General features: G+C 42.7%; 121 protein-coding genes and 1 riboswitch (1 of these 122 running past the window's edge). Of the genes, 71 read left to right on the forward strand and 50 right to left on the reverse strand.

Annotated features, from left to right (window positions below):
- Positions 1–182 precede the first annotated feature (182 nt).
- From AKJ31_RS14335 to dnaN, 5 genes are all read right to left on the reverse strand, one after another.
- Positions 183–809: a hypothetical protein gene (locus AKJ31_RS14335; RefSeq protein ID WP_053409796.1), complete on the reverse strand. Its 627-nt coding sequence runs from the start codon at positions 807–809 to the stop codon at positions 183–185.
- A 1-nt stretch (position 810) separates the two neighbouring features.
- Entirely contained in the window at positions 811–1,764 is a 954-nt protein-coding gene (locus tag AKJ31_RS14340) for a TrbC/VirB2 family protein (RefSeq protein WP_053409797.1), read from the reverse strand.
- Between the two features lie 333 nt (positions 1,765–2,097).
- Entirely contained in the window at positions 2,098–2,676 is a 579-nt protein-coding gene (locus AKJ31_RS14350; protein WP_053409799.1) for a hypothetical protein, read from the reverse strand.
- A 69-nt stretch (positions 2,677–2,745) separates the two neighbouring features.
- Complete coding sequence (locus AKJ31_RS14355) at positions 2,746–2,991, reverse strand: hypothetical protein (protein WP_157052365.1); 246 nt, start codon at positions 2,989–2,991, stop codon at positions 2,746–2,748.
- A gap of 90 nt (positions 2,992–3,081) precedes the next feature.
- On the reverse strand, positions 3,082–4,218 hold the full coding sequence (dnaN, locus tag AKJ31_RS14360) for a DNA polymerase III subunit beta (RefSeq protein WP_053409801.1): 1,137 nt from the start codon (positions 4,216–4,218) through the stop codon (positions 3,082–3,084).
- Positions 4,219–4,469: 251 nt separating this feature from the next.
- Between dnaN and AKJ31_RS14365 the strand changes: the two genes are divergently transcribed.
- The 3 genes from AKJ31_RS14365 to AKJ31_RS14375 all read left to right on the forward strand — a co-directional run bounded on the left by AKJ31_RS14365 (position 4,470) and on the right by AKJ31_RS14375 (position 9,177).
- On the forward strand, positions 4,470–5,498 hold the full coding sequence (locus AKJ31_RS14365) for a hypothetical protein (protein ID WP_053409802.1): 1,029 nt from the start codon (positions 4,470–4,472) through the stop codon (positions 5,496–5,498).
- A gap of 591 nt (positions 5,499–6,089) precedes the next feature.
- On the forward strand, positions 6,090–7,109 hold the full coding sequence (locus AKJ31_RS14370; RefSeq protein ID WP_053409803.1) for a RepB family plasmid replication initiator protein: 1,020 nt from the start codon (positions 6,090–6,092) through the stop codon (positions 7,107–7,109).
- A 40-nt stretch (positions 7,110–7,149) separates the two neighbouring features.
- Positions 7,150–7,341, forward strand: a riboswitch (cobalamin riboswitch).
- A 12-nt stretch (positions 7,342–7,353) separates the two neighbouring features.
- Positions 7,354–9,177, forward strand: a complete 1,824-nt coding sequence (locus AKJ31_RS14375; RefSeq protein ID WP_053409804.1) for a TonB-dependent receptor domain-containing protein — start codon at positions 7,354–7,356, stop codon at positions 9,175–9,177.
- Between the two features lie 102 nt (positions 9,178–9,279).
- On the opposite strand, the gene AKJ31_RS14380 is transcribed toward AKJ31_RS14375, so the two are convergent.
- The 15 genes from AKJ31_RS14380 to AKJ31_RS14455 all read right to left on the reverse strand — a co-directional run bounded on the left by AKJ31_RS14380 (position 9,280) and on the right by AKJ31_RS14455 (position 20,534).
- On the reverse strand, positions 9,280–9,711 hold the full coding sequence (locus tag AKJ31_RS14380) for a hypothetical protein (RefSeq protein WP_053409805.1): 432 nt from the start codon (positions 9,709–9,711) through the stop codon (positions 9,280–9,282).
- 124 nt (positions 9,712–9,835) lie between these two features.
- Positions 9,836–11,110 (reverse strand): PD-(D/E)XK nuclease-like domain-containing protein, encoded by a 1,275-nt coding sequence (locus AKJ31_RS14385; RefSeq protein ID WP_053409806.1) that lies wholly within the window; start codon positions 11,108–11,110, stop codon positions 9,836–9,838.
- Positions 11,111–11,264: 154 nt separating this feature from the next.
- Positions 11,265–11,495, reverse strand: a complete 231-nt coding sequence (locus tag AKJ31_RS14390) for a hypothetical protein (protein ID WP_053409807.1) — start codon at positions 11,493–11,495, stop codon at positions 11,265–11,267.
- 102 nt (positions 11,496–11,597) lie between these two features.
- Positions 11,598–12,599, reverse strand: a complete 1,002-nt coding sequence (locus AKJ31_RS14395; protein WP_053409808.1) for an SPFH domain-containing protein — start codon at positions 12,597–12,599, stop codon at positions 11,598–11,600.
- A gap of 42 nt (positions 12,600–12,641) precedes the next feature.
- Entirely contained in the window at positions 12,642–13,067 is a 426-nt protein-coding gene (locus AKJ31_RS14400) for a hypothetical protein (protein WP_053409809.1), read from the reverse strand.
- A gap of 127 nt (positions 13,068–13,194) precedes the next feature.
- Complete coding sequence (locus tag AKJ31_RS14405; RefSeq protein WP_053409810.1) at positions 13,195–13,485, reverse strand: hypothetical protein; 291 nt, start codon at positions 13,483–13,485, stop codon at positions 13,195–13,197.
- Entirely contained in the window at positions 13,482–13,946 is a 465-nt protein-coding gene (locus AKJ31_RS14410) for a hypothetical protein (RefSeq protein ID WP_053409811.1), read from the reverse strand. The genes AKJ31_RS14405 and AKJ31_RS14410 overlap by 4 nt, the downstream gene beginning before the upstream one ends.
- A gap of 237 nt (positions 13,947–14,183) precedes the next feature.
- Positions 14,184–14,825 (reverse strand): hypothetical protein, encoded by a 642-nt coding sequence (locus AKJ31_RS14415; RefSeq protein WP_053409812.1) that lies wholly within the window; start codon positions 14,823–14,825, stop codon positions 14,184–14,186.
- Positions 14,818–15,027 (reverse strand): hypothetical protein, encoded by a 210-nt coding sequence (locus AKJ31_RS14420; protein WP_157052366.1) that lies wholly within the window; start codon positions 15,025–15,027, stop codon positions 14,818–14,820. Before AKJ31_RS14420 ends, AKJ31_RS14415 begins: the two co-directional genes overlap by 8 nt.
- 120 nt (positions 15,028–15,147) lie before the next feature.
- The gene (locus tag AKJ31_RS14425) at positions 15,148–15,534 is read right to left on the reverse strand and encodes a WGR domain-containing protein (RefSeq protein WP_053409814.1); all 387 of its coding nucleotides are present in this window, start codon (positions 15,532–15,534) and stop codon (positions 15,148–15,150) included.
- A 573-nt stretch (positions 15,535–16,107) separates the two neighbouring features.
- The gene (locus AKJ31_RS14435) at positions 16,108–16,341 is read right to left on the reverse strand and encodes a ParE family toxin-like protein (RefSeq protein WP_169780636.1); all 234 of its coding nucleotides are present in this window, start codon (positions 16,339–16,341) and stop codon (positions 16,108–16,110) included.
- Between the two features lie 111 nt (positions 16,342–16,452).
- Positions 16,453–16,983, reverse strand: a complete 531-nt coding sequence (locus AKJ31_RS14440) for a hypothetical protein (RefSeq protein ID WP_053409817.1) — start codon at positions 16,981–16,983, stop codon at positions 16,453–16,455.
- 128 nt (positions 16,984–17,111) lie between these two features.
- Entirely contained in the window at positions 17,112–17,987 is an 876-nt protein-coding gene (locus tag AKJ31_RS14445) for a carbon-nitrogen hydrolase family protein (RefSeq protein ID WP_169780637.1), read from the reverse strand.
- A gap of 272 nt (positions 17,988–18,259) precedes the next feature.
- Positions 18,260–19,678 carry a hypothetical protein gene (locus AKJ31_RS14450; RefSeq protein ID WP_053409819.1) on the reverse strand — a complete coding sequence of 473 codons (1,419 nt, stop codon included), beginning with the start codon at positions 19,676–19,678 and terminating at the stop codon, positions 18,260–18,262.
- A 7-nt stretch (positions 19,679–19,685) separates the two neighbouring features.
- On the reverse strand, positions 19,686–20,534 hold the full coding sequence (locus AKJ31_RS14455; protein ID WP_139374581.1) for a hypothetical protein: 849 nt from the start codon (positions 20,532–20,534) through the stop codon (positions 19,686–19,688).
- Positions 20,535–20,724: 190 nt separating this feature from the next.
- Between AKJ31_RS14455 and AKJ31_RS14460 the strand changes: the two genes are divergently transcribed.
- The 3 genes from AKJ31_RS14460 (at position 20,725) to AKJ31_RS14470 (ending at position 23,573) form a co-directional block, all read left to right on the forward strand.
- Positions 20,725–21,834: a hypothetical protein gene (locus tag AKJ31_RS14460; RefSeq protein ID WP_053409821.1), complete on the forward strand. Its 1,110-nt coding sequence runs from the start codon at positions 20,725–20,727 to the stop codon at positions 21,832–21,834.
- A gap of 10 nt (positions 21,835–21,844) precedes the next feature.
- Positions 21,845–22,918 carry a S1 family peptidase gene (locus AKJ31_RS14465; protein ID WP_053409822.1) on the forward strand — a complete coding sequence of 358 codons (1,074 nt, stop codon included), beginning with the start codon at positions 21,845–21,847 and terminating at the stop codon, positions 22,916–22,918.
- 85 nt (positions 22,919–23,003) lie between these two features.
- Positions 23,004–23,573 carry a hypothetical protein gene (locus AKJ31_RS14470; protein WP_139374579.1) on the forward strand — a complete coding sequence of 190 codons (570 nt, stop codon included), beginning with the start codon at positions 23,004–23,006 and terminating at the stop codon, positions 23,571–23,573.
- 25 nt (positions 23,574–23,598) lie between these two features.
- Here AKJ31_RS14470 and AKJ31_RS14475 read toward each other — a convergent pair whose 3' ends face one another.
- Entirely contained in the window at positions 23,599–24,021 is a 423-nt protein-coding gene (locus AKJ31_RS14475; protein WP_053409824.1) for a hypothetical protein, read from the reverse strand.
- Between the two features lie 69 nt (positions 24,022–24,090).
- Here AKJ31_RS14475 and AKJ31_RS14480 point away from each other — a divergent pair, with 69 nt between their 5' ends.
- The 6 genes from AKJ31_RS14480 (at position 24,091) to AKJ31_RS14505 (ending at position 27,633) form a co-directional block, all read left to right on the forward strand.
- Positions 24,091–24,549 (forward strand): DUF6884 domain-containing protein, encoded by a 459-nt coding sequence (locus tag AKJ31_RS14480; protein ID WP_053409825.1) that lies wholly within the window; start codon positions 24,091–24,093, stop codon positions 24,547–24,549.
- A gap of 71 nt (positions 24,550–24,620) precedes the next feature.
- The gene (locus AKJ31_RS14485) at positions 24,621–25,298 is read left to right on the forward strand and encodes a hypothetical protein (RefSeq protein ID WP_053409826.1); all 678 of its coding nucleotides are present in this window, start codon (positions 24,621–24,623) and stop codon (positions 25,296–25,298) included.
- Positions 25,299–25,310: 12 nt separating this feature from the next.
- The gene (locus AKJ31_RS14490) at positions 25,311–25,607 is read left to right on the forward strand and encodes a hypothetical protein (protein ID WP_053409827.1); all 297 of its coding nucleotides are present in this window, start codon (positions 25,311–25,313) and stop codon (positions 25,605–25,607) included.
- A 113-nt stretch (positions 25,608–25,720) separates the two neighbouring features.
- Entirely contained in the window at positions 25,721–26,416 is a 696-nt protein-coding gene (locus AKJ31_RS23255) for an NYN domain-containing protein (protein WP_053409828.1), read from the forward strand.
- A 48-nt stretch (positions 26,417–26,464) separates the two neighbouring features.
- Entirely contained in the window at positions 26,465–26,863 is a 399-nt protein-coding gene (locus AKJ31_RS23025; protein WP_139374578.1) for a hypothetical protein, read from the forward strand.
- Positions 26,864–26,871: 8 nt separating this feature from the next.
- Entirely contained in the window at positions 26,872–27,633 is a 762-nt protein-coding gene (locus AKJ31_RS14505; protein WP_053409830.1) for a PDDEXK family nuclease, read from the forward strand.
- A gap of 266 nt (positions 27,634–27,899) precedes the next feature.
- Here the strand turns inward: AKJ31_RS14505 and AKJ31_RS14510 are convergent, their stop codons facing one another.
- The 5 genes from AKJ31_RS14510 to AKJ31_RS14530 form a co-directional block, all read right to left on the reverse strand.
- Positions 27,900–28,418 (reverse strand): hypothetical protein, encoded by a 519-nt coding sequence (locus tag AKJ31_RS14510; protein WP_053409933.1) that lies wholly within the window; start codon positions 28,416–28,418, stop codon positions 27,900–27,902.
- 35 nt (positions 28,419–28,453) lie between these two features.
- On the reverse strand, positions 28,454–28,744 hold the full coding sequence (locus AKJ31_RS14515) for a hypothetical protein (protein WP_053409831.1): 291 nt from the start codon (positions 28,742–28,744) through the stop codon (positions 28,454–28,456).
- Positions 28,745–28,851: 107 nt separating this feature from the next.
- Positions 28,852–30,756 (reverse strand): BRCT domain-containing protein, encoded by a 1,905-nt coding sequence (locus tag AKJ31_RS14520; protein WP_053409832.1) that lies wholly within the window; start codon positions 30,754–30,756, stop codon positions 28,852–28,854.
- A gap of 234 nt (positions 30,757–30,990) precedes the next feature.
- Positions 30,991–31,614 (reverse strand): class I SAM-dependent methyltransferase, encoded by a 624-nt coding sequence (locus AKJ31_RS14525; RefSeq protein WP_053409833.1) that lies wholly within the window; start codon positions 31,612–31,614, stop codon positions 30,991–30,993.
- Between the two features lie 94 nt (positions 31,615–31,708).
- Entirely contained in the window at positions 31,709–32,764 is a 1,056-nt protein-coding gene (locus tag AKJ31_RS14530) for an ion channel (RefSeq protein WP_053409834.1), read from the reverse strand.
- Between the two features lie 163 nt (positions 32,765–32,927).
- On the opposite strand from AKJ31_RS14530, the gene lepB reads away from it, so the two are divergent.
- The 3 genes from lepB (at position 32,928) to AKJ31_RS23030 (ending at position 34,266) form a co-directional block, all read left to right on the forward strand.
- Entirely contained in the window at positions 32,928–33,653 is a 726-nt protein-coding gene (gene lepB / locus AKJ31_RS14535; protein WP_053409835.1) for a signal peptidase I, read from the forward strand.
- A gap of 101 nt (positions 33,654–33,754) precedes the next feature.
- A complete protein-coding gene (locus tag AKJ31_RS14540) occupies positions 33,755–34,072 on the forward strand; it encodes a hypothetical protein (RefSeq protein ID WP_053409836.1) in 318 nt (105 codons plus the stop codon).
- Between the two features lie 23 nt (positions 34,073–34,095).
- A complete protein-coding gene (locus AKJ31_RS23030; RefSeq protein WP_157052367.1) occupies positions 34,096–34,266 on the forward strand; it encodes a hypothetical protein in 171 nt (56 codons plus the stop codon).
- Positions 34,267–34,330: 64 nt separating this feature from the next.
- Here the strand turns inward: AKJ31_RS23030 and AKJ31_RS14545 are convergent, their stop codons facing one another.
- The 4 genes from AKJ31_RS14545 to AKJ31_RS14560 all read right to left on the reverse strand — a co-directional run bounded on the left by AKJ31_RS14545 (position 34,331) and on the right by AKJ31_RS14560 (position 42,085).
- Complete coding sequence (locus tag AKJ31_RS14545; protein WP_169780638.1) at positions 34,331–36,409, reverse strand: tandem-95 repeat protein; 2,079 nt, start codon at positions 36,407–36,409, stop codon at positions 34,331–34,333.
- Entirely contained in the window at positions 36,387–37,859 is a 1,473-nt protein-coding gene (locus tag AKJ31_RS14550; RefSeq protein ID WP_053409838.1) for a tetratricopeptide repeat protein, read from the reverse strand. The genes AKJ31_RS14545 and AKJ31_RS14550 overlap by 23 nt, the downstream gene beginning before the upstream one ends.
- Positions 37,860–37,976: 117 nt before the next feature.
- Positions 37,977–39,449, reverse strand: coding sequence for a tetratricopeptide repeat protein (locus AKJ31_RS14555; protein ID WP_053409839.1), 1,473 nt, complete (start codon positions 39,447–39,449; stop codon positions 37,977–37,979).
- A gap of 146 nt (positions 39,450–39,595) precedes the next feature.
- Complete coding sequence (locus AKJ31_RS14560) at positions 39,596–42,085, reverse strand: phosphoadenosine phosphosulfate reductase domain-containing protein (protein ID WP_053409840.1); 2,490 nt, start codon at positions 42,083–42,085, stop codon at positions 39,596–39,598.
- Positions 42,086–42,210: 125 nt separating this feature from the next.
- Here AKJ31_RS14560 and AKJ31_RS14565 point away from each other — a divergent pair, with 125 nt between their 5' ends.
- Positions 42,211–42,591 (forward strand): hypothetical protein, encoded by a 381-nt coding sequence (locus tag AKJ31_RS14565; RefSeq protein WP_139374577.1) that lies wholly within the window; start codon positions 42,211–42,213, stop codon positions 42,589–42,591.
- 7 nt (positions 42,592–42,598) lie between these two features.
- The gene (locus tag AKJ31_RS14570) at positions 42,599–43,174 is read left to right on the forward strand and encodes a hypothetical protein (RefSeq protein WP_053409842.1); all 576 of its coding nucleotides are present in this window, start codon (positions 42,599–42,601) and stop codon (positions 43,172–43,174) included.
- A 95-nt stretch (positions 43,175–43,269) separates the two neighbouring features.
- On the opposite strand, the gene AKJ31_RS14575 is transcribed toward AKJ31_RS14570, so the two are convergent.
- The 13 genes from AKJ31_RS14575 to AKJ31_RS14635 all read right to left on the reverse strand — a co-directional run bounded on the left by AKJ31_RS14575 (position 43,270) and on the right by AKJ31_RS14635 (position 57,966).
- A complete protein-coding gene (locus AKJ31_RS14575; RefSeq protein WP_053409843.1) occupies positions 43,270–44,025 on the reverse strand; it encodes a hypothetical protein in 756 nt (251 codons plus the stop codon).
- 51 nt (positions 44,026–44,076) lie between these two features.
- Entirely contained in the window at positions 44,077–44,895 is an 819-nt protein-coding gene (locus AKJ31_RS14580; RefSeq protein WP_053409844.1) for a PRTRC system ThiF family protein, read from the reverse strand.
- Positions 44,896–44,911: 16 nt separating this feature from the next.
- Positions 44,912–45,676, reverse strand: a complete 765-nt coding sequence (locus AKJ31_RS14585) for a hypothetical protein (RefSeq protein WP_053409845.1) — start codon at positions 45,674–45,676, stop codon at positions 44,912–44,914.
- A 107-nt stretch (positions 45,677–45,783) separates the two neighbouring features.
- The gene (locus AKJ31_RS14590; protein WP_053409846.1) at positions 45,784–47,169 is read right to left on the reverse strand and encodes a hypothetical protein; all 1,386 of its coding nucleotides are present in this window, start codon (positions 47,167–47,169) and stop codon (positions 45,784–45,786) included.
- Between the two features lie 105 nt (positions 47,170–47,274).
- Complete coding sequence (locus tag AKJ31_RS14595; RefSeq protein ID WP_017190476.1) at positions 47,275–47,496, reverse strand: hypothetical protein; 222 nt, start codon at positions 47,494–47,496, stop codon at positions 47,275–47,277.
- A 20-nt stretch (positions 47,497–47,516) separates the two neighbouring features.
- Positions 47,517–48,101: a hypothetical protein gene (locus tag AKJ31_RS14600; protein ID WP_053409847.1), complete on the reverse strand. Its 585-nt coding sequence runs from the start codon at positions 48,099–48,101 to the stop codon at positions 47,517–47,519.
- A gap of 128 nt (positions 48,102–48,229) precedes the next feature.
- On the reverse strand, positions 48,230–50,074 hold the full coding sequence (locus AKJ31_RS14605) for a ParB/RepB/Spo0J family partition protein (protein WP_053409848.1): 1,845 nt from the start codon (positions 50,072–50,074) through the stop codon (positions 48,230–48,232).
- Between the two features lie 247 nt (positions 50,075–50,321).
- Positions 50,322–50,756, reverse strand: coding sequence for a hypothetical protein (locus AKJ31_RS14610; RefSeq protein ID WP_053409849.1), 435 nt, complete (start codon positions 50,754–50,756; stop codon positions 50,322–50,324).
- 329 nt (positions 50,757–51,085) lie between these two features.
- Complete coding sequence (locus AKJ31_RS14615) at positions 51,086–51,487, reverse strand: hypothetical protein (RefSeq protein WP_053409850.1); 402 nt, start codon at positions 51,485–51,487, stop codon at positions 51,086–51,088.
- Between the two features lie 20 nt (positions 51,488–51,507).
- Positions 51,508–52,134, reverse strand: a complete 627-nt coding sequence (locus AKJ31_RS14620) for a phage repressor protein CI (RefSeq protein WP_053409851.1) — start codon at positions 52,132–52,134, stop codon at positions 51,508–51,510.
- Positions 52,121–52,357, reverse strand: coding sequence for a hypothetical protein (locus tag AKJ31_RS14625; protein WP_053409852.1), 237 nt, complete (start codon positions 52,355–52,357; stop codon positions 52,121–52,123). The genes AKJ31_RS14620 and AKJ31_RS14625 overlap by 14 nt, the downstream gene beginning before the upstream one ends.
- 10 nt (positions 52,358–52,367) lie before the next feature.
- The gene (locus AKJ31_RS14630; RefSeq protein WP_053409853.1) at positions 52,368–52,778 is read right to left on the reverse strand and encodes a hypothetical protein; all 411 of its coding nucleotides are present in this window, start codon (positions 52,776–52,778) and stop codon (positions 52,368–52,370) included.
- 115 nt (positions 52,779–52,893) lie between these two features.
- Positions 52,894–57,966, reverse strand: a complete 5,073-nt coding sequence (locus AKJ31_RS14635; RefSeq protein WP_053409854.1) for a DEAD/DEAH box helicase family protein — start codon at positions 57,964–57,966, stop codon at positions 52,894–52,896.
- 718 nt (positions 57,967–58,684) lie between these two features.
- Between AKJ31_RS14635 and AKJ31_RS23035 the strand changes: the two genes are divergently transcribed.
- The 3 genes from AKJ31_RS23035 (at position 58,685) to AKJ31_RS14660 (ending at position 60,624) form a co-directional block, all read left to right on the forward strand.
- Positions 58,685–58,855 carry a hypothetical protein gene (locus AKJ31_RS23035; RefSeq protein WP_157052368.1) on the forward strand — a complete coding sequence of 57 codons (171 nt, stop codon included), beginning with the start codon at positions 58,685–58,687 and terminating at the stop codon, positions 58,853–58,855.
- A 350-nt stretch (positions 58,856–59,205) separates the two neighbouring features.
- Entirely contained in the window at positions 59,206–59,598 is a 393-nt protein-coding gene (locus tag AKJ31_RS14655; RefSeq protein ID WP_053409858.1) for a phage protein NinX family protein, read from the forward strand.
- A gap of 42 nt (positions 59,599–59,640) precedes the next feature.
- A complete protein-coding gene (locus AKJ31_RS14660; protein WP_053409859.1) occupies positions 59,641–60,624 on the forward strand; it encodes a hypothetical protein in 984 nt (327 codons plus the stop codon).
- Positions 60,625–60,940: 316 nt separating this feature from the next.
- Here AKJ31_RS14660 and AKJ31_RS14665 read toward each other — a convergent pair whose 3' ends face one another.
- A complete protein-coding gene (locus AKJ31_RS14665) occupies positions 60,941–61,519 on the reverse strand; it encodes a hypothetical protein (protein ID WP_053409860.1) in 579 nt (192 codons plus the stop codon).
- 441 nt (positions 61,520–61,960) lie between these two features.
- Between AKJ31_RS14665 and AKJ31_RS14670 the strand changes: the two genes are divergently transcribed.
- On the forward strand, positions 61,961–62,446 hold the full coding sequence (locus tag AKJ31_RS14670; protein ID WP_053409861.1) for a hypothetical protein: 486 nt from the start codon (positions 61,961–61,963) through the stop codon (positions 62,444–62,446).
- The gene (locus AKJ31_RS14675; protein ID WP_053409862.1) at positions 62,446–62,754 is read left to right on the forward strand and encodes a hypothetical protein; all 309 of its coding nucleotides are present in this window, start codon (positions 62,446–62,448) and stop codon (positions 62,752–62,754) included. Before AKJ31_RS14670 ends, AKJ31_RS14675 begins: the two co-directional genes overlap by 1 nt.
- Before the next feature lie 99 nt (positions 62,755–62,853).
- Here AKJ31_RS14675 and AKJ31_RS14680 read toward each other — a convergent pair whose 3' ends face one another.
- On the reverse strand, positions 62,854–63,720 hold the full coding sequence (locus AKJ31_RS14680; RefSeq protein WP_053409863.1) for a hypothetical protein: 867 nt from the start codon (positions 63,718–63,720) through the stop codon (positions 62,854–62,856).
- Positions 63,721–63,738: 18 nt separating this feature from the next.
- On the reverse strand, positions 63,739–66,135 hold the full coding sequence (locus AKJ31_RS14685) for an Ig-like domain-containing protein (protein WP_053409864.1): 2,397 nt from the start codon (positions 66,133–66,135) through the stop codon (positions 63,739–63,741).
- Positions 66,136–66,412: 277 nt separating this feature from the next.
- Between AKJ31_RS14685 and AKJ31_RS14690 the strand changes: the two genes are divergently transcribed.
- From AKJ31_RS14690 to AKJ31_RS14745, 13 genes are all read left to right on the forward strand, one after another.
- Entirely contained in the window at positions 66,413–66,727 is a 315-nt protein-coding gene (locus AKJ31_RS14690) for a hypothetical protein (RefSeq protein WP_139374576.1), read from the forward strand.
- On the forward strand, positions 66,724–67,572 hold the full coding sequence (locus AKJ31_RS14695) for a thioredoxin fold domain-containing protein (protein WP_053409866.1): 849 nt from the start codon (positions 66,724–66,726) through the stop codon (positions 67,570–67,572). The genes AKJ31_RS14690 and AKJ31_RS14695 overlap by 4 nt, the downstream gene beginning before the upstream one ends.
- Before the next feature lie 72 nt (positions 67,573–67,644).
- The gene (locus AKJ31_RS14700) at positions 67,645–68,172 is read left to right on the forward strand and encodes a hypothetical protein (protein ID WP_157052369.1); all 528 of its coding nucleotides are present in this window, start codon (positions 67,645–67,647) and stop codon (positions 68,170–68,172) included.
- Between the two features lie 81 nt (positions 68,173–68,253).
- Entirely contained in the window at positions 68,254–68,703 is a 450-nt protein-coding gene (locus tag AKJ31_RS14705) for a hypothetical protein (protein WP_053409868.1), read from the forward strand.
- Positions 68,704–68,706: 3 nt separating this feature from the next.
- On the forward strand, positions 68,707–69,090 hold the full coding sequence (locus tag AKJ31_RS14710) for a TraR/DksA family transcriptional regulator (RefSeq protein WP_053409869.1): 384 nt from the start codon (positions 68,707–68,709) through the stop codon (positions 69,088–69,090).
- 39 nt (positions 69,091–69,129) lie between these two features.
- A complete protein-coding gene (locus AKJ31_RS14715) occupies positions 69,130–69,438 on the forward strand; it encodes an HU family DNA-binding protein (protein WP_053409870.1) in 309 nt (102 codons plus the stop codon).
- Between the two features lie 193 nt (positions 69,439–69,631).
- Positions 69,632–73,846 (forward strand): Ig-like domain-containing protein, encoded by a 4,215-nt coding sequence (locus AKJ31_RS14720; protein ID WP_053409871.1) that lies wholly within the window; start codon positions 69,632–69,634, stop codon positions 73,844–73,846.
- A gap of 387 nt (positions 73,847–74,233) precedes the next feature.
- Positions 74,234–74,770 carry a S26 family signal peptidase gene (locus AKJ31_RS14725; RefSeq protein WP_169780639.1) on the forward strand — a complete coding sequence of 179 codons (537 nt, stop codon included), beginning with the start codon at positions 74,234–74,236 and terminating at the stop codon, positions 74,768–74,770.
- Complete coding sequence (locus AKJ31_RS14730; protein ID WP_053409873.1) at positions 74,757–76,121, forward strand: TrbC family F-type conjugative pilus assembly protein; 1,365 nt, start codon at positions 74,757–74,759, stop codon at positions 76,119–76,121. Before AKJ31_RS14725 ends, AKJ31_RS14730 begins: the two co-directional genes overlap by 14 nt.
- A gap of 29 nt (positions 76,122–76,150) precedes the next feature.
- Entirely contained in the window at positions 76,151–76,288 is a 138-nt protein-coding gene (locus tag AKJ31_RS23040; RefSeq protein WP_157052370.1) for a hypothetical protein, read from the forward strand.
- Between the two features lie 2 nt (positions 76,289–76,290).
- Positions 76,291–77,376 (forward strand): TraU family protein, encoded by a 1,086-nt coding sequence (locus AKJ31_RS14735; RefSeq protein ID WP_225478123.1) that lies wholly within the window; start codon positions 76,291–76,293, stop codon positions 77,374–77,376.
- A 236-nt stretch (positions 77,377–77,612) separates the two neighbouring features.
- Positions 77,613–81,884, forward strand: a complete 4,272-nt coding sequence (gene traN / locus AKJ31_RS14740) for a conjugal transfer protein TraN (RefSeq protein ID WP_169780640.1) — start codon at positions 77,613–77,615, stop codon at positions 81,882–81,884.
- A 236-nt stretch (positions 81,885–82,120) separates the two neighbouring features.
- A complete protein-coding gene (locus AKJ31_RS14745; RefSeq protein WP_053409876.1) occupies positions 82,121–83,659 on the forward strand; it encodes a Fic family protein in 1,539 nt (512 codons plus the stop codon).
- A gap of 46 nt (positions 83,660–83,705) precedes the next feature.
- On the opposite strand, the gene AKJ31_RS14750 is transcribed toward AKJ31_RS14745, so the two are convergent.
- On the reverse strand, positions 83,706–84,566 hold the full coding sequence (locus tag AKJ31_RS14750; protein WP_053409877.1) for a hypothetical protein: 861 nt from the start codon (positions 84,564–84,566) through the stop codon (positions 83,706–83,708).
- 292 nt (positions 84,567–84,858) lie between these two features.
- Between AKJ31_RS14750 and AKJ31_RS14755 the strand changes: the two genes are divergently transcribed.
- From AKJ31_RS14755 to AKJ31_RS14925, 35 genes are all read left to right on the forward strand, one after another.
- On the forward strand, positions 84,859–86,721 hold the full coding sequence (locus AKJ31_RS14755) for an ATP-dependent helicase (protein ID WP_053409878.1): 1,863 nt from the start codon (positions 84,859–84,861) through the stop codon (positions 86,719–86,721).
- A 422-nt stretch (positions 86,722–87,143) separates the two neighbouring features.
- Positions 87,144–87,485 (forward strand): putative quorum-sensing-regulated virulence factor, encoded by a 342-nt coding sequence (locus AKJ31_RS14760; protein ID WP_053409879.1) that lies wholly within the window; start codon positions 87,144–87,146, stop codon positions 87,483–87,485.
- 1,123 nt (positions 87,486–88,608) lie between these two features.
- The gene (locus tag AKJ31_RS23355; RefSeq protein ID WP_053409880.1) at positions 88,609–89,220 is read left to right on the forward strand and encodes a hypothetical protein; all 612 of its coding nucleotides are present in this window, start codon (positions 88,609–88,611) and stop codon (positions 89,218–89,220) included.
- A gap of 129 nt (positions 89,221–89,349) precedes the next feature.
- On the forward strand, positions 89,350–89,535 hold the full coding sequence (locus AKJ31_RS14770) for a hypothetical protein (RefSeq protein WP_053409881.1): 186 nt from the start codon (positions 89,350–89,352) through the stop codon (positions 89,533–89,535).
- A 9-nt stretch (positions 89,536–89,544) separates the two neighbouring features.
- Entirely contained in the window at positions 89,545–89,793 is a 249-nt protein-coding gene (locus tag AKJ31_RS14775; protein ID WP_053409882.1) for a hypothetical protein, read from the forward strand.
- A gap of 118 nt (positions 89,794–89,911) precedes the next feature.
- Positions 89,912–90,679, forward strand: coding sequence for a hypothetical protein (locus tag AKJ31_RS14780; protein ID WP_053409883.1), 768 nt, complete (start codon positions 89,912–89,914; stop codon positions 90,677–90,679).
- A gap of 113 nt (positions 90,680–90,792) precedes the next feature.
- Positions 90,793–91,968, forward strand: coding sequence for an AAA family ATPase (locus tag AKJ31_RS14785; protein ID WP_053409884.1), 1,176 nt, complete (start codon positions 90,793–90,795; stop codon positions 91,966–91,968).
- 455 nt (positions 91,969–92,423) lie between these two features.
- The gene (locus tag AKJ31_RS14790) at positions 92,424–93,869 is read left to right on the forward strand and encodes a DUF3150 domain-containing protein (protein WP_053409885.1); all 1,446 of its coding nucleotides are present in this window, start codon (positions 92,424–92,426) and stop codon (positions 93,867–93,869) included.
- 95 nt (positions 93,870–93,964) lie between these two features.
- Entirely contained in the window at positions 93,965–96,142 is a 2,178-nt protein-coding gene (locus tag AKJ31_RS14795; RefSeq protein ID WP_053409886.1) for a VWA domain-containing protein, read from the forward strand.
- 116 nt (positions 96,143–96,258) lie between these two features.
- On the forward strand, positions 96,259–96,522 hold the full coding sequence (locus AKJ31_RS14800) for a hypothetical protein (protein WP_053409887.1): 264 nt from the start codon (positions 96,259–96,261) through the stop codon (positions 96,520–96,522).
- A 113-nt stretch (positions 96,523–96,635) separates the two neighbouring features.
- Entirely contained in the window at positions 96,636–97,799 is a 1,164-nt protein-coding gene (locus AKJ31_RS14805; RefSeq protein WP_053409888.1) for a DUF7146 domain-containing protein, read from the forward strand.
- A 90-nt stretch (positions 97,800–97,889) separates the two neighbouring features.
- Positions 97,890–98,069, forward strand: a complete 180-nt coding sequence (locus AKJ31_RS14810; protein WP_053409889.1) for a hypothetical protein — start codon at positions 97,890–97,892, stop codon at positions 98,067–98,069.
- Between the two features lie 69 nt (positions 98,070–98,138).
- Complete coding sequence (locus AKJ31_RS14815; protein ID WP_017190431.1) at positions 98,139–98,477, forward strand: hypothetical protein; 339 nt, start codon at positions 98,139–98,141, stop codon at positions 98,475–98,477.
- A gap of 693 nt (positions 98,478–99,170) precedes the next feature.
- Positions 99,171–99,980 (forward strand): oligoribonuclease, encoded by an 810-nt coding sequence (orn, locus tag AKJ31_RS14825; protein ID WP_053409890.1) that lies wholly within the window; start codon positions 99,171–99,173, stop codon positions 99,978–99,980.
- Positions 99,981–99,990: 10 nt separating this feature from the next.
- A complete protein-coding gene (locus tag AKJ31_RS14830; protein ID WP_053409891.1) occupies positions 99,991–100,221 on the forward strand; it encodes a hypothetical protein in 231 nt (76 codons plus the stop codon).
- A gap of 95 nt (positions 100,222–100,316) precedes the next feature.
- Positions 100,317–101,045 carry a hypothetical protein gene (locus AKJ31_RS14835; protein WP_053409892.1) on the forward strand — a complete coding sequence of 243 codons (729 nt, stop codon included), beginning with the start codon at positions 100,317–100,319 and terminating at the stop codon, positions 101,043–101,045.
- Positions 101,046–101,106: 61 nt separating this feature from the next.
- Entirely contained in the window at positions 101,107–101,601 is a 495-nt protein-coding gene (locus AKJ31_RS14840) for a hypothetical protein (protein WP_053409893.1), read from the forward strand.
- Positions 101,602–101,678: 77 nt separating this feature from the next.
- Entirely contained in the window at positions 101,679–102,002 is a 324-nt protein-coding gene (locus AKJ31_RS14845) for a hypothetical protein (protein WP_053409894.1), read from the forward strand.
- 76 nt (positions 102,003–102,078) lie between these two features.
- Complete coding sequence (locus tag AKJ31_RS14850; protein ID WP_053409895.1) at positions 102,079–102,360, forward strand: hypothetical protein; 282 nt, start codon at positions 102,079–102,081, stop codon at positions 102,358–102,360.
- Positions 102,353–102,856 carry a hypothetical protein gene (locus AKJ31_RS14855; protein ID WP_053409896.1) on the forward strand — a complete coding sequence of 168 codons (504 nt, stop codon included), beginning with the start codon at positions 102,353–102,355 and terminating at the stop codon, positions 102,854–102,856. The genes AKJ31_RS14850 and AKJ31_RS14855 overlap by 8 nt, the downstream gene beginning before the upstream one ends.
- Positions 102,857–103,377: 521 nt before the next feature.
- Positions 103,378–103,656, forward strand: coding sequence for a hypothetical protein (locus AKJ31_RS14860; RefSeq protein ID WP_053409897.1), 279 nt, complete (start codon positions 103,378–103,380; stop codon positions 103,654–103,656).
- Between the two features lie 90 nt (positions 103,657–103,746).
- Positions 103,747–104,055 (forward strand): hypothetical protein, encoded by a 309-nt coding sequence (locus tag AKJ31_RS14865; RefSeq protein ID WP_053409898.1) that lies wholly within the window; start codon positions 103,747–103,749, stop codon positions 104,053–104,055.
- Positions 104,056–104,142: 87 nt separating this feature from the next.
- Positions 104,143–104,862: a hypothetical protein gene (locus AKJ31_RS14870; RefSeq protein WP_053409899.1), complete on the forward strand. Its 720-nt coding sequence runs from the start codon at positions 104,143–104,145 to the stop codon at positions 104,860–104,862.
- A gap of 92 nt (positions 104,863–104,954) precedes the next feature.
- On the forward strand, positions 104,955–105,557 hold the full coding sequence (locus AKJ31_RS14875; RefSeq protein ID WP_053409900.1) for a hypothetical protein: 603 nt from the start codon (positions 104,955–104,957) through the stop codon (positions 105,555–105,557).
- 88 nt (positions 105,558–105,645) lie between these two features.
- A complete protein-coding gene (locus AKJ31_RS14880; protein ID WP_053409901.1) occupies positions 105,646–106,284 on the forward strand; it encodes a hypothetical protein in 639 nt (212 codons plus the stop codon).
- A gap of 24 nt (positions 106,285–106,308) precedes the next feature.
- Positions 106,309–106,701 carry a hypothetical protein gene (locus AKJ31_RS14885; protein ID WP_053409902.1) on the forward strand — a complete coding sequence of 131 codons (393 nt, stop codon included), beginning with the start codon at positions 106,309–106,311 and terminating at the stop codon, positions 106,699–106,701.
- An 87-nt stretch (positions 106,702–106,788) separates the two neighbouring features.
- Positions 106,789–107,343, forward strand: coding sequence for a hypothetical protein (locus AKJ31_RS14890; RefSeq protein ID WP_053409903.1), 555 nt, complete (start codon positions 106,789–106,791; stop codon positions 107,341–107,343).
- Between the two features lie 76 nt (positions 107,344–107,419).
- The gene (locus AKJ31_RS14895; protein WP_053409904.1) at positions 107,420–108,256 is read left to right on the forward strand and encodes a hypothetical protein; all 837 of its coding nucleotides are present in this window, start codon (positions 107,420–107,422) and stop codon (positions 108,254–108,256) included.
- 74 nt (positions 108,257–108,330) lie between these two features.
- Complete coding sequence (locus AKJ31_RS14900; protein ID WP_053409905.1) at positions 108,331–108,813, forward strand: hypothetical protein; 483 nt, start codon at positions 108,331–108,333, stop codon at positions 108,811–108,813.
- A 109-nt stretch (positions 108,814–108,922) separates the two neighbouring features.
- Positions 108,923–109,363, forward strand: coding sequence for a hypothetical protein (locus tag AKJ31_RS14905; protein WP_053409906.1), 441 nt, complete (start codon positions 108,923–108,925; stop codon positions 109,361–109,363).
- 92 nt (positions 109,364–109,455) lie between these two features.
- Positions 109,456–110,442 carry a hypothetical protein gene (locus AKJ31_RS14910; RefSeq protein WP_053409907.1) on the forward strand — a complete coding sequence of 329 codons (987 nt, stop codon included), beginning with the start codon at positions 109,456–109,458 and terminating at the stop codon, positions 110,440–110,442.
- Between the two features lie 28 nt (positions 110,443–110,470).
- A complete protein-coding gene (locus AKJ31_RS23050) occupies positions 110,471–110,635 on the forward strand; it encodes a hypothetical protein (RefSeq protein ID WP_157052371.1) in 165 nt (54 codons plus the stop codon).
- A gap of 80 nt (positions 110,636–110,715) precedes the next feature.
- On the forward strand, positions 110,716–110,901 hold the full coding sequence (locus AKJ31_RS14915; RefSeq protein WP_053409908.1) for a hypothetical protein: 186 nt from the start codon (positions 110,716–110,718) through the stop codon (positions 110,899–110,901).
- A gap of 138 nt (positions 110,902–111,039) precedes the next feature.
- Entirely contained in the window at positions 111,040–111,438 is a 399-nt protein-coding gene (locus tag AKJ31_RS14920; protein ID WP_053409909.1) for a hypothetical protein, read from the forward strand.
- 88 nt (positions 111,439–111,526) lie between these two features.
- Positions 111,527–111,805 carry a hypothetical protein gene (locus AKJ31_RS14925; protein WP_053409910.1) on the forward strand — a complete coding sequence of 93 codons (279 nt, stop codon included), beginning with the start codon at positions 111,527–111,529 and terminating at the stop codon, positions 111,803–111,805.
- 73 nt (positions 111,806–111,878) lie between these two features.
- On the opposite strand, the gene AKJ31_RS14930 is transcribed toward AKJ31_RS14925, so the two are convergent.
- The gene (locus AKJ31_RS14930; RefSeq protein WP_053409911.1) at positions 111,879–112,553 is read right to left on the reverse strand and encodes a DUF2913 family protein; all 675 of its coding nucleotides are present in this window, start codon (positions 112,551–112,553) and stop codon (positions 111,879–111,881) included.
- Between the two features lie 118 nt (positions 112,554–112,671).
- Between AKJ31_RS14930 and AKJ31_RS14935 the strand changes: the two genes are divergently transcribed.
- Complete coding sequence (locus AKJ31_RS14935; RefSeq protein WP_053409912.1) at positions 112,672–112,923, forward strand: hypothetical protein; 252 nt, start codon at positions 112,672–112,674, stop codon at positions 112,921–112,923.
- Positions 112,924–112,960: 37 nt separating this feature from the next.
- Here AKJ31_RS14935 and AKJ31_RS14940 read toward each other — a convergent pair whose 3' ends face one another.
- Complete coding sequence (locus AKJ31_RS14940; RefSeq protein ID WP_139374574.1) at positions 112,961–113,398, reverse strand: hypothetical protein; 438 nt, start codon at positions 113,396–113,398, stop codon at positions 112,961–112,963.
- Between the two features lie 118 nt (positions 113,399–113,516).
- Positions 113,517–114,491 carry the 3' portion of a hypothetical protein gene (locus tag AKJ31_RS14945; RefSeq protein WP_053409914.1) on the reverse strand. Its footprint extends 189 nt past the window's final position, so only the last 975 of its 1,164 coding nucleotides appear in the window; the start codon falls outside the window, past its right edge; its stop codon occupies positions 113,517–113,519.

Consider the following 114,491-nt stretch of genomic DNA (forward strand, 5'->3'; position numbering starts at 1 on the left):
CACTTAGTCATTAACTCGTAATAACCAATACTTTAATCGGCAATCCGATTCCCGCAACAAGCTCTATTTAGAGTTAATGATAAATTATAACGCTTAAAAAAAATAGTGAGGTAGATTTTGTTGGTAGGAGTAATTCAAGGAGTTCCCAATAGGTGGGGGGAAGGGAACTCCTTTGGAGCTAATTATTGTGTCACATACTCATTTGAAAACTTGATTGACTCAAGTTCACTGATCAGCTCATTAAATTGAGAAGTATTGCCTGCCGATGTTTGTCTTACACACTCGGAAATGAGTGCTGAACGGTAAGACTCCGATAATTCAGCTAGTTTTTTCTTTTCAATTTTAATTGCCTGGCTATCGTCAGGAAGTCGATTAATCGCATTTAGTGAAGTAGTCATGATTTGGAAATAGCGTTCAGATGCATCAGCGAGAGTATCTTTACGGGAGTCTGATAGATTTCCCGATAGCCTCATATCCCAGTACATTTTTAGCAGTGATCTTGAGTCCTTTGCTAAAGGCGAATCTTCCAAATTATCTAGCTGAGATTCAACAACGTCCATTTGATAACGATGTAACGCGGAGAAGTACAACGCACCATACTGCTTTGCTTTTCGCTGTGTTGTAAATGCAACCAGTGCTATGTATGTCGAAAGGCTCGCTACTGCACATACAATCAATGCGATTTTTCCTTGCGATACTACAGCGTTGACTCCAAAGAAAATTGATAAGGCTAGTGCTGCGATATTTTTGGGGTCGATAGCTGCATTAAGTATGACTGTACGTAAAAGGTTTTTTCGTGAGTATTTCATGTCAATTTCCCAAGATTGTAGAAGCAATTGTTGATGCGTTAGCAAGGAAAAGCACAGCTAGGATACTAGAAGCAAACATAACTAAGTTGGGGCTAACAACCGAGAAGAAGATGACTCCCATGATGAATAACATCATCATAATTTTTACCAATGGGCCATCAAGCATTTTCACCATATTGTCTGCAACACTACAGAACGGAGAGCCATTGGTGTTCTCTAGACACTTATTAGAACTTGGTTGCTCTGGCTCAACGGAAATAGTCTGGGTATCTTCCTCTTGAACTGGTGCTTTCTCTGTGTTCTTAGTAATCGTGAGATCTGGTGACGTTTTGACGATTCGAGCTGCCAATTCCGATTTCACCAAGTCTTTCATTATCGAGTCATTAAATCGTGAGTAGGGATTTGATAGGCCGCGTTCAAGCAAAGCCGAAACTAATCCTAAATCTTGTTTACTGCTCTTACCAATACCCCAGTAGACAGTACCTGAATCCAGAACATCAGTACCAGTCACGTTCAATGCGTTAGAAACGAATGCCTTTACCACGTCAGATTCAACAAAGCTTGGTAGTGTTGCAATAACATCAGGATCTGATGTTCGATTGCCACTTAGTACAGCTACTACTTTGTAGACGTTTGTGTCCAACTTGGAAAGCTTCTGTATTACCACTGAACTATCTAGCTCACTGCCTTTAGAAATTGTTGAACAGTTTAAAATAAAGCCAAAATCATCTTTTGAAGTGACTTTGAGAGCACCTGGGCAGAACTCTTGATCAGCATATACAGATAGAATTGGGGGTGGAGCATTTAAGTAATCCACTAAACGGATAATCCCGGAGAACACAAACGAGAACAGTAGTACATAAACAAGGAACTTCTTGGCGTTAACCAAGTGTTTAGAATTTACTGGGTACTCGTTGAGCAAAAAAACACAATTTTGAACGTATGAGCTGTGCATTGATTCTCTCAAAGTAGTTGGTTGATTGAGAGAATCCTACCTCATAACATTAATTGTTGAAAGTGCAGTAGTTGAAAATCGGCCATTTTCAAAACTACAACACTTAACAATTAGCCCGTGAAGTAATTCATGCAGTAGTAGGTAAGAAGTAATACGAAAGCAATGAGAGTCCAGCCAATAACTTTAGATAACCGTGTGCCTCTTGAGTCTTTTTCAGAATCAATAATACGAATAACGGATGCGCCAATCCAATCAATAAACTCAAGTAAAACGCTCCGCATTAAGAACGATAATACCTTGAGTATGCCGCGTATAATGTCATCATCCATAGTCTCACTTCTGTGGCTTGCCAAAAATACTTTCTATTAGCACATCCACCCAACCGAATGGAAAAAGTTTTACCTTTTCCACTTCTGCTTCATTATGAGAAATTTTGGATGGCTTATTTACATGCTCTTCGAGAGCTTCCTCAAACTGGTTAGGGTTCTTTAAGAGGGTGTAAATAAGGGAGTTCGCGTAAGTGGTGTCACCCTCAAGTTCAAGATTGTTCTTTTCTGCATAGTACTTAGCAACGGCAGCTGATCTGGAGCGTCCAGCGTCACAGTGAACAATGATTTCTCTGATATTAGGTGATTCTTCGATACGCTTGAACATAAGCAAAATTTTGAGAGCGTGAACTTTACGGGCGCAACCGTCAAAATAATTCCAGAAGTCAGCGCCATACTCTGAGATTAGTTCTTCGTCATATGCTGCATCATCAAACCCAATGTGATCAAAGTATCCCCAATCTTCTTTCGGAACTTGAGAATCAACTTCCTGTCCAGCATCGTGAATAGAAATAAGTGCAATAGAATTGTCAGGTACTAGTTTTCTCGCATCTCTGACAGGCATGAATGAAATTTGATGAATCATAATACGCTCCGCATTAAATGTGTGAGCACATAATACACGGAGCGAATAGAAGTTTAAATTAGGAAATGATCAGGTGTGCGCGAGTGTGGAGGCAACTTGGAGCTTTTCTACCACAACACCGTTTGTATTGTAGTGATTAAGGTGTAGGTCATTGCCGTACTGGACTATTTCTACATGACCGGAATCGTCAGGTAGCAGTATCGCTGTTCGGTTACCCAGTTCGCTGTAAGTGAATGACGATTCATTTAAATCTGTCAAACCATCTGGAAAGCGCAAAACGCCTTCTACTTCATTTTCTCCGTGGAAGACTGTCATACACTTATCAGTAAGCGATACTTTAAAGTCTAATATACTGGCGACCCACTGATCGCCATTTAAAGTGAATTTATTGTTGTTCAGCATTCTCTAGATTCGCACTGGCATAATTAGTGATTTGCTTGTTACTACCTTTCCAACAGGTGATACACAGCATGACGCATTAGCTTCTGTGAATTCCATTGTTACGTGTTCAGTGTAAATGTGGCTTAGAGCATCAATCAGGTACTTAGGGTTAACACCGAAGTCATAAGTGATTGGGTCGCCAGATGTTTGAGCAGTGATCATGTCCTCACCTAAGCCATCTTCTTCATTATCAATCACAGTTTGTAGCTTAATACCGTTTTCGGTAGTTGAGAGTTTAACTTTAGGGAACTTGTCATCTGTTAGCAAAACAGACACGCGATTTAATACTGATAATAGCTCAAGACGATTAAATTTGATCTTGCTTGCGCATGTCTTAGGGAACATTTTAGAAATATCAGGGAACTTACTATCAATAAGGGCTGTGCGGTAAACAAGACCGCCCCAATTGAATTCAGCTCTTGAACCATTGTAAGCAATAGTAATTTCTTCCGCAGACTCGTTTAGGCGAGTAAAAACTGTCATTGAGTTGTAAGGGAGCAATAGACCCATTTTGTTTACTGCTTCACCTACTTGCATTTTGTTCACGCACAGGCGGTGACCATCACTCGCGTTAGCGAACAATGCACCACGATTAACGTTAAGGTAAACACCATTCAGATAATGACGCACATCGTTACGACCAGAAGCGTACAGCACGTTGGAAATTAGGCTCATAAACTCTTTAGCAGGAACGGTAAAGGTGCTCTCAACGTCTTTGATGATGTCAACTGTTGGGTAATCGGTTACTGGAATAGTTTTTAGTTGTAGGCGTGATTTACCGCAGCTCAATACTGCACGGTTTTTACCTTGTACTTCTTTGATTTTAACTTGTGTGTTCTTTGGTAGTGCGCGAGTCGCTTGAAACAGTTTCACTGCGTCAACACATAGACTGCCATTGCCTTTTACTTGGATCTCGTCTGTAGCACAAATTCGAGTAAATGACTGGTTGCCGTTAGAACCAGTGATTTGAAGTTGTCCGTTGTTCGCTTCAAGCAACACGAAATCAAATGATGAAATGCCTGTTTGACGGCTATCAGCGTTATTACAAGCGTGACCAACGAAGTTTAGCAGAGCTTGTTGTGAGTTTGATATAAGTTCCATTATTTGCCTCCACAGCATTTTGATAATTCGGGGTGGTTAGCCCGTCTGATATGAAAATATTAAGACACTTGCGAAAACGCGCAACTCTTTAAAACGCTACTTTTTGAAAATAAATTAATAATCAATATTTTGTTTAAAAACAGTGATTTATTATAAAATTCTGTGGGGTGGTACGATTTCTAGGTAACTGATCTGATTCAAAAAATTGTAAACTTACGAATTCAATAAATGTTGTGTAAGTGGTACTGGAAATGAATACAGAGTTAGACACAAACCTAAACCTTGAAGATCATCTAAACAAACTGATTGCTGGTGGACAACCGGTAGAATTAATTACTGCTCAAATGCTCCATGAAGTAGCTGGCAACTGTACGTTGGAACAATGTGCACGATGGTTGTTGGACTACAAAGAGACAAATGAACTCTCAGTGCGTGTTCAACAACCAGAATGGGTTGGAATGTTTATCGATAAATTGAAAGGGCTGGGGGATCAGATTTGGCCTCTAATCGAAAGTGAAATCCAATCACAGGTAGCAACTCAGGTTAGGGATAGAACTCAGGAGTTAGAAATCGCACAGACATCTCTAACGGATGCAAATGCGAAACTGGCAGATAGCGCGAAAGTTATTGAGAACCTGGAGCAGAAGCTAACCATCTCTGAACAGGCGAATGGTCAAATTCAAAACTTAATCCAGAATGTTGAATCTGCTAATGAAAAAGCCCTAAATGCTCTAGAAGAAAAAAACCAATTTTTCGAGAATCGCGTCCGGGATCTCGAAGCTAGTCTGGATACCTCCACGCAGCAACTGACTGAAACACAGGAACAGCTTGCTGAGTCACAAAGTCAGGTAAATACACTATCTGCAGAGTTAGATACCGCTGGTAGGAAAGCAAAAAAACTTGATGAACAGATTGAGAAGCTAACTAATCAGAATTCCGAGTTAGATTCTGAACTGGGGACAAACAAGAACCTGGTGAAAGATCTTAAATCCGAGCTGTCAGCACTTAAGAAAAACCGTAGCCCGGAAGAGAAGAAACTGGAGCGCTTACAGACCAAGACAGAAACACAGAAAACAGAAATAAAAAATCTAACTGACCGTTTGGTACAAGCAGAAGGGACTATAGAGCAATTAGCGAATCAAAACGCTAGACAAGGGGAGCAATTAGAGCGGTCTAGCGAAAGGCTCATTTTGGCCTCAGATGCTTGCATGAAGGCTTCCGAAGAGGTTGGGGTGCTACAAGGTAAGCTTGAGGTATATGAAGCACAGAAAGAATCCTAGAGCGTTTAAATCACCTGTATTCATAAACAGGTAATATTGAATTCGAGATCAAAAGTGAAAATTGATTCGTTCAATTAGATTTATAAAAACAAAAAAGAAAATAACAATTATTTTTGAATGTGGGTATGTGGGCAGCTTGCTGTCCATATATCCACATTTTTTTTGCGTTGGATATTGTGGGTTATAGCGAAGCGAAATCCACATATCCAAGGACATACATTCTTAAGGATCTTTCTTATGATCTTTCTTAAAAGATCTTATTAGGTTCTGCAATCCCTTATGTATCAATGCTTGTGGCGGTTTAGCCGTGACATATTGAAGGGTAAACGTGACAGATTGAAGGGGATAAATAGACAATGTGAAGGGATAGTCGTGACAGATTGAAGGGATGGAAACGCGGTTATTCATGGGTTATTCACAGGTAAAAAGTGGCCTTTAAAGGTTGAGCTGTAGTTCAAATTACTAACTTCTAGTATTTGCCTGTCACACACTTTGAGTATTCGAATTCAATAAATAGCGTTTTATGCTTGCTAATTGATAATTAATTAAATTAGAATTCGTGACTTCTATAATTCAGCTGTCACGAGTTTTATGAATTTGCCAATTAGCGTTAGTCAAAAACAAGCTAAATCCGTATACCTTAGACAGTCGAACGCACTGACTACGGCAGCGTATACACTCTCACGCAATGAAAAACGCTTGGTGTACCTTTCTCTGGAAAAAATCTTTAATGGTTCTGTTACAGAAGAACGAGGAAGGTTTGATGTAACTATCAACCACAGTGAGTATGCGCGGGTTTTTGATGAAAGCGATAAAAACATCAGCCGTGACATTGCCAAAGCATCAGCAGCACTGAATAAACGGGAGATAGTCTTCTATGTGCCAAGTGAAGATGCAGATAATGGCGAAAAGGCATTGGATGGACTCAGTTGGACAACCAAACGATCTGTACGTCCAAAACGCGGAACGACCGTTCTTTCATTCAACGCTGAACTAGTCGACTTACTTCGAGCTGATGGCCGATATACCGGCTATTTCCTCCATGTAGTTGCAAAGCTAAACAACCAATACGCATTGCGTTTGTATGAATCTATCCGTCAGTGGGTGACATTGAAACGAAATGCTAAAGACGCCGAAAAAGGGGTTGAGCGTTCGGTCACCTTTGGTATTGACTGGCTTATTAACCGATACGAGCTACCTGCATCATACCAACGCATGTCTGATTTTAGACGCCGATTTCTAATTCCTGCCGTCACTGAAATTCATAACAAGTCCGATATTTGCTTATCGTATGAAGAAAATGCAGCCAAAGGCGGCCGACGTAATTCTATCGTTTCTATCACTTTTCGTTGGATAGAAAAACAAGACCCATTTAAGGATGACTATCTGGGCTTTGAAGATTTCACAGACGTAACAACACCTCCAGTTCGTGATGAACTTGATGATGATGTTTGGGTTGAGCTCGGGTTGGTATATCTGGATTCATTTAGTGACGAAAGCCAATTGCCCTCAGTTGAATGGGCTATGGACTTCTTAGTTACATATCAAGCTGTACGAGGCGAATCCCCGCCTAAGAAACTTAAAGATTCACTACTCAACTTGGTTGCTTAACCGGGTAGGGACGGCTTTGCCGTGTGTAATACGCTCACTATTGAGCACATTTGTAATTGGTACCGGGAATCTAGGTGAGAATCCTATGAACTGACGTCGCAGCGGTATTTGATGACGCAGGCTTTGTATCACACTGCAATTCGTTTTTGTGGGAAGTGAAAGTCAGCGGTGAATGGAAAATATTCCTTTCAGATTCATAAGTCCGAAGACCGACCATTTTTATTTTAAACGCGAAGGAAAACACATGAAATACACTTTAATTGCATCTGCTATTGCTACGTTGGTTTCGACATCCGCATTTGCAACTGCAACTGACACCACTGAAACTATTGTTGTTACAGCAAACCGTGTAGAGCAGGGCATCAACGAACAATTGTCTCCAATTGACGTGATCTCGAAAGAACAAATCAAAGACTTAAAGGTTGAGTCTTTAGCAGAATTGTTAAAGCGTCTACCTGGCATTCAAGTGGCCAACAATGGTGGTCCTGGCGCAACAAGTAACTTTTATATCCGCGGTCGTTCAGGACGTAACGTACTTGTGATGATTAACGGTATTCGTGTCGGTAGTTCAACAACAGGTACAGCTAATCTCAATGCATTACCGATCAAGAGTGTTGAACGTATTGAAATCCTTCGTGGACCTCGTGCATCTGTTTATGGTTCTGATGCCGTTAGTGGTGTTATCAACCTGATCACAAGTGAAAAAGGTAGCGATGCAAGCAGTGTTTCAGCGGGTATTGGTTCTAAAGGTCGTCGTGACGCGAACGCGAGTTTAGCGACTTCTTCTGATAACGCATGGTTTAGCATTTCTGCTAATACACAAAGTGCTGACGGCTATAACGTATTACCAGATAGTACAAACCCGGTGAACACGGATGATGATGGTTACAACAATACATACGCAACCGTAGATGGTGGTTATCAGATTAATGATCAGCTAACAGTTAAGGGTACCGCTTACTATCAAAACGGGAAAAATGATTTTGACAGTGGTTACACTACAGGTGGCGCTGATCAAAGCGAAGACACGACTTACAATCTAGGTCTTGTCACTGAGTACCAAGGTTCAAATCTTCTATCATCGCTGACTGTTGGCCACAACAAAGACAAGTCTGAATCGTATGGTAATGGTTCGGATGCTAGCGATATTTCTACCACACGTAGTGTGATCACTTGGCAGAACAACTACGCCCTGAATGATTCTACGAATTTAATGGCTGGCCTTGAGTACAATAACGAGAAAGTAGATAACGTTAGTATTGATTATGTGGACGATGACCGTCAGACACAATCTGTATACTTTGGTACCTCTAAGTCTGGTGAAGACTATCTGATTGAGGGTAATGTACGTCTGGATGATAGTGATGCATACGGTACATTTACAACATATCAACTTGGCGCAGGTTATGACATCGATGATTCGCACCGTTTAACGGCTATGTACGGTACTTCGTATAAGGCACCTACATTCAACCAGCTATACTGGCCGCGTCAATGTGATGTTTGGGGTTGTTACGAAGGAAACGCGAACTTAGAGCCAGAAGAAGCGCAATCAGGTGAAATTGCACTTGAAGCGAACTATGACTTTGCAGATCTGCGTGTTGCTTACCATCACTCAGAAATCGAGAACATGATTTCTAGTGCGAACTCAAGCCTTGATAACATCGGTAAGGCACAGGTTAAAGGCGTAGAGTTTGTGGCAAGCTTTGACACCTTCGGTATTTATCATGAGGTTTCTTACGACTACCTTGATGCAAAAAACAAAGATTCGGATAAGCAGCTAGTTCGTCGCGCTCGCAACAGTGCTAAGTGGAACATGTCTTACGAAATCTCAGACTTCAAGTTTGATGTAAGTTACTTGTACCAAGGTAAGCGATACAACGATGCATCAAACAAAGTTGAACTTGGCGGTTATTCACTGACAGACATTGCTATGACGTACCAGATCACTGAGCAACTTTCTTGTGGTGCTAAAGTGGGTAACGTATTTGATAAAGAATACGAGACAGTTAAAGGCTTCGTAACACCTGAGCGTAACTACTACGCTAACGTAACATACGATTTTTAATCTAGGTCACTGATCGACAGGTAGTAAAAAGGGAGCATCATGCTCCCTTTTTTATTGGATTAATAAGTTAGAAACTTTGAATGGTCATTGAAACGAAAGGTATCAATTACGTAGGAACTTTTCATTGGTAAACATGGCCTCGATTGTATCGGCAGGGAATACAAAGCTCTTGCCTTTGTTAGCTCCTTCTACACACGATCCGATAAATGGGTTTTTTCGTGCTCTGGAGTTGAATCCAGTTAATACATACCACTCGCCATTGCATTTAAACTCACGTTTTATCTTTTCTTCGTTAAGGTATGGGAACGCATATAAATACGATACAAGCGTTTTGTACTCAGGTGATACAACAGTGCCATCTTCTGAGGTGCCAAGCATGGTGATTTTAGCTGTTGCTTTAGAACCATCAGGATCGTAAGACATATTACCTACTTCAATAGTTACACCAGTCTTTCTCTTAATTTCTTCAAACGCTAGATTAAGTTCTGAACGAAGTGTTTGGCACATTTTTTTGTCGATTTTGATTGCAGTCATTTGATTTCTCACAGTGTTTTGGTTAGTTGAGCTTTTATTTTCTGCCAACTTGCTAAACGCGCAACAGGGCAAATAGACCCCTTTGAGTAAGGTTGAGTTGAGTGCTCAAAGGGGAGGTAGGGAGTTAGACGCGACCGCGTTTTGGCAATGTCAGTAAAGTACTGCCATTTCTCTGTGTGTATCCCGGCCAGTCATTTTCTTCTAGTGAACGGTGTAGATTTTGAATGTGACGATGGAAGTTTCTCTCAGCAATTTCCCAATCGGCATCTGACAACTCAAACACTTCGCAAATGTCTGCATCTAGATATTCCACAGCAACGAAGGGGAAGACGTTGATTGGGCAGGGTATACCAGCCAATCTACCGACATAGGTGTACATGTAAGCCTGTAGGTCGTACCCAAGATCACCAAACTGATAGGCAGCCATTAAAGGATTGGCGCTGCGTGTAGTTTTTACATCAGCTGGAACACCATCTTTAGATAACCAGTCGAAACGCACCTTAAGCATCATTCCTGTTTCTGGACATTGAGCAATGACAGACAGTTCAGCGAAGCCATTTTGCAAAATGGTATTTGCCCACTCATGGTTGCGTACTGTTTCACAAGCGCGGTGTGCATCATCCCAAACAATAGGGTCAATCGGTGTTTTCTCTAGTAACGGTTTCACCTGATCGTCAGTCATGCAATCTACTAGCGAAGGTCGACCCGTAGAGTCAGCTTGTACCTCTAATGCTTTAAGTACAGCTGGCTCACCTGAGTTATCAATTAAGTGACGCTTTTGCTGTTCTTCAAATATAAGTACTGATGGATCAGCTTGTAGGATACGTTCGGTTAGAGCGGCTTTAGTGCCTGACACTGCCAGTTTCAGTTCTTTACACTTCTCTCTAAGGTCGTCAGTAGTGTGTAAGCTGTTCTCATGCTCAACAGGATTAAGTAAGCGATAATAGCGGTCATAGAAGCCTTCTGGCTCCAATATAAGCTCATGTGAGTATGTACCTGCATCGTAGGTGCGCTCAGTAGTTTTAGCTGTACGTTTACGGTCGATTTTGTCGATGTAAGCTCGCTTGTAGTGTGCAGGTGACTTTGCGTATTTTTTTACTTGGCTGGAACTGGTCGCAGGTAGGGAGTGATAAACCTCATTAGGCATATCGGCATAGATGCCAGCCACAAGGTTGCCATTAGCATCGAAGAAATTTGGATTACCAGCTGTGTCATATGCAGGGGTAATTACAAACGGTAAGCCTTCATTAAGCTTCGCTGCCGCAATGTCATCGTCTGTGAAGAAAAAGCCATTACGCGCCACTGTAGTTGGTTGTGGTGCGTGTTGAGATAAGAATGCCTCAACACTAGCCATATGCGCTGCGTCAAACTTATCATCTGTTAGGAAAAGCCCGTTCATAAATAAACCCTTAATTCGTAATTACTCAACTCAGGGATTATTCTCAGGTATGTTACGGATCGCGCAATCACGTAGATTGCGAAAAGTACGGTGGTAGTGAGTGGGGTAGTGGTAATGGCGATTGAAACAACCGCCACTACGGATGCAATCTGATCTAATCAGTGAAGCCTAAAGACACCTTTTCTTCTTCCTCTGGCTCCAATAACAGAGCGTCGTAGAAGCCATGCTCTTTGAACCAGTCAATTGTAGAGCCATCAATTTCAGGCTCAAGCATTAAGCTACCCGTCGTTTGCAAATAGAGAAGGTTTACGAGAATAGCTTTATCGATGTCGCTAAACGTTTCCGTCTTTTGAATTAGCTGATGTGAGAACGATGCGTTGTTCATGGTCAATATCCTTAAGTCATTAGGTTATTAACAAGAGTAAGGCGAGTTAGAAAACGCGAAAGGGTATAAAAAAGCCCAGTTCAATGGCTGGGCTAAGTTAGGTTAATTATCCAAAGAGATTACTGTGTCCACCTCTCTGTTTGTGCTCAACATTAGAGTTAGGTTAGTGGCCAACCTGCTTTTATCATTGTCACTGAGCTTAATATCATCTTCTTCCGAAAGATTTCGTACAGCGTTGGCAGCGATCTTTACGATACCGGTTGTTAGTTCTCGTTTGGCTTTTACAACCATTTTTGCCTGCTGAGCCTGGGTCATTGCCGCCGCGATTTCTGGCGCGTAACCCATTTTATTAAAACTCACATCGATGGCTTCAAGACCATACTTGGTAACGTCTTCATTGATAGACTTGATGATCTCTTTTGAAATTTCATCTGTTGATTGGGTTAGTGTGGCAATTGTACCTGCATCGGCTTTTTCCTTATCTCCATCTATCTCAGAATATTTATCATCACCAAACTCAGCGACGTGCTCATACGGATACTTCCCAGCAACGTTGCGAATATTACCTTCAACTTGAGAACTGAAAAATTCATCAAAATCATCCAGTTCATAAACTACCAACTCGGGGTTAGCTACTCTCCAACTTACTACCGCTGAAAGCGTAATCAGACTACCGTTAGCATCATTTATTTTTAGGACATCAGTCTCAAAGTTTTTTACCCGATAATTCAGAAGAGTTGTTGAAAAGAAAGGGTTAATCCAGTGAAGTCCCTCTTTCTTAAATACGCCTAAAGGCGTGCCGAAAAGCTGTACAACACGAACCTCTTTGGGGCCGAGAGTTTTCAGCCCAATAAGACAAAAGAAAGCAAGAACGCCAAGAGGGATGCTGAACCATCGATATGGAGTTGTTTCCGTATATCTGGTAGCAAGGCTATAACTGGAAACGGACTGTACCGTTTTAGTTCCAATCACGCCAAAGCCAATCATGAGAGCAGAGAAGACGATAAAGCAGATGATAAATAGCATCAAATAGCCGTTAATCGTAAAAATTTCTTTAGACGGTACTTGAACATTAACAGCCGATTCGCTGGTGGATTCTGTCATTGGTGATCCCTATTTTGAAAGTTGTTGTGTAACTGAGAGTAATCAAGCTTCTTTGAACAATGGAACAAGGCACTTGTAAGTTCTAAACGCCAGCAGGCCAAGCATGCCAAGGCATAAAAGTCCGAACATTTGAATAACAGCTAATGCGATATGACCAGCCATTACCGGATTCTGGGCAATGTATTCAACCGTTGGATAGACCATTTCATTGAGCTGATATTGGATGAATGTAGCTCCAAACATCATAGGTATTCCGAGAGACATGATTAATGTGCAGTATTTGCATGTCGAGGTAAGGTGGCTGTAGTAGTGTCTAGCTGTTGCCGGGGCGCCGCGGCCAAATAGCCAACCAGTTATCCAAATGATGATTAGTAGGGGGATAAAATACAGCTGTATTTGTGAAAGCAATATGCCTCCAGTACAGAGCAAGGTGTACATCAAACCTATCGATATTTTATGTTGTTTCATTCATCCTCAAAGCATTGCTGTGAATCGATATAATCTAGCGATTGTACAATATTTAACTTTTAAAAACGCTAAATTTTGAACGTGAAGGAATATGAACGCCATATTCGATGGCGTCCAATGAAAGTAATTAGTTGGGTAAGTCCGGTAAGACGCGGGTTAAATTATGTGAGGCTTTTTGCATTAAGTAGTCTGGTAATTCTAATTCTTTTATAGCTCCAGCCATTCTGTTTGGCAGTTGTGAATCGATTTGAGAAATCATCACTCCCGACAAGCATATGCCTGCAAGTCTTGGGTGACCGTTATTGTCCTGCCTAGCACGCTTAGCAATGCTAGCGGAAGGGTGATCATACCAATTGGATAGGTTTGGGTTCTTAAACCAAATCAGTCCGTCCGTATCGATGAAGACCTTATCAATCATGCTGCGTCTCCCTCTGCGGGTGCATATTTGCCGGCATTAGTGATAATCACGTCGTCTAATTCAAATTGATCGTTCCATGACGCGTTACAGCAAGGACAACTAACAGCCATCTTCCCTTTAGAGGCTACCTTCAAAAATTCATCGCAATTCAAACCTAAACCTGAACCATCCATATTGTCGTATTGGCAAATAACGCAAGCTTGGCCATGAGACAGGTATCGCTCTTCTTGAAGAGGGCTTAAGGCCTTAATGTTCAGCTTACCTGGCTCAAGAAGTTTCACAGCTGATAATACGTATTGATTATTCCATTCTGCGAAGCAATGTGAGCATTGGCAGTCTTGGGACACAGATGTATCTCCGAAGTCGGGTTCGTCGTGCTCGATCGAGCTGTCTGAACATATGGGGCAGATGTCACCACCGTGTTCGATAAATTCCATTTTCTGAGTATCAGTTAATTGCATTTTTTAGCCCTCATTTAGTGATATTTCAAATTTTCACCCATAAGTAAAATCGCGCAATATCAATCTGATACGGTATTATCGTGACATATTGAAGGGTGTTTGTTTGTGGTGACAAATTGAAGGATATGGAAAAGCAGGGAGAATGGATCGAGGGAATAAAAGCTTGAATAGCTTGCTGGTGGAACAGGGATGGAGAATTGTTTTAAGGGCGGCGCAGCCATATAGCTGCACCATCAATTAAACGTATCTTACGGCGGCAGTAACGCCATCGAACTGGGTACCCGTAAGATTGAGCCGCATCCGACTAATTAAGTTACTGACCGCGTTAAATAAGTCACTGGCTTCTCGGGGTTCACAAAACATACAAAATGTATCGCCTTCAAACCTTGAGCTAATTTCTCTATTAACCGATAACAGGGATAGGGCCTCTTGGATGTTCTTTTCATTTACGGTTTTCTCCGTCGCGGCATAATTTTCAAAAGTGATTTTGGCCGTGAACGGCATGTTTGCTTTTGCACGATTAGCCGCGACTTTCTGCGGGTTATAAACGTAAGCCGCGTATAACACATATGGCTGGGCTGACTCAGGCGTTACAACGACCGCATAAACCACGTCAGAACTAACCATAAAATCTTGGGTCAAGGCTTCTTCGGCGTCCAAACGACAGGTGAACGTTTTGTCATTAATCACTTGAAAAGTTGATGATGGGCCTAGTGCCTGAACGCCCGTTTTTGAACAGACCTTATTCATTCGTGATACACGAAATAAAGCATGTTCCTTATCAGTAATCTCCAGAGAATCTCCAGTTATAGGAACATCTATGGTGTGAACGTCCATAAAGCCATTAACATTCAAATGGTTGATATTAAGTTCATACATCACACTTTTCCTCTTGAACAATTTTTCTGAATTGGACCAAACCACCTTGATCAAAGAAAAACTGGAGCCCGGCAGCTCGACATCTCCGGTTAAGTTCAGTCTCTTGCTTTTCCGTATTAGCAAATGACTGTAGCTGGTCAACAACCCGACCTGGGCTCAAGTGTCCAAGCTTTTCAGATGCACTCATTTCTTGTTCAGACATGCACGGTACATCTTTTAAGCTTCGTAGAATTTTGTAAGCATCATTACGTGGAATTTTACGGGCTATCATATGTCTACTCTCACTCTGATAGTATTTGGCCTGCTGAGCAGGCCATCTTTTTTAAGCCAATTTCAAACCTGTCCAGAAGGAGTCATCTACTGCTGGTTCTTCTTCAATGACGATTTCAGGTATAGATGGAACCATTTGGGGCGCTGGTGTGCCTCTAACAACTTCATTAGGGCTTGTTTCTCGCATTAACGAGTAGGCATCACGATTACTAAAGCGCTTAGAGGAAACTAACTCTTGGCCTTTAGTCAATGCAGATTCAAAGACAGAAAAAGTGTCTACGTCTCGCGGTTTACTATTGGTACCGATTCGGCCATAACGACGTGTAACAGCAAATGAATCTATACCGCGTTGGACAATCGAAACCTCATAGAACTTATGCTTGTTCTCTGAACTGTTCGTGTGTTCAAGGTACCACTGGTAAACAACCTGTTCTTTCATGAATATATCCCCAATTCGTTTTAATTTTTATATGGTTGCACACTCCGAATATCGCGCAAATGCACGCTTAGACGCCCATGCCGAAACACTTACAGGTAGCATGTAGCAATAGACTGAACAGATTATTGCAAACCCGGTAAGGAGCATTAGTTCGGTCAAAGCCTGGCTGAACTGCAATTCTCCAGTCAGGTAGTTGGAGAAATGTCGAAAAGTAGGGGTTAAGACAGTATCAACACTCTGGGCGATCGACACTGACATAGAGACTATCGATAGAAAGATCCACGGTGTTTTGGAAATACTTTCAGTTGGACGGTTTTGATGTTTATAGGCACACATCAGGCCGATAAGCGACCAAAGTAAATAATTAATAGCAGTAAGCATTGTTGTCTCCAACGTAGTTAAATTTTTACCCGTAACGGGTGCATGAATTTCATTTCTGATTGTTCTTGATGTCTTCTATGGGACGTCAATGGTGTCTTCTGTGACATCAGAAACCGCGGCCACACTCTGTGCCCAGAAGGGCTTTTGGCAAAAAAGTTCTCTGCGACTTCAATTAAGTCTCCGTAGACATCTTTATGAGGTCGAAATACGCATGTAGATCTTGTTGTAATCTTCGTGCGAGCAACACATCCAAGGTTCTATGCCATTAGGTGTTTCAGCCATCAACATCCGGTACCGACTGCCAATTTTGAACGACAGCACTTTTCGATTAATCGTCAGTCGTTTCGCTTCAAATTCACCAGTTGGTGTTCCAGAAGCAATTTGCTGAGTAATGTTTCTGGCCTTCTTTGCTATCTCGGGTGGCATCCCTGATAAGCTCTTCTTAAAAGTTCGCGGTAAATTGCCAATTTTTATTGATAGGTGTTTGCCCATTTTTCATTCTCCAGTTCGTTTCAACATTTAAGGTGTGGCGCCGGGTTACAGGAAATTTCCTGATACATGGTTTCCGTGTTGATCGCAGGGATAACCATCCGAATCCATGTCGAAATGCATTTCACCGCACTCCCAACAACTGATGGTTGAATTGAACTGGTAGATGTCACCCGTAGACGCGTGAAAATCCTGGCTGGTTCTACTGCCAATTTCAGCAAGCTTTGCCATGTCCAATGAGCTCACGTCTTGAGGAAGATCGTCGTTTATTGCAAGAGCGGTAATTGCTCGCTTAACCAGTGACAATAAGAAGGCATCTTGACTTTGTTGAATCGCTAAGCGCTTACACCAAAGCTTTGTTAAAGCACCAATTGAAGTGCCGTCTAGCTCTTCGTCGAGTACAAATATTGAAGCTGGGATCGCTTCATCAACATCTGCGCTTTGCGGGAGGGATACAGAGCATCCTTCAATTGCTTCTATAAGCATATCGATGGTGCCATTGAATTCGCCTGTTGCGGCAACCACGTTGGCCAACTGGTGAGGAAGAGCGTTGCGTAGTATTTGTGGTACATTTTGCATATTTAAAATCTCAGTCGTTTGTTATCTGATATTTCAAATACTGCGGTCAAAACGAGATCGCGCAACTCCCTGGGCAGATACTAAAAGAGCCGCGTAATTGCAGCTCTTTTATCAAATAGAAGTTGGTATTAATTCGTCACTCTAAAAGTAGCTATTTCGGAAAACCTAACTGTAGACTCTGTGTATTTGCCTGACGGTGAGCTAAAACCGCTTGAACCGCAATAGTAGGATGGTAAGTTGTTACCGTATAAACGTTCTCCGGTACCATTTGAACCAAGCACATAAGCCGATAGATATTTTGCAGCATGACTAGCCATGCCGGTTGCATTAAAGCCGGGGTTCCCGCATTGAGATTGCTCGGACGAAGTGACGCCCCACGGTACAATTATAACGTTAGCGTTTGTTTTTTTTACTCGATCTAAAGTACCTGTGATATTGCCTTGACCTGGCACGTAGGCATCCGCACAAACGAGTAAGGTTGTTTGGCCAAAATCAGTCTTGACCGTTTTTATGTCTTCGACTTTTCCTGGTGTGTAGCCGCATTTGGTTTTGTTTAAGTACCGTTGGCAGTCATCGGGGTCAAACGCATTACCTAATACATTCACTTTGCGATTATGGAGAACTATTTCTCCATCAGGATTAATGAGTATTCCACTATCATAGACGTTATAAGCGCCTGGTAAGCTGCCTGCTCCAGCGCGCTCAGCTCTCTCTGCAAGGCCAACGGCGACCCAAATATTTAAGCTAGATGCAATCTGGGCAAACTTCTCACTATATTTTCCGGGTATTGGTTCTGCCTGCATAAATGCGTTGGGATTTAGCCAGCCAAAAACAGAGCTCTCAGGGAAAATGACCAGTTCGGCGCCAGCGGCTTTGGCACGAGAGGCAAGTAGCTTCATTTTGAAGAAATTACCTACATCAGATGATTTGAGTTGAACCGCGGAAAACGTAAATGGTTTTGCTGGTGGTTCGGGCGAAGCGTTTGTCATGTTAGCGAATAGCATTACAGCACCGCACAAAAGAAGTCTGATTCTCATTTATTCACTTAAATTTGTTGTCCATAAATTTCAATCATTGTTGAATAGCCTTAGTCCCTCGGATGCGTTCTTTCCCTCTGCCGTTGCAACTGCCACACGGAGGCGAACCATTAGAGTCATAATACCCACTGCCATTGCAGGAAGTGCACGGAACTAGTATCCAACCATAAATAAACCGGAAGTAATATTCTTTTCTCGATGCCTTTCTTTCGTGAAACGTAGTCAAAACCATTTTCCTTTTAATTTAGTGTCTGGAGAAACTTTGTTGTTACTGCAAAGGCATAATCGATCGAGCTTTCCAACAGTTCATGATTTAGTTGTTCACCCGCTTCACTTAACTTGTGATCAAGTGCAGAAATGAAGTTTTTTACTGTCAGAGATTTCAAATCGTCGTTACAAACCGGCAATTGAATATATCGGCCGGCGCAATTGATTTTTAGCACGTGGTCGTTATCAGTAGATGACCATTCTTTATTGAACTTATTACAGCCTGATTCGCGTAACTTTCTATTAATGAATGGCAGATGACTACTCTCAATGGATTCAAGTACGGTAGCAACCTTAGTCACGGATGCAGCTACATCCAACGCGTGTTGAGTTCTCTGGTTTTCAATGTCCTGATCGCGTTTGACCATAGCGGCTTGAACGTCGGTGATTGAAACGCGGCCACCGATCAAATCGGAAAATGTAGGCAATGCCGAACGGCTTGAATAACCAAACTCAATGTTATGGATGTTCGTCAAGATTGGTTCTAGTAGATCTGATGCATCACTATCGATTAGCGTGCTGACCACCAACTCAACAGGAGTTTTTGAGTTGAATATTGCCTTGTTCATGATGATAAAAGCCATTCTTCTCGACTGATAATCGATGCGGTTAAGTAGATGGTTATAAGCTTCATTCATTTTTTCTAGTGTTGGGGTGTCAGCTCGCATGAACCATCCGTGTAAGCAATCTGATAATTTCGTGCATTGTTCTTTTGCCGTTGATGCCCGGCGATAAGCGAAAACAGCGCTAAAGGCTTTCTGACCAATTCGGGCTTTTAGTGTTTCATCAAAGCTGGTGGCGAGTTCAATGAGCCTAGCTGTCTTGTGATGTCTAAAGAACCATGTATCAAAGGCCAACCACTCTGCAGCTGCGTAGTGGGTATCAGAGTGCATTGGAACAGGAAAATCACCCAGCAGGTGTCGGGCTGCCAGTTTTGCCGCATTTTTTTTCTTTGTTGAGCTTAACCCGGCATCCTGCTTTGACAATTTATTTGCCAGATGCTCAAGGATGTCTTTCATTGGATCAGTGCTGCAGCGGTTAGCCCGGATTAAGCGCCTAGCCAAAGATAGGGAATCACTGCACTCGTAGTTTGGTAATGTGCTGTCTTGAAAATAATCCTCGGTATTTGCGTCGAAGGTTATTTCAGTTGAGTCTTGTAACTGGCGAACAACCGAAGACACGTAGGCATCCGATCCGTTCGGTAGCAATTTCTTGATCGGAATATTTACCGATTCGCCGGCATCATCGATGCAAACTGCACTTTTCGCGTTCTTCTTCTCAAGCTTGAAAATAGAACCATCAGGCATTTTAATGTTGTCACCAATCGCCACTTTGACCCATGAAAGTGCTTTTTCATAGTGTGTACCTTCACCTACTAGCATTGTTCCCATGACAGCCTCACTTAACAGATTGTGGATATTGGTTTTGAGTAATTCGCTTTACGGCTGCACTTATTACCTCGTGCTCGGATTCCGAAAGCAGGCGGTCAAAGTGTTGGAAAGGTAAGTCCGTTTCTGTGCTAAGAGCTTGAACAAAATCAACATACTCACTGTCATCGTTAACATTTAGCCAGTGTTCGCGCATATTTTCCTTGGTTTCTGGTTGTACGCTGCCGAATTTAACTAGGTCGCAGTATTGTTGCTTATGAAGAGAGATCCCCTTAAGTGTTAAATCAGACTTCAAACGATACGGTTGCCCTGTGAGGTCAGACCAAAAGGGCTTACGGTAGAAAGACATCAAGGCATCACCTTGCAAAGCGTCCAATAACGTCTCTGTATTTTTTGTTAAATCTCTTTCCATGAAGAATGTAATAAATTCATCCGATTCAACCGCGTTTGTTGAGCGAAACAAATAGTGTCCGTCAGTCGGTACCAGATTTGCTTTGTCTTCAATGACAGAAACTACCGCCAGTCGATTTAACTCAGTCGGTTCATTTTCAAACTTCTGGTTGTCACGCCCAACAATTACACCACCAAACAAGTTTGCTTTATCTGATTCGAAACGACGCCATATGTCATTCGTTGGTAATTCAGAAAGAGAGTGCTTTTCATAAGTCTCGCCAAATTCGTTTTTTGGAACAAAGGACGCCTTACGAACATGTATAAGGAAGGTGTTATCACCTGTTTTCTCACCGTACATCTCGTATCCAGATGCGTCACCCGCAGTGAGGCCATTAGTCAGCATTACGCCAGCAGCTATAAGGTTGTTGTGAATCTTTCTCAAGACAATTTCAAACTTATTAATCATGTTCATTTCTCGTATTCAATTGGTATACATGTATTAAACGACAGATGTAAAAACGCGCAAATTTGAAAACGATGGACTGTGTTGTATTTGATCTTGCGCGATTCTGATAGTCGTGTAATTTTGGAAATATGAGTTGGCTTGTATACTGAAATTACAAGCTGAATTGTTATGTGTATATGGAGTAGTTCAAATGGGAAATGATTGCCAAGAATTGAGTTTTTGGAATCGCTTGTATGTCTTGTTTACAGGTAAGTTACCAACCTCTGCTTTGGAAGTTGAACAAGAAGATAAATCACCAAATAGTGTTGAGCTTATGCTCGATTCTGATTTGAAACAGTGGGTAGAAAACTGTTCATATCAACAAAACTGTTCAGCAGTAGATTTCATTCAGAACACGTTAACTTCTGTGAAAGAATCAGAGACTGGGAACATTTCTGTATGCCTTGAAACGGTATGTTCTCGCTTCCGCTATGTTTTTGAAGTGCATAAGATAAATCCGTTCGACATCCCTCTGTTAATCAACAGCAAGGAGATTCCACGTTCAGTGCTAATGGATGATGAAAAGCTTATCGATACTTTAAATGATGATGTATTGGCTGAGGTATCGGAGCGTTTCAATGTCGACATCAAGTGGCTCAAAGGGACCGGCAAAGAATTCCAGAAACACGATGGTCAATTTAAAGTTTATAAAAACGTTGGTTCTCTAGCAGCAAAACTTGCAAAACTTAAACTCAAGAATGAACGAGTGGAACTTCAATTTGTGATTGGTACAGATGAACCAAACACAGAGTATGAATTGTCATTAGGAGATAGTGCCAAGAACGAAACTCAGATAGGAGTGATCTTCAAAAGAACGAAAGTAATAAATGGTAAAGAAATTGCTACTTACAGCGTTTCTGGAAGTGATGATTGGAACTACAAAAAATGCAGAAAACATTACAAGCTCTTGATGATGTTTTGTAAAAAAATGGACATTACGTACTCTGGTCTGTCACTTTCAAAAGATAACTTTAATAAGGTATTTTTTGGTGAATTACCTGCCATTTTAGTTGCTAAGTTCAAGAAAGATACATGGTATCCAACTAGCTACGTATCAAATGATTCTGAAAAGAATCCTGATTTCGAAGGCTACGAGCAATTAAAGAGCATTTACGGCACCCGAGAGGACGAATGCCATATGACTGAAATCGAGCATATCGAACGGGCGTATCGTTTCCCACATTTGGTTGTTGATCGTGACTTATTCGAAGATGGCTTATACGAGAAAAGCTTCATCAAATCAGAAGAAACAGAGAAGTAAAAAGGTTCAAATGAAGAAATTAAGTCTATTCGGTGCTATCTGTTCCGTGTTGCTCCTGACCAACACCTCCACCGCAAGTAGTGAGGAATACAGCACATATATTTATAACGGTTTGACTACTACTACAGATACTTGGCCTTCCTACGCGGCTCTTTATTACGACGCATCAAGTTACACTGGTGTTTATGGCCAATATTGCGGCGCAACAATTATAGATGCTAATCATGTCGCTACGGCTGCGCACTGTATTAGTGATGGAAGTGGAGGGTTGAACGAGGAATATCTTGTGTATACTGCAGTTCTTCCGCAGCTGTCGAATTCAAATCAATTTTTATCTGGTGCAGTAGAGAACATCAGAATTACGAATGTTTACCGTCATCCAGATTATGTGGATTCATCTAGTGAAAGCTCGGTGCCTTGGCCAAATGACATTGCAATCTTAGAGCTTGAAGATGATATGAATGTTTCCAGTTCTGATTACGCGGTGTTGGCAGAATCTACACAAGCAGATTCATACAGAGTAGAAGATGAAAGCTTCATTGCTGTTGGTTTAGGAATGACAGAGAGTGGTAGCTACTCAGATCAATTGTTATACACAACACTGACATATGTCCCAACTGACTCATGCGACATGGGAGCTGGGGAAAATCAGCTGTGTATGCAAGGTGCATATAATGCAAGCACTGGCGTTCGGAACTCTACATGTTCAGGAGATTCGGGAGGTCCTTTATATTGGTATGACGATGACTTGGCTGAATACGTGCAGGTAGGCATCACGAGTTATGGTTGGGATGGCTGTAAGAGTTCAACATCGAGTGATACGTCCGTATTCACTGAGGTTGCGGATTATAGTGACTGGATTGAGTCTGTGTTAAACGACGAAATTACTCCCGATCTGGTTGTGACATCAACAATGCGCGATTCATACAATACAACCGTTGAAGATGCCGATGACATCGATGTTTCAGGCGATGATGAATCAGATTATCAGGCAAACAGTGGTAGCTCTGGTGGTAGCACATCTTTTGGCGCCGTATTCTTCCTGTTAATGGCTGCTTTCATTCGCAAAAGATCTACAAAATAAATCAACGAAAGGGCGGTTTCACGTGTTGCGCGTTTTTTACTTCGATTTTTAATTGTGGGAGTCGAAACGAATAAAGGGCAACACAGTGAAACTATTCCACTACACACTTGGCATTAAACTCGAATCTATCTTTGAAATGGGGCTTTTACGTACCAGCCCGTTAAAGCCTCAGTATCCTGAGAAGCCTATATGCTGGCTATCATCCAACCCTAACTTTGAAATGTCGGCTCTAAAGCTTGGAATGGATATGAGCGGCCAATCCTCTCTGATGACACTCGCACAGATGGCAAAATATGGCGATGGCCTCTACCGTTTTGTTTTTGACTCTGAACAAATGCCGGTAGATATTTACCCTTGGGCGATCTTGAAGCCGCGTTCGAAAGCAAAGCCGAAGATTACTAAGCGACTCATTGAACGGGCTAAATTGGCCAATGCGAATCCAAATGAATGGTTTGGTACTTTGGACCAACCAATTTCAATTGCGAATGCTGTGCTTGAAGTAGGGGAGATTAAGCATAATGGTGAAATTGAATGGTCTGCAGTACACGGCCCTATTAATATTGATAGCCATGTTCTGCAAGTAACTTTAACAGATTTAAAGCGCGCTGGCTTGGGTGTGGAGTGCAGCAATCAAACTTGGGCCGTTGGTCAATAGCCAGTTAGTTTCTAGAGTCCTCGGCTTACGCTGAGGGCTTGTTCATTATCCATAACACCAATTCTTTTTTAGAGTTACCAGGTAGGTCGAAACAAACTTCATCACCATGCCAATGTACACCCTCTGTATCTTGGATACGAAATTCATTCCCCATGAAGTTCAAGTCGAGAGCAAGAACACCTAATTCCCCAGTGCTCGCGCAAATCTTAAACTTAGCCCAGTTACCCAAATCAGTAGAATCCACCTGCTCAATAGTTACGCTTACGCTATTAATAGTTAGCGTTTGTGTTGGTCTGAGAGTTATACTGTTAGATATGTTCTCACTTTTGTTGAACATGATCCGCAGTGAAACACTATCTTCACTTGGGATTAAGACTTGAGCTGATATTGGGAAATTAATTGCGTTCATCTTGATTTTGGGCTTCCACAGTTTTTGTTCAAGTTTCATAGTCTAAATTAGCAGCGGTTTTAAAGCCACTAACTTTCAAAATTGAATTCGTAATAGCAAAGGGAAAGTATGTCAAAATACGAGGTATACATTGTTTCTGCATCCGTAGAACAAGACTGGTCAGAAAAAGCGATTGAGGCTCATTCGTTGTATACGTCACCAATGTTCTGTGCGTGTAAGACATACGTTGAGAAAAAAGGCTCGCCTTGGCTGATTCTTTCGGACATGCATGGAGTCGTTTGGCCAGATACTATGCTTGCACCATATGATTCGGCTCAACTGAGCGATCAGGAAAAAAGTCATCGAATAGAAAGAGCATTTGACCCGGATGCTTTGGCATCAACCTTGATAGTTACCCTGCAGATTCAACCCGAACGCGGATTAGCAATGTCTCAATGGAAGAAAAATATTCTTTCCCAAACAAAATTCATACTCCTTGGTGAGTCTGATTCTCTAGGTTTAGCAGTGACAGAGCTGGGTTTAATTGGATCTCAGGTCGAGTTTTCGCATAAGGGAATCCCTGCATAATTGGCATATTGCGCGTTTACGAAACTGCAATTTAATTGGGGTATCAATTCACTAAATAGAGAATACCCCATATGAATTCTATCAATATCAATCTTACCTTTTCCGTGGAAGGTGTTGTTTTCCCCGAGTCTATATCAGAATCTCTCAAAGAAAATGTTCGTGCAGCAATTGAGGCAAGCATTGCCAACGGTCATCTAACAGACCCTGACGATACACAATCGGTCGTAAAACTTGAGTCTGTGAACGCAATCTCACCATCAGTTTATATTGAGCAAGAAAACGGGCGGTTGGACCGAGTTTTCACAAATGTTCCCGGATTAGAAGTAAACGCAGTAGACCTTGCAGATTGCGAGGAAGAAGAGAATATTTTCGTTCGTGAGGGAAACCATTTCTACCTTTATTCTGGACTAGATTTTAACTACCTATCAGACGTATGCGAAGACGGAACTTTCGACGCACAAGCCTTGAAAATAATCCGAAATGGTAACTTTGTTTCGGTTAGCAAAGAGGATTTTGTTCATAGCAATGCAGATATTGAGATGCGCGATGTATTCCATTCAATTGATGGTGGCTGGTCGACAACAATGCCTACAACGGAAAATGAAGGGATTATTGAATCTGGTTACGAACTTTTCTATGTCAAAGATGGACAAGAATATGTGTTGCACCGTTTTGCTAGAAAAAAGGCAGCTGAACGAGCTATGCCAATCTTTAGCGAAATCCGAGAACGCTTACGTGAAGAATACTAGGTAGGAGTACATATGATCCCAACACCAATATTAATCATGAGTATCGCACTGACGTTAACTATTGGGCTTTACTTTAAGTGGCAAGAGTTGAAGCAAAAGCAGGTATGCATTTCCGAAGGGTGGCAGGAATGCCGTGACAACATAGCAAACTATGAACTTGCAAGAGAAAACACGCATTTAGTTTACATTGGAATAACGCTAACCCTAGCTGTGTTGATTGCGATTGCTGGTGGAACCAACAATGTCGGCAATACGCTGGCAGCAACAGCTGGATTGTTACTCGTATACGGAACATCACGTCAGAAATAATGAAGACAATTTGACGATAATTACGCGGCCATTGCCGCGTTTTTTATGCCTTGCAGGTTGAGTGTTCCATGATTTCATTGGGCTTAACCTAGAAAAATGTGGAGCAAGACCCGATGAAAAGAACGATCTGTTTGATTGATGCTGAGAACTATTCAGCCAAGAAACTGAGTGAAGTGACTAAGTTTATTCAACGAACCGACAACCTTATAGAAATGCGTGTGTATGGTGACTTCTCAAGGCCGGGGCTCAAGACCTGGAAGAAATACGCCATCTCTAAAAGCATGGTTTTAGTTAATGAACCTGGGGCTGTTGCTGGGAAAAACAGTAGTGACATATCTTTAGTGGTAGATGCAATGACCTTGCTGTATGAGCGACGCAGTGAGTTTGACCAAGTAGCTTTGATCACTTCGGATTCTGATTTCGCAGTTCTAGCTCGACGATTCAGAAACTTGGGGGTCGATGTTCAGGGGTTTGGTGAAGCTAAGGCTCCTGAGAGCTTCCGTATGGCTTGCAATAACTATTGGTGCTACAACGAGGTGGTAGAAGAAAACAAACGTCCTCACGGTCTTTCTGGGCCGCTTTTAAAGCTTATCAAATTACTTAAGAAGGCCATTAAACAGAATTTGAATTCTGATGGCTGGGCTATGACCGCCAGTGTTAATAGAAGTGTACGTTCACTAAACCCTAGTATCCATCATAAACGTTATGGTGCGAAAAAATTCTCTGATTTGTTCAGGAGATCGGATTTGAGAACTATGTTCGAATTGAGAAGAGTAGGGGATTCATTACAGGTAAAAATAGCATGTTAACTTTTCATGGTGTTACAATAACGCTAAATATTGAAAGCGGAGTAATACGTGTATTTTGAAAATGGTTATCTGAGAAGCCGTACAATCGAGCAGTATCTAGAAAGACATCGATCAGGTCATTTAAGCAAGAAACAATCTACTCTGTTCCTGTTTTGCCTGTATATCCAAAACATTCTTGAGTCTTGGCTCTTTCACGGATTAATGGTTGTAACTATTGCGGTTAGCGCTACAGGCGCATTTGGAATTGAGCCGCCATTGTGGTCAATCCTGGTCACGAGTTTTCTTACGTTAACGTCACCACTGTTTCCTGTTGTGAAAGTGCTAAAAATTAGCTCTGCATACAAGGCAGGACGTGCAGATGCTGAAAACAATAAGCCATACAACAATCGATATAAGCGTTATAGCCAAGCCTTTGACGCATATAGCGCGGGCTATTCAGAGGGCTGATTCTAAAGATGGCAGTACTCCCGAAAGCAGAGAGACTGGCGTTACTTGCGCAGTCCACATACGGTAGTGGCAAGCATACTGGCAGCAATAGTAAAACAGCCAGTAAACAGCGTCGAACTGGGTTCAGGCAAGTTAGTGCAAAGCAACTACCTCAAAACGGAACCCTATCACTTGTAGAGTTCAATGACCTTACTGCACAGCAAGAAAAAATTGAAACCAATCCACATAAGCAAGAGATCATCCGTTTAGACGAACGTCCAGACCTGATTTCTAAAGACAGGGAGCATTACGAGCAAACTCTATTTTTTGACTACGTATATGAGCGTTATCCTGAGTATTACAATTTTTTAGCAGCAACACCAAACGGCGGTTTTAGACGCAAAGGTGAGCGTTTCAGGTTGTGCGCAGAAGGGCAGAAAGCTGGTTGGCCAGACTGCCAATTTGCCTGCCCAAAACTAGGGTTTCATGGGCTATACATTGAATTTAAACGACCTGTTGATTCATATCGCTCAATATCAGAAGCCAGAAATGCATTAAAGCCTCACCAATTGGCTACTCTACGGATGCTCCTATCACAAGGGTATGCAGCTAAAGTTGCTTACGGGGCACATGAGGCCATAGCGATTTTTGAATCGTATATAGGAGTTGGAGGTGATTATGACAACGTAGTGTTATTCTGTCCTAAATCGGTATTGAAACCACCTGAACCTGGGGAAGTATTAGAGCTTAAGCGAAATTCATTTGAAATATTAGAAGCCGAGTACGCTTAGCCCAAAGTAAAGGCGCATCATAGAATGCGCCTTTAGCTTTTATGACGTTAAGACAATACCAACCGTGGCGGTCAATATGCTTAGGCACAATACAAGAACAGAGAGTTGTACCAGTATTGGTTTGTCATCGAGGGTTTTGATCAACTTTGTTAGCGCGTTAATCAGCACTGTTAGAGCTTTGATATATTTCATTTGCTTTTTTATTTAAAAGAAGCATAGAAATTTTCTCTGGTGTACTGCAAGGGCAGCTTAGAAATAAATGCAATTTATTTTTTGCCAGAGGGTAGGGTTAGGTATAAGTCGTCTGCCGTGATTCGCCCCATAAACAGCATTATGTCAAGCACGTCCTTGTAGCCATCCAAGATTGCCTTTTTGGTCTGTTTGTAGGCTTCCTCTCTACCTCTGTTTCTGATCGAACGTACAACAGACTTCATCTTTCTTTGACCATTAACAACAACAGGGAATTTAGCCAAATAGCATTCATCAATGGTATCACCCCGTGGTTTAAATATGATCTTTGGTTCAAGTGTATGAGGCAACCGTGTGAAGAGATACCTATCTCTTAATACTTGATGCCAGTACTTACCCCAAGCTCGTTCGCCAATCTCGTCACGTATTTTAACAGCCTTTATTAACGCTAATCGTTCATTACTCTTTATGAATCCAATACTTTGAAAGGTTGTAGTGTCATCAGGTAAATGGACGTGGATTTTCACGGCTACATCCGATTTTGATATAAACCGGTATTTCACAGATGAAACCAAGTTCGACTTGTTTACACTCATTTTCTTCCCAGTCATACGGTTGTGATAGTCGATGTTTAGAGATCTTTAGGCACGTCTATCGTAGACATGAAATCAGTAAGATCTCTTGATGTTTTGATGTTCCTCTCTACACGAGAGACAGAGAAAATAACGCCAGATCCTGCTTGCCATGTTCCGCAGTGACCGTCATTCACATAAAACAAGGTTAGGTCTGAACCGTGCTCACTATGCTTTTCGGTAGTTATACTACAGTCAGAATATAGCGATTCAATCTTGTTGCGAAAAACGGCTAGTGAAACTGTGCCATCAAAGCGGTGTGCATCTGAGTTGTTCTGTGTGTTGTTCATTTGTATCTCAATGAGCTGTTGGATGATTTAATTAGGCTACGTTACTTGCTGCAACCCGCAATGAACAAAGCCAGCGTTTTAAGCTGGCCTTGTATGGTAGGAGATGGTTAGTCTTTATAGCGCTCCCAGTATTCACTCTCGGAGATGATTTCAACACCAAGCTCTTTAGATTGCTCTAATTTTTTCTGTCCCACTTTCTCGCCGCAGCAAAGTACATTCGTTTTCTTGTTAATAGATTTCTGAACGTTAGCGCCTTTCGATTTCGCATCTGCCTGCATTTCATCGCGGCTACCGCTCATAGTGCCAGTGAATACGATGTTAACGCCACTTAGTGAGCCATTCGCAGATGTCTCGCTTAATTCCTTTTCAATGTCCTGTGTATGCTGGATATTGAAGCCACGAGACAAAAGAAAGTTCAGAGAGTCACGACGCGCTGTAAGCGATTCTGAGATGTGCTTTGAGTTTTTCTTACCGAATCCATGAATAGCACTTAAATCACTCTCAGTAAGGCTACCCAGTTCGTCAATGCGGAAGTGTTTTAGAATGTTCATACTCGCTGAACGACCGAGTTTTGAAATACCTAAACTAGCGACAAGGAACTTATCTTGAATAGGCTCACGGATTCCTCGTTGAATTTCAGATACAAGGTTGGCAGCTTGTCCCGAACCAAAACCAATATTGATAAATGACTCTTCGTTCATTAGATAAATCTGTTCAAAACACGTGAAATCATTGTCAATTAGACGCTGAATCGTTGCGCTACCAAAGTTGTCAATACCAAGCATTTTGAAGTGATGCGAGATAGCGCGACCTTGTTGTGCAGGGCATGAAATGTTTTTGCACGCGATGAATGTGTTAATACCAGTCATAGGATTTTTAAGCCATTCTGTCGGCTCACCGCAGCACGGACAGTTAGTTGGAATGTTGGGGGTTACAGGCTCTAAAGTTGTTAAATGATTTGGGATAACTTCACCAGATCTTATCAAGCGAAATTTTGCTCCAATACCTAGACCGTGGTCTTTCACGTACTTTGCATTCTTCCCTGAAATCTTTGTAATCACTGCACCAGACAGTTCCGTTGGTGGGATAGTGAATACGTGGGTAATACGACCAGTCTTGCCAACAGAAAGTGTTTCACCAATGATTTCCACATCTACGGTTTCACCAGCCTCTTTCTTGGCTATTTGCCAGTTGTGGTAGCGATTGTTGCTACCCATTTTTACTTTGAGTTCATCAGATTCAACTTCAATGACAGTTCCGTCCAAAGGATATGGAGATGATTCTTTTGTGCGTAGTACAAGTTCATCAAGGTTAGCCAGTAGTTCGTCACCACTCACTACAATCACTGGCATGTCGCGGTACAGTACAAGGTGAATGGCTCCGTCCTTGAGAGCTTTTAAAGCCGCGTCGCTATATGTTGATGCACTAGCTGCTCCGCTTACGAAATTACGTGGATGTGCGAAGTCATCTGCTAGATTGTCTTCGAAATAGGCAGTAGGCATTACCACCTCACCCACGCCATCACGACTCGCGTCACCGACAATCACAAGCCCATTATCTAGCAGTTGGCTAATGTCGTTACCGAATGTTCCATCGCCTCGTGTTACAAGTTGGCGAGTGGAAGCTACATAGCGGCCTGCAATACCGTCCAGTTTTGCTAAGACACGGAACTTAACATCTTCTGGATTCATGCCAATTGAGGAAGCGATTGAATGGCAGCGATCAACATAGGTTTTGATTTCACTTAGTTCATACGCCTTGTCTGTCGAAAGCATGGGGGTTGGATGCCCTATACGACCTTTCGCATTGTCAGCGGCGGTGTCAGTAGGTTGTGGTTGTGAGAAGAAAACATTTTCAGGATCTTGAGCAAAAAGCTCACTAGCATAAAAGTCAAATGATTCGTCAGACACGACTGGAGAGCCTTTACGGTACTCGCTGTTTAGGTAAACACATAGCTCTGATAGCTGAGTAGTTGATAGTGTCTGAACTGGTTGCGTAAGTAGATTTTGCATTTAAATTTCCACAGTGTTTTGGTTGGTTTAAAACAACTATATTTACAATTGGAGATCGCACAATAGCTGAAAACATAGCGATATATGGGCAATAAGAGGGGAGGTTTAGGGGTATTAAAACTACGTTGAAGATAAACAGACAGAAGTCCCACAAGACACCTGCCTGTTATTGTTCTTCGGTGAGAAAATTGATTGTGACTTCTATGCAGCCCGGCGCGACTGCTCAACAGTAAGTTATTGTACTAGGCTAAGTTGCGTGGAGTTCCCTGTAACCTCTAAGAAGTCATGTGAGCACTCAACTAATCGAAATGCGCCTTTGGTTGGAATCTCTCTAACGGATGCAAAATACTGTTGTGCTTCCAGCTTTAGCTCGTTTTTCAGGTAACCTTTTTGGAATGTTGATCGGAGCGTCCTTAGACCGTCTTGCTCACGAACACCCTTTAAGCCACGGTCAGTGGAAGAACGAGCGGCAATGTACGCTTTTCCTTTACAAACCGAAGCCATTTGTTTCCATACATGGTCACGTGCAGCTGGTGGTAAAGTGTTAACGACGAAAGCAGAAAATACCGTGTCGTATGAATTACCCAGCAGTTCCGGGAAGGGAGCGTACACATAATCATAATCGTGGCAAAAAGCCACTTTGTTAATCGCGTCTGAATCTTGGCTAGTTCTGCCTTTGCCATAATTCAAGACACTACCTTTAATCAATCCTGCTTTGAGCAACTGCTTGAGTGGAGCCGATGGAGAGCTACGAGCTATAGAAGTCCTCGCACTGATTTTGAAGTCTTCTATGAGCGATTCTGTAGGCACTGTAGGCTGTAGAGAATCAATTGGTACAGAGAGTAACTGTTTGGGCATGTCTAAATCCTTCATTGTTAATTAGGATCTATATTTGCAGGCACTTTAAAACGCGCAAAAAAAATGGCCGCTGAAAGCGACCATTGATACGTGTTTAAGCAGCTTGCCAATCAACTTCATCGCTCATGACTCGATTAGCGGCGATGTAGTGAATAAAATGACCAGACTCTACCAAATGGTTTTCATCGGGATTAAGGATTACGTCATCACCAGACTGTAGTGTTGAAACTGCAATCAACGTGGCTTTATTTCTTTTCCTCATTATGTCGGATAGTTGCCCAATGCTTACTGGAGAGTGTAAAAGAGGGACTTGCAGAGAAAATTGAGTCGCACCCGTTAGAGGATTTAGCAACTGGCTAATCACTCGACTAGAGCCGGGGTCTTGCATCGATCGTGCAAGTAAAGATGATGTCCGGTTCGTGCCGCATTCAACATTCTTGCAGTGTTTGTCTAACAGCTCTGCGTTCGCAGGTGAATCAAAGTAAGCAACGATGTGGCATTTTTCATTTACAGCAGATGATAACGACAAAGAGGCCGTCAAGGTCTGTTCATCATTCTCTGCGTGGATAATTACTCGATTTGCCGCGTGTGCCGCGATTCGTTCAAGTTCATTTACATCTGAAAATGAGGTGACTTTAGCAAAGGACACCTCTGATAAGTCAGGCAAAGGGTGTGTCATTGAAGAATCTTTTACGCATAAGAGAATATTTCCGTTTTGGCGTCGTTCGTCAGATAAAATGCACTTGATCAGTGAATCCGTTTCTTCGCCCCGGTAGCCGACAACGAGAACGTGTTTATTAAAGCTATTAAAATCTGAGGTTCCATTCATGTTTCGCTCGATAATTTCCCGTGTTTGATTAATCATTTTCCCAAGTAACGCCCCGAAGATGGCTAAAGATACCGGTAACTGGTAGATGGCCATGAACAATGAGCCTGGGTCAGTTACAGGGGTCAGTACGCCGAACCCAACTGTGCTTCCTGATACCGACATGTAGCGGATAAAATTAATAGGTTGAATTAGTTCAAATTCACCACATAAGTAAAAGCCAGCCCAACAAATCGCGTAATGCAGCCCAACGACACCGAGCAACGACCGCCATGTCACTTTGTGTAGGTGGTGTGCAACAATCTGATAGACCTTACGTATCATTATCACTTGTTCACCCTGTAATTAACGAAAAATGCAATTCTAACGTTGAATATTGAACATGCAAGATGCGTGAGGGGAATAAAGTCTGCGTCATTACAAAACTGAGAGATTTTCAAGAGGTAGAGTGTAGGGTAATATTTACCACACTTTCAAAATATAATGTATGGCGGTTACCGTGGTAAACTTTTTCGTTTTGACACTGGCGTTTGTTACGTTGGTTTGTGCAATCATATGGCTGTTGGAGCGCCATGTATGGATGCCTGCACGCTATAAATCAATAGTTACATTGCATAGTGAGGTCACTAGCGACGTCAAGTTAACAGCCCGTCGCCCGGTGTTGATCTCAGTCATTTGTATGCTGTTTCCCGTTATCCTCTATGTATTTCTAGTACGCTCGTTTTTCTTTGAAATCTATAAAATCCCAACAAAATCCATGTTGCCGACGTACAAGGTTGGCACATCAGTGTTGATCGATAAATTTGCCTACGGGGTGAGCGACCCGTTATTCCACAATGTTTTGTTGTACCGGGAGAAACCAGAGCATGGTGATGTAGCTGTGTTTATGCTGCCTGATAATCCTGGAATAAATTACATCAAACGTATTGTAGGCGTCCCTGGCGACACGGTTATATACAAAGATAAAGTGCTTACTGTGGAATCTAAATGGCTAAAGTTAGTTGAGTTCGATAACGCCATTCAGATCGATAACACTAAATCCGACAGAATAGATAGCTTCTTCATTCAGAAAGACATGGAAAAGGGAGTCTGGAAAGTTCCAGAAGGTCAATACTTTGTTATGGGAGACAACCGAGATGAAAGTCAGGATAGTCGATTCTGGGGCTTTGTCCCTCAAAGCAATCTGGTAGGGAAAGTCATATACAGTTGGTAATCGGATTCAAGAAAAAGAAAATCATAGGGAAAGTCGACGTTTGGATACACATATCATTTCTTGCTGACAAAGGGCAGCATAGACTACAGGAAGAAGAGTAAATGAAGTCTTTGAAAGCGGTACGCAGTAAGTTCGTGGTTGCATTCATGGTGGATAAGATGGATATACCAAGCCGACTTAGTTTGTTAATCGCTATTGTCGGATTAGGCTGTCAGTTTTTGAGCACGTTGCTCGGTGGAGTGAATCACTTTGTCGGTAGCAGTGTAATTCCTCATGTTGCGGCAATACTGTCGATCACCTCCAGTGTATTTATATTAATCCTGTGTGTGGTTGTGGTGCAGGGGTTTATGTTACGTAACTATCTAGTTAAAAGGCGCACAGCCAAAAAATCAGCATTACAGTCTTCGGGATCTATCTAATCATGTAACAAGGGAAAAAACATATGCATTGGGTAATTGGCTCTTCCGGTGTGGCACTTTTAATTGTTCATTACCTAATAGAGCAGAATGTAATTTTAAATACTTTTGGTTGGATAGGAATCGGTTTAGGTGTGGCAATGTGGTGGCATAATGAAAAGGAATTAATTGCAAAAATCAGCAACAAGAAAATGTAGTGTAATTGCCAATAAAAAAGCCACCGTCTGGTGGCTTTTTGTTTATGTCTAACAAGGAGTTTTGTTACTTAACATCAAAGCTGATTTGGAAGTTAACAACACCATCTTCACCTGCTACTACCGGGATAGCTTTAACATCAACAACGCCTGGTGATGGAATGTCATAGGTAATCACTGTAGGTACACCCGGTTCAATTCTTTGGCCAAGAATAGTCACAGGGAAAGTTACTGAACTATCCATCGTGATGGTTAGGTCATATGTACCGGTGATTAGATTACCAAGACTGTCTTTAATGCCGGTAAAGTACACCGCGTTCATCTTCTTACCTGCTGGTGTTTCGAATTCCTGTGGAATACTGAACGTCTTAAGCAGGATAGAAGTTAGAGTTACTGGACGATCATCACGTACATATACCGCAATGCGTTTCATTGCCATACCGCTGTGGCCATCATCGACAAGTAATTCAAGTGTGTAATCACCCATGTCTGTATCACTAGGGCTCAACGTCAGAGTACCTTTTGAACCATCAAATGCGAACTTAGCCCACTCAGGAAGTGACGATTTGTTAAGTTCAGTCATTGTGGCCGTCAGGGTATCACCGTCAACGTCATTAGCGAGGTACGTGTAATCCTTAGTGGTTTCCACAGTGATCTTGATTTCCTCTTGTCCATCGACTGTAGGAGCATCCTGAACGCATTCAACGTTGATGTTTGATGTTGCTATGTTCGATTTGCCACCCTCAGTGGTGATTTGGTAGGTAAATGTATCAAAACCACAGTAGTTCTCTGCCGGGGAGTACAGTATGTTGCCATCTACCCATTCAGCTGTACCATTTGCTGGGTCAGAAACGATGTCATACTTAGAAATTACGCCGCCATCGATGTTGTAATTTGGCGAAAGTAATTTCGGTGTATCTTCAATAACAGTTTCGGTCACACCATCGAGTATTGGAGCGTCTACGACACACTCGACAAAAACGTCACCTTTCGCCAGTTCAGACTTACCTGCAGAGTTTGTCACGCTGTACTGGAACTCATCGTTACCACAATAATCAGGGTTTGGCGTATAAAGTAGTGAAGCACCTTGCCAAATTACCGTTCCGTTTGCTGGAGCAACTTCGATGTCACGTGATACGAGGTCACCACCGTCAAGGTTAACAGTCGGTGTCGCGCTCTTAGAGTTGTCTTCTAGTGTTTCAATGAAGACGTCACTAACAATCGGCGGATCAACAATACAAGTAACATTGAGGTTTGCAGTACCTACGTTTGAGTTGCCGGCTTCTGTAGCCACTTGATACGTGAATGTGTCAGCACCACAGTAGTTAGCATCCGGGGTATAAACAAGATTGTTACCATTCCAAACTGCCGTACCATGTGCAGGCAGAGACTTGATAATTCTCTTAGTTATTGTACCACCATCAATGTTGATGCTTGGACTTAGAGACTTGTTAGTATCTTCATCAAGCGTACCGCTCACATTACCAATGATCGGTAAGTCAACAACACAAGCAATACCAACAGTACCGGTTGCTATGTTTGAGTAGCCACCTTGAGTTTTAATGCGGTATTGGAAAGTATCTGAACCACAATAGTTATTCGTTGGGGTGTAAACAAGTTGGTTACCTGACCATGAGACAGAGCCGTGAGCCGGTTGAGTCGTCACGTAACGCCCAGAGATGGTGCCACCGTCAAGGTTCATGCCTGGCGATAGTGTTCCTTTAGTGTCTTCTGTGATGTTGGTGTTCGAATTACCAAGTACTGGAGCATCAACTACACAGGCCACGTTGATAGTCGCGGTACGCGTAGCAGACCAACCAGAAGAGTTGGAAGCAGAGTAGGTGAATGTATCTCGACCACACCAGTTAGCAGCTGGTTTGTAATAGACATTATTGCCTGACCAGCTTGCTGTACCATGTGCAGGGCCGCTATTGATTCTACGTCCAGTAATGGCAATAGAACTGCTTAGGCCCGGGTTCATTGTCGTAGCGCCGTCTTCATTGATTGAGCTAGATGTATTGCTCAATGATGGGACAGGAGCGGCAGCTGGTGGAGAACCACCACAGTTAGCACTTGCCTGATGACTTGTGACTATAAGAGCCATCATCAGCGCAAGTTTACGATTAAACGTTGGAGTTATTTTCAACTTGGAAATCTCCCTGTTTTGCATACACATCTAATTTCTCTTTTGCGCGTGTATCACCAATTCGATGCGCTTCCTTATATAAGCGAAGGGCAGCTTCGGTATTGGCATTAATCCCACGGCCTTTCTCATACATTTCGGCAAGGTTATAAGTACCTGATGGGTCATCTAGATCCGCGGATTTTTGATATAGCTTTATTGCCATTTCATAGTCTTGCTTGGTGCCAATTCCGTTCTCATACATCCAGCCAAGGTTGTAAATCGCGTTCGGATAGTTCATGTCAGCTGCGGCACTAATCAGTTCAAAAGCTCGCTTTTCGTCTTTCTCGATGCCTTGGCCGTGGATTAGCTGCCAACCTAAATTAACCATCGCATCAGCATTACCAAGTTCGGTACCGCGAATAAAATGCTCGACTGCTCTAGGAATATCTTGTTTTGTTCCGGTAGATGACAGGTAGAACTGCCCGGCATATGAGTGGGATAGTGGGTAATCCTGCTCTAATGATTTTTCTATCCAATGGAAAGCATCTTTATCATCAACCGTAATGCCTTCTGGTGCTAAGTCATTAAGGGATGAAATGGCAATTCCTAGCATGGCTTGAGCCCGAGGGTTTCCATTGGTCGCTGACTCTTTTAGCCACTCGACAGCTTGAGCTGGATTTCGGTCAACGTCATGGTCATACAACAAGATCTCGGCAAGCATTGTGTGCGCAGAATCGTTTCCTTGTTCTGCTGCATCTTCGAAAAGTTTTAGTGCCATCTCTTTGTCTTGCTTTACCCCGGTGCCTGAGTAGTAAGCATTACCGGCATCTAGCATGGCTTTCATGTCGCCAGTTTTAACAAGAGAGAGGTTCCATTGCATCACTTGAGCTTTTTTAGCAAAGCCTGGCTCAAAACGGGCACGTTCGACTAACCAACGAAGAGCTTTAGGACTCTCATTGTTTGCGGCGGTTAGATATAGTTCAGATGCCTTGTTTATGTCTTCTGGTACGTTGATTCCTAACTCATAGAAACTTGCTAAAAGTAGCGTGGCATCAATAGAGCCGAGGTCGGATGCAGTTTGATATAGCTTTAGTGCACGCTCTATCTTTGGTTCGCCGCCGATAGCACCCATTTCAAGGAGCTCAGCCAGCTTAATAATTGCGGATGTGTTTTTGGTTTGTGCTGCTGCAGAATAAAACTTATATGCAGCAAAATAATCATTAGATGACAACGCCTGGTCGCCATCTTCAATTAGCTTAAGGGCGTCAGGTTGCTGAGCAAGTGTAAGTTGATTTGCAGAGATTTCATCGGCGGTTAGGTAATCACTTGCCGATATTTGATCTTGCACTTCTACGGCTAACTTATCGTTTGTTGTCGCTTCACTAGATGGCAGGGGTAAAACGCCCTTGTAGCCAGCGATAGCGACACCAAGAGAAAGTGCCAATAGTGAATATTTAAATGGGCGTTTCATTGACCCCTCCGGTTACTTTGCAAAGTAACCTAGAAGGGTAGAGGTTATTCAAATACTGGGTGTTTAATAAGTAGTAGTATTTAGGTGGTGATAATTACTGGCTGAACAGCTGGGCTATTAATGATCACAAGCGTTTTTAACATCGAAAGACCCATTTTTATGGTAGGTATCGAGTTTGCGCTTTGCGCGTATATCACCTAACTCATCTGCCTTTTTGTACCACTCCAAAGCTTTGTTGGTATCTACGATTAATCCTAAGCCTTTTTCATACATAAAACCTAAATGGTATGCCGCCGAGGATATATTTAAGTCTGCAGCTTTATGGTAGTACTCCATTGCCTTTGCATAATCAACAGGAACGCCAGCACCTTTCTCATAGACAAAGCCTTTTTGGAAAATCGCATCCGGGAAATTCATCGATATTGCCTGGTCGATTAGCTGATTTGCGCGGTCATAGTCCTTATCAATACCGGTTCCCGACTTAAGTCGGAGAGCAAGACCAATCATAGATTTTGGGTCACCCAACTTCGCACCTTCTTCGAAATGCTCAACAGCTTTTTTAAGATCTACACCTGGTCCAAATGACGCTAGATAGAAATCTCCAGCGTACCCATGAGCTAATGGTAAGTTTTGGTCCAGCGCCTTCTCGATCAATTTAAAAGCCAGTTCGTTATCTGGTTCAATACCAAACTCTTTATAGTCGTTAAAACCGGATAGGGCATTACCTAATAAAGCCTGAGCTCTCGGATTGTTGTTGCCAGCAGAAATTGACAAAAGCTCTGTCGCTTTTACTGGATCGGTTTGTATGTCATGGTCATCGAGAAGTATTGTTGCCAACATAACTCTTGCTGAATCATTGTCGGCCTGTATCGCTTTCTCTAATAATTTGATAGAGGTAGTTTTGTCGATTTTAGTACCTAGCCCAATATAATACGCGTTGGCAGCGTCAATCATTGCTAGGGCATCACCTTGATCGACTAGAGATAGGTTCCATGCTAATACCTGCTCTTGACTTGCAAATGCAGGCTCACTTTTAGCACGCTCTATTAGCCAATGAATTGCTTTGGAATTCCCTTTATTTGCGGCTATTTGATAGTAATGTGATGCCTTATCAACGTTCTCTGGTACGTTAATTCCCAGCTCATAGAAATTAGCAAGGATAAGAGTCGCATCTAATGACCCCAGATCAAATGCGACGTTATAGAGTTTTAACGCACGATCAATTTCGGGCTTCCCGCCAATGGCTCCCATTTCCAGTAGTTCAGCAAGTTTGATAATGGCCGTGGTATTGTATTTTTGCGCGGCTGCGCTGAAAGCTGAGTATGCTGCGAAGTAATTGTTCTCAGAGAGGGCATTATTACCGATGTTTAATAAATCTAATGGGTCAGGGTGCTCGTTCAGCATGATTAGGGATGACTGAATCTCTTCATCAGTTAAGAACTCAGTTGCCGGTGGCAGACTGGCAGACGCAGTATCCTGCAGTTTGTTTGAAGCTGTAGGACTTAGAGTTTTATCGGAATAGCCGTGATAGCCAACAAAAGCCGCACCTAATGCAATTGCTAGGAGCGTAATTTTAATAGGGCGCGTCATGACCCCTCCATTTGATTGTTACAATTCAGTTGCTAATGTAAACGTTTGTTTTTTATTGAGCGGATGATAACTACTGCTATTTAGCTGGGGTTGTTTGATTGCATAGCACCTTGGAAATAGAAACCAAGGTGCTTTTGGTCGCGGTATTAAGCGGCTAGAAAAACAGATAGGTCCAATTCAATTTGGTCTTTTTCATGAACCTTGATGACGATATTTCTATCCTGCGTACAAGATGATTTATGGCCACCACCTTTATACCAACCGGTTAGTGACGCTTTGCATCGCTGAATGCTGTCTCGAAGCTCTTGTTTGAACTGGGCAGGTGCAATCCGGGCGTAATCAGCAAGATGATCGGAATCGAAATGATCAAAGTTTCCAGATTCAAGGATAGTTAACCATTTTTCATTCATCTCTAATTGATGCTTGTAGCCTTTCTGAATGTACTTTTCAGTTTGAATCTCACGTAGAGAAGTGATCTCATTACGAAGGCCGTTCAGCACCTTTAAACGACGGGGAAGCTTGTCACTGTTAAGGTTTCCTGAAATGGTATCAACTTGAATCTCAGCATGAATGCTGGTGGCCATGACAAACAGAGACTTGAATGACTGTTCGTTGTGGCGCTGCATCGAAATTTCTTTCTTGAGGCTTTTGGCTTTTGCTGCCAATTTCGGATTGGCTTTAGCCCAAGCTTTACGCTTCGCAGCGATTCTCTGTTCTTTTTCTTCTCGAATAGCTTCGAGCTCTGCAGCCTTGTCTTGTTCAATTTTCAATTCTGCAGCAAGTACTTTGTACGCCTTGTTATCAAGGATTAAACCCTGATATTTAGGGTTGTTGGCAATCTCTTCCATAGATAGTTGGCCAGTTAAACCAAGCGTGTGGTAGGTCTGACCGCGTTGAGCCATTTCGTGATAGCGTGCAGCCTGACCTTTTCCTAGTTGTACAGCACCAAAGCGAAGTAAATATGCAGCCGCGTAATAAGGCGTGTAATAGCCGTCATGGGCTTTTGGACGAAGCCGCGTGTACTCTTCGTTGACAATGAATCGCGCTGAATCGATGTCGACATCAAACAACTCTGATTCAACGTAGTCCACAACACGTCGTAAACCTTCCTTAGTACTCACTAGGCGGTGAGTTTGGTCTTGGTGACTATCAAAGTAAGCGAATTCCGTCATATTGTCGCTTAAACCATCAAGGCCAGAGTTGTCACCCCATTCGCCAACATGCAACCAAAATGGTGCTGGTTGGGGAGTTTTAGGGGTGGCGACCATGCTATCTACTTCTTCTAGCAGCTCAAGCTCACCATCTGTATAAACCTGATGCCATATATCAAGCGCTTCAAATGGGCGCTTCTGGAAGTGGTGTAGCGACCAAAGCATCTCGATAGCAATCAGTTGGCGTTCATCAATGATCTGGAATTGTGGCTCTGACATACGCAGGTTGTATTCTGTCTCAGGTAATGTGCCGTTAAGTACCTTCTGCTTAATTTTGGCAGCTCGTTTTTGTTCAAGATAATCGAAGCTAAGAATCGCGTGTAGAAGTCGTTTAAGAACAGCAGGTGAGTATACGTCCGGCTGAATCTTAATGTACCCGCCGATGTTAATTGTTCGGCCAACAGGATGACGCATATCCCAGTTGTAACGCGTAAGCTCAAGAAAGCGCTGTACGCGGTTCAAGCCCGTCATATAACCATAACGTTCTGGATCAGTTTCAAGCAATGTAAGCATAGATTTATCAGCTGGAGAGGCGAGGCAATATACGCAACCATGACGACTGCCACACGAGCTTTGTCCAGCTCCACCGTCTGTATCAGTATCCGCTTGGAAAACTACGCATTCACCCGCGCCGCTATCGCGGTAAATGTCGACCGTCTGGTAGTGGTCTTCAAGGTAACTTGGTAGCACTGAACTTGGGCGGTTACCCGAATAGGTCAGGTACTCCCACACATTAGCTGATGACCAAGTTTTTATAGGGTATAGAGAATACTTGTTACCTGATTTACTGATCTTGATGTCATCACCACCCATTTTGGCGATGTTGTTTTTGCGGATAGTACCTTCCAAGTCACGAGAGCCAAGAAGCATGATCAGTTTTGCTTTCTGCTCTTTCGACATCAATTTTGTATGTTTAGAAACAACTCGGTTAGCGCCAGTGATTTTTAATTCATGGGTACACTGACGGAATTTTGATGAAACAAAGGTTGGTAGGCCACGACCACCAAGAACGCGAGAAGCCCATGTAGAAGATAAGCTAGGGTGTGCAATGTAGGTCACTAAAGGAAGCGAGTTTTCCATAATGAAACTATCAAGGCTGTTGATTTTGTTTTGGGCAAGATTACGAATTTCAGGGTTATCAATACCTGTATCAACATGCACCAAAAAGTGGGCGTTTGAAATAGCTTTACCTTCACGCTTAGCACGCATTAACGCAAGCAAGAATAACCCTAAAACAGTCTCACTGTCCTTGCCTGAGCTGTACTGAATTTGGTAAGTGTAGCCTTGTATAAGATAGCGATAGATTGCATCCACTGAACGTAATGTAAGAGGTGTGATTTCACCGTCAAAGTCTATAAGATCTTGTTTCCATGTATCCCATGAATCCAACTCTTTTACGTCGATAGTGTTAACTGCATTAATCATTTCTATTCGCCTTACTCGCTATTTGAATTCCCAAGATACTGCAGAGTTTCAAACGCACAAGAGCGTGGTATTATGGCAATAGAAACATAAAATACTTCGATATTAAAAATAACGTTTAGGTTGATATGAATACATTGATGAAAGTCATCCTCACGGGTGCAATTCTATCGGCTAGTGCTTCTGTGGTGGCTGTTAGTAAAAACGATACAGGGATTACAAAAGTGCTCGCGGATACTGCTGAGTACTTCATGGAACAGTACCCAGAGATGCGAAGGGAATCTGAGTATTTCAATGTCCAATTAGTAGAAGATTTTGCTTTCAAAGCCACGGAATCCACCAGCTTGAAGGAACAAAAAGATGCTTTGGCATACTTGGAGTTGTTCAACAAAGAACTCAAATCCAGATGCGATGAAGGTATAACGGACGAACGCGTATGTGAACGGTTAGTGCATCTAAAAAGTGCAGAATCAATGTTACGACAACTTGCAGCAGCAAAACATGAATAGGTCACTTATGGAATATGCACAGACCACCCATAACTCAAAGTTAATTTGGGTTGGTATGAACGAACTGGCATTCATGGAAGACGCGGCCATACAAGAAAACGTAGCAGTTGGTCCGGTTGTGCAAGATGTTGTTCATACACCAGAGAAGTACGAATTAACGCATAAAATTGTGTATGGCATTTTGCTCGTGAACCGCGATGAAGATTATGAACAATCCTTCCAAAGACTGACTGAGAGCACCAACAGTTTTTTCAGCACCATATGCTCAAATCAGTGCCATACATACCGCTTGGTTGATTTGGTAGTGAAGCAGGATAGTCGGTTAGCAAAAGCGCATAAAATAAAGTTTGCTGCAGTAATTAATGTACCTGGAGACTTTTCAATTCAAACAGGGAATAGACGTCTTTTAACGGGTTTCTTAAGACCTCAGTCAAGCGTTGACCCGGTAACTGACATTTATAATCGTCAGGGGTTAATCCTTCTTACTGGGCAGGAAGATGACCCAAAAGAGAAGTGGAACGGAAAGGGGTGGAAGCAGTACATCAACCTGTCGCGCTTAAATGACTCAATCAAAGACCTTTAGGTGAGTTATAAGACAAAAGCCACTGTAAAAGTGGCCTTTGCTTTAGATATTGAAAATATGCCCCGACAAATTGAAGGCTGGTGGGCGTTCCCGCGTTAGTCTTGATAATGCTCATGGTAATAGCGATGCATTGAGCAACCACCTTTAGAGCAAGGCTTTGTTGATGCAAGACTTGCAAAAGCAGCTCTCGATAAATGAGTGATAATGTCTTCGTGTTGCTCATTCATCAGTCGAAAGCCTGTATCAACGGTTTTTATCTCTTCGAATTCGCTGAACAGGGAAGATAGAACTCGTTTAAACACTTCACTTCGATATTCTAAAGGCACATAGGCTTTTTCTACTGGTACACCACTGATCCCCAGTTTTGGCCCTACAAAGTCAAACATTGACGCTGACATTTTACGATCAAGCATAAACAGGTCTAGAGCCGCAGTACTAAACTCACTGTCTGGTATTGGCTGAGTTGCTTCGTCACTAGCACGTTCACTGGCCGTAGCTTGGTAGGTCAGCAACCGTGACGCAGAATAGGCGTGTCTGCCAATCTCTGCCGGTAAGAACGTCATGTTGGTCAAGTGCAGGAAGTTGTCGTGTCGCTTGATAGAAGTATCAACGTCAGCCCCAACGATGTCAGCGGCATACGACCAGATTGTTTGCACCGAATGAAGTATGACAGTTAGACCATATCGCGCTGCGTGGCGATAAATGGGGTTAGGAACTGGCTCACCATCTTTGAGAATGCTCAGTACAGGGAATTCATCAGTCGCTTGTTTTACCCACGACTCGTAAGCCGCATCAATAGCTTGAGTTATATTCGTGAAGTATTCTCTTGTGTCTTGCTCTCTCTTTTTCATTCATGTTCCTTGGTTAAAGCAAATGCAGGGGCGACCCCCTGCAATAGTTGGTTAATTAATATTTTCTTCTTGGTAGCCATAGAAAGACCACTGCAAAGGATCTACCGGCATTTTGGTAATCTCGGCTTGATGCAAGTCGATGAATAAACCGTGATGCTCAAGCTTTCCGAAGCGAAGTAAGGGAAATAGCAGCATTGAAGCTGCCGCACGTGCAGTCATACCATTGATGCCGAATGTCTGCTTTTGAATGGCTTCCTCGGTACTACATGAAGCGGTATCGACCTCAGTTTTTGCGGCTTCTTCCCATTGCGAACCAAACAACTCGAAAGGCGTTGGAAGTCGTTTTTCACCGTAGAACTTTTGACGACTCGCATTACCGAGCAGGACATTTGATTGATGGTTATCATTGCCCATATCTAGCCATAGAGCACGTTTAACCGAGGTATCAAGTGCGCGACCAATCTCATATCTTACGGATGCTTTATCTACAGCCGTGATTAGTAGGTCATATTCCTCAGTAGCTGCCATTTCGCCAGTGAAGAAAACAGGTTTTGATTTCCAGTTAACGCCACCGAATTGATTAAATCGCGTGATCAGAACATCAGCTTTGTTGTTGCCAACATCGTGTTGCCAGAAGTTTTGGCGAAAAACATTGCTTTGAGAAACAAGGTCACCGTCATAGGCTGTCACCTCGAATCCATCACAACCTAACTTGGTGAGGATCCCGAACATTTGGAAAAGCTCGGTCAAAATCGAAGAGCCAGTGCCACCACAACCTACGAGGGCAATTTTGAGTTTACGGTCTACCCAATCACTAGGGACGTAGAATGTACGAGCTGTGTTTTCGAAGCCAAATTTTGAATTAGTCATATCTGTTCCCTTAGTCTTATAGTTCTTCTAGTACTTTGCTTAGTTTCTCGTATGGATAAAGCTCATTAGCAACATCCACCAGCTCACCTGTTAGGTTTTTACTTTCCCAAAACGCACGTTGGTCGGGGATGTCGTCTGGAAGCTTGATAGCGAGGTTATGCTTAAAACCATCAAATGCACTCATGTACAACGTATCTTGAATTTCTTTGATGTTGCTTGAGCTAAGTTGCTTCGGTAGGGGAGCTGACCCCTGACACAAGTAATGACTATCAAAGACGTTTGCCAGAGGCGCGTAATAAGTCATTGTGTCGAGGGTTGGGCGTTCATCACTTTCTAAGGCAAACACATACAGTGTTTCGCTGTGCTTATTCAGAACAAAGAGCAACGGTGTCCAAGTGACATTACGAAGTGCCTTTGGGTGAGTGCCTGACATTCTGTACCACATCGGGCATTTAGTCGCAGGGGTGTGCCATACAAGCAATCGATCTGATTCTAATAAGACATTTTGAGGGATTAGGGAGTACTTGGCGACTTCCGAGCCTTTAGCTTGTGCTTTGGCTTCTGCTGCCTTTGCTGCATCGTTAGTGTCTTTGATTTTTTCAAGCAGCTTAACCACAGCATCGGTATCAATGATCACGCCACCTTGCATTTGTTCTTCATGGAACTCATGGCGCGTGACCGCGTAACCTCTAGGACTGTCGAAGAACACTAAGCCGAATTCTGGCTTAGGGTCTTTATGTTGGTTATTGATGCTTAAGCGCGGTTCTTTCTGAACTTGCATGGTACTTCTCCACAGTGATTTTGTTGGGTGGTTAGCCCTTGGTTAAATGGGTTGAAGTGGTTAGCCTCAACCGATATTTAAGATGGTATGCTAAGTTTGAAATCGCGCTAGACCGAAGCAAGCAACATCAAGCACTTGTCAGCTAGATGAATGTTTTCGATAGTGCGTAGACCTGTGTCGTTAGCCGATAGGTCAAGGCGAAGTGCGCCACATTCACCGATTGATTGACGGTGCTCGTTTTCTACTTCAAGAGTGTATTTCTCGATGTCGCTACCAGTTGTGATAAAAGCGAAACAATCGATCGGATTATCACTGCCAAGTAACCACGGTGAGTCATATGCTTCATGCCCCAACTCAATGACAGTGCGTAACGCAGTTTTTAGCGCGGCAATACCTTTAACGTCATTTGGATTTAGTGGGTTAGGACGGATTTTATTTACAGTTTCTAACAGTCCCATAGCGTTCATAATGACAGATTGACCGCGATAGAATGGGGTATCTTTCTGATACCATTTCGTTGCTACGGTTGCTTTGTAGTACAAGGCAGCGTTGATAACGTTATGTAAATCAATATATTCATCGTGCGAACCAATAGCTTTGAAAATTAGTGGGTTGATGTCGTTCAACACTTCTTCGATGGAATCTTCATCGCAGCCAGTGATCTTCTGTACTTGTTCAGAAGTCAGGTCAAATACTTTGAAAATTTCAGCGTATGCTTCAAGCGTTCCCTCGGTATCACAATATTCAAGTGCCATCGTTTTAAAGTTCATAAGTGATAGCAGACGCAGGGTTTGAAAATACATTGTGCCGACACTTGGGCTGAATTGGTCTAGGTCGAATGACAACGCTGATACGCGAGAGCAATGCTCAATACGGATGCTTAGGTCATTGAAGCTTTGGTCTAGTTCATCGTAGTCTTCGCCATAGCACTCGTCTTCATCGAGAGTTAAATCAAAACCCCAATTTGATTCGGTCGGAGTAACGTACCAATGGGCAATGTCAGCACGGATAGAAACAGGGGCTTCAAATGCCTTAAAACATGCTTCAATTTTGTATTGCTGATCAGTTAATCCAGTTTGGTAGAAACCAAGTACCTTTTTGCCAAGCTCTTTAGCAGCAGAAACCTGCTTTGTAGTGCCGATAGGAGCTTCTATAAGGTTCTCGATGTCGAACTCGGTCAACATGCCGTGTTTGAGTCCAAACAGCGCGAGAGCTTCCCAAAATGAGGTTTTTTCGATGATGGTATCTTGGTAAACATCTTCGCGTTTATAACCCAAATTATTACGCACACTCTGGCTTAATATAAGCTCTTGCGGCTTAACCGCAGCGTACCAAGGGGCTAATGGCTTAAAGCCACCAGCCGCCTTGCTTGAAGCTTTCTTAACATGCGCTACATTAGCGGTGGAATGTCCTTTAGTTCCATTGATTCCGGTAAGGATGGAGAAAGGTGTTTGATTTTGTGAACCACTGAATTCAACTGATGTATTACGCATGATTTTTCTTCCAATTCAACTTCTTCGACAGAATGATTAGCCATGTTGGTGGCGCACTTATCGCGCCACTGGTTTAACTTCTCTTTGATATTGTCTGCCATGTGCTTAACCGTTTGTTTTCACTGGTGGCGGAACAACAGGTAAAACCATACAACCATTCTCTAATCGCGCATCTTCCTCGTAGATTTCAGTCCAACGTAATTGAGGAAAGTGCTGTGCCAAAAGTCGTTTATTGTCTTGGATTGAACCAAAAGGGTTTGGGAAATCAATCAGTGTATTGCCTAACTTGAATTGCCATTTCAATTCTGGTGTTGCTGTATTACTCATATCTCGGATACCCCTAAACCTTAAAGTGCGCCATTCTGGAAGAAATCAAAGTTGTCGCTCTCAAGTGACATACCCTCGTCATCAGCCTCTACCGCTTCTGGCGCATCTTGAGTTGCAACTGCATCAGTTGGTGCGGTTTCTACCTTATCGGCTTTCTCTGGAGCTTTTGGCGCGGTTTCAGTGGTGTTTTTAGTTTCTACTGCATCTGGTTTTTCAGTTTTTGCAGCATTCTTTTTGTTACTTGCTTTTTTAACCGTAGTTTTAGGGGTAGTTGTAACGGCTTGAGTTGAAGCCTTAGCAGCCGCAGCGTTAGTTTTTACGCCTTTCAGTTGAAGTGAAGCAGGAGCAAAGCCCTCACCAAATTCTGCAAGCTGTTCATCAAAGACCGCATCAACATCTTCTATCTTGCCTAAAACACGCATAGGCGTGGCTAGAGCTGAACGTAGTGTCATCTGTTTGTCGTCTTCAACCTTTGGAAGACAAGCAGCGTTAGAGGTTGGAATATTAACGATGATTACTGCATCTTCGTTATTAGTGTCAATTGTGATGATTGCGCGAGTTTGACCGGCAGCTTTAACTAATTCACATACGTTTTTTAAATTCATTTTGATAATCCACAGTGTTATTGAGAGTAGGGAGTGGTTAGTTCCCGTTGGTTATGTAATTCATACTGAGCGAGTTTCCGCATCGCGCAATAGGGTAAGTTTGGGGAGTGTTGCCACTCCCCGAATGGTTAACGAACTAAGGCAAGGTAGTCAGAGGGTGCGAAGTGTGACCAATCGAATTTGAAGCCCATAACACCGCTAACGATGTCATCCTTACGGTTTTTGAATAACAGAGAGAATGACGCTTCACCGTTGGCAGCTTCATAAGCCTTATCGAATCCTGCCTCAACACACATTTGGTTAATTTGCGCGATGTTATACATGCCAAGGCGTTCTTTACTTGGTTTCCATGCTTCGATTGCGATGCTCTGACCTTTAGGGTTCTTGCCGAGAACATTAATCATCAAATCAGTGTTGGAATTCTTATCTCCAACGGTTGCATGGTGAATGACCGCCTCTGCCATGTATTCTTGGATTTGTTGTAGGCTCAGATCCATAAATGCAAGCACACGGTCATTAAAGCGAGGCCAACGGTTCTTTTTAATCGCGTCAACAGGTGGCTCGTAACCGCTAACGTCACACAAGGCGGCTAGGGCAGTAGCCATACGAAATTGTGGGTCGGTAATTGCAACGCTTGCACTGGTTGCACGTAGAGACTTACGGTAATCCTCTAACACGGCTGCAGATGTTTTACGCTGAACTGGAGCGGTAGTAACGACAACTTCTTCTTGCTCAACGGTGACTTTCTTTTCTTCTGTCGGTTGGTCAGCCACATCAACATTTGAAGATTCTGCCTGTTGTTCCTGGGCGGCAACTTTCTCTTTCTCTTTAGCTTCACGCGCTTCTTTCTGCTTACGTGCTTTCTCTGCCTTTGCTTCTTTCAAAGCACTTACACATGAATTGAAACAATCAGTATCAATACACTGATCTTGAGTGTATTCACCCCATTTCATCGGGCGGTCATCGACTACAGTGCATTTGCTTTCACAACCCATGCATCCGCTAGTGAATTGCTTCTTACCTACCACTTCCTCAGTCACTGTGCGGCGGTCAGATTCTGGTTTGGCTTCCCAAGCAATGACACGACCATACTTTTCTTCCAGTTCAGCTGTGCGCTCGTTGTGTACCCATGCCTGAGCCTTTTCAATAAAGCATGAGGCTTTACTACATTTCGCATCGGTATCGCCATTGCCAAGTAGGTCTAGCTGTTCCCCTGTGTTGTGGATACAGCTGTCACATGCTTTGGTGTCGAAAGGAGCCTTAGCTAATGGGATCTGGCGCTGAGAGGCGCGTAGTTTCAGATTTTTAACTGTGTATTCGGTAGGGTTAGCCAGAATTGCAGCAAGTGTTTTCTCCTGCGTTTCAGCATCAAATGTACTCAGGATCAGTGCGTGACCGAGAGTAAATTTGTTAGTTGGATCAGCTAGGTGGTCCAAAACGTTATCAGTAAGGCGTTTTAGTTGCAGACGTTCGCGGAATGTCTTTTCTGACAGGCCTAGAGCCACAGCAGCCGTAGCGTAATCACCATCATGGTAAGACAGGTAGTTTTGGGCCAGATCAGCTTCATCAACGATCGTGATATTTTCACGGTCGTGGTTTTCAGCAAACATCACCGCCAGTGCTTCACGGTCTGAATATTGGTTTACTACAACTGGCACAGATTCAAGGTCAAAACGTAGTGACATGTCGCGGCGACCATAACCGGCGCACAGCTCTAAGCGGTGTGGGTTATCAACATGAGGACGAACAGACAGGGACTGAATAACACCGTTAGTACGGATACTCTCTGCGAAGTCATCGCTTCGCTCTTTCTTACGGCGTTTGTTGCCTCCAATGGTCAAGTCATCGATCAGCTTTGGTGATACACGTATAGGCGTACCAGATTCTAAAGCGGTGAAGTCGAACTCTTGGCCCTCACGGATAACAACAGGAAGGTATAGCTGTTCAGTTTGTTTTACTTGCTCGGTTTGCATGATGATAATTCCACATAATTGAGTTGTAAGAGTGGTTAGCTCTTTTGGTTACTTCCCAATTCTCTGATTCTTTCCGTAACGCGCAAGTAGCGATTTAAAGGAAAAATATCGAAGGGGATATCTCTATATTTTTCAAAGTTATAGCTTGAATGAAGTGTTTTAGGGGGGGGAGGAATAGATTGAATTTTAGATATTAAAAAAGCGGGTAACCCCGCTTTTTAGTAAGTTTAGTGATAGTGAGTTATTTTTAATCATTTTGAATTTCACATCCATTATTAGGGTCTTTGAAGTCTGCAATTGACCCTGAATTAACAAAGAACATCTTCTTATCCTTTTCGCATATTACGAAGTTCAAATCTGTCGTTTTCGTAATATGTTTAGCGATGCCAATTGCTCTATCAACCCAGTTCGAGTTCTCTTTAAGCACGCTATTAATCGCCATTATGTTTATACGGTCAGGCCTAATCTGATTTCGTTCAACACCATTGACCTCTGTATATTCCTTAGTATAAGTCCAGCCTGTATCTTCGAGTGTAATTAGCATTGCGTCATCAATAGTTCTTGTAAACGAAATGAGGCAAACATAAAACACCAAAAACAAAAACAGATTAACCTTAACAAAAAAGAAAGCGATTCCTCTTGATTTCACTATTTCCTTTAAGCAAATTTTTAGATACTTCACTATAGATTCCTATTTATCCGTTTACGTATTTTCTTATTCATGGCGTATTAACGAAGATGTGTCTTTTCCTTCCTAATACACCAACTTACTTTTTATAAAATAATTCACATATGTTAATAATATTTAAAGTATTATTATTTACTGACTCCAATTTTAACTACCCAAAAATATCAAGACTTAAATACCAGAAACCACTCCAAATAGATAATGAGTTAGATATTCGTGTGTTGCGTCTAACCAATAGAGTGAGCATTGTATAGACCATCCGAAATTCTACAATTTGCAAGTTATAGCCTATCTGGTTGAATGAAGGTTTTGTGCTCATACCATTATTGTGATTCGGTCATGTTCCACTTGGTCAGAGCTTTGCCAATAGCAACGATCATGTCTCCTGACAATTGCTCGGTACGTTTGGGGAACCAAGTATATTCATCACCATCGAGTGTCGCAAATACCCCAAAATTGACGTTATTGATTTCTACTTGTACCAGACCCTGACGATCTTCATTTAAGCTAACTTCAACGGATGCGGTGTCATCCTCTGGTAACATGTCGTCTGTCAGTGAACTTAATGCCACCAATTCGTCACGATATTCTTGACCAACCTGGATCAAACTGCCTTCAAATTGTCGACCTGAAATGATGAACTGGCGGTCAAAGTACTGTCCTACAACTGGTGACCAATAGACTGCGTTGTCGGGCGCGTTTGCCAGAATTTCTTGTGCATTCATGTGGTGAATCCTTCTAATAATTATCGTTTGTTCATTGCCATTTTGACTTTGCCGGCAATCAACAGATCAGCTAAGTTCAAATCGCGGTTACTTGTTGAAAATTGGACTTCAACTTTTTTGTTCGGTAATCGTTGAAGCTCGTAAATACCGAACGCACCATCTATAGCTACAAGGTATCGCCCTGAACTTGGTAATGACTCTTGACGGTCGATAAACAGGGTTTCATCATCATGGTCAACGATAGTGAGATGTTCACGGTTTAGCCCGAAGAAATCTAATGTTCCTTTACCTAATATCATTGTTCTACAGACAGATAATTCGCCATTTTGAATCATGTGAACAACATTGCTTTCTGGCTGTTCATTACTTACAGGAAGGTTGGCAGCTTGCTTCCCGTTAGGGAATGGTTCGCCTATACCAAACGCAAGATATTGGATAGATGCACCAGTTAATAGGTGAACAAGGATCATTGCCTCATGGTTAATTCTGTTTTTCTGCTTCCACGTGGCGATTGTAGATTTCGGTTTACCTAAGATTATTGCTAACTCACCATCTCTTTTTTCACCAGTGGCGACTTTCAATCGGTTTATAAACGCTTTAGCGTCTCCGTAATCTGGCATTGGGACAGTTGGGCTATCGGCTTTCATCGCCACCTCGCAATGCAGTTTTTACCGCGTCTTGGTTAATCTTCTCGCCGCAATTCATACAGTATTTGGCAAACTTGAATTCTGGCGGTGGTGTTACAACGTGGGTTCTGTTCTTCTCGTTGAAATCTTCAACCTGGGCTGTCCACTCACGGTACTGTGTCGCAACATCGCCAAGTACTATGAACTTACCGCCCACAGAGGCAACTACGTGACTACATTCCATTATCGGTACCTCAAATGCCGTACTGAGCGACAAGCTTTTGTGATGACCCTTGATAGATGCGGTCGAGTTCCCCTTGTGCGCTTAAGCCACTCTCGATGATAGAGGTCTTGATTTCGGCCTTACACACACAAGCAACGCTTGGTGATTGGTGATGGATGATGTACGCATCCGTTTTACGTGGGTGACCCTTTTGAAGAATATAAGGGGTAGACAACTGCACTTTACGGTTTTCAGTGATCAGACCGATTACCTCTGCATCCTCAATAGAAAACATGTGTTGCTCAATAACCGGCAGTTTATCCACTGAAATACCTGAAACTGGCATGTACTCAGTGACTGGGGTTAGAACAAGCTCGCCATACTCATTGGCATAAGTAATTGGAGCTATAAGGTCAGGTGTTTGTGCTTTTGAATTCGTCATTTGTGTTACGCCTCTAACTAAGATTCTTCAACCTTAAGCGAGAGTAGTAATCGCGCAATACCATTACAGGTAGAGAAAAGGCGTAATAACAAAAATTTGTTACTACGCCATAATTTTAAGCAGCGGCTAGAGTTTCCTCATTTTGTGTCATAAGTTCATGCTTAACCTCGGCTAATCGTTTCTTAGCGTCAATCAGGTTCTGTAGACCGTCAAACTCGCGCCCAATCTGAGACTGTGCCGTTTTCAGGTTAACGCGGATTTCTTCTAAGTAGCTTTCTTGGTTTTTAAGCGTTTTGTCTAAGCCTTTAAGCTGATTAATCACTGAATAAAGGATCGATGTTCCACTTGTTTTAGCGCCACCGGATAGGATAACGGAATACTCGTTATCACCCTCGATATAAACGGCGTGGCTACCGTAATTCACGCCAAACCTAACCGCAAAGCCGCAATAGTACATAACAGGTTTGTAACTGGTTTTATTAGCTTTAGACCAGTGTTGTAACTCAGCTTCTAACAGCTCCGCAGCTGTAGCGAATTTATTAACGTCATAGCCTGACACTACGGCCTCAAACTCACCTTTTGGCAATGCGTTTGCTTCATACTTTGCCATATCGTTTTTAATGTCTTGAATCAATTGTGCTTGCGTCTTCTCACGGCTTAGGTAACGTTTAATACCGTCCTCGTATTGGTGCTGCTGTTGCTGGTGGCGTTTGTGTTGCACCGTCAGTTTAGTGATTTCTTTGGACAATTGAAGATGTTCAAGCACTAGCGGGTTACCTGAGATCTCCGCTTTAATCTCAGCAAACGTGATGCTGTCTGCTGATAGGGCGTTCATTGTACGTAGGTTAGTTTCACCAGCGCGGAATGCTTCAATCCAGTTCGCCTTTGTTTCCAGCGTTTGATATAGGAAGCTATCAAGGCTGTTACGGGTCGCGTAATAAATTACATTAACACCTTCAAAATTAGCTGGGTCGGCTTCATACAGGTGGTTGCCTTGGCGCTCTAATCGACCTGTGCGTTGCTCCATGTCAGACGGTTTGTAGCATGGATCTAAATGGTGCACCGCTACACCTAAGTTGTTGATATTACAACCAGTTCCCATTAACTGAGTGGATGCTAGCACAACGCGTTTTACACCGTTATTGATCTGCAAGTAAAGCTCTGCCTTAGCCTTTGGTGTTTTGTACTCCTGAGCAAAAGCGATCTCATGTTCAGGGATGCCAAGCGCAATTAGCTGTTGCTTAATATCGTCATAGACTGAATAGCTAGATTCAGCCGCCATGATTTGGTCATGACCGATTGTTTCTAATTCTCTCTGTGCTGCTTCGTCGCCAGTGTTCGCATCTTTCATTAGCTGGCGAATTTTGGCGCGTAACTTCTCTTTACCTTTATTCGGAGTCGACAGGTCACAAAAAATTAGTTGTGTGCCTTTTACCGCGTCATATTGACGGTAAATCTCCGCGACTTTGTTTGCACATGCTGTTGCTTTTGAGTTCTCATTTTCGGCTTTGCTCGGGTCAAGTACTCGCAAATCCAGTGACGCGCATCGTGCGTGATACATCAACAGCAACATATTGTCGTTATCGATTGGAGAGCTTTTGAAATCCTTAGCTCTTTCTACTAATGAATCGATGAATTCTTTTTGTTGATCTGATGGGTCTACAAAAATTGTCTGCGGCTTTCCTCCGACTACTGGCGGTATCATGTTATAGCCACCAGCTAATTTAGGTAGGTAGTCGTTAAGCTGTTTCTTAGTAACGGTTTCCGCAATACAGCCATAAATAGCCTGCAGCTCTGGCAAGTTATTGAATGAGCGTAGGCGTGACACTGGTTTGAAGTTGATACCTGTCGCGTCGATCTCAAATTCGCTGCTGGTGGTTGTGTACAAGTCAGCCCATGAATCCAACCAGTGTAAATTAGCTTGTTTCAGCTCGTCGTAGGCAAGGTATTTCTGAATGCTCCAAAGCTCGATAATGCTATTTGAGATCGGTGTACCAGTACTAAATACAACGCCTGCATGGTCGTTATTTTCGTTTAAGTGACGGATTTTACAAAACATATCCCAAGCGCGCTGGCTACCGTCAGGGTTACCAATGCCGCGAACATTTGACAGTGCAACCGTCGAGAATGATAAATTTTTATAGCTGTGCGCTTCATCCGCAAGAATTGAATCAAAACCCAGTTCAGCGAAGTCTAAATACTCGTCTTTCGCTTCACGGTTGGTCAGTGATTCCAGTTTGAATTCAAGGTTTTTCAGTTTGGTTTCAAGCTTCTTAACAGAGAAACGAGCGCTTAGAACTTCGATAGCGCGGCGAGTCTCCCAAATTTCATCATGGATGATCTGAGATTCGGCTTCTTTCGGTAATGCAATAGCTTTAAAGGTCGACTCAGGGATCAGTACAATCTTTGCACCTGTCTTGATTCGGTTAAGTGTCTCGCGGCGCTTTTGTGCGCTCATATCTTCCGGTGATAGTACCAGTAGCTTTTCAGTAGGGTATAAAGTCAGCCATTCTACAGCGATTGCTTCAACCAAATGGTTAGGTAATACAACAGCTGTACGCTCTTTAAGGCCTAAGCGGTGCCACGTGTTACAAATAGCAGCTAGCGCGTAAGTTTTGCCTGAACCTACCGACATATCCATGAGAAAAGAACCTTGCGCCAGTGCGCGGCGTACACATGTTTTCTGGTGTGCACGTAAAGAAATACTGCTATTCATGTTCGGGAATACAAGCATTTCACCGCTGTATTTAGGTTTCACATAGCGGTTAAATTTCTCGTTATATAAGCTTTCAAGTTCAGCGCGGCGTTTGTCACATGACCAAATCCAATCCTCGAATCGAGTTGTGATTTCTGTAGCTATTGACTCAACTTGAACGGTCGCTTCTCGGTCAATGAACGTACCGTGTGTGTTAGTACGACGTACAATTAGGTCACGGCCTGCCATCATACGAGAAATGATTTTTGTCGCTGGGTAGCCATCGATGCCGAATTGTTGAGTATTGATAACACTCGGCACACCTGTGGCTTTAACGAACCATTGACCTAAAACGTGTTCAGCATCGACACTACAGCTCAACAGTTGGCTAATGAAGTCTTTCACTACGCTAATAGGTAGCCAACCCGCGTTAAGTTCGACATTAATGTCTACAGCTGGGACGTCTGCAGGCTGTATAGCTTTTAGAGCCTCGTAGTTAGGCAGTAACGAAGAGTTACCGTTTACTAAAGCACTGACAACCTCAAACTTGCTCTTTACATCGCCTGATAGGTAGGTTTCTGCAAATTCATATTGGCCGTTTTTCGGGTCTAGAAAGATTAGGTTACCTACGAGTTCACGTTTAGTCTGCTCGATTGATTGACCGCAAAGCGCAGCAATACGCGGAATATCAATAGTGTGGCTGTCATTCCAACACACCCACAATGCGTCAGTGCTGTTGTCTGCAGAAGTAGGCGCAACCCACGGCTTGATGATACGACGGCTAAAAATCTCTGCTTTGTCGGCGTGAGGTTTTTCTGCTGGTACGTTTAGGCGTTTAGCTTGCTCACGAGTAACACCGCGATTGAAATTAGACTCAAGGCTAGCCAGATTTGCATAGAAAGGGTCTTTACCGAAAGCGCGGCGGTTGGCGCTTTCCTGAATGAAGCCGTGTTGACGAACAAAGGCATCGTAACGGTCGTTCAGTTCTTGACGGGCTGTTTCAATAGCCAGTTCGTGACCATCTGTGCGCTCTAGCTCAAGTAACTGAGCCATAGACTGTTTAACTGCAATCATAGAAGCGATACGGGCAGCGCGTTTGCCTGTGATCTCCTGACATACGTCAAACGTCATGTTTCCGTGTTCGTCGTCCTGCTTTCGAATCGCTACTTTGTCATCTTCGGTTAGCGCAAAGCCGCCAAAGTCGATATAGGCATTGTCTGAGACTAGGCCAGCCATAGGCGCTAAGAATTCGTCATCATCACTTTCTGAGGTCTGAGTCGATTCAAAGTAAATATCTTTCGGGAAATGAGCGGCAAAAGCTCTCTGAACATCAGCTACGATGTCTTTTGAATCTGACATGCATTGGATCTGTTTACCTTGAATGCCTGGCTGTACTTCCATGACACCGAGAATTGCATCTGGATTTGCAACGTAGTGGTTGTTTAGGTAGTACGATTCGCCTGTAGGTAAAGTTTGTTCGAAAGCATGAACCCAATCAGCCGTCGCCGCAGTTGCAGTGTTAGAACGTTGCAGTAATAGGACGTCAACCGAAGCGTTAGCGCCGCTGTGCTCTTGAAACACACTTTTAGGTAGTCGTATAGCACCGCGCAGCTCGGCAAGGTTAGCGACGATTTCTCGAGCCTTAGTGCTCTTGGAGTCAAGGAACGAGGTAGACACGATAGCGACCATAAGGCCACCCATGCGTAAGATTTTTGCACCTTTAGCCATAAAATAGTTGTGCAGAGTCATACCGTTAAGCTGCGAATCCAGCTTATCAATCACTTTTGCACTGCCAAAAGGTGGGTTCTGGATTACTAGATCTTGATTAGCTTTGATGTTCAGTTCTTCAAAACCCTTATTACCATATACGGTTGCATTCGGGTAAAGGTGTTCTAGTGCCTCTGCAGTCACGCTATCAAGCTCACACAGCGTAACTTTGGAGTTTTCAAACATATCGGCAGACATAGGAGCTATAAGGCCACCCATACCAGCTGCAGGATCGCAAATTCGGCCACCAGCATTAAAGCCGGCATTAGCTAACATCGTGTAGATGCCACGCGTCAAATATAGGGGCGTGTAAAATGCCGATAGGGTAGATGTGCGCGCACTGTAGTACTCACTTTCGGTGAGCATGTCTTTTAGTTGCTGGCGCTTTGATTCGGTCTTTGTGTTCTTCTCGTCAAAGATAGAACTCAGAGCGCCCCAACCAACGTATTTGGCTAGCTTCTCTTGCTCTAAGCGAGTAGCACTGCTGTTACGACCACGGAGAGCTTTAAGGACACGTATAGCCGTTACATTAGCTTTAAATCGCTGCGCGTCTGTCGATGCTACATTCAGAGCGTTTGATATAAGGAAATCACGGGCAGCCGCCATTATAAGATCACGTTTTTTTGTATTGTTGTGCTTTTCGGTAAATGTCTGCAATTCTTGGTTGGTACCGAAGAATAGGCCCATTTGACCAGATTCATAAGTGATAGTTTGAACGTCTGACATGATCTGTTGCCCTTAATATGTTGCTTGTCTGAAAGTTACCTTTCTATAAAAACATCGATCATCATTCCCGCAAGTAGTAGAGCTCTACTACTACATTTTCAAAATTAGAAGTTTTTAAAATCTATTCAGATGATAAAATGACACCATTAATCGGAACGCATAATCACCAATAAGGCAGCAACTTAAGGTATGGCAACTACAGAGAGCGTTAGAGAATTAGAGTTCCTGTTTAGCGATGATAAGCAGGGCGCTTTGGCTCAAACCCCATTTGGACAGTATGAGGTTTTCATGGGGCAGTCCGGTTCTTGGTGTGCAGAGTTTCAGTTTGGTAATGCTTGCAGAGTCCTATCTAGGAAGCTCGGTGTGACTTGTGAGCAGGCAGTATTGATGTGCCAAGAAGATTTCAAAACACGGGTGCATGCCTGTCTAACAGAAAATGAAAAGTAGAGATTGAATGAGTTATAGAGTTGCACATAAAAGAAAGGTAAACGCTAAGAAATTCGGTAGAGTTCTAGTCCGTTATTCAATGGCAATAGCTGGTACTCCTTTCACTTTCCCAGTAAAGCCCGGGACTGGGAAGAATATAATCCATCAATATGTCGTCGGGGTTGCTTCTCAGTCTGGTCGCGGCAGATCTATTATTTCAATGATGCAAGAACTAGATAAAAAAGACGGTGGTAACCGACTTCAAACTTTTTTGAATTGAAATGGGTAATTGATGAAAAAGATAGTAAGTTTTCTAGCAAGTATTTCATTTGGCCTTGCGGTATCAATGCCATTTTTCTTCAATTATGTGCCTGCGTATGTACTGGCTATCATGGTAGGGCTTCCTTGGGTTGCATTCATACTGCAGTTGCGTGACAAGGAGAAAACTAAGGTTGTTGACTGACGCGAAAGAATGGTTTTTTCTATTGTACGAAGGTAAGCAGACAGATGAAATCCTTCATTTGGGAGCGTTGCAATTTATTCATTGGGTAAACGCCTTAAGCTTTAATGAGAGATTCGTTTTCTCTATCTTGACTATGCTGATTTTAACTGCCGGGTGTAAGTTGATTTTGAGGCTTGTTCGTCAACTACTTAACGTTGGACGCTAGTGTCAAAGATTATAAACTCCGAAAAAAGAATCTGAACCTGGATAGAGAGGGCGATAACGCTGTTGCGCGATCGGAGGCTTGAATTAACCTAAATTACATTGAAGTGATAGTGATGGTCGCTATCCAGTCGTAGTAAGGAAGATTCATGTCTCGCGTTAACGTTTCAACTTTAGAAGGTGCTGTTCTTGATTGGGCGGTAGCGAAATGCCAAAACCTTCCAATTAAGTATGACCCTATGGGCTTTGGTTCTGGCTCAGAGGCTGGGTTTTGGGTATGGGATGATGACCCTAAAGGTTATATTACAAAAATCGGTCGTGGCTACAGTCCTTCCACTAACTGGCAGTTGGGCGGTCCAATCGCTGATGCACAAAACATTAGCCTCATTTCTCCAAGTGATGGCTCAACAACCTGCTCGGCGTATGTGAAGGGCGGTGAATGTACACAAAACGGAAATACGTTATTAATTGCTGCTATGCGCGCTTACGTATGTAGTGTGCTTGGCGAAGAAATTGATCTACCAGAGAAAGCTTTCCATTAAAGCCTCTGTAGACCATACACAGTAAGACTTAGGTAAACACGAATGCAGTCAACCGCAGAATTTCGAAACATTACAAAACTTCCCAAAGGTGAGGGGTTTCAACTGAAATTCAAAGCTAATGGAGAAGAGTTCCAACCATACGCAGCGAACATCAGTGAAGCTATATCAAAACGTAATGACTACTATCTGGATAACAATTACCGCCCAGCCAGACTGTTCAAGAAATTCTATACCTTGGACTGTCTAGCGCCCAATGTTGGTATAGAAACCAAATCTGGTAACCCATTTCATCGCTGGCAGGTTCATTCACGAACCCTTGAAACAAGCACATATAGCCCGAAGTCATACAATGACCATGATGCTGCCGTGGAATTTACGACTAAATGGATTGCTTCTCATAACGCAATTGCAGCGGTTTACAATGGCCGTCGTGAAGAAATGTTTTTGCAGTGGATTGAGCAGGAAGCAAAGCACGGGACACCATATATTGATGTCGAATTTGACGCAGAGTTATGGCGCCGTTCAGCTCGGTTACTGTTTGGCACCAACATACCTGAATACTTTGTAGAAGATAATGAGCGCTCTCCAATATGGGTTCCAAACACTCAACACGTTTTTACTGCAAAGGAAATGGGTTACGGAAAGGGCAAAGAATCAAATTTCCGATCAAAGAAGATAGCTACGGGTTTCACAGCTGCAATAGGCAAATTTAATAGTGGGTATGGGGGCTACTTTAGACCTGGTTTTGCAGTCTCAGGCGGAACTACAGGATACAAGTGGAAGTTTTTTCGAATATCCGAACAAAAACCTTTTTTAAAGGCTTATCTTGAAGCGGTAGATTACTACGTGTTTATACACGCGTTAAGCAAGAAAGAAAAAGAACAGTTGTACTCAAAGTGTCCACCTCGAGATATTTTTTATCTCGACTATAAGCGTCGGTATGATCAGGGAGAAGATATTTCAATTATCGAAATTCTTGATATGTTGGATCTGGATGATTTCAATCTCAACAATATCAAACCGTGAGAAGTTACCCTTAAAATATACACTTTAAGAACTCTGGTCGCACGATCCTGCTATCGTAGAACAATATCGATGCCTCTTTGCAGCAACTGCAATACATTCGATACTGAGCACCCGAAGTGTTAATAGTGGCTTCCTTGCTGCTACACTTCGGGCATGCTGATGGCAACTGGATAAATCCATCGCATGCAATGCAAAGACAAGAGTATTTTCCTCTACCTTTTTTATCCCTACCCATAACTTGGCCGACCAAATCTGCCTTGCTGTTACATGACGGGCAGTTGATTAGTGCTTGGTATTGCTGTGTTTGAGTCATAACTTATTTCTTGCTTACCAAAGAAAATGCAAATACGAAAAATGCCAAACTGCCTGCCAGTAAAATACAAATAGAATACGTAATCGATAACGAGAGAAGACCCGAAGCTAGGTGGTCGAGTAAAGATTCCCATGCCTGGTCGGAAATTAAACGAACGCAACCGAGTACGAGCAGTAATAGTAATGCCCCTTTAACAGATCCGCGCAGGTCTGCCGGGGAAGGTGACATATGCAAAGCGATGGCCGCGGTTAAATACATCCAAATGGCAAATTTGCCCGGACTGTCTTGAGCAATCACCCAAAGAACCGAGCTCAGCTTTAGCACTGCGTCAAAAAGGGCCGTTACAAATGTGGTAAATCCTGATGTGTGGCTGAACGGGGCGCTTAACGAGTCAATGACATCAATAACGTTTTCACCGTATGGCAGAAACGAATAGGTTAATATGTAGATCGCCGCAGTACCACCGAACAGGGGAGCTACACCAATAAAAAAGTTGCCGATCTGCTGCCAGAGGTTCGCGGGGTTGTATGAGTGAGTCACGTAGCCTAATGTTCCAGTGCCATCAGGCTTGAATAGCGCCACCTCGTTTATCTTATGGAAAAATGGGAGGCAGATAAGAGCGTGCGATATTTCATGTACAGGGGTACCTACGATCGCGCTAAGGTATATACTTTTCCCTCCAAATTGTCGTGCAGCTAAGCCGCAAGTCAGCCTTTGAAGTAAGTATAGGGTCACAACGAACGCGAGGAATAACCCGGAAGTCGATAGTAGCGTTGTTAGTGTATCGATAAAAAACGATGTGACTGTATTAGGCATTCAGTAAGGTCCGATTGATTCCATTTTAAACGTTCAGTTTTGAAGTCGTGGTATCTTATCAAAATTCGCTTGAGGATATTTTCTTTTTAAGCACACTAAACGACATATTAATAAGCCTTGTACGAGAAATACACAGACATTGCCCGAGAAAAGCGCATCTGGATAGCCGTACAAGCAGACAACTAGCTAATAAGATAAAGGGATGTAATGACCTATCAGACGACATTGAATGAAGACGATATAGAACTAGCCGAGCGTACTGCAGCATCTTTACGACGGATGCAGATCTTTTTTAATGAAAATAATATTGGACCGGAACTTGGCAATGAATTGTTCTCAGCTTTTGTGAAGTTTACGTTTGATGGTAACGCGTCTTTTGGCCACAGTGCGGAAGACTCTTGCAGAATTGAGCGAGAAGACCCGCTACTTAAACAATGGATGGCCGAAGTTCAGCATATCATTGACTATATCCGTCTGCAGAATGCCGGCACTATTTCCAGCATGTATGCACATAAAGAATCTGATCATTCAAACAACCCAATGTTGAAAGGGGCGTTCCTTGATGTCCTGTTGGATGCTGGCACGAAGGACGAAAATCCGGTGGAAGGCACTGTAGCGGTATTGACTTGTTTGTGTGTAAACCACATCAAGAATGCTCAACATGCTCCAGCTGGTGGCCGGGCGTTACACTGATGTCAGAACAAGTACAAATAAAAGTTCAAATGTTAGCAGCTACCTTGAACGAAGTAGCAAATGAACTAATCGCAGAATGTAATTTTGATTGGAGTCTACTTACTGTTGAAGGCAAATCAGTTTGTGGAATGATGGTAAGCAATGCGTATTTGCTCGTAAACGGAGCTAAAAAAACTTTATTGGTTACGCCCGAAATGGGTAATCGTATTCGTGATTGTAGTAATAGCCTCAGCGTTCTCGATGAACGTATAGAATCTTATTTATTTACAGTGAACAGCAATGGTGAGTACGAATTTGAAATGCATTAACATCTGTTGATATAGCTGACGACGTTACTTGTATTCTCCATTCACTAAGGGACTCTCAATGGAGTCCCTTACTATTTCTAATCACTATCAAATTTCGCACTATTCATTGGGCTTGTTGTCACTGAGTGATACAAAGTGAGTTTTGCCGATGTTTGGTATAATGAATGTGTGGTTATACACGTTAAAATTTAAATTCTCTCCAACCATTTCATTAAGCGCTTTTGCTTGCTCGTACTCAGAAGGGTCGACTAATAGCTCAACGTTACCAGTGTCTCTTTTAACCGTAATAACATTTTTTCCCTGACCACGATCGACATCAACATGTAAAAGTTGGCCACTTAAATTGTAAGTGTTCTGGTGCGAAATATAGCTCTCTATCAACTTGTCTGAGTTTAATACAAACACAGCGGTACAAATGAGTGCAATAGCTGTCTTGTTTGGGCAGTATCGTCTAAACCCCTTTTCTTTGTTAAATATCACCAAGTTGGTTAGAAACGACTTGTTAACCCAAAGAACCGTTGAAATAAGCACCCCAACAATCACGGCAGTAGCGGCCATCAGTAACGATTGGTGCCCAATGAGTTCAATTATGGACAAGTCTTTTTGTAGGATAAAGGAAGCCGCGAAGATGCCATAAATTACTATTGAATGTTTGGTCAGGTTGTTTGTGCTGATTTTGTTTATAGTATTTTTGGCAACATTCAACTTAGAGTTTTTATCATCATCCGATGTAGATTGCACTTTACCTTCACGCTTTGAAATCATGCGTTTATAAAAGATAATTGCGAAATATATAGCTATGAAAAGCGGCGATATTGTTGCGAGGAAAGCTATCCAAAAGAAGAATAGTTTAAGTACTGGCAGGCTGTCCTGTAGTAGCTCACCACTTCCAAAATATACAGGGAGTGTAAGAAATGTCCCTAGTGCTAACCAAGCGTTTCTAGTTTTTCTGAACGTATCATTCATGCAGGTATTTCCTCGGACTTAATCGTATTTACTTGTTAGCTCAGGCACCTCAAGCATAAATGATGCAATGCCTTCTGAATTTGATGATGGATAAATCGGTACATCGAGTTTTCCTCCCAAATCACCCAAGTCTAATGGGATACTTTTTGTTTGACCTGGTGATACCTCAACACCTTCAACCATCAAGCCGAATGGAGCGTCAGAACGGAGTGTAACAAGAGCATCCTGCAAACCGGTTGCTAAGTTTCCAGAGTCAGTACGTAGTTCTGATGATGTGACTCTAGCTAGTGGCTCTCCCTGTCTGTTAAGCAGGTTTTTGCTAATGGCTAATGTCTTCAAATTCTCTAGTTTTATCCAGTTCTCAGGGGTGTATTGAAATCTCGCGGTACCAGTGCCTATGTTGTTATATTCATCTTTAACTCGTACTGTCAGCGTGTAACTTTGTTGTTCCTGCAAAGCAGGGAAAATACGGGGTTGTTCGAGTTTCCATGTGTCTTGGCCAAGGTCAGTAATCGCAAGATAAACTAAATCCTCACTTGGTCCACCTGATAAGCTCGCGTCGAGAATAGTCATGGCTGTGTTGTCTATGGCGCTAACGGTGATGCCGTTAATACCTTGGATCATGTCACCAATAATGGCACCGTTATAAAGCAGCGTAACTGCTGGTGGGGTAGTGTCATTTGTGAAGGATACAACGTCTTTTCTAGCGTAATTGTGGTGCTTCTCCATCACTACTGCTTCAACGTTGTATGAGCCTTCGGGTAAAGTGCTCAAATCAAATTGGTACTTATAGTTAGTGCCATTTTCCTCAGATAATATACGTTTGACAGAGAGTTTCTGACCATTCGATTCTAGATAGGCTTGAGTGATCCGGGTGTTATCAAAGTAATAGCCGCGGTTTGGTTGGTAAGCATAGACCGTAACGATCTTAGTATTCTTATCCCATTCCGTACTAGTGATTTCAGGGTGGTGAGTATCGTTCCAGTGAACACTTGCCCAACCGGGTTGACCATACAAACTACCATCCAAGTTTTTGATTGAAGAACCACTATGCAGGTTGCCGTAGGTGCCTGTATCTAAGAGCTTTGGTGGGTCGTAGGTGATAACACACTCTGTATCCCCAGCCGGCACAGTACATTTCCCCATATGCTCAAATACTTGGTCATAGTCTCTTGGTTCAACTATGATCTTTGCAGCCGTGACAGAAACTGGTAATTCCTCCGTGTACACTTCACGGCCCCAACTGCTCCAACCTATATCGGAATACTGATACTGGTTACCTTTACGAACGGGCTCTTTAGGCGCGGAATCATCAAGCTTTAAATTGTAACTCACACCTTGAATAGACCAAGAACGGCGGTCATGAAATCGCACATAGTTCCCGTTTGTAAAACCATAAGGCCGCGTGAAAACAACATACACATACTGGTCATCGACATCATCGTAGATTGCTGAGTGCCCTACAGGAGTGATACCACCACGAACTAGGTTGGCGTAGTTAGATCTTGGTATCCGATACATAAAAGAAATAGGGTTCTCTTTGACAGTCATTGCCGCAACATAGGGCTCGTAACCTGCTTGGCCACCCATAACATTTGTAGAATCTGGGTCATGGATTGCGAAAAGCTGCGCGTTGCCTCCAACGGTATCAAAATACAGGTCTTGTTCTTTCGAATATGCAATGTTGCCGGCATTATCGACCACTTCAAACTGTAAGCTGTAAACAGTCTCCGCGTTGTCACCACTAGGAAACCACGATGATCCATTGCCTATATAAGCTTGCATGGCTTGAGGGTCAAAACTTGCGGCGGCTTTTTTATAAACCTTTTCGCCAATCCTGGTTATCGCGTTAACTACTGATACGCCAGAGTTTTCATCGGCAATATCGGATACATAATATTTGTTTGTACTGTAATAGCCGGTATACCAAGTGTCTGCAGGCATGTTTATGCCATCTAATCCACCATAACTGGTTGCTTGTGGAGAACCGAGAGTGGGCGCGGTCGTGTCGATAACGATAGGGTAGGTGTTGGTTTGTATTATTTCACCAGATAGATCCTTTATGTCAGCAACGACCGAATAGGCTCCATCATTTGGCGCCGACAAAGTTAAGGTTTTACCGTAATAGTCACGTCCTAGCGCAGTAATCCTGTCATTTACACCTATGACATTGCTTTCCGTAGAGCTAATTGCGTTTCCGCTGCTGTCTTCAATCCTTAAGGACAATTTGCGGTCAAGGCCACCAGATACAGAGAAGGTTATGTCTGTTGTCGGGTTGAAAAACTCATTAGCACTATCTAGCTCAACTAAAGAATTGTTTGTATCAATAAAAGATAAAGACAACACCTCGGCATTAACAATGGCACTAAATAAAGTTAAAGGTATCAATGGCCATATGTACGTTATTTTCTTCACAGATCATCCCTCGAATAATTTCTGCCGATATTCTAGAGACATTAAAAAAATCATATGTTCATTAAGTAGCGGTAACTAGCAGTATTAAAACGACATCATTAGTAATGGTAGTAGTTTAGGGGCATTAGGATGGGTGAACACAAAATTGCTCCTGTTTGGTGCGTTGATTAAGTGCGGCTAAAAAGACGGGGAAAATCGAAGTGTGGGTACTTGAAGATGCGTATAACTACACACTCAAACTTTTGAGTAAGTGATGCCAGTTCAAGAAGGAAACCCAATGATTATTCAGGAACAGTCAAAATTGAGAGTAGAACCACTATTGGTTCTGGCTACTGAGCTAATTCAACTACGTAATGTTTCCAATTGGACAGAGGCAACCATCACTTCAAGTTCTAATTTTGGCATGATGTTGACGACTCTCTCATACAAAACGACCTCGGGCGAAACTATCGCGTTAGAGATCCCGACTGAATTCTGTGAGCGATTCAATGACTTCAAAAAATCGTTTAACCAACAGAGCCAAAATCAAATCAAACAAATACTACTCAAGGTGAAAGCCGCTGGTGGTGTTTACGAACTCCGTATGGAATGAATGAGGTCTTCAAAAAAATGGTAAGTAGCCGTAAATTATCAACATTACTAATCGCTGGAGCACTGTTCGGTGGGTTTTCTGCTCAAAGTATGGCAGCAATCAACTCCAATACAGATCAGCCTATTGCTACAGGGAGCTCATTGCAGGTAGCGCCACCACAACTGAAAAACCTCATTGACCAAGGTGTCATTGAAGTTATCGAAGTGTTCCAACATGATTCATTTACTGGGTGGCTAGTCAAAAACCAAGGCGAATACCATTTATATTGGGCAACTAAAGATAATTACGTTGTTGCTGGACCTCTAATTGATCAAAACGGTATCAACATAACTTCTAAGTATTTAGATGCGAAGAAGCCCATTCCTGACTACAACAAAGTTTTTGAAAATTTTGAAAACGAAGGTTGGTACTTCTCAACACACCCTAAAGGAAACAGCAAAGGCACGATGTATGTATTCATCGAACCATTCTGTGGTTGGTGCTCGAAATTGTTTAATGAAATTGAGCCAGCAATTCAAGATGGTTTAGAAGTTCGCTGGGTACCTGTGTCATTCTTGTCTGCTCAAAGCCCGGATGTGATTGAGTACATTACTAGCCAGCCAGATCCATATGCAGCTTTGCAAGAGCATGAGCATATTCGAGCTCAACGTGCCCGTCCAAATACTAAGCCTGCAACCGTTAAAACTCGTGAACTAATAGAGAAAAACGGTGACTTCATGAAAGCGTTCGACATCGCGGGTACGCCGGGTATTGTCTATGTTCAAAATGGAAAGGCTAAGGTGGCTGGCTATATGAAACCTGCGCAAATGCAGGAATTCATAAAAATGATTGAAAGCCAAAAATAACCAATATGACCCGCTTTCTAGCGGGTCAAACATATCAACAAAGCAAATAACGCTAGTGGACGTAAAATCACTATGGGAGAAGGCATGAAGGCCTTGAAGGTTCAGTTATTAGGCATATTAGCCACTGTGTGTTTATTTAACTCCATGAGTGCATCTGCTCATGATTCTACACCCAACAACGTAAGAGAGCTGACAACTGCCGAAGTAGAGCTCCTTGGGTCTGATATTGATAACAATGGTGTTCGAGATGACATCCAAGAGTATCTAGAAGGTCGTTACTCTGGGTACCCGATCATTCGTCATGAGATGGAAAGGTATTCAAAAGCAATTGATAAGCTGATGATTGGTAGAACAATCAAGGAGCGGTTGGAGGCATATCAAGAAATGGATTCAACCAAGTACTGTGCGTTTGGCTGGGGGTACACCGAAGATGAATTCACAATGCATGTATCACAAATTTACGACATGCAAGTAAATACGCCGCAAAGAATACTGGCTGCCAGTCGCGCCGAGCGTTCAATGAGAGGGTTTGAACGCCCACAATATCGCACTAAACCTTACAAAGAATACTGCCATCAAGAAAAATCATCACAAAACTAAAAATTAGGGCTTGCACATTCAAAGTTTAGCGTTATAAATGTGGAAAGTCCTGATTAATAGGGTGGAAGCTTGGAATTCAAAATGATTGATACCGTCATAGCAAAGGGGATTAACCCAGATATGACGACCAACGTCCTTGTTTCCCCACTACCAGAAGAATTGAAGCAAAAAATCGTCGATTCTGGCTTATGTCTGCCTAATCGCTGCTTCGATAACAGCTGGTCGATAGTGATGAATGATTTGTTCCCTGGAGCGGAATACGTTTTAGCCTTTGCTTGTCGAGTGCTTCCTGTTGAGCACTCGATCATTTGTGTTAATGGCAAATACTACGATCCGACATGGGAGCTGCATTTGGGAAATATAGGGACGAAATACGTAATGCTGGCTAAGTGGTCTAAGAAGGAGTTACCCGAAGTTGCCAAAAAAGCAAAAGGTCATGATGGGTATTTATATCCTCCAATGGTCCGATTTTTGGAAACTAGTCATCATTTTAACAAGTTATTTTTACGCTCAAATGTATGTAAGGTTTGAATAATGCAAGTACACGATTTTCTGTCAGAACAACAATTAAATTGCATCCGAGAGAAGGTTTCCCAAGGGATTGCCAACATTCAAGAAAGACTAAGTTCAGAACAGAACACATGTTTGTCAGAAGGTGTGAGTATGCCTGACCCGACAGACCGAGCAACTCTTGAGACTGAACGTAGTTGTGGTGCAGCTTTACGCAATCGTGAAGAGAAACAATTGCTTAATTTACGTAAAGTACTCGGCCGTTTAACGCATAAACTGGATGAATTTGGCTTTTGTGAAGGCTGTGGAATAGAGATCGATTATGACCGCTTGATTGGTGTTCCTACAGCTGTGAAATGCCTAGAGTGCCAGCGCATTGAAGAATACAAGAAAGGCCAAATGCATTAATCGCATTGCGATCAGCTAAATACAATGAAGGGTTATTAAATGACATTAACTAAGCGTGATTTAGGAAGAAGTCTCCAAGAGGTATTGCCCGTAGCGTCCCGCGAGGCAGAATCCTTGGTCACTGATATTTTTCAACAAATTAGTGATGAACTCCAGAATGGTAACGAAGTAAGTTTGCATGGTTTTGGCCAGTTCCGAATTCTTGAAAAAAATTCTCGTCCGGGGCGCAATCCAAAAACGGGTGAAGCTTGTGATATTTCAGCCCGTAAAGTCTGTGTTCTTAAACCTGGAACACAACTGAAAATCTCAGCTAAAAATAATGCCAAGAAAATGGCTGTTTGCATGTAATTCTAGTTACAACCATTTCCCTCAAGAACATCAAATAAAGCCACTTTTTATTAAAAAGTGGCTACTTTCATGCGCCTTCAATTTGCCAAATCATGTTGATTAATTGCACTTACAAAGTGGGTTTTATTCACCATGCGGCATAGTTCAATTCAGTAAAGTACTGTTGACTTTTAGCTCTTTAACTGGTGCTTACATGAAATCCACAAACATTAAAACCTTAGCGGTAGCAATACCCTTAGCTTTGTGGGCCAGTCACGCCGTTTCAAAATCGATTCTTGTAACAGGTTCGATTGAGGCGGTTTCACCAAAAGTATCTTTACCCGTACTAAGGGACCAACAAGCTTACGTCAACCCTTTCCAAATGGTTGCAGAAGAAGCTGACGGTTCCGGTTGTCAACTTACGGGAGATCCTAGTGTGGCGAAAGCTGACCACGGGGATAGTTTAGTCTGTTTGTTTGAATGGACCGAGCTACCGTCGGGGATAACAGCTGCAGGGATGGCCGTAGATGGTTATCTGTTGAAGGAAGGTGCTAACCAGTTCGGTTACTCCATTTCATACTTCTCAGGTACAAATCTAGACAAAGTAGAAATTCTATCAGATGCAATCAACGTAAACGCGGTTGCACCGATCGCCCCTGACTTCACCGGGGTTAAAACTACGTTAAGTCATGGAGCCTTTACTGGCCTCCAAGTGACTAACTACAACAAAGCGTCTGGAATTTCAAAAATCCAAGTTTCAGCAGAATCTAGAGACTACCGTCAAGTTGCGACTGTCGACGGGCTAGGTTCATGTATTATTGAAATTGGTAACACCGCCTGTGATATTAATGCCGGTTCAAGAAGCATTGGTGTTGAAGGGCAGGTTACTGGCCAGACAAAATACAGTCTAACGATTGACTCTCTAAACGGCTATTTTGAATCTAAAAACAAAGTCGTGCCAGAAGACTACGTAATGAAATGGGACTACCGTACCCCAGAAGCGAAAGGTCTTTATATCCAAGCTCGTTCAAAAAGTAGCGCGACAACTGATAAGTATGACGTTGAAGGCGTTAGCGTAGTTGTTGAAAACGAACAAGCTAAGCTGATTGTTGATACACCACACTTTGGGTTATCCGGTAGTTGGTGGGTGCCATCCGCTAAACTTGAGTTAACACCAGACCCTGATTTTGAAGCTTTGATCCCGGTATTTACTGTGGACGGTTTGAACGTGGTCGAAACTCAGGAAATGGTCTCTCAGCCGCAGGAGAACTTTGTCCTAAACGCAGTCGGTACGCCAGAGGTTCGTGACGGAAAGTATATCTTTACGTATGACCTTCACTCGGTTGCAGATGGTCAATTCCTTCCGATTGTCACGTTAACGGACCAATACGACAACAAGACGACGAAGCAATATCCATCAGTTACGTTAGACCGTAATCCACCTACAGTGCAGGTAATGTACAAAGGGCAGAACTTCATCAATGAAGGTGACGTCTACTTCTTTGAAAACATGGCCATCATCGCGTTGGATACTTTCGACGGGGGTGCTGAGATTGTTTCGGCTAAAGTGAATGGTATTTCATTAGAGTTGAAGGGCGATAGTAAGTACATTAAATATCCACAAGCAGCCTCGTTGAACCTTACTCCTGCTAAAGAGTATCCGTTTGAAGTGACTGTTAAAGATACTGCCGGTAACTACTATACCCAGTCATTCATCGTTAACTACATGCCAATGGACTACTCATTGGATGGTTCTGATCTTGATTACTACAAGAAAGTTCAAAGATTGGACTTGGAAGTTGACCAGATAAAAGGTAATACGTGTGCGCTTTATAGCTCAGAAGAAGAGCTGCATGAGCGTGACTTCCGTTATGGTGAATCAATTCGTTGTTGGTTGGAGTGGACTAACTTGCCACCTGGCACTGCCGGCTCATATATCCGCGGCATTCACTCTTTGACAGGTAGCTTTACCATGTCGTCTGATGAAATGACCAACGAAGTGGGTTATCGAGTATGGATGTACGATAGCAATGGCAACCATTCGCTAGCTGCAGAAGAAAGTGCGGTAATCAACGTTGGCGAAGTGGATCCACCAGCACTTACAGTGAAGCAGGATAAAGTGATCAGCGAAAACCTTTTCCCTGTAGAACTGGACGGTAGCCGTTTCACTACAGCGATTGCTAAAGGTGTGAATGCTGACCTGCAACTCGTCGTTAATGATGGTTCAGAAGAAACTACGACTCTTGCGGTTCAACGTAACGGCCGTACTACAAGTGTTTCTGCTTATGACACGCTTGAGGTACCAGCAGGTAAATTGTGGGCGAGAAAGCAATTCAATGTTAACGCTAAGTACTCTTTGGACTCATCTAAGAGCACAAAAGTTGACCTAGAAACTGTATATGTTCCATCGCGTCGTATTCGTAGCCGTATTTCTACAGATGATCTGAGAACGTTGGACACAGTTAATCCAACTGTAACGATGAAGCTTGGTATCTACGACAGTGATAGCCGTGACTTTGTATACAACAAAGAAACAATGGGTGATTGGAAAGTCTACCTTGCTATTGAACGTCGTGATAAAGAAACGCGTGAGACTTACTACGATAAGATTACTGATGTTAAAGACTTCTCTGGCCAATCAGTAACTTTTGACCTTGATGTTAGCGATGTTGGTTATGGTTCATACCGTTTTATCGGTGTTGCTGAACTGCAATCACCAGTTGATGGTTACACTCGTACAGTACTTTCAAACTCAGCGTTCTATCGAGTCCTTAAAGGTGGCCCGATTGATGGTGAAATTAAGACGTACCGTATTGCGGCGCCAGTGCCTTTCACCGCGTCTGTAACGTATCAACCAGAAGAACGTGAAGACCGTGAAGCAATGGGTGACATCACTTGGGAAATGTCTGTAGATGGAACCAATGACTGGACAGTCATTGATGAATACCAAGGTTCACCACGTCTACGTCAGGTAATTGATAAAGCGGCACATTACTTTGTGCGTGCAACTGTGAAGAACAAGCTTTCAGGCGCTATCAGTCGAACCGATACACTTGAAATCCTGGGCTATGAAGTTCCAGATCTTAAGTCCGATGGTCCGATAGCTCTGTATGAGGGTGAGAAAGGGACAGTAACGCTTTATGACAATGGTGAGTTGGCTAACGAGCTTAAAGGTAAGATCGAATGGTCATTCGATGGTGATAACTGGGAAGAGGGCGGCAATACTATAGACATCGTTGGTACAGGCGATCGTATGAAGGTTTGGAGTCGTATGTCTTACTTCAATAATGAATTGGCAGAAGATAAGCGTTACGACGTTTACCGACGTCAAATATCAGTGAAGAAGCCAAAACCAGTTCGTATCTCAATTCAACAACCTCGTATTGTTGAAGCGGGTGTACCGGTAGAATTGAATGCTGTAGTTCGGTTGGCCACAAGTCAACTTAAATCAGAAGTGGTGAATCAGTGGGTTCTACCTGATGGCACTATTGTTGATGGAACTAAGCTGACTTACACCCCAACTGAATCGGATGCTGCACTTGGGCATACTGACATTACGTTCGTCTCTTGGGTTAAACAGCTTAAGGATGATACTTATGCTACTAAAGACTTGAGCATCCGTACTTGGAAGTATGAATTCCCTGAGTATCGATTTGATGTGAACTACCGAACTCGCTATGCACCAGTAAGTGCAACAGCAATTGCTCGTAAGCTTGAAAGTCAACCAGTAGCTGTTGAGTATACCTATAACTTCTTGAAGTTTGATGGTATGGAAGTCGACCGCCAATCAAATGAGCGTTTGTACTTCTCAGCAACGAAACCTGGCTTACACCAGCTGACTGTTGTTATCTCGGACGATCGCGGTAACTCGAAAGAAATTACTGAAATCATGGAGGTTCTTGAGCCACCTGAAACTAAGATCGAACTGACAGCTAACTACAGTACCGAGTTTATGCGTGACCCGTTAGATGCGTCGATTCGAGCTCGCGTAGAATTAGGCCATCCTGATGATCGTGTAGATACCTATGAATGGTACCTAGATGATGTATTGCTCGATGACCAAACTTCTACAAGGGCATATGTTGAGGGTATGACCGAAGGCAAACACCAAATCAAAGTTAAGGTAACTTCTGAGTTTGGTATTGTTCAAGAGCAGCTACTTGATGTCGAAGTCGCACCAAACAAGGCGCCGGTATGTAATATCACATACAAGCAGTACAGTAGTACTATCGCGGTTCAATCAGGTTGTGTTGACCCTGATGGTGATATGGCAACGCATAACTGGTTTGTTGATGGTGAACTGGTGCACGTCCATGCAGATAACCTCTCTGTAGCGGGGCGTCCTGGTAAGTCGATCCACTTCCGAGTTGTCGGTTACGATGATAGTGGTGATAAGTCTGAGGCTACTTTGGTAGTAACACCAAACTAATCAGGCATAAATAGAAAAGGGCATCGATTCGATGCCCTTTTTATTGCCTGCTAAATACGAAAAAAGCCGGGCAAAGCCCAGCTCATTCGGAGGGAACCACCCCTCGTGATTATGTCGGAGGACACAATCGGTGGGGACAACCAAATCCCCGATTTGCAACACTGTGGAGGAGTCGCAAAACTTTTAATTCTTTTCGCCCATACTGCCGGGCTGATGTTTGTAATATCCCATAGTGAAAACGTTCCGCAAGCCTTTTTTTAAGAAATTTAGCCAATTGGTTAAAAACTAACTGACTTGGATTTACTTGACCTAGATAGGTGCACTTAATCGCCACGGTGAATGGGGGGGAGTGACAGAATCAATACCATTAATTCATTGGTGTTGAAGATGTCAGAACAGTCAGCAGTTATTCCAATTACAGGAAAGCTAACCAGCAAGCGTAAAGAGCGGCTAATCAAACCTCTAATAACAGGCGTTATTTGCACGGCTGCAGTTATGGGGTTTAGCTCTCGGTATACCTTGTTGCCGCCAGTTAGTGATTATCCATGTATACCAGGTCGACTATTTATCATGGATAGAGCTGATCAGAATGTTGGTGTAGGTGACCTTGTTACCTTTAAATCCAAAGATACAGTGTTATTCCCTGATGGAACCCTCTTCACCAAAATCACCGTAGGCGCGCCGGGCGATACTGTCATTGTTAATCGCAATGAAGTTTTTAACGGACGTCACAATTACCACTCAGATGTTAGTGTCACAGCTGATTATCTAAAAGTTACCCTCGACTCATTATCCCGAGAAGAACATCTCACAAGTGGAAAACTCTTCGCGCTCGGAACCCTACCTGGATCACTTGATTCAAGATTTTGGGGAACCGTGGATATAGCTAGTCAGGTGGTTGGAAAATCATATGTCATTTTTTAGAAAGAAACTGGGCGCGGGAATACTCTTGGGCCTTACCGCTAGTTCGTCATTCGCTGCGCCGACGCTGACAACAGAAGACATGGCCACATTTGAGCAAAATAAAAAGCTCATTCAACAGTCGAAAAAGATGGACGCACCGAGTTGGCTGCGTCAATACGATGCGAGTGCTCCCGTAGAGAGTGCACCGGAAGGTGTAAAACGATGGATACCTGCAGCGCAACAGATTGGTGATGATAGTCATTCATTTATCGAGAAAACTATCCAAGATACCTATAAGGTAGTGGATAAAAGTAAGATCCGAACTATCGATATGAAGCCTCGCCCAGATAGCCCTTTGAAAGAAGGTGAAGAGCTGTATTACTTCGTATCTTTCTCCCAACCGGTATCTGAAATTAAAGACATCCTGAAAACCGCTTCGGAAGTTGATGCTCGCGTGATTCTTCGCGGCATGCGTCCAGAAGACAAGATGGTTAACCAAACGGCCGCGGCAATGTATGGCATTGCCAAGGAGTTTCGCCCAACGCCTAAAGTATCCATTGACCCTCGACTTCATAAAGTGTTTGGCATTACCCAAGCGCCGGCAATGGTGTACCGCAATAGTAAAGACAATCATATCGTTTCAGTTAACGGCGTTGCTTCGTTGGATTGGTTTTTAGAAAAGGCGCGAGATAGTAAAAAGACTGAAAATCTAGGGGTAGTCTCCACTACTTACGACATCACCGAACGCGATGTAATCGAAGAGATTCAAGAGCGTGTTGCAGCCGTAGACTGGGATGCTAAACGTCGCAAAGCAATGAATCGCTATATTCAAAATCTCCCTGACTTCCTCATACCGACAGCTCAAGAAGATGCCATTTATAAGATTGATCCACGAGTCCAGTTCCATAAAGACGTTAAGGCGAAAGATGGCACGTTGTTGGCGACCAAAGGGCAGGTTGTAAACCCAATTGACCATTTCCCCGGTATGAGCCTGACCCTGTATATCTTTGATGGATTAAGTGAGCAGCAGCGCGCACTCGTCCATGAAGAGATTAAAAACGGTTATGGAAAGATCGGCCTGATGACTTCTCGAATCGATAAAGAAGAAGGTTTTAAGTTCATCAGTGATTTGAGTAAAGAATACAAGCAACAAGTTTACATGCTTCAAGAACGCATGATTAATCGATTCCAGATAAAAAAACTGCCGGTACAAATTTATTTAGGTAACGGTGAAATCGTTGTTAGAGAGTATGGCGTTAAGGCTCAGGAAGACGCCCTTATGAAACAACGAATGAAAGCTGGGATAGAGCCAAATACGGTCACTGTGACGGGTACTGAGGTAGTAGAAACACCCTCAGTAGTAACTAAGTAAAAGAATAAATGAGAGATTAGGGAAACGACATGAGATTTTTATTAACAGTAGGTGTGTCTTTTGTAGGTGGTGTTTACTTTACTTTAGCGAACCCAAGTCTTGGCCGAACGATTACCTCATATGCAGACATTGTGATAGCTCAAGCAAGTGCTTTATTAGGTGGCTAATGATGTCCTTAATAAGAAAAGCAAAGCGGTTTCTGGCCCAGTTGGTTCTCGCTACATCCATTTTTTGCACGGTAGCCTCACCAGCACTAGCCGAAGAGGGGGCATCATTTCTTAGTGATGCCGCTTGCCCGGACACAAAATACTTCAATAACTTGATCAATAAGTTCTGTTGGAGCTGTACATTGCCATTTAACTTGATGGGGTTCTCTTCTGAACCGCCAGATGGTGCGAATACTGATGCGATGTGTTATTGCCAAGATGAACTTGGTGTACCAGAGCTGGGATTTAGTGTGGGCTATTGGGCGCCCGAACAGATTATAGAAATCACAACGACGCCTTGGTGTAGTCCTACCCTTGGTGGAACAATGGTACAGGACGACCTAACCAGCATGGGAACGACCGGGGGAGGGAAAAAAGCCGATAGGACAACGATGGCCACGTTCCATTACAATTACTTCGCCAACCCCGTATTTAAAATGCTGTCGATGTTCATGATTCCTGAGTGTGACAAAGACCCTGGCATAGTCGACCTTGATCTTTTATACATGTCGATGCTCGATATTACGTGGTACGACGATATGTTGGCAATGGTATTTAACGCGGATGCAACGGCATTTGCAAATCCCGTAGCTCAGGCAGTTTGTATGAAAGATTGTGCTGTGTTGACGGCTACGTCAGACCCGTCAGATCAAAACTGGTTCTGTGCTGGTTGTGAAGGAAATATGTATCCATTCACTGGTAACGTTACGACAGATAACAACCCAATCCGTACTAGTAGCTTGATTGTTACGAGGGCACTAGCGTCAATGCACCGTAGGGGGCTCGCTCGGACTACCTATGGCGAAGATGCGATGTGTGAAAACGTGTATAGCCCGATGATTCCAAAACCCATGTATAAGGTCAGTATGGCTTGGCCAGTGGCCGAGGTGGACAGTTTGGGGAACCAGATTACAGACTCTTGCTGTCATCCTCTTGGAGATTTTTGGATGAAGTGGGGCTTAGGGCGTATGGCTGCTGGCGGGGGGAAAGATAATACATTTGTGTACAATATCTTCCGCTACAACGATTGTTGTGTACGGTACTACTAACCCTCTAATGAATGCGATGTTTGACATCGCATTTTTTTTAGAAAAATCCTATATGGAATTGTATTTTGTATGCTGCTTACGCATTCAATAAGTCCATCTAGTTAGGGGCACTTAATTGAAATGCGTGACCCCAAAACCTGACAGACTCCATTGATAAAATTTTATCTGGAGTCACCATCCTCGTGTTCAAAAAATCCTTATCAATGGTGCTGGTGGTAACGTACTTAACGAACCTTATGTCTGCAGCGTATGTTGGCATATTGATCGGAATGTTGACGGCTTCCACTCCAAGTTTTGCAGCACTGTCGCTAGATACGCCTATACAAATGGATTACAGCTGTCCATCTGGTTACACGCTGACTGGCGGTAAATGTATCAAGAAAGAAGTCCGTTCTATAAGAGAATCTTGCGCTTCTGGCTACAGTCGCTCTGGAGACAGTTGTATTAGAAACGAGTCGACATCGGCCACAGTTATTTGTGCAACAGGTTTTACTTTTGATACCGCTCAGTTTCCTAACCAATGTTCAATGCTTGCTGGCCGGGATAGTGTGGAAGAAGGCAGTTGCTCAGATCGATTTGAAGGAACTACTCGAGTTGGGACAGCATGTTATTACGTGGAAGCACCGGAAGAAATTAAATGTCCGGCCGATGCTGCGAACGCTACTCCCACAACAGTGAATATGAGCTGTAGTAGTGGAGCTCAAATCATTGGTGAATGTAATAGCAGTGGTACTGCGTACACTACACCAGATATGCGTTGGAAGTTAAACGCACCAGCATTTATGTGTTCTCGTACATTGTATAAAGGTGTAGAAAAAGCATGTGACAGTGGTTTTTCTATGGAAGGCGATGCGTGTACGCGTACTTTGTCCACGGTTCCTAGTGCTTCTTGCAAAGCGGGATACTATCAGAAAGGTAATCAGTGTTTCCCGGGTGAAGCAGAAGAAACCTGCGGGGCAGGTACAACCATGCGTTATGGTGTGTGCGTTTCACCGAGCGGTGAACTATCGTGTCCTAGCGGTCAGTATTTAGAAGCAGGTTCAAACCTATGTGTTAAAAATCGGACTGACTCAAACCCCGCGACATTCGATGACAATGATTTTAGCTATTTCTTCAATCAAGGCTCTGAATTAGGACGAAACACAGCGAGCACCATATCTATGCCATCTATAAGTGGATCCGGTGGTACAAGTGGTATTAACGTAAGTGCTGAATTCATGGATAACGAAACCAAGCTATCTAATGAAGACTTATTTAAAGCTATTTCTAGTGGCGGTGTCGATACAAACAATGGATTCTCAGCGCCAGATGGCACTTATCAAGACGAAGAAGCACAGAGCCAATTCATCCGCGGCCAAATTAGTAGCAATCAAGAATTTTTGGATTCATCTGGCGAAGTAGAAGGTGATTCGAGTGAGGAAGTAGTCGATAACACTAACCACTCAGCATTAGCGTATGGCGCTTTGATGGATGCCCGTAATCAGAATCCTGCACGTAAACTCAGCCGTGACTCGGCAATGTTCCAAGTTAGCCGAAATACGGTAACTGATGCATTTACAGGGCAGGGGGCATATTTCGGTGACTGTAGCGCGGAGAGTACTACATATCAGGAACTAGACCCGACCAAAATTATTACTAACCGTGCAACTTGCATGAAGCCAAACAAAAACAATCAATCAGGTTGTATCGTTGACCGCAAGTTATTGAAGCCGACCTTAAATATTATTGAAGGTGCAGATAATGCCAGTCTATCAATGTGTGGTGAGGATTGTGTAAGGCTTACTCTAGGTAAAGAAGGGGATGACTACCTTCACCAAACAGGTTCGTGTGGTATCTACAAAGAGAAAATAGCGATTTCTCTTGTAAAAGGTAATGCTGTAAAAAAAGCAACCGTGTTGACGGGTAGTTATGACGACCAATTCCGTCTGAAAGCCGATGGTGAGATGTTCTATAACGGTGTTCACATGGGCTTCCCGACGGAAGATGGTTTCCCAACAACAGCTACTGGATGTGAACAAAACACAAGCCGTACCGTACCGAGATTTGATGCGACTAAAGCATTCCAAGATGCATTCGCAGACGATGACCGCATTGAATTCGACTATCAAGTTGGTGTGGGCGGTGATGGTGAAGCCTATGCAGTTGTTGAACTTATCTTCGAAGATCCGGTTCGTACACACTGGGAAGAGCGATTCGACTATTTTCCAGAAGGCTGTAATGAGCGTTTAGAAGAGCCCGATAGCTACTGCACATCTGGCCCATTCCAATGTGATGATGAAGTTGAATGGACAATTATCGATTTAGGTACCTGGGGAACCGAAGATTCAAATGGTAAATGGGAAACCACAAATGATAAAAATACTGTTAAACAAACGATCAATGGTAACCCGACCAGCTATCTCTCTGAATATTCCTATGAGTTGAACTCGTTTAAAGGCTACATCAAAGTAAATACTGACGAAGACGATGACTATATTGGTTTCGTCTTTGGAGTACCTGAAAAGGGAGCGGATCTCACAGATCCTGACAATAGTTATTTTGTTATTTCATGGAAACAAGGGAATCAAGAAGGCGCGGCAAAAGGACTGGTATTGGCCAAAGTTACAGGGCCAATGGGTGTAATACCGAAAAAACATCAATTATCCAAGGATGATGGAACATATGAAGTATTAGCGACTAATTTGGGTACCGGTTGGGCAGACAATAAAGAATACGAGTTTCAACTCGATATTGAGCCTGAGCATTTTACTCTGTCAATCAATGACAAGGTATGGATTGACACTGATGGAGAGTTTCATAGTGGTCGTGTAGGTTTCTACAACAGTTCACAAAGTGATGTTAGCTACTCCCAAGTTAAGCAACTGTATCCTGCAGGCCTTGGTCGTGATGCGAAATACTTGTTTGCTCCACTATGGGACGGCGCGGCAAAATTCCCGGTATGCATGTCAGCACACCGCGAAGACTACGTTTGTGATCCGCTAAAAGGCAAGTCACTTTCTATGAATGGAGGTAGCTTCTCATTTAGTGACATTATCCATCTTGATGACGGTTGCGCTGTATACGACGAAGACGATTCATGTGACGCGGTATCTCAAGAGTGTGTAGAAGGTTGGCTAGATGAAGAATCGGGTACATGCTATGCATGGAATGTTACCTATGAGTGTCAGGATACGAGCAACGCAGTCATAACTAAAACGCGTTCAAACAATACATGTTTAACAGATCAGAACTGTATTGATGGTTCCTGTACAGTAAGGGCCGATGAAACCAACCAAGACTTTACTAATGCATTAACCACTTACGCGACCATGAATGAGATTGGTTCGACAAAAGAATGTTCGGACCCAAGTGATGTGACATCATGTGAAGTGTTTAGCGGTGAAGCACGTTGGTGTGGATGGGATCAGTTAAAAGTGAATGACTGTTGTGAACAGCCAGCTGGAGTCAATACATTGAACGTTTTCAAGCTTGGTCAGAATATATACACGGTGACCGGATATGCAGCATCTGCAGAAGGTGCGTTCGGTGGAACAGCGATTCAAACTGGTCTTGAAGCTGCCGGCCAAGCAGTTGAAGGCGCATGGGATACTCTATCAAGTAAGGCAGTAGATGTAGGTAAAAGTGTTTGGAATACAGTTTCTAGTAAGTTAACTGGCGCTGTCGGTAATACTGCTGGAAATACTTCTGCTAACCTGGTCTCAAATAGTGGTAGCGTTATTGGTAACTTTTCTAGTTCGGTAACAACCGCGTTATCAAACTTTAAAAATACCCTAATGCAGAAAATCTACGACATGCTTCCAGAGACATTGCAGAACGCTATTAACTCTGCAGCCACGTCTATCGGTGGTAGTGGTGCCGCTGCAACAGGGGCAACAGCAATGAACACAATTGCCACGTCAGTAATGAACGTGATCAGCTTCATTGGTTGGGTATATGCAGTTTATCAATTGGCAAAACTGGCATACACAATGTTGACGGCGTGTACCGAAGAAGAAGAAGACATGGGAGTTCAATTACTCAGTAAGAAATGTTTTAAAACACACCATGAAGACTGCGACAAAGTATTCGGTGTTTGTACTAATCGTGCAAAAGATTTCCATTGTTGTTATGAAAGCGTAATTAGTCGAATCATCATGGAACAAGCGATTGTACAGCTTGGATGGAGCGCTAAATCGTTTAGAAACGAAATGGGTTGTCGAGGGCTAAAGATCTCCGAGCTCAGCAAAGTGAACTTTTCAAAAATTGACTTTACTGAATGGGTAGAAATGATGGCCGAGTCAGATGAGTTGCCGATCGATAAATCAATGGAAGATATAACCGGCGGGAACATTTCTAACGGATTTGGCCGATCAGATGCTCTCGAACGTAACCAAGAACGTTCAGTCGATAATGCCTGGGTTCAACGTCGAGAAGAGATGGAAGAGGCTGATGTAGGAAATAATGTCGATTGTACAACGCGACCAAGACCGAAGAGTTGTGAGCAAGGTGCGTTCACTCCGAATCAGTAAATAGAAAAACAAGGCGGCCCTCGGGTCGCCTTTTTAATACGTAACTGAAAGTAATGTAAGTTAACAACTAAGAGTAATTTGAATGCATAAGTGAAAGTAACCCATGCGCGTAACTGAAAGGAAAATAAATGCGTAAGTGAAAGTAATGCATTTGCGTAACTAAGAGTAATTTAAATGCATAACTGGGAGTGATATACTTTTAGCACTCACTGATAATTTAAAAGATGGACACAGTTATGGCTAAAACCGGTAATGAAAAACTTGCAGAGGCGTTAAGAGAGGCGTCTGCAGTTCGAGCGGGGAACATCGTTAATAGTAGTAATCTTAAGCCTACAACGCGAACCTTATTGGTGTCCGAAGGCTATCTAAAACAAATAGTTCGAGGTTGGTACCTGTTCGATGCAGACATTACAGTAGAGAAAGCTGGTGAGTCAGCTCTCTGGTACCAATCCATTTGGCAGTTCGTTGGCCAATACCTGCAAGAAGCATACGGTGACGATTACTGGCTAAACCCGGAAGCATCCATCGATATTCATACGGCAAACAACTCTTTGCCAAAACAGCTAGTTGTATTTACCAGTGAGGGGGCAACAAAAAATATAGTATTGCCAAACGACATGAGTCTTATGGTGATAAAGAAATCTGGTAAGCCTACTCACATCACTGAATACCAAGGTGTTCAGGTACTTACACTTGAGTTCGCATTGGCCGGGTTAGCTCCCACAATTTACAGGTCTAATCCTTTGGCTGTGCAAATCGCACTTGGACAATCTGACGTTAATGCAGTTGCAGACAGTTTACTCGTTACTAAGAACGTTCAATCGGCCAATAGATTGATTGGTGCGTATCTCGAGATTGGTCGTAAAGCTGACTCTCGAAACCTTACAAACATTATTACTGCTGCTGGGCTATCACCAATTAAGGGTGAGAACCCTTTTGAAGTGCCGGTCATTAAAATTGGTAATAAACGTCAAGAATCTGCGGCGGCTGTGCGCGTTCGTTTGCTATGGCAAAAGCTGCGTGAAGATGTAGAGCAGGTGTTTACCGATAAGGCATCTACTGACTTCTTTAAGAGCACTCTTAATGAACTGCTAGATTCAATGGATAAGGTATACGTATCGGATGCTTATCACTCGCTGTCCATCGAAGGATATGTTGTTACCGAAGAACTGATTAACCGTGTAGCAAATGGCGAGTGGGATTCAGAACACATAGCCGCAGACAAGCAACAAAGAGATGCACTGGCAGCGCGAGGTTATTATGAAGCATTCCAAGCATTACGAGGGTTGATTCAAGAGGCGCACGAGGAAGGATCAGAGGACTTGGATCTGGAGTACCTTATCGATGTTAGCATAACTCAAATCTATACCTCTTTGTTTAAGCCTTGTGTTACGGCTGGCATCATTAATGAGCGTGATCTTGCTGGCTACAGAAAGGGGCCGATCATGATTCGGACATCACGCCATATGCCACCACAAAGTGAACATCTCATGGACTGTATGGACGCGCTAAAAGAGCTTATTGTGGGTGAGCCTAATTTTGCTGTAAAAGCTGTTTTAGGACATTTCTTCTTGGGATACGTACACCCATTTCCAGATGGGAATGGACGTACTAGCCGATTTCTAATGAATTTCATGTTTCTTCTTGGTGGTTATCGTTGGACGGTGGTGCCAGTAACGGAAAGAACTGCATATCTTGACGCATTAGAAAGCGCATCGATCGATTGTGATGTGGTGCCATTTGCTAAATTTCTACACAATGTGATGCCTGACTGATCAAAAAAGGCGACCAATGTCGCCTTTTATCAATGTGTTTAGAGTTCTATTTCTGAACTTTCACAAAGAAGTTAGGAACACCTTTGCGAATTACAAATGGAGTATCTTGGCTTACTAAAGGCTTATCCGATGGAGAAAAACGGTTAAGGTGTTCTGCTTTGTAGCTCATTGCTGGTACGTAAGCTGAAACCATGTTTGTTTCGATAAATGGTAGGAATGTAGCCGTGTTCAGTAGTCCATCTGTCAAACGCACAATAATGTATCGATCAGCTTTTACGTCAGGGTTAAATGGAATACCTGATTCTTTAGTCGCATAGCGAACTACATCAACTGAATATTTAGGGAATAGGTTGCATTCACCATATTTAGCATCGCCGTGCATTACAGGCCAGCATGCACCACCTTTAACACGGTATGAGCCATCTTTGTAGCTAACAAACTCTGTTGGGTGTTCCATTTGCTTATTGAAATCAGAAGCAATGAACGTATCCGCAGCAGGCTTTAAATAGTTAGTCTTTAAGTAATCATCAAGAGCCGCTTTGTTGGTAATATCAATGTTATCGGCAGGGATCCAAGCAATAATTTGAATAAAATCGGCTTGTACGTTACCACCAGCGTTGATGATCGCAGCCATACCAAGACCGCCCAAGGCGCCTATGCCACCACCAGCAAGAAAACCTAATCCAGCACTTGCACCATAGCCTACTTTGTTATCATAAACATCTTTCGCTACTACTGCGTCCTTAATATCAAACGGAACATAATCGTAACCAGATTTCAGAGTTTGCATTGCTACTGAGTCTGACGTGTTTAATTGCAAAGGTGTTGGGTCGATAGCTTTGTTACTCGCACAACCAGAAAGAGCCAAAGTTAGTGCAGCCATTGCAGGTACAAATAGTTTCTTCATTGGTAAATCCTTTAACGTGTGTTTTATGTCGTTGATATTTAAATGCTATAGCCTATTGCAGAACGTGCAATACTGCTCGGTGAAGAAAATTAAGGGCACTGGAAATATTCAACCGACGAATGATACGTAACTACGGTTGCACATCAACAAGTAATTTCAGTTTTTGGGGTAAATTTAAATCAATTCTGTACGTTGTTGCCAAACCAGATAAAAACGCTAACCATTGAACTCGTAAGATAATTCAATCTTGTTTATCATAAGCCAAACATTTAGAAGTACATGTGAGGTAATAGTGTCAGGATTAACAGAAGACCAACAGCTGGTGGCTGATAGTGACGGCCATACTATGTGTTGTGCACTGCCTGGTAGTGGTAAAAGCCATACAATGGTGGCCTTAGCGGATAATCTGGTAAATAAAGACCCGTCATACAAATTGCTACTCATTACATTCACCAAAGCTGCTGCAGAGGAACTCAATGAGCGTCTTGCTCAGAAGATTCAAGGTAGTGGTAAATATCGCGCTAAAGCTGCAACGTTTGACTCTGTATTTGGTCAACAGCTAAGAAATGGTGGCCGAAATACTAAGAGAACCCTAGTGGGTGGTGAGCAATATAACTTCCTTGAAAGGGCAATGCGTCACGCAGGCCTGTCAATGGATATTGAAGAAGCAATGAATGCCATTGATACCTATGGACGGATGCTTAAGCCTGAACCAATAAGTGGGAAGGGGAGCAATCCGGGATGGTTAATTTATTTAGCATATTCGGACCTACTTAAGAAAAACAATTGCCAAGACTTTAACCTGATAGCGCGCTCAGCATACCTGGGTGTGCAAAACGGCACGTTGCCGCCGTGGGATGCAACCCATATCCTCGTTGATGAATTTCAGGATACGAGTGACATGCAGTATGCCTGGATACAGATACATGGAGAAATGGGTGCAAAAATAGTGGTGGTAGGCGATGACGACCAATCTATCTACTCGTGGCGCGGGGCGGCAGGTTACCAGAATATGGTCAACTTTCAGGGTGACTTTAATGCGGTTGGTTACGTTTTGAAGATGTGCTTTCGCTGTCGGCCAGAAATACTCGCAGCCGCGAAAAGAGTTATAGAGTACAACGAGGACCGGGTATACAAAGATATGGTGTCCGGCAGGGAAGAGGGCGGCATAGTTAAACTCAAAGGATACTTAACAGCTGCGGATGAATTTCAGGGCATGGTACAAGCCATTACATCGGACAATCGCCAATGGGCTGTCCTTGGCCGTACTAACCGTATATTGGATGAAGCCGAAGGTTACCTAAAAATGCACGACATTCCATATCGTCGTTTAGGCGGTAAGAAGCTTTGGGATGATAATGTTGCGAATATTGTCCTCAAGTTGCTATGGAGTTTAGTACGTCCGAAAGACACTCGCTTCATTGGTGAGATCCTTGGTTGGTTAGGGGAAGACGAAGAAGCGATTCAAATGGTGACTCAAGGGTTAGCTCAAAAACGTACTTCTTTTGGAGACTTTATGCCACCAGCTTGGTTGGATTGGCGCCACAGCTCTGAACAATTGCACCTCCATTGGAAAGACTGGGGGAGTGATACAACTACCAAGTCTGATTTGAATGTGCGGGTTAAAGCGATAGTTGATTTCCTTAAGACGCATCGCGGTGGGAAAAGTCGAGAAGCTAGGCTTATTGAACTGGTTGGAGACATCCTAATCAACCTGAAAGTTGAAGGTGGTTTTGTCGACCGGGTTGAATTGCTTTCAAAGAACTTAGCACCAAGCCAAAAGGGTGGCGATGAAGACACTGAACGTGGAGTGGTAACACTGTCGAGTCTTCATTCATCGAAAGGGTTGCAGTGGGAGCAGGTTTGGATTTGTGGATCAAATCAAGGCGTATGTCCATCTAACAACTCGCTGGAGGAAGAATCAACGGGCGGTGTCCCGGAAGAGCGTAGGCTGTTCTATGTTGGAATGACTCGAGCAGTTGACGAACTTTATCTATCTTTTAACAGCGATCCTGATTCATCGGGAACGGCGAAGAAGAAAGAGCCATCTCAATTCTTAGCAGAAGGATTCCCCGAAGAATTGGCCTTAGCTGAGGAAAAACTACAGTTATTGGCCAAACAACGAAAAGATGAAGAACAGGAAGAGGCAGCATAAAATCCGTGGCGATTAAGTGGGTCTACAAAGTCGTATTTAATCGCCGCTGGTAAGGGTATTTATAGGTGCTTACGCTTTCAACGTGGGTTACTATTACAAGGTAAATTTCTTCTTTGGCATTAGCCCTTTCCCACAACTTTCCTCTCTTTTGAGAGACTTTGTTGGATTGTTTCAAGAAGAGCTGTGTTTTTTACTCACAACTGAATCCAAAGTAAGCTCGTTTGATAACTTTCAATCGTGATAAATACATAAATCTTATGTTCGCATAAGTAACTAAATATACTGCCGATTAGCTTGCCAGCTTCTCTGTAGTCATTAACAAAATTTGTTCTCATAAGGAGACTATGACTCTCCTTACGGGAAAAACTCATAGTATTCCTTTGTGCAAATTTTATTCATTTAAAATTTTCGGAGGAAATATTATGGCGTTTTTAGGATTGTTCGTTCTTGGTGTTTGTGTAATTGCTTTGCTTTACACCGGTGGTTCTGCTATCGAAAACAAGATTATTGAACACAAAAAGAAACTAGAAGAAGAAGCGATTATTGTACCAGAAATTGGTGGCTTCCTAGTTCATACCCACTCTGATGCTGAACGTGTTCACAACTTAGAAAAACTAACTGTGAGATTTGGTAAGCATGAGGGTAAGACATGGGCACAAGTTCCAACTGAGTATTTAACTTGGATGGTTCATGAAGATCACAAATACGTGCAACTTGCTCGTGTGATTCTTGCCGCTCGTCGTTCTGACTATACGTTCGTCTAACACCTAGTAGGTAACCACATTGCCTTTTAGGTGACGTGGTTTTGATTTATTCAATTAAAGGAAAATACCATGTTACTTTTAGACATTATCGAAGCTATTACTGACGTCATCCTTTTGTTGTCATAGTAAAGCTCGTACTGTAAGGGTCGTACCTTATAGTGTTATGCACATTTTCACTTAGTGATTTTGTCATAACCGTTATGGAGCATATCTAGCTAGATGTAAGTTGAAGTTAACGCCTTTTGGCATTGGCTTTGGCTTACACTTGCTAGGTTTCTCTTTCAGGTCTACCACCTCAAGCGTTTTTACGCGAGAGCGTTTGAGGGTAGATCTGAATACAAAGAGAGGCATTCCATGACGACTGAAACCACACCTGAAACTCTAAACAGCACACTCGATACTGAATCAAACGTTTCATTGCATTACCGCGATAACGTAGTGAGCTTCCGAAAGAAAAGACCATCAACCACTATAAATTCTATGGCTAGAAAAAGTCATTTGCACCGCTGGGCTCGATACACAGAGCAGCCAGTAAAGTGCGCGGTTGTTGCAATTTCTAGATAGGTCGCAGGGTTTCAGTTCGTCCTAGCTCGTTATCTTTATAACAAGCCTGGCAAGCTGCTTGGGGGAGGTTACTCTCCCCAGCAGTTCATTAATAAAACCAATTCAATCAAGCTGTTGGTCACACACCGACAGTTTAGGCGTTAGGCAGCAACTGTAAGACCTGACTAGCCTCCGAATTTATACCTGCACCTTAGTTGATTCATTTGCCTTTTGGCCTTTCCTCCCCATATTTTGGGATCGGGAATGTTGATGATCTAAGTGCTATCGTGACTTGTCTAATTGGATACTTTTCCTAACTGACACTATTACCTGTAATAGCATAAGTCACACCCCAAGTAGCTAATCTCACTACTCTAAAAAGAGATGTTTACTAGTCATTGACCAGCTATATAAATGGTCTTCAACCTGTCTTCAAGCTAACCACTTGTTGATAGATTTTACTTCCCGAACGGGTGGAGCTTTGTCCTTTACCTTTTTGGGTAAGATACTATATGCTCCGCTTACACGTTCAATAACAAGCGTTTTAGCTTGTTTATAAACAAATCTGTGGAGCAACAAAATGATTAAAACGAACGAAAACACTGTTGGATTTGGTGGTACATGTGGTCGTGACTTGAAGATACTTGGTGGTAATAATGGACCTCGCTTTGGCGTTGTGTCTGTTTGTCAAACTACTTCATGGCGCAAAAAAGATGGACCCGGATTCAATGAGCGTAAAGTTTGGATGAATTTAAAATTTAACGATTATCAAATTCAGAAACTTGAACGCAATGGCGGTCTTTTTTCTGGTGATGATATTTGTGTAAAAGGTTTTCTCGTTCAGCGCGCTATAGGTGAAGAAGGTCATATGATTACTGAGATTCAAGTTGAATCTATAGTGTCTCATCTTCCTAAAGCACTTAAAGAGTTAGCTAAAGAGGCTGGTTTGAATTATTCATCTCAACCTCAACAAGCACCTCAACAAGCTGGTGGCCAAGGTCATTATGATCGTCAACCGCAGCAACATGCACCGCAGCAGCAAGCACCTCAACGTGCTCCGCAGCAGCAACAGCATTACAGCGCACCTCAGAGCCCTGCACCGCAACATGCACCGCAGTACACTGATGACCAAATTCCACAACAAGGTGGAGATTGGGACGAAGAAGATTTCTATGGTAGCCGTCAACAGTAATAACTGACTGTTTGGCATTGCCATTGAAATTTAAACCTAAACCTAACCAACTTAAAAACCCATTTGGGAGATTTACTACTCCCTAATGGGGCAGTGATCTCCCTTTTTAAACCGACTGTGGAGGTCACCATGTCTACTAACAACTCTTGTAACTCAACCGATCCTAAACAAACAGCAGCTTACCTGAAACGTCGTTCGACGCGTCTACGTAAGAAAGCTCGTTTTGCTCGTGATGCTTCTACATGTGACCGCCTTATACATATGGCCGATCGTGCAGTAACTCGCGCAAACGAAATTTACTTTGCTGCTTGTTAAGGTGATGTCATGGCTAGTTTGATGTTTCAACTTGCGTCGTCCTGCAAAGGTCGAATCGAGCGGCACCGAACGGTAGGGGATAAGAATGCTCCTAAACGGATGCATATCTACTTTTCTCTTGATAGCCGGCAACGGTTTGTCATGACAGAAGAGAAAACAAAACAAGGCCGAGAATTTACAGAACTCAGAGAAGAGCAATTAGGCAAAAGTCTATGCGCTATCGAAGGGGAATGTATGCAAGAACTTGGCCTCGAGTAAATTTAGTAACTAAACCAATCTTTAATTAAACCAATCTGCCTAAGCAGGAATAACTCCTGCCAAAGCAGAAGTGTATTCCTCGTTTAAGCAGAACCAAAATTCTGTGGAGGAATTACACATGCAATACGACATCTTTGGTTCTATCGAAACTGCTTCTCAACCTAAACCACGTCAAGTTAAACCTAAAGCGAAGAAGAGCACCGCGCCTAAGAAACGCGTCACTGCACCTCGAGCTATGGTTGAAGACAAAGACGGTATCACAATGCGCCATGCCAATGCGTCACAGTCTATGCCTGATCACATGCTCTTGCTTTGCCCTGAGTACGATCCTGCAACTGATGAACTGTTACTTGATTGGGATGAAAACACATTGCTTGAACTATGGGATGGGATGTTACACGAACACCTTAAACAGCTACGTCAAACTAAACCTGGCTCAGCGACTCGTGAGGAAATCGTATCGTGGCAAGAAAGCGAATCCTTTAAGGATTTGTGTGCTGCGATTGGTTACCAACCTGACGATATTCGTGATGGTGTTCTTGAAGCGCTTCAAAACTACGACAGTGCCGCCCAGACTCGCAAAGTAATTAACATGCTTGTGAAGCTGGACCACAAAGTTGTAGATGAAGTAAATGAAATTGGCCTTTCACCGCGTGAATGTAATTCTCGTCGTTTTAAAGACCAATTAGCTGACTGGTTCTTGTCTGAGTTTCGCAAATGCAAAACCAGCAAAGCTAAGTGGGCAAAGGTAGCAACATTGATGCACTGTGACGAACTACGTGAACTAACCAGTAAAATCGGTATGGACATGGCAGGCGTTATCAACCGTATCAAACCAAAAATGTACTTTATTCAGAATCCAGAAGATTCTGAGTTCGACGTTTAATTAAACAACCAAAAACCAAACCAACCATGCCCAAAGGGGACGGCATAACTTCCCCTACGGGATAGTTGTGTTTGTCCTCTGCGGGTTTCTAAATCCTGTGGAGGAATTTTAAAATGACTAATACTGCAACTATTACTGCTCAACCAACTCAAGTTATCAACCGTGAAACAGCTAGCCAAATGTCTAATGAGCAATTGGTTAAGTTATTGGAGCTTAAAAACCCAATGATTGAGGACATTGTTTACAGTGACCCTCGCTGGAGCGAATTGGAACTGGTTGATGCCGGCGAAGTATTTGCACCACACATTCCGAAAGGCATGTTCAAGATCCAACGCCCTAAACACCGTCATCCAAAATGCATCGATTCGAATCCGACTTACATCCCTCAACGTGATGTACTTCGAGCAATCCTTGCTTGGTGGTGTGCTCCAACACGTAAGCTATCGCTTTTCATGTTTGGTGAAACAGGTACTGGTAAAACTGAAATGCTTTTATGGTTTGCTGACCGTATGAACTGGCCAGTGTCTTTAACCGCGGTGAATGAGAGTATGCGACCTGAAAAGGCTCAAGGCTCTTACATCTTGTTTAATGGCAAAACACCTTACCGTTACGGTAGTGTGGCAAGCGCTATGAAATATGGTTGGTGTCAGATTATGGATGAATGTGATAAAGGTTCAGGAGATTTCCTGAGCAAGCTTCACACTCCTGCTGAATACAAACCTTGGCAATTAGACGATACAGGCGAAATCATTACCCCACATAAAAACTTCCGTTTTTGCGCAACCGCGAATACGAATGGTGGTGGTGACATGACAGGTAGATACCATACCTCTCAACGTCTTGATGAAGCTTTCCGTCGTCGTTTTGCTTTCGTTGAATGTGATTATCCATCAGCTGCTGTGGAAGATAGTATCTTGTCTGCAAGTTACCCTGACATCAGCAAAGGCACTCGACACAAGATGATTAAGTTGGCTGGCCAAATGAGACTTGCACTTCGTGCACCTCAGCTGGAAGCCAAAGCGACCACAGCGGAAGCACTTAAGAAACTGGCTCTGCCAGATGAACGTCTGTCTTGTGCATTCTCTACTCGTGTTCTAGTGGCATGGGCAGATTACATGACAATCTTTGGTGTTAAAAATGTTCCGTTGAGAGAGTCTTTCGACTTTGTATTCGGTAACAGCCTTGATGAAGCGGATGAACCTGCAGTTTATGCAATCGTTCATCGTATCTTCGGAGAGTCTTTCGACCATCCTGATGGTTGGAACGAGGCTAATGCATCGGGAAAGTAAGTAAGGGAACTGATCAGGAGAAGGACTATTGTTCTTCCCCTGAACAAGATGTTTCTAGCGTCAAATTTGAATGCTATGGAGCAATCCGACCGGATGGCAAGCAAAAGACTTGGGCAATAGGCCAAGATCAACGCGGTGTCCATACCTGGTTCACTGAGCCGGGCGGTTCCCAACTTGTTTATTACTTTAAGCCTTTAGTCACTGACTTTAATGGGTCAAACATTGAAGGTGAATTTTATGTTCGCAAGAAGATCACTGAAAAAGAAGGGAAAGGTTATGTCTCAATTGGGCAAAAAACCTTTAACTCTTTGACTCGAACTTTTGTGTAACAAACCTAAAAATTAATCCTATGGGGATGCTTTTTACAATCTCCCCATAGGGGTTGATCTGTGACTGGTATTCCCTGGGTTGATTTGAATAACCAAACCAAACCAATATTCTGTGGAGGAATAACCATGTCACTATCAACTACTACTAACTCGTCTGTTATCGATCATGCAACGGCTGCTACTCAAGAGCTGTTGGATAACCACAAACAACTCAAAGAGGGGTGTGTGATTATCGGTTACGAAATGCGTAACTGGAGCGGTAAGAAGACATTTAGTGAAGGTAAAGTAACAGCGCTTGATTCAGGCGGTAAATCTGTTGAACTACCTGACGATCTAGTTTCACCGGGTCGTAAGTCACTTCTGGATACAAGAACACACCTTAGTTTCTGTAATAAGTTCGCTTCTCGATTTGGCCGCTTGTTCAATAAGTTTGGCGTTAGATTTATGGGTAACCATTTACTATCTGACTCTGCTCTTATCGAGCTGCTAAAAGAAGCTGAACCATTGGTTGAAGAGTATGAGCAAGAAGTTGATAACTTCTGTAGCAAGTATGAACAGCTGATCACAGATTGGTGTCAGTCACATCCGGGATTGGAATCTGTCATTCGTGATGGGTACATGACTGTTGAGGAAGTTCGCGCTCGTTTCCGTCTGCGCATTTACAAACCTGTTCGTTTCACACCACGCGTTGAAGAAGATCTGGCAGATATTGTCGGTGAAGCTGCAGCACAGTTGTTCGAAGACATCGCTAAGGAAGCACAAGCACTCCTTAAAGACTCTTTAACAATCAAAGATGGTAAAGCGAAAGGTTCACGTAAAGAAGAATGTACTCAAGATATTAAACGTCCACTGCGTCGCCTACGTGACAAAGTGTTCTCTCTGTACATGCTTGACCCGGTATTTGAAGGCGTTGTCGATATGTTTGACGATTTGCTGGATAAGGCTCTACCGAACACAGGCAAAATCAGAGGATCGCATTTCAGTAATCTTATGGCTCACGTCATGATGATGACTGACTCACACAAGCTTAAGCTACATGCATCGGGTATTAACCAGATTGCAGCTAAGGTAGCCGAAGTTGAAAGTGAGGAAGAAGAGCAATCAACAACGGCTGCAGATAACGCGCCTCAAGTTGATACCGGCATCGATGATGTTGAAGCGGAATTACTGCGTCAGCTAGAAATAGTTCGTCGTAATAAAGCTGCTAAAGCTCAAGCTCCAGTTGTTGAAACACCTGTTGTTGAAAAACCACAGGCAGTTCAATCTCAGCCAGTTGTTGAAAAACAACCAGTTGTAGATACACAACCTGTTGTTGCAGAACAGCCAGTTGTCGAACAGCAACCTACTGTTGACCAAGCACCTGTAGAAATGCCGGCGCCAATGGTTGAAGTACCTGTCGCTATGGAAGAACCGCTTCAAGTTGAACAAGCTGATGCTTCGTTTGACGATGTGGTTGTTGCAGAAGATGGTATTACAGTAGACCTTGATGCACTTGATACATTTAAAACTGTTACACCTGAGATTCCAGTAGCTGAGCCACAAAACGTGACTACATCTGGTTTCTTCTTTTAAAAAAACCTAACCCACGAGGGGAGTTATACTTCCCTTTGGGTTGTATTTCTCCCTGTGGGTTGACCAAAAACCAAACCACAGTGGAGGAATATCCTATGTCAATCAATACTGCAGATACTGCAATCGCTAAACCAGAAAACCCTGCGTTAGTAATGCGTCGTAAACAGGCACTTATACGTAAGTTTACTTTGCTTCAAACGATGAATACTGGCCGCAGCGTTGGTGTAAAAATTCAAGGTACTAAAGCTTGTACTTCGGGAAATACGACCACTTTGCCGCTAGGTAATATGGAAGACCCTGAGTACTTAGACATGCTTGAAGGCATGATTGATCATGAAAATGGTCACTGTAAGCACACTGATTTTTCAGAGTGGTACAGCATCAACAATAAGATGGTCAGACGCCTTACGAATATCTTTGAAGATGTTCGAATCGAGAAACTTGTCGGGCATGAGTACCCTGGCTCTAAAACTAACTTGTTAAAGCTGGTTCAGATTGCAATTAAACGCGGTTTATTTAGTGCACCATCTCATGAGGATGACCTTGTACGATTGGTTCAGAAGTACATCTTGTACACTGGCCGCTACAAGCACCTCGACCAATACCCACTCAAAGACTTCTCTCAAGATGCTGCTTTTTACCTAAGTCGCGCATTACCAAATGCGTTTCCTAAGTTAGAAGCCATTCTTACTGATTCTGCCAATGACCATTCAACTGCTGACGCTCGTCGTCGTGCGGAAGATGTACTAAAGGTTTTGCAGGAAGAGTTTGAAGACCAACAGCAACAGGAAGAAGAACAGGATCAAGATGAAAACCAAGATGATAAATCTGGTGACTCTGGTTCTAACTCTGAAAATGATGAAGAACAGTCCGAGTCTGATGACTCTGATAACTCAGAAAGTTCAGATGATAAGGGTGAAGGTGATCAGTCTGGTGACCAAGATTCTGAATCTGATGATAAAGGTGATGATAACCAATCTGGTAAATCTGAAACTGAATCTGATGATGAAGAAGGTGACGATAACCAATCTGGCGATTCAAAGTCTGACTCTGAGGACGAAGGTGATGATGAACAGAATGGTGGTTCTGACGCTGAATCTGACGATGAAGGTGACGATAGCCAATCTGGTGATTCAAAGTCTGATTCTGATGACGAAGGTGATGATGAACAGAATGGTGGTTCAGATGCTGAATCTGACGACGAAGGTGATGATAACCAATCTGGTGATTCAAAATCTGACTCTGATGACCAAGGCAATGATGAACAATCTGGTCAATCAAACACTGATTCAAATGATGATGCAGACGGCGATGATTCTGAAAGTCAGTCAGAAACTGACAGCTTTTCAAATCAGGTAAGCTCTCAAGAAATTGAGAAAGCTATCAATGCCGACGACGACGACCTATTGGAAGACATGCATGATGGTATTCGCCGCATGATGGAAGATAAGGCCGAAGAAAACTTGGAAGAATTCCAAGAGGAATACGGTAACGAGTATTCGGCGCCTACAATGGCCTACCGATGCGATAAGTCACCAGATGCCGCAGGCATTCCATTATGGATGTCACAGGCTAGACAGCAATCACAGCGAGTAAAATTGGTGCTTAACAGCATTCTAAATGATCGCAACCGTGTAAAGCGTAGCTATGAAAACTCAGGTACTGAAATCTGTGCTGGCACTCTTTGGGGTGTTTCTGCAGGTAACAACCGCGTTTTCAAAACAGAAACTATCTCTAAGTCGCCTAATACTGCTTTTTCAATCTTGATTGATAGAAGCGGTTCAATGCAAGTCCCAAACATGGAGATGGCCAATGTAGCAGCTTTCGCAATCGGTCAAGCTATTGAGTTCATCAAAGGCGCTGAGTGTGAAGTGCTTTACTACCCATTTTACGACGCAGTTCGTCAAGATGGATATGTTCACATTGCTAAGTCATTTACTGAGCGAATGAACTCTGTTGCCCAAAGAAGCTTCAACGTCCATGCCGACCACGGCACACCGACTGCCGAAGCTCTTCAAGGTGCAACTGCTCGTTTAGGTTTACGCAAAGAACCTAAAAAGGTGCTTTTCCTAATTACAGACGGACAAACCAGCGGTGCTACGGTACAAGCTGCTTTGCGAGAATGTGATGTTATGGGAATCACCGTTATTGGTATCGGTATCGGAACAGGTCAACTGGCCGGCTTCGAACATCGACCTTACTTTGCGATTAATAGTGCGAATGAATTAGCAAATTCATTATTCGCCTACCTAAGAACATACTACCGCGGATAGGCCTCAACCAAGGTCACCGCAAAAACAACCAAACCCAGAGGGGCGACATACCTGACCCCTTTGGGGATCAGTGTGTGTCAATCCTCTACAACCAACAATTCTGTGGAGGAATTATTATGCAAGTGACTATCATTGAGACATTTAAATACGGCGTGTATATGAAAGCTGCAACTACTGTCATTGACGGTCGTGAACAATTCTTAACTGGAAGAATGATTTCGGGTCCTGGCTTTGCCAAGTTCTTAAGTCAATTCGAAGACGGTATGGATCGTGTAACGATTGTTGAAATGTCTAGTTCGGCATTCAAGATGAAGGGCGTAATGAAGCTTGAGAAATCAGCTGTTGCACCGAGTAATCAACGTGAAGAAGTAGTGGCGTAAGCCACTTACTTTTTTCATATCAACTGTTGCCGTGGGGACTACCAAAACTTCCGGTAACAGGAGTTTTGGAGTCCCTACGGGAATTCAATTGTACGATTATTCGGAGGCAACCAATGTACGCACAACGCCAATCAAAAATAGAAAAAGTTCGCGCAATCGCGGATGGTAAGTGGGACGTAGTATTTGGGGCTTTCCCTCAACTATCCACTGCTATCAAGAAGGCGCCGCAACAAGTTCCATGTCCAGTTTCACCAAATGCTAAAAAATCCTCAACACAGTTCCGATTCTTTAAAGATTGGGTTCAAACTGGGGGCGCATACCACAATAAAGATGGCGCTATGCCTGATGGTATTGAGGTGGTTAGCTGGATTGAAGGATGCAGTAAGTCAGAAGCAATGGATACGATCGTCAGCATTTTAGGTGGCGATATTTCCACAGTGTCTGATGAACAAATCCGATGGAAACAACAACAAATGCAGCAAGCTCGTGAGCAGTACTGTGATGAAGAAGAAAAGCTAAAACGCATGAACAGAGTTCGTGGCGTGGCGCAAACTTCTATTCCCGCAGCACAAGCTCCAGAGCTACATGCATATCTACGTAGCCGTGGTTTAAAAGGTGATTTTTCAAAATTGCCTAACACTATTCGCTATCACAACCGATTACGTTACCCAACTTCGTTCCGCGAAGAAGGTGATAACCGTAATCCTTGGTACTCCGCAATGCTTGGTACATTCAGAGATAAAGATGGAAAGAACTGTTCTTTACATCGTACTTTTCTTTCGAATGGCAAAAAGGCGCCGGAAAAGAAAACCAAGCTTCTTATGTCTCCACCGTGGGATATTCGAGGTGGTTACATTGCTATGGATGATCCAATCGTTTACGAAGCAGAAGACGGCCTTGATTTGGCTATCATCGGCTACTGTGAAGGGATGGAAACTGCTTTGGCAATTCGTGAAGCAACCGGCATTCCAATGCGTCCTCACTACTCGAGCTCATTACTGAAACTTGCCAGTGGCGTAGTTGTTCAGGGAGTTCCTAAGCACCGTACTCTTATTACTCTTTGGGGTGATAACGATCGTTCTGGTGATGGTCAAACGACAGTTCAAGAATTGGCTGAAAGATTGAGAGAAGAGGGCTATTTGGTTGAAGTATTCGTACCTGACTATGAAATCCCAGAAGGTAAAACTTCTGTGGACTGGCTGGACGTATACGTAGAAGAAGGTGCGGTAGGTTTTCCTATCGAACTGAGTCAAAGCGTAGGTATCAACGCGTTTTAAATTAACTGCGATGCTCTGTCATCGCCTTTACCCACAGGGGAACACTTTCCCCTGCGGGATAAGTGTTTCCTTGTTATGAGGAAATACACAATGCAAGCTTCAAAACATGTTTCAGATTACTACTTCAATATCTACTCTGCTGGCCAACAGGCTCATGCAGATAAGAAAGGACGTAATGCTAATCCATACCCGGTTTTAAGTAACCAAAGAGCGGTATGGGAAAGCGGTTATGCAGATTCAATGGCACTGGCTCGGGAGGCTGTTATTTAACAACAAATAACACTCACTGTTGTTCATCAACATAGAAAACCAACTTAAGCAAAGACAAGGAATCAAGATATGACTGTACAACGCGCTCCAATTGAAATGACATTTGAAGAATGGTTCGAAAAATTCAAACCAGTAGCAAACCCAACCGGTGACGGCTTCGTGCAAGTTGACGATGTTTGTTATGTGTTTGGTCTGCATGGCGCGGATTTATCGAAAGTTCAGGCAGCTGACCCAAACTGTGTTTGGACCCTTATAGAAAGCGATGATGTTGACTGCGATGAAGATGATGAAGACTACGATACAGTTCTTCTCATCTCTGACGGTTACCACAGAGTGAATCGAATGGGGCATTTCATCACAGAGGTTCCTGCAGACCCTGAGAGCTTCTATGAAATTAGCTACGATTAACCGTGGCTTCGTCCTGACCCTTTTTCCTTATTGGATTAAGGGTTTGGCACCACCATTTATGTAGGACGCATTAGCGTCCTGCTGGTGGCTTATTCGAGAGTATTGAATTCAGTACTGCCGAATGTGTCATCATATGACTCCACCGCGTGTCATGCGCGCTGAAAGAAAAACCATACCCTATAAACTTTTTCATATCGTAGCTTTGCTGCCTTCCACTTCCTTCTTGGATGCCTGGATGATGATTAGTTCTTAGGTTCGCTAGCCAGTAAGATTCAAAAACTCTTTGAAACTGACCGGGCAGCATCAAGTAGAAGATAAGCACTACTCTAAAATCGCTTTCAAATAGGTCACAACGTAACGTTATGACACCCTCAAACTGTCTGTTTGCCAACCACACTCAGATAGAAACCTAGTAATAAAGCCAACTGGCCACAAACGCCATTGGCGCATGTGGTCTATCCCTTATGTTCTCGGAGGAACACATGTATAAATTAATACGAAAACAACCAATCATTGCATTAGTTCTACTGATCGCCCTTATCTGGTTTTGCTGGTCGAAAATCTTTGACGTCTATTCGGACAACGGTTTTTTACCCGCTTTTGGTCTTTTTATCTGTTTCGTGTGCTTTTTTAGAGCATTGACAGAAATGGTTAAACGTTCAAAAGCAAAAGTAGAGTCAGAAGGAGTCGAACATGAATAATGCACAAATTATCCGTTCAATTATTTTTGCTTGGGCAGATATAGAAACAGGTGGTCTGGATGATAAGTTAAAGAATGGCGAACTCGGTATGCAGGTTTATCCAATACTCGAAATAGCAATTCACCTAACGGATGCTGATCTGAATATCATCGATGGCGATGGTTTCAGAGTTGTTATCCACCACCCAGAAGAAGTTCTACAGTCAATGGATCAGTGGAGCATCGACCAACATACTAAAACCGGTTTGTTGGATGAAGTTCGTCAATCGACAATAACACTGGCCGAAGCGGAACAGATGGCACTTGCTCATCTTAAGAAGCATAACGCTGAACCTTATAACATGAAGGAAAAGCGCGGGACAGTCATGGCAGGCAATTCAATTAAATTGGATCGCAATTACCTGTGCTGTCAAATGCCAGCTCTTCACGAGTACTTTCACTATCGACAAGCTGATGTATCTGCCATCGCACTCTTCGTAAGAGAGTGGCGCCCAGATATTGAAGCATCCGTTCAGAAGAAATATCAACACCTGGCTATGGAAGACCTACGAGAGTCCATCATGGAAGCGAAAGTCTATAAAGACCGACTCTTCAATAAGGACGCTGTAGTTTCTAAGTCAGGTAGCACTGATGTTTTGGGTTCCATTTTGTTTTTGGCCGAGGATATGACTCGCGCATTACAGCGATTTGATTTTGATGCTCCTGAGTATCTGAATGATCCTGCTATCCAAAACTTAAAAAGGGACTTAAAGAATTTGCACGATAGACAAGTTGGCCTTGCCAATGATGTTACTCAAGGTTAAGGAAAGCTTTATGTTCAAGATCGCTGACTATGGAAATGACACTGAATGTGCCAATGGCGAAGAGCTAATGGCCTCTCTCAGAGAAAAGTATGCTGGTAAATCTGTCAGTATTCATTATCGCCGCAAATCCGGGATTACCCGGACTGAGTTTGTTGACGTAAGTACGGAAGGTCATGTGACTGATTCATACAACGGCAACGACTTTAACTTGGCTGATGTACTGGAAAAAGCCGCCGGCTAACAAAACCACCAATAATAAACCACCCATAAGGGACACGATTCTCCCTTAATTGGGCGAGTTGTGTCACTTCAACCATTCTGTGGAGGAATGACACAATGAAAAAATTACCATCAAAACTGTTTAACTTAGTCAAACGTATTACGACTTACCTATACCTAGCGGTTACCTTTTATGTGAAGACCCGCGACGTAAACCTTTCCTTGGAGTTAGTCGGTATTAACCGAGCAATTGCAGGTGTAAAGGTTGTTAGATTGATTCGTGATTATCGTGTAGCTGGAGTATTTATGGATTTCATAAATACGAGCTCCGAACGTGACCGAAAGTTAAAACGTAGATACTTGCTTTCTCTTTTACCTAAAGACGAAAGTGTATTGGATAGTTATGATCTGCATGCTCGATATAGAAAGGAATACGATCGGCTAACAGTTCGACCGTTAAAAAAAGCTTCAACCTTTCTTAAACGTCTAATCCGTGATCTGCCTACTTTACCATTTGCTGTCCTAATAATTGTCCTTGCTGTTCCTGCAAACAAAGCCATACAACGCTACCTTGGTTTGACCAAGAATGAGGGGTATGAGCTTATGGGGACAGTTTTTGACATGTTGCATGGATACCTTACGCAAGGTCACTCATTTGAGTATATTTGGCCGTTCTATTTCGGAGATTCAACGAAACTAAGTAGTTGGACCAAGTTAGTGCGTTACTCGATGGTTGCTGTGCCATTTGCGTGCCGCCAAAAAGTGATATCTGACTTTCGCAATCAGCGCAACGCATACCGCGTAAAGTCAAAAGAGTACACATTGGCACGTAAGGCATTAGCGTAATCCATCCTACCCATTGAGGGCGACCTCATTGGGGGAGCTCTCGCTACTTAAAGGCGTCAACATGAAGTTCTATTACTACCCAACCATTAACTCCGCTAAAAACAGCCTAGAGCTTGCGGAAACCCCTGAAATTCTCACTTATGACCAACATACAAACTCTTGGAAACATGAGGATGGCACCTGTTATCAAACAGCAGGTTCTACATTGGTACCGATCAGCAATGACGAAGAGAAATTCGAATGCCTAACAGGTCACTTCCTTATTGAAGTAACAGACCCTTATGGCAAAAAAGGACGTTTCAAATTGCAAGCTGCTAATGACATCGTTGATTACTGCAGCGCTCCTGGCGTTGTATGCGACGATGAAGTAGAAGGGCAGGCACTCGCTGACTGTGGAATTGCTAAACCAGAAATGGAACATAGCTTCATTCCCCATATCGTTTCTTATGGCTTTAATGAAGTGTCTGAAACCAAAGGCACTATGGAATTAGAATTATATGTAAGTGAAGGCGAGCCAACCGGTGAAGAGGAAATATTTCACTGGGAAGTTCTCTGAGTTAATAAACCAATAAACCAACCCATGCGGGACACACCGCTGGGTGTTGTTCCGCTTTTTTCTGTGGAGGAACAACGATGGACATTGAAACACAAGTTTTAGTCGAACTGATAAAAGCTGGTGGTCATATCCTAACGGCAACAATCCCAAGCCTGACAACTTTTGTTGTTGGTAAAAAGATTATTAAGAATGCCAAACTCAAGGAAAATTACCTTATCGCGCTAAATGACATCCGTTATTTGCTGGGTGTTGAAGCTCTCCATTGCAGAGAACACACTGAGCGCGACGGTAAACCATTAAAGCAAACCATTCGTAACGCGGTCACCGCTGAGCGAAACTTAGAGTGGAGTGGTAAAAACACTCAATCTCAAGTAATTCGACGTATTGAAAAACTTAAATAAACCAACTAACCCAGAGGGTAACTAATGCCCTCTGGGTAATTAGTCCCTCTGAAATTTATGTTCGGAGGAACAACAGATGAAATACCAACTTAAATCAGGCCTATCAATCTTTCTAGTCACTGTAATTTTCGAAGACACTGTTCACGTAAATTGCGGTCAAGGTTTTACTGATACAGTGCATCGTTATGCGATCGCTGATTCAAAATCTGTGGCTGAAAAACTTGCTACTGAGCATTTTGAGCGTCAGGGACTAGCTGTGAGAATAAGTGATGGCTTTGAATCAACGCGAACCACAGTAAACAGTCTTATACGCAAAGACGTTCTTGGTTTTGATGCGGGAGTAACTGAAAGTGCTTAATTTAGTTCCGATCGCCAAATCAAGTCTCGTCACTACCAAAAGTCGCGTTTGCCGTGGAAGTTGGCTTAAGCCAACGTTCATTGCTGCACTCAAATGGCAGTGGGCATCAAGTACCTGTAAAACACATAGTGAGCAATTAAACAAGCAGCTGGATGACTTCGATTGGAGTATCCACTGTGACCTTTACAGCTTATCAAGCATGCTTAAACAGCATGTTGGATTAGAGGGTAGGGATTTCTATTCTCGTGTTGTGTTTACTGAAAAGCCGCATGATGGCCATTATAAATACTGGAAGTTAATTGGTTCGAGTTGTGCAACCGGGGAAGATAAACTCCTTTCGTTTCGCCTTTACGAGTCACCGACTAATCCAGACAAAATGGCAATTGTATTTGACACAGTAAGTGGGTTATTTGGGAAAGCTGCTTGGGACTTCGATAAGCTGGAAATCTTCTCGGAAGAGATGTTTTCAGAATTGACCTGGGCGCCTGACTTTTGACCTGACTTCGTGTTCAAAAACAAGCGTTAATTTATGATCGACCTCGACCAGTTATCGTAGTAAGATACTTTTACTGGCAACACAAACTATGAGTGCATTAGCACTCATGGCTTGTGTCTAACCGGTAAAGCCATTCTAAAGTGAATAGGGTACTGTTCGTTTTACAATTGCTTTATTTAAGAATTACCAAACCCCTAAACTCTTTACATATCGAAGCTTTTGCTTCCTCTCACATCCTGTCTTGGATTGCTGAGTGATGTACTGAATTTTGGGTCAACAACCGACGTTTTGACAGATACTTTTCTGCTTTAACTTAGGTTGTTCATAGTAGCCCAGAACACTACTCAAAAAAGTTCTGTATTACGTTCGATCTCGTATTGAACAACTAAACTGTTTGCTCGTTAACCACGACCAGATAGGCTATAAACCAAAAACCATTACCATTAGGGAATGCATTATTTCATTCCTTGATGGACTGAATAATTGTCTTTCCTTCTCGGTGATTCTGTGGAGGAAACACTATGACTATCAATACTCAACCTAACACCCCGGTTGCCTTTTTCTATTATGGAAATCGTTTTCTGGGAGCTGCTAAGGTCGAAACTTCAATCAAAGCTGCATTTGACGTTAATCGTGAATATTGTATTTCTCTCGATCGTGAAAGCTTGCCTTACCTTCCTTACTGTACTCATGCTGAAATAGTGTGTGTCGAACTGGATAAAGAATTGAAGATTGAACCCAGTAATCCAATTTGGAATGCTGAGAACGGTCATAAGGCGTGTCTTAATGCTTCGGCTTAAGATTCGATTATTCATTAAACCAAACCAACTAAACCATAGGGTTGCATCAACCTTATGGGGTTGTGCTCCCTGTCTTCGGAGGACACAACCATGCAACTATCATCTATCTTACCTAAATTCTTTTCTCCAAAAGCTCAACAACCTGTTAAGCCACAGAGAACCGTTTCTAAAAACGCACCTCAATGGAAAGAACTAGGAAAGTTATCTCGTAGCGGTGTACGCGGTATTTTCTACTCAGTGGACTGTACTGTTTATCTGGATACCGGTGATGTGATTATTCTTGATACCAAGATTCATTCACGCACAAACAACAATCGCCAAAAAATCTCTGCAGAAGTTCACAAATGGGCTTCATACCGTGGTTTTATCAAAGCAGGCGAATGTATCGCTATCCGTTAATTTCATCGCAACAATCCCAATCCGGGCATACTTCCCGGTAGGGAAGCTATGTCCACCAACTCAATAAAGTCTGTGGAGGACATACACATGATCGTAAACAAAACTATTGGTAAATTTGAGACTAACCACTTCTCACTGAATACTCTTGATGATTCTCTTTTTGAGGTTTTCGAGACAGCTGAGCATGAAGATTCTAGCTACACACTGACTAAATCAGTGGCGGTTAAAATCACGGAAGATCAATTACCAAAAAACTTCTTTACCACTCACCGTTATTCTCACAACAAAGTCGAAGGGACTGAGGTGTCTTATGGCGTCAACATCGATTCTCGACGTGGCCTAAGCATCGATATTAACTTCGCGTATTCGCTTCATATAAGCCGCCGTCGAAATGAAAAAGGACAGCAACTTATACGTGATACTGTTACTACTGAGTTTAACAAAGTGAATTTTCTTCAAGCTGCCAAGGACGCTCTTACCGGAATAATGGAAAGAAACATCCAAGAGCTGAACCATGAAGAAGAACAGCAAGTACATCGATTTTTTGAGAATAATGCGGCTAAATCTGCAGAAAATCTTCTCATTGAGTCTGATTGTCAAGAATGGAAGTTTCTTAAAGAGCAAGAAGAGCAGTTAACTGCAACTCTCGCTAAGTTAAAAGACCGCCAAGCTGTTCTGCGTAAAGAAGCCTTAAGGAAAAGTTTGAAAGAAGATGAACGCGAGTTTCCAGAAAATATTCAGAAGTTATTCGATGACTATCTGATGAATGTTCCTGGTATCAAACAGCGTAGAATGTTCTCATACTAATCTTTTTAAATATTTGACCACCCGAGGGTAAACATCACCTTTGGGTGTGGTGTTTTCTCTCATAACCAACCAAACCTGTGGAGAACACACCAATGTCTATTGAATTAATCGTTTTAAATGCTGATAAGTTTGTAAAAGAAATCAATGACTACATTGATGGATCTGGCGTGAAGCTTATATTTCATTCGGATTATACGTTTGAGTTTAAGCACCGAACATGCCTGTTTACAAACGACGCTATGATTCCGTCGAAGATGTTACAGAAGAAAGTGAAAGAGTTATTTAAGCAATTTTTCACTGGCTACTTACCTCATTTCAATAATGTAGGTAACACATTCTGGCCTGAGCTAGAAAGCCGCTTCATAGTCAATGTCTACGACAATAAACGTCACGTACATCGTTATAAAGTTCTATCAACCACTAGCTCATTGGACTCGCCGCTGAGTAAGGAAGTACTTGCCTTATTTGGTTATAAGCATAGTTCAGAGTGTAAGGTCATCCAATTTGAGCGTTGCACTGGTGGTAATGCCACAATGCTCAAGACCATCGAACCATCTATGTTTAATGCTCTTATGGAAGACAGCGAGAATTTCACTGTGGAATATAATCCTCAGATTGATAAATCATTCAAGCTGGTTTCCGAGCGCGACTTAGATGCCGAACTGGATGAAGAACTAAACGCAGCGATCAGCTAATTTAAACTACAAACCAACCTAGAGGGTTACACAATACCCTCATGGGTCAGTGTTTCCCTCTTACTAAATTCCTGTGGAGGAAACACTCATGTCAACAAAACGTATTTTTCTAGACCGTAAATCAAAAACTATTGTTCATGCCATTGAAGAAGAACGCCAAAGCTTCCGCGATATGCGAGCTGGCCTTGAACCTGAAAAGCAATTTACTTCCATTAGCCGAGTATTACTCAAGCAAGGAAGTCGCCAACAGGGAAGGGGAAACGACGTTTTTAACGAGCTAATGAATGAGGGCCAGTTTGAAGAGGTAACCGCGGATTCACTCATTGTTAAGAAGCAACTTTCTGACACTGACCTGGATTTCGTTACCGGTAAACTTCTGGCAAAACTTGGTATGACGGGTGCTAAGAAATTTGAATATGCCAGAGCGATTATCGCTGCCTTGGATGTCGGAGAATCACTTATAGAAAATACACAATCATGTACGGCACAGCCACAAAGTGAAGACGAAATGAGCTCAACTATTCGTGAGTTGATTCTTGTTGAAGCTAAAGTGGTAGCAGATGAATTTGATAAAGAAGGCTTAATCGACTGGCGAGTTCGTGACTCACTTATTGCGAGATTTCGCTTAAGTGTACGCCGTCGCCTTAGAAATGTTGAAGGGCATAACTTTGTTACCACTTCGGTCAACAGATGCCTGGATCAATTCTTAACGTCACAACCTGCCTAATCAAACTCTCTGTGGAGCAATAACATGAAAAAATTTAACCATGCATTAAGTACTCACCGCACCGTTCAACTGATGCGCGAGGCTATTGATATTACCAAAGAAGAAAAGGGTTTCTATCGTAAGCTATTTGTGATTTCTGGCTTTAATCAAGGGACAATGTTGATGTTGTTCGTTGTTGCCTACTTTGCGATTAATTTCACAATGATGATCACTGAGAAGCTTATATGGGGAGATTCGTTTTTAAATCCGGTCGACCCTATTATGAACATGATATTTATCGGTACTTACGTTAGGGCAACCAAGCGACTTAGTAACCTGATGATTGAATGTGCCTTACAAGGTAAAGCCCCTGAGCCAGAACCAAGCCAGCCAAAATCGGCCGGATTGGTTTTAGTTCCTTCCGCGAAAATCAAATAATGTAAAACCAACCAACTCCCAAAGGGTAACGCTTCCCTTTGGGAAAGTGTTCCCTTTGGTAACAACCAAATACTGTGGGGAATCACTATGTCTATTAAAACTGTTATTGAAAAGATGAAAGAACACGCTGAATCAGTCAACCTTCCTAAGTTTTACAAGGAAGACTTGGATATTGATTTCAGTAATTTGAAGAAGTATGGCAACCGTGAGTACGTATGGATGCTTCGAGAGTGTGGTTCGTTGCTACTTCCATTACGGATTGGCGCGTCACCGTTCTTACTCGAGTACTACATGCGTCAAGATTCGACTGCACGCTTCTTTCATGTCAAAGGGTATGATGAAGTCACCTTTAAGGAGTTAAAGCACAAAGATGTTGAGTCTTTGATATGTAAGCCACCAATTGAATTTGGCTTGATACTTAACTCTGATGACTTGATCGCTAAGGTGAGGAAAGTACTTAATGATCGCAATGTTGCCTCTAGTGGTCTTGTGACAAAGGAAATCCCTACAACACCCACTCATTGGAGTGAATGGCTGTCATTCTTCAACGGTAATAACGACGTCATGACGCAAGTTATGACTCGCGCTATCAAAATGTTGAATGAATTTTCCAGTCGCCCACGACTTTCACGAGTCGCTTAATCAATAACAACCAATAACCCAGAGGGGCTACCCTCTGTGGGTTAGCTCCCTCGCAATTCTGTGGAGGAATTAACCCATGTCAGATAAGTGCGTATCTATCGCTCGTTTTATCGAAGATCGATTCAAAACCAACTATGCAAATCTTTCAGAACTCGCGTCATTTGTGAAGTTTGAAGCTGATGATATAGGACAAGTCTTTGCTTTTGATTTTGTTCCTAAAAACAAAGTGAAACTTAGCTCTCAAGGTAAGTATTCTTTGATCAGTGAGTTGTTCACCGGTGTAAACCTTTGGACGTTGCTCGATAACATTGATGATTTTGATTTAATCGTTGGTAAGAACTCTGTTGTACCAACAGACGATGAAATTTACTGTCGTCCTGTCGTTACTAACACTCCGATTTCATACTTGATCCCGGAAGTGTCGAGAGTATTGAAAGCGAAAATTGCTAAAGTTCGTAATGAGTTGGAAGCTGCAGCAAAACAGCTGGCCAACAATCTGTATATCCATAATTCAAGACACGGTGAGACACACATGTTACGTACCATCAAGCATGGTCGATGTGAGTTAGAGATCCGTAAAGTTCATTTGGATTATGAGATTGAGGACTACGCGAACTTTGACCGCGAGCTTTTATCACTTCAAAAAATATATCAACGTGATGGTGAGTTATTCACTATGTGCTTTGAGTTGAAGTGGGATGGCGAAACGGTGCAGCACACAGCTCTTGAAGGTTTCATTATGGATTTGGGCAAAAACCCATTAGCTCTCTACAAAAGAGCAGTTCGTATGCAAATCGATAATGTGATGCTTTGTGCCCGCAGCAAACTTATAAGCAGTGGAAAAATTCTAAGCCGAGATGTTAAGCAAGATCGCGCATTCTTTGGCTCTTTGAATATTGGCACCAACGCTTAGTACTTACATTTTAACTACCCCGAAGGGATAACCCCTTTGGGCTATTCCTTCATAAATTCTGTGGAGGAATAACCATGTCTTTATCTACTTTTGTGAAATTGTCTTATGGCCTTAACCCGGCTGAATTAGTACCTGTATCAGTGCAACCAATGAATGAACAACAACGTGAGATTGCTCAGGAAGTTGTTTTACCAAAGCGATGCTTTGATAACAGCATTCAATTGGCCATGCATCTCGATGCGACTTATGTCTTAGGGGTGTATCAAAGCATCATTCCTATTGAACATGCCTGGCTTAAAGTTGGTGACACGTACATTGACCCAACCCTTGAAACGGTAATCGGTGATGTCAGTGGAGAGTATTTGTCTCTTATGGAAGTGAAAGCTTCTGAACTGATGGATCTTGTAGAAGCCATTCAACGGTATTCCGGTGATGATGCCGCGTACCCGCCGATGTTCCATACGATTAGAACTTTCCCGGAGTTTTCTCATTTGTTTATTTCAAACAAAGACAGGCTTCGTTTCTTATCGTGTGAATCGCTCCAAACAGCGTCATAACGACGTTTCTATCTAGTAATTAACCAAACCCATGAGGGATGAATACAACTCCCTCACGGGCTAGTTGTGTTCGCTTTCCCCTCACAAACAATTCTGTGGAGGAATTAAAATGCAAGCAACAAACAACAACACTACTTTTTCAGATACACCTGCATGCGTACTAAACGATGTTTATGACGTACCAATGCCTGGTGATTTTGTTGAAGTAATTGATTCTTTTGATAGCCAAGCTCCTGCCGGTTGCTTTGGTGTCATCTTAGGTTTCAAAAACAATTCTAAAGATGAATACGACATTTGCTTTAACCCGACTCGCGCCCCTTGGGGTGGTAAGTTTACTGATGCTCAGATTACTGCAGCTGGTGGCTCAACTTACCCAATGGTACCGACTGAGTTGCTTAAAGCTACGTCTACGGTAATGGTGAAGGAGTTTCTAACCAAAACACCTTACATTCACCCAGTGAAGAACGTTGTTAAGGTATGGACTATCAACCTGTGCGATTACGATCGTGCCGGCATCCGTAGTTCATACATTCAGCGTTACGCTCACTAAACCGATTCAACTTTAAACCATCAACCTAAAAGGGAGTGTGATTATCCCTTTTGGGGATAGTCCCTCCTGAATAACAATTCTGTGGAGGAATTATGACTACAAAAACACTAACTGCTTATTTCAACTCTCAACTCAAAAGCTTAGGTTACGACGATATTGCTCGAGAAAATAACACCACTTGGTCACTTAATTATTGCCAAGGCGATGGTGTGTTTTTCCCGGAAGCAAAACTTCACTCTGATGATGCGAAAACATTATGTGATCGCCTTATGACGGGTAAACATCGCGCAGCCGTGAAACGAGCTATTGATAAAGACATCGAATTTTCCGCTGGTGGTAAATACGATGCCGAGTATGAAGATTGGAGAATGTCATCAGATCCTACGCCACTCGAAAGAGAGGCATGTGATTTGTTTGTCAAAGCTATTAAGCAAGACCTTACAGATTTGGCCGCTAGGTTCGAGTCTGAGGGTTATGCGTTTCTTGAAGCTACACCAACCGAAGATGAACCTGAAATCGTGTCTACACGTCACCTGGGGCGCCTTCGTGTGGTTGTTAGCAAGTGCAATGAAGATTGGTTTGACCTTTTTGGCTGTGATGCCGAAGAGGACATCCAAAACGATACCGAAGTAATGCAATCCATCATTAAAGGTGAACTCAAGTTTTTCAGTTTGAAGGTAGAAGTTTTTGACCTGACAACTTTAGATGAATTTGAGGACTACGATGCTCTGGATAGCTTAGCTACAAATTACTTAGGCGGTTGCGTATTGGGAATAAATGAAGATTTTAACGCTTCTTTTCGCTGCGAAGTACGTGGGCAAATTCATGAATTGGTAAGTGAATGTCGAGTTTTACTCGATATGGAACGACCAGAGCGTGAGGCCTTCTTTGCAGCAGTTCGTGAGCAAAAGCGATTAGCACTTTTAGCTGAACGAGATCGCCAAGAAAGCGAACGTCGTGCAGCTGAGTTAAAAGCAATTGCAGAAGCCGAAGAAGCTAAAGAGCAACTTGAGATGGCTAAATGGAGCGGAATGGTCTTAGACAATTCAGTATCTGTTCACTCAAGTGCAAGTATCTAAATTTTCAATTAATAGCAGGAAAACAATTATGAAATTCTCTACATACAACGAGTTTAAAAAAGAAGTAGTAAACCTATTGAAATCACGCCTTGGCGTGAACGATGGTGACATCGATGAAGTCTCTTTGCGAGATTCCTTCGAGTCAGGTTGGTTGCCCTCTGATCATGTTGATTTAGTAGCGGCGAATATCTAACACCACATTTCAATCACACTAATGCCCGTTCGGGGAGTTTCCCGGATGGGATACTCCTTTGTTCAGGCTGGGGAGAAAATATGACTATAGCGAACAAGCCTCAAAGTGATTTTTTTCACAAGGTTGAGGAACTGTTACAGCAACAATTTGGGATAGGTATCGATGATGTTGGACCTGAAATGGTTGAGTCGTGCTTCGCGGGGAATGAAACACCTGCAGAGTGCGTTGGCCAACTGGCATCAAAGTACGAGTTAGACGAAATCTAATTCAACTTAACTATCTATTTCAATAACTAGTCAGTTTCAGTTCTACGGACCTGAAATAAAACACACAACCTCTTTCAAAATGGAGCAGTAACTTAAAGAAGTGCGAAGTTTAGGGCAGGGGAAAAGGACAATAAAAATATGAAAAGCAATAACAATACTAATTCAGCTAAAAAACTAATTTTGGTTTCTGCAGTGGCATGTGTCATTTCAGCAGCTGACGGTTCTGAATTTACGAATGTCTTTGAGGCAAACGTAAAAACTCTATCGTTTTTGGTCATTGTAATGGGGTTAAGTGCTCTGGCACTTATTAAACCTCAGTTTGTTAAGGAGTGGTGTTCTAAGGCATCAGTTACGCTTGCTGTGCCACTAGTGGTACTAAGTGTTCTGAAGGTATTTATTGCCTACGCAGTAGAGCCTATGTGGTCTGTTATAGCAGTGTCTATCTTCATTAGTCTGAGTGTTCAGATCATTGCTGATATACGCATCGTAACACCACAGCTTCGAGAAGTATTTGTTGTAAAAAAGAAAGTAAATTAAATCAAAATATCCCCATTTGGGAGCATAGCCTCCCATATGGGTTCGCTGTGTCTCTCACCTGGGTTTCAATAACGTATAGGTGAATATTATGGCGAAACATAAAAACAGAAAAAACAGAAATACACGTCGCCAAAACGCTCTTCAAAAGAACGATAAACGACGTCAACAGAAAAACAAACAGCTGAGAAAGTCGCAGCAAGCAGATTTGGGTAATTTCCTATCTGCTACTGCAGCTAACGCAGCGGCAGCTGGACTTATAGGTATAGCGGTTACGAGTGGAGACAATATCGGCTTAACTGTCGGATTGATTCTTATCGCAATCAGCCTTGGTCTATTTTGGCTATCTCTGATAGTTAAAAGGCTGTAGTAAATAAAAAACCCGTAGGTTGTCCTCTAATGAGGCGCCTACGGGTTTTTTTTTGGTTCAAATATATGGGGAGTTACACGTTTGTTTGCGGCATATGCTTGTCCGGGCTTCCATTATTATCTGGCCATATCTCGATAGCATACTGTGTTCGACCCTTATGACGATTTTTCTGATGCAGGAATAAAACGATGCCTGAGTCATAGAATGCGTCAACGAGCTCTTGAACGTTGTTGCTAACGACTAAAAGCGTGATTGGAGCTGTCAAACGGCCAAGGTTATCAAAGGATTCAAAATGCTCGCGCATAATGAAAGCAGTATTCTCGGCTGTAGCTTCGTATGTGCCTTCTGTTTCCCAATCTCGGTCCAAACCCCATGTAATTTCCCAACCAGCTTCTTTTAGCTTATCGCCGGCATTATTGATACGGCGTTTGTAGCTGCCTGGGAATCGTTTTGCGTGCTCAACTTTCTTCTGATAAGCCTCAATAACTGACTCAAGACTTTTCTCCATGTTACTCAGCATTCCGTTCTTTATGCCGTTTGAAGCCCAGATGTCCAGTTCGTCTTTGAAGGCGTTTCCAAATCGACCAGATTTAGCCGCTTGAATCGCCCATTGGCCAATGAATTTATTCGCTGCTACACGGTTTTTAGGTGGGTTAGGGTACTTACGCTCAATTCCAAGAGCGACAAGGGCGCACCACGCGACGTGCGCAAGCTTTGCTGGATTATCGTGTCTTAAACTTAAACTCATAATACTGTCTTTCTGGTTAGGTTTTTATCCATTATACAACGAATATTGAACATGCAAGACCTTGGTTGTTTAAAAATCTAGTGTTATAGTGAAAGGCAGGTATTGGTAGGAGAGCAGAATGATTGTCATCCTAAGTGTTGTAGTAGTAACCTTGATTATCATTACCCTTTGTATTCGTTATAGAAATATCCGTTTCCTTTCTAACTTTGGTAACGGTTGCTTTATCGGTTCGATAGCAGCATTTTTTTTCGAATGGACAAACAATAATAATCAAGAGGTTCTGGTATACCTCGCCCTTATCTTTGTGGCAGGGATTATATCAAAATTGGTCGCTTTATACCTTGGGCGACGCGAAATGAAAAAAGGCTAGAGAGCAAATGCAATCTAGCCTTTTTCTGATCAGTAACTTAGTAAAATTCTTTCGTCTCACCATCAGTGTCATTAAGCATATCTAGCATTTGTTTAACGACTATATCCGCCTTATAGTAGTCTTGCTTCGGCATCGATAAAGTATGGATGTTGAGACTACTAAGCAAATCGAGCGCTTCAAGCGTCTTTGATTCAGACTCGTTATACCAGTCTCGGCCACCAGCAGTCACAAAGAATGCCAATTGTGGTTTCAATGTTCTTGGGTCCAGAAGCAGTATATCAATTGCCACATCAGGCACATCTTGCTCAATCTTGCTAACTATTGTCTTTAAGCTCGTACCGAACTGGACTAGGTAACAATCACCAAGTTGCTCATTCACATCCAAGTACAGCCGCATTTCGGACTCTGTTTCACCGATCGTTCTAGTGAGATACTTTGCATCCGATTTAGATTTTTTTGGCTTATTCTTTCCCATACTTCTTTTTACTATGTGGTATATCGATATTAAAGCGACCGCCACGAGAAGTAGGACAGCTGGGTAGTTTGATACTATATTCATATTTAAACGCTCAATTTAGAACGTGTAGTTTATATCAGTCTTTACATTGTTCCAATTTATCTAAGAACCCAATCTCTTCGCTTGAATACAATTCACGCACAGTAATGCTTTTTGGGTGAAGATTGAATCCAAGTTTTCGAGCTAAGACTGGATCTAATAACGCGGGTTCATCACCTTCAAGTTTTGAGATAATCTCAATGTTTTTGATTTCTCCTGTCGCCGCAGAACTAAATTTTACCCTTACATTATCTAGTTCTTCGACGTCGAGCTCTAGCGAGTTGTTCGCTTTACCCAACTCAATAGGAATACCATCGACATAAGCGCAGAGTGTTACTGTGTTCGTGACCTTGCAAACTGTCATGACCTGGAGCGTAGTTTCGTTTTTCAAATCCATCTTGTGCTTCACTCTTGTTATCTGATTAGAATCTCGTACATGGCCTTTATGTACTAAGACAATTTCATTTCCAGTCACTTCACATGACTTAAATGCGAAGTGCTTTTCCTCTTCGGTTACAAGAGGGTTTACAACATAGGTGTAGGGGATTTCTCGGTCAAAAATCTTGTTTAAGTATCCGATTCGATCCGTAAGATTATCTTTGGTTCTGTCGCAACCGTCATAGTAAATGTCTTTGATATACACTGAGCCATCAACTGCCAGTTCAACATCTACAACAAGTTTACGCCCCTCTAAATACTGATTGATTTTGCACAGGACAGCCATGTTTCGCTGATTCACACAGATAGGAATACCTGCAGGGCTCATTACCGAAATTGCATACTGAGCGTCAGCGTCAAAACTGACCAGTGCTTCGACACCATACGCAGGAACCACTTGGATCGCGTAGTCAGCGTTATTAAAGCGTTCTTTTAACTCAACTTCATTACATGCATCTATATCAGTTGTCAGTGGGAAGTTTGATTCATCCACGTTGTTTTCAAATTTGAATGGCATGGTTGAATCAATAACGATTGAGCCTTCCTTGATATAGGCATTCACAACAGTCTTAAA

The organism is Vibrio hepatarius, assembly GCF_001274785.1.
GTDB lineage: Bacteria > Pseudomonadota > Gammaproteobacteria > Enterobacterales > Vibrionaceae > Vibrio > Vibrio hepatarius.

Excerpts from the sequence above, each read along its gene's own strand:
- AKJ31_RS14335 (WP_053409796.1), bottom strand. The coding sequence starts at position 809 with ATGAAATACTCACGAAAAAACCTTTTACGTACAGTCATACTTAATGCA.
- AKJ31_RS14340 (WP_053409797.1), bottom strand. The coding sequence starts at position 1,764 with ATGCACAGCTCATACGTTCAAAATTGTGTTTTTTTGCTCAACGAGTAC.
- AKJ31_RS14350 (WP_053409799.1), bottom strand. The coding sequence starts at position 2,676 with ATGATTCATCAAATTTCATTCATGCCTGTCAGAGATGCGAGAAAACTA.
- AKJ31_RS14355 (WP_157052365.1), bottom strand. The coding sequence starts at position 2,991 with ATGACAGTCTTCCACGGAGAAAATGAAGTAGAAGGCGTTTTGCGCTTT.
- dnaN (WP_053409801.1), bottom strand. The coding sequence starts at position 4,218 with ATGGAACTTATATCAAACTCACAACAAGCTCTGCTAAACTTCGTTGGT.
- AKJ31_RS14365 (WP_053409802.1), top strand. The coding sequence starts at position 4,470 with ATGAATACAGAGTTAGACACAAACCTAAACCTTGAAGATCATCTAAAC.
- AKJ31_RS14370 (WP_053409803.1), top strand. The coding sequence starts at position 6,090 with ATGAATTTGCCAATTAGCGTTAGTCAAAAACAAGCTAAATCCGTATAC.
- AKJ31_RS14375 (WP_053409804.1), top strand. The coding sequence starts at position 7,354 with ATGAAATACACTTTAATTGCATCTGCTATTGCTACGTTGGTTTCGACA.
- AKJ31_RS14380 (WP_053409805.1), bottom strand. The coding sequence starts at position 9,711 with ATGACTGCAATCAAAATCGACAAAAAAATGTGCCAAACACTTCGTTCA.
- AKJ31_RS14385 (WP_053409806.1), bottom strand. The coding sequence starts at position 11,110 with ATGAACGGGCTTTTCCTAACAGATGATAAGTTTGACGCAGCGCATATG.
- AKJ31_RS14390 (WP_053409807.1), bottom strand. The coding sequence starts at position 11,495 with ATGAACAACGCATCGTTCTCACATCAGCTAATTCAAAAGACGGAAACG.
- AKJ31_RS14395 (WP_053409808.1), bottom strand. The coding sequence starts at position 12,599 with ATGACAGAATCCACCAGCGAATCGGCTGTTAATGTTCAAGTACCGTCT.
- AKJ31_RS14400 (WP_053409809.1), bottom strand. The coding sequence starts at position 13,067 with ATGAAACAACATAAAATATCGATAGGTTTGATGTACACCTTGCTCTGT.
- AKJ31_RS14405 (WP_053409810.1), bottom strand. The coding sequence starts at position 13,485 with ATGATTGATAAGGTCTTCATCGATACGGACGGACTGATTTGGTTTAAG.
- AKJ31_RS14410 (WP_053409811.1), bottom strand. The coding sequence starts at position 13,946 with ATGCAATTAACTGATACTCAGAAAATGGAATTTATCGAACACGGTGGT.
- AKJ31_RS14415 (WP_053409812.1), bottom strand. The coding sequence starts at position 14,825 with ATGTATGAACTTAATATCAACCATTTGAATGTTAATGGCTTTATGGAC.
- AKJ31_RS14420 (WP_157052366.1), bottom strand. The coding sequence starts at position 15,027 with ATGTCTGAACAAGAAATGAGTGCATCTGAAAAGCTTGGACACTTGAGC.
- AKJ31_RS14425 (WP_053409814.1), bottom strand. The coding sequence starts at position 15,534 with ATGAAAGAACAGGTTGTTTACCAGTGGTACCTTGAACACACGAACAGT.
- AKJ31_RS14435 (WP_169780636.1), bottom strand. The coding sequence starts at position 16,341 with ATGCCACCCGAGATAGCAAAGAAGGCCAGAAACATTACTCAGCAAATT.
- AKJ31_RS14440 (WP_053409817.1), bottom strand. The coding sequence starts at position 16,983 with ATGCAAAATGTACCACAAATACTACGCAACGCTCTTCCTCACCAGTTG.
- AKJ31_RS14445 (WP_169780637.1), bottom strand. The coding sequence starts at position 17,987 with ATGCTATTCGCTAACATGACAAACGCTTCGCCCGAACCACCAGCAAAA.
- AKJ31_RS14450 (WP_053409819.1), bottom strand. The coding sequence starts at position 19,678 with ATGGGAACAATGCTAGTAGGTGAAGGTACACACTATGAAAAAGCACTT.
- AKJ31_RS14455 (WP_139374581.1), bottom strand. The coding sequence starts at position 20,534 with ATGATTAATAAGTTTGAAATTGTCTTGAGAAAGATTCACAACAACCTT.
- AKJ31_RS14460 (WP_053409821.1), top strand. The coding sequence starts at position 20,725 with ATGGGAAATGATTGCCAAGAATTGAGTTTTTGGAATCGCTTGTATGTC.
- AKJ31_RS14465 (WP_053409822.1), top strand. The coding sequence starts at position 21,845 with ATGAAGAAATTAAGTCTATTCGGTGCTATCTGTTCCGTGTTGCTCCTG.
- AKJ31_RS14475 (WP_053409824.1), bottom strand. The coding sequence starts at position 24,021 with ATGAAACTTGAACAAAAACTGTGGAAGCCCAAAATCAAGATGAACGCA.
- AKJ31_RS14480 (WP_053409825.1), top strand. The coding sequence starts at position 24,091 with ATGTCAAAATACGAGGTATACATTGTTTCTGCATCCGTAGAACAAGAC.
- AKJ31_RS14485 (WP_053409826.1), top strand. The coding sequence starts at position 24,621 with ATGAATTCTATCAATATCAATCTTACCTTTTCCGTGGAAGGTGTTGTT.
- AKJ31_RS14490 (WP_053409827.1), top strand. The coding sequence starts at position 25,311 with ATGATCCCAACACCAATATTAATCATGAGTATCGCACTGACGTTAACT.
- AKJ31_RS23255 (WP_053409828.1), top strand. The coding sequence starts at position 25,721 with ATGAAAAGAACGATCTGTTTGATTGATGCTGAGAACTATTCAGCCAAG.
- AKJ31_RS14505 (WP_053409830.1), top strand. The coding sequence starts at position 26,872 with ATGGCAGTACTCCCGAAAGCAGAGAGACTGGCGTTACTTGCGCAGTCC.
- AKJ31_RS14510 (WP_053409933.1), bottom strand. The coding sequence starts at position 28,418 with ATGAGTGTAAACAAGTCGAACTTGGTTTCATCTGTGAAATACCGGTTT.
- AKJ31_RS14515 (WP_053409831.1), bottom strand. The coding sequence starts at position 28,744 with ATGAACAACACACAGAACAACTCAGATGCACACCGCTTTGATGGCACA.
- AKJ31_RS14520 (WP_053409832.1), bottom strand. The coding sequence starts at position 30,756 with ATGCAAAATCTACTTACGCAACCAGTTCAGACACTATCAACTACTCAG.
- AKJ31_RS14525 (WP_053409833.1), bottom strand. The coding sequence starts at position 31,614 with ATGCCCAAACAGTTACTCTCTGTACCAATTGATTCTCTACAGCCTACA.
- AKJ31_RS14530 (WP_053409834.1), bottom strand. The coding sequence starts at position 32,764 with ATGATACGTAAGGTCTATCAGATTGTTGCACACCACCTACACAAAGTG.
- lepB (WP_053409835.1), top strand. The coding sequence starts at position 32,928 with ATGGCGGTTACCGTGGTAAACTTTTTCGTTTTGACACTGGCGTTTGTT.
- AKJ31_RS14540 (WP_053409836.1), top strand. The coding sequence starts at position 33,755 with ATGAAGTCTTTGAAAGCGGTACGCAGTAAGTTCGTGGTTGCATTCATG.
- AKJ31_RS23030 (WP_157052367.1), top strand. The coding sequence starts at position 34,096 with ATGCATTGGGTAATTGGCTCTTCCGGTGTGGCACTTTTAATTGTTCAT.
- AKJ31_RS14550 (WP_053409838.1), bottom strand. The coding sequence starts at position 37,859 with ATGAAACGCCCATTTAAATATTCACTATTGGCACTTTCTCTTGGTGTC.
- AKJ31_RS14555 (WP_053409839.1), bottom strand. The coding sequence starts at position 39,449 with ATGACGCGCCCTATTAAAATTACGCTCCTAGCAATTGCATTAGGTGCG.
- AKJ31_RS14560 (WP_053409840.1), bottom strand. The coding sequence starts at position 42,085 with ATGATTAATGCAGTTAACACTATCGACGTAAAAGAGTTGGATTCATGG.
- AKJ31_RS14565 (WP_139374577.1), top strand. The coding sequence starts at position 42,211 with ATGAATACATTGATGAAAGTCATCCTCACGGGTGCAATTCTATCGGCT.
- AKJ31_RS14570 (WP_053409842.1), top strand. The coding sequence starts at position 42,599 with ATGGAATATGCACAGACCACCCATAACTCAAAGTTAATTTGGGTTGGT.
- AKJ31_RS14575 (WP_053409843.1), bottom strand. The coding sequence starts at position 44,025 with ATGAAAAAGAGAGAGCAAGACACAAGAGAATACTTCACGAATATAACT.
- AKJ31_RS14580 (WP_053409844.1), bottom strand. The coding sequence starts at position 44,895 with ATGACTAATTCAAAATTTGGCTTCGAAAACACAGCTCGTACATTCTAC.
- AKJ31_RS14585 (WP_053409845.1), bottom strand. The coding sequence starts at position 45,676 with ATGCAAGTTCAGAAAGAACCGCGCTTAAGCATCAATAACCAACATAAA.
- AKJ31_RS14590 (WP_053409846.1), bottom strand. The coding sequence starts at position 47,169 with ATGCGTAATACATCAGTTGAATTCAGTGGTTCACAAAATCAAACACCT.
- AKJ31_RS14595 (WP_017190476.1), bottom strand. The coding sequence starts at position 47,496 with ATGAGTAATACAGCAACACCAGAATTGAAATGGCAATTCAAGTTAGGC.
- AKJ31_RS14600 (WP_053409847.1), bottom strand. The coding sequence starts at position 48,101 with ATGAATTTAAAAAACGTATGTGAATTAGTTAAAGCTGCCGGTCAAACT.
- AKJ31_RS14605 (WP_053409848.1), bottom strand. The coding sequence starts at position 50,074 with ATGCAAACCGAGCAAGTAAAACAAACTGAACAGCTATACCTTCCTGTT.
- AKJ31_RS14615 (WP_053409850.1), bottom strand. The coding sequence starts at position 51,487 with ATGAATGCACAAGAAATTCTGGCAAACGCGCCCGACAACGCAGTCTAT.
- AKJ31_RS14620 (WP_053409851.1), bottom strand. The coding sequence starts at position 52,134 with ATGAAAGCCGATAGCCCAACTGTCCCAATGCCAGATTACGGAGACGCT.
- AKJ31_RS14625 (WP_053409852.1), bottom strand. The coding sequence starts at position 52,357 with ATGGAATGTAGTCACGTAGTTGCCTCTGTGGGCGGTAAGTTCATAGTA.
- AKJ31_RS14630 (WP_053409853.1), bottom strand. The coding sequence starts at position 52,778 with ATGACGAATTCAAAAGCACAAACACCTGACCTTATAGCTCCAATTACT.
- AKJ31_RS14635 (WP_053409854.1), bottom strand. The coding sequence starts at position 57,966 with ATGTCAGACGTTCAAACTATCACTTATGAATCTGGTCAAATGGGCCTA.
- AKJ31_RS23035 (WP_157052368.1), top strand. The coding sequence starts at position 58,685 with ATGAAAAAGATAGTAAGTTTTCTAGCAAGTATTTCATTTGGCCTTGCG.
- AKJ31_RS14655 (WP_053409858.1), top strand. The coding sequence starts at position 59,206 with ATGTCTCGCGTTAACGTTTCAACTTTAGAAGGTGCTGTTCTTGATTGG.
- AKJ31_RS14660 (WP_053409859.1), top strand. The coding sequence starts at position 59,641 with ATGCAGTCAACCGCAGAATTTCGAAACATTACAAAACTTCCCAAAGGT.
- AKJ31_RS14670 (WP_053409861.1), top strand. The coding sequence starts at position 61,961 with ATGACCTATCAGACGACATTGAATGAAGACGATATAGAACTAGCCGAG.
- AKJ31_RS14675 (WP_053409862.1), top strand. The coding sequence starts at position 62,446 with ATGTCAGAACAAGTACAAATAAAAGTTCAAATGTTAGCAGCTACCTTG.
- AKJ31_RS14680 (WP_053409863.1), bottom strand. The coding sequence starts at position 63,720 with ATGAATGATACGTTCAGAAAAACTAGAAACGCTTGGTTAGCACTAGGG.
- AKJ31_RS14690 (WP_139374576.1), top strand. The coding sequence starts at position 66,413 with ATGATTATTCAGGAACAGTCAAAATTGAGAGTAGAACCACTATTGGTT.
- AKJ31_RS14695 (WP_053409866.1), top strand. The coding sequence starts at position 66,724 with ATGAATGAGGTCTTCAAAAAAATGGTAAGTAGCCGTAAATTATCAACA.
- AKJ31_RS14700 (WP_157052369.1), top strand. The coding sequence starts at position 67,645 with ATGGGAGAAGGCATGAAGGCCTTGAAGGTTCAGTTATTAGGCATATTA.
- AKJ31_RS14705 (WP_053409868.1), top strand. The coding sequence starts at position 68,254 with ATGATTGATACCGTCATAGCAAAGGGGATTAACCCAGATATGACGACC.
- AKJ31_RS14710 (WP_053409869.1), top strand. The coding sequence starts at position 68,707 with ATGCAAGTACACGATTTTCTGTCAGAACAACAATTAAATTGCATCCGA.
- AKJ31_RS14715 (WP_053409870.1), top strand. The coding sequence starts at position 69,130 with ATGACATTAACTAAGCGTGATTTAGGAAGAAGTCTCCAAGAGGTATTG.
- AKJ31_RS14720 (WP_053409871.1), top strand. The coding sequence starts at position 69,632 with ATGAAATCCACAAACATTAAAACCTTAGCGGTAGCAATACCCTTAGCT.
- AKJ31_RS14725 (WP_169780639.1), top strand. The coding sequence starts at position 74,234 with ATGTCAGAACAGTCAGCAGTTATTCCAATTACAGGAAAGCTAACCAGC.
- AKJ31_RS14730 (WP_053409873.1), top strand. The coding sequence starts at position 74,757 with ATGTCATTTTTTAGAAAGAAACTGGGCGCGGGAATACTCTTGGGCCTT.
- AKJ31_RS23040 (WP_157052370.1), top strand. The coding sequence starts at position 76,151 with ATGAGATTTTTATTAACAGTAGGTGTGTCTTTTGTAGGTGGTGTTTAC.
- AKJ31_RS14735 (WP_225478123.1), top strand. The coding sequence starts at position 76,291 with ATGTCCTTAATAAGAAAAGCAAAGCGGTTTCTGGCCCAGTTGGTTCTC.
- traN (WP_169780640.1), top strand. The coding sequence starts at position 77,613 with ATGTCTGCAGCGTATGTTGGCATATTGATCGGAATGTTGACGGCTTCC.
- AKJ31_RS14745 (WP_053409876.1), top strand. The coding sequence starts at position 82,121 with ATGGCTAAAACCGGTAATGAAAAACTTGCAGAGGCGTTAAGAGAGGCG.
- AKJ31_RS14750 (WP_053409877.1), bottom strand. The coding sequence starts at position 84,566 with ATGAAGAAACTATTTGTACCTGCAATGGCTGCACTAACTTTGGCTCTT.
- AKJ31_RS14760 (WP_053409879.1), top strand. The coding sequence starts at position 87,144 with ATGGCGTTTTTAGGATTGTTCGTTCTTGGTGTTTGTGTAATTGCTTTG.
- AKJ31_RS23355 (WP_053409880.1), top strand. The coding sequence starts at position 88,609 with ATGATTAAAACGAACGAAAACACTGTTGGATTTGGTGGTACATGTGGT.
- AKJ31_RS14770 (WP_053409881.1), top strand. The coding sequence starts at position 89,350 with ATGTCTACTAACAACTCTTGTAACTCAACCGATCCTAAACAAACAGCA.
- AKJ31_RS14775 (WP_053409882.1), top strand. The coding sequence starts at position 89,545 with ATGGCTAGTTTGATGTTTCAACTTGCGTCGTCCTGCAAAGGTCGAATC.
- AKJ31_RS14780 (WP_053409883.1), top strand. The coding sequence starts at position 89,912 with ATGCAATACGACATCTTTGGTTCTATCGAAACTGCTTCTCAACCTAAA.
- AKJ31_RS14785 (WP_053409884.1), top strand. The coding sequence starts at position 90,793 with ATGACTAATACTGCAACTATTACTGCTCAACCAACTCAAGTTATCAAC.
- AKJ31_RS14790 (WP_053409885.1), top strand. The coding sequence starts at position 92,424 with ATGTCACTATCAACTACTACTAACTCGTCTGTTATCGATCATGCAACG.
- AKJ31_RS14795 (WP_053409886.1), top strand. The coding sequence starts at position 93,965 with ATGTCAATCAATACTGCAGATACTGCAATCGCTAAACCAGAAAACCCT.
- AKJ31_RS14800 (WP_053409887.1), top strand. The coding sequence starts at position 96,259 with ATGCAAGTGACTATCATTGAGACATTTAAATACGGCGTGTATATGAAA.
- AKJ31_RS14805 (WP_053409888.1), top strand. The coding sequence starts at position 96,636 with ATGTACGCACAACGCCAATCAAAAATAGAAAAAGTTCGCGCAATCGCG.
- AKJ31_RS14810 (WP_053409889.1), top strand. The coding sequence starts at position 97,890 with ATGCAAGCTTCAAAACATGTTTCAGATTACTACTTCAATATCTACTCT.
- AKJ31_RS14815 (WP_017190431.1), top strand. The coding sequence starts at position 98,139 with ATGACTGTACAACGCGCTCCAATTGAAATGACATTTGAAGAATGGTTC.
- orn (WP_053409890.1), top strand. The coding sequence starts at position 99,171 with ATGAATAATGCACAAATTATCCGTTCAATTATTTTTGCTTGGGCAGAT.
- AKJ31_RS14830 (WP_053409891.1), top strand. The coding sequence starts at position 99,991 with ATGTTCAAGATCGCTGACTATGGAAATGACACTGAATGTGCCAATGGC.
- AKJ31_RS14835 (WP_053409892.1), top strand. The coding sequence starts at position 100,317 with ATGAAAAAATTACCATCAAAACTGTTTAACTTAGTCAAACGTATTACG.
- AKJ31_RS14840 (WP_053409893.1), top strand. The coding sequence starts at position 101,107 with ATGAAGTTCTATTACTACCCAACCATTAACTCCGCTAAAAACAGCCTA.
- AKJ31_RS14845 (WP_053409894.1), top strand. The coding sequence starts at position 101,679 with ATGGACATTGAAACACAAGTTTTAGTCGAACTGATAAAAGCTGGTGGT.
- AKJ31_RS14850 (WP_053409895.1), top strand. The coding sequence starts at position 102,079 with ATGAAATACCAACTTAAATCAGGCCTATCAATCTTTCTAGTCACTGTA.
- AKJ31_RS14860 (WP_053409897.1), top strand. The coding sequence starts at position 103,378 with ATGACTATCAATACTCAACCTAACACCCCGGTTGCCTTTTTCTATTAT.
- AKJ31_RS14865 (WP_053409898.1), top strand. The coding sequence starts at position 103,747 with ATGCAACTATCATCTATCTTACCTAAATTCTTTTCTCCAAAAGCTCAA.
- AKJ31_RS14870 (WP_053409899.1), top strand. The coding sequence starts at position 104,143 with ATGATCGTAAACAAAACTATTGGTAAATTTGAGACTAACCACTTCTCA.
- AKJ31_RS14875 (WP_053409900.1), top strand. The coding sequence starts at position 104,955 with ATGTCTATTGAATTAATCGTTTTAAATGCTGATAAGTTTGTAAAAGAA.
- AKJ31_RS14880 (WP_053409901.1), top strand. The coding sequence starts at position 105,646 with ATGTCAACAAAACGTATTTTTCTAGACCGTAAATCAAAAACTATTGTT.
- AKJ31_RS14885 (WP_053409902.1), top strand. The coding sequence starts at position 106,309 with ATGAAAAAATTTAACCATGCATTAAGTACTCACCGCACCGTTCAACTG.
- AKJ31_RS14890 (WP_053409903.1), top strand. The coding sequence starts at position 106,789 with ATGTCTATTAAAACTGTTATTGAAAAGATGAAAGAACACGCTGAATCA.
- AKJ31_RS14895 (WP_053409904.1), top strand. The coding sequence starts at position 107,420 with ATGTCAGATAAGTGCGTATCTATCGCTCGTTTTATCGAAGATCGATTC.
- AKJ31_RS14900 (WP_053409905.1), top strand. The coding sequence starts at position 108,331 with ATGTCTTTATCTACTTTTGTGAAATTGTCTTATGGCCTTAACCCGGCT.
- AKJ31_RS14905 (WP_053409906.1), top strand. The coding sequence starts at position 108,923 with ATGCAAGCAACAAACAACAACACTACTTTTTCAGATACACCTGCATGC.
- AKJ31_RS14910 (WP_053409907.1), top strand. The coding sequence starts at position 109,456 with ATGACTACAAAAACACTAACTGCTTATTTCAACTCTCAACTCAAAAGC.
- AKJ31_RS23050 (WP_157052371.1), top strand. The coding sequence starts at position 110,471 with ATGAAATTCTCTACATACAACGAGTTTAAAAAAGAAGTAGTAAACCTA.
- AKJ31_RS14915 (WP_053409908.1), top strand. The coding sequence starts at position 110,716 with ATGACTATAGCGAACAAGCCTCAAAGTGATTTTTTTCACAAGGTTGAG.
- AKJ31_RS14920 (WP_053409909.1), top strand. The coding sequence starts at position 111,040 with ATGAAAAGCAATAACAATACTAATTCAGCTAAAAAACTAATTTTGGTT.
- AKJ31_RS14925 (WP_053409910.1), top strand. The coding sequence starts at position 111,527 with ATGGCGAAACATAAAAACAGAAAAAACAGAAATACACGTCGCCAAAAC.
- AKJ31_RS14930 (WP_053409911.1), bottom strand. The coding sequence starts at position 112,553 with ATGAGTTTAAGTTTAAGACACGATAATCCAGCAAAGCTTGCGCACGTC.
- AKJ31_RS14935 (WP_053409912.1), top strand. The coding sequence starts at position 112,672 with ATGATTGTCATCCTAAGTGTTGTAGTAGTAACCTTGATTATCATTACC.
- AKJ31_RS14940 (WP_139374574.1), bottom strand. The coding sequence starts at position 113,398 with ATGGGAAAGAATAAGCCAAAAAAATCTAAATCGGATGCAAAGTATCTC.